111 protein-coding genes and 1 tRNA gene (1 of these 112 only partly in view) are annotated in these 112,862 nt (G+C 66.6%); 55 read left to right on the top strand and 57 right to left on the bottom strand.

All coding sequences use genetic code 11. The features are described from left to right. Window positions 1-8 precede the first annotated feature (8 nt). On the top strand, window positions 9-992 hold the full coding sequence (locus AC4GYY_RS01865) for an aspartate carbamoyltransferase catalytic subunit (protein ID WP_491118272.1): 984 nt from the start codon (window positions 9-11) through the stop codon (window positions 990-992). Then, window positions 989-2,275: a dihydroorotase gene (locus AC4GYY_RS01860; RefSeq protein ID WP_491118270.1), complete on the top strand. Its 1,287-nt coding sequence runs from the start codon at window positions 989-991 to the stop codon at window positions 2,273-2,275. Before AC4GYY_RS01865 ends, AC4GYY_RS01860 begins: the two co-directional genes overlap by 4 nt. Window position 2,276: 1 nt before the next feature. Here AC4GYY_RS01860 and AC4GYY_RS01855 read toward each other — a convergent pair whose 3' ends face one another. The 3 genes from AC4GYY_RS01855 to AC4GYY_RS01845 are packed head-to-tail and all read right to left on the bottom strand — an operon-like array spanning window position 2,277 to window position 4,833. Beyond that, window positions 2,277-3,665 carry an SPOR domain-containing protein gene (locus AC4GYY_RS01855; protein ID WP_491118268.1) on the bottom strand — a complete coding sequence of 463 codons (1,389 nt, stop codon included), beginning with the start codon at window positions 3,663-3,665 and terminating at the stop codon, window positions 2,277-2,279. Window positions 3,666-3,667: 2 nt separating this feature from the next. Then, window positions 3,668-4,117, bottom strand: coding sequence for a hypothetical protein (locus AC4GYY_RS01850; RefSeq protein WP_491118266.1), 450 nt, complete (start codon window positions 4,115-4,117; stop codon window positions 3,668-3,670). After that, window positions 4,114-4,833, bottom strand: a complete 720-nt coding sequence (locus AC4GYY_RS01845; protein WP_491118264.1) for an AAA family ATPase — start codon at window positions 4,831-4,833, stop codon at window positions 4,114-4,116. The genes AC4GYY_RS01850 and AC4GYY_RS01845 overlap by 4 nt, the downstream gene beginning before the upstream one ends. 143 nt (window positions 4,834-4,976) lie before the next feature. Here AC4GYY_RS01845 and AC4GYY_RS01840 point away from each other — a divergent pair, with 143 nt between their 5' ends. After that, on the top strand, window positions 4,977-5,939 hold the full coding sequence (locus AC4GYY_RS01840) for an SPOR domain-containing protein (protein WP_491118262.1): 963 nt from the start codon (window positions 4,977-4,979) through the stop codon (window positions 5,937-5,939). After that, the gene (locus tag AC4GYY_RS01835) at window positions 5,936-6,601 is read left to right on the top strand and encodes a hypothetical protein (RefSeq protein ID WP_491118260.1); all 666 of its coding nucleotides are present in this window, start codon (window positions 5,936-5,938) and stop codon (window positions 6,599-6,601) included. Before AC4GYY_RS01840 ends, AC4GYY_RS01835 begins: the two co-directional genes overlap by 4 nt. Here the strand turns inward: AC4GYY_RS01835 and serB are convergent. Beyond that, entirely contained in the window at window positions 6,598-7,479 is an 882-nt protein-coding gene (gene serB, locus AC4GYY_RS01830) for a phosphoserine phosphatase SerB (RefSeq protein ID WP_491119270.1), read from the bottom strand. The two genes, AC4GYY_RS01835 and serB, sit on opposite strands and share 4 nt — an antisense overlap. Between serB and miaA the strand changes: the two genes are divergently transcribed. The 8 genes from miaA to leuA all read left to right on the top strand — a co-directional run bounded on the left by miaA (window position 7,472) and on the right by leuA (window position 16,211). Then, a complete protein-coding gene (miaA, locus tag AC4GYY_RS01825) occupies window positions 7,472-8,437 on the top strand; it encodes a tRNA (adenosine(37)-N6)-dimethylallyltransferase MiaA (RefSeq protein WP_491118258.1) in 966 nt (321 codons plus the stop codon). The genes serB and miaA overlap by 8 nt on opposite strands. 264 nt (window positions 8,438-8,701) lie before the next feature. Further along, window positions 8,702-10,450, top strand: a complete 1,749-nt coding sequence (locus tag AC4GYY_RS01820) for an acetolactate synthase 3 large subunit (RefSeq protein WP_491118256.1) — start codon at window positions 8,702-8,704, stop codon at window positions 10,448-10,450. A gap of 86 nt (window positions 10,451-10,536) precedes the next feature. Continuing rightward, window positions 10,537-11,052, top strand: coding sequence for an acetolactate synthase small subunit (gene ilvN / locus AC4GYY_RS01815; RefSeq protein WP_491118254.1), 516 nt, complete (start codon window positions 10,537-10,539; stop codon window positions 11,050-11,052). 180 nt (window positions 11,053-11,232) lie between these two features. Then, window positions 11,233-12,252, top strand: a complete 1,020-nt coding sequence (ilvC, locus tag AC4GYY_RS01810) for a ketol-acid reductoisomerase (protein ID WP_491119269.1) — start codon at window positions 11,233-11,235, stop codon at window positions 12,250-12,252. A gap of 65 nt (window positions 12,253-12,317) precedes the next feature. Further along, entirely contained in the window at window positions 12,318-13,064 is a 747-nt protein-coding gene (locus AC4GYY_RS01805) for a hypothetical protein (RefSeq protein ID WP_491118252.1), read from the top strand. An 87-nt stretch (window positions 13,065-13,151) separates the two neighbouring features. After that, window positions 13,152-13,784 carry a YceI family protein gene (locus tag AC4GYY_RS01800; RefSeq protein WP_491118251.1) on the top strand — a complete coding sequence of 211 codons (633 nt, stop codon included), beginning with the start codon at window positions 13,152-13,154 and terminating at the stop codon, window positions 13,782-13,784. Next, window positions 13,781-14,383 carry a TMEM175 family protein gene (locus AC4GYY_RS01795; protein ID WP_491118249.1) on the top strand — a complete coding sequence of 201 codons (603 nt, stop codon included), beginning with the start codon at window positions 13,781-13,783 and terminating at the stop codon, window positions 14,381-14,383. Before AC4GYY_RS01800 ends, AC4GYY_RS01795 begins: the two co-directional genes overlap by 4 nt. Before the next feature lie 169 nt (window positions 14,384-14,552). Continuing rightward, on the top strand, window positions 14,553-16,211 hold the full coding sequence (gene leuA, locus AC4GYY_RS01790) for a 2-isopropylmalate synthase (RefSeq protein ID WP_491118247.1): 1,659 nt from the start codon (window positions 14,553-14,555) through the stop codon (window positions 16,209-16,211). A gap of 113 nt (window positions 16,212-16,324) precedes the next feature. Here the strand turns inward: leuA and kdsA are convergent, their stop codons facing one another. Further along, on the bottom strand, window positions 16,325-17,149 hold the full coding sequence (gene kdsA / locus AC4GYY_RS01785; RefSeq protein ID WP_491118245.1) for a 3-deoxy-8-phosphooctulonate synthase: 825 nt from the start codon (window positions 17,147-17,149) through the stop codon (window positions 16,325-16,327). Continuing rightward, window positions 17,143-17,436 (bottom strand): hypothetical protein, encoded by a 294-nt coding sequence (locus tag AC4GYY_RS01780; RefSeq protein ID WP_491118243.1) that lies wholly within the window; start codon window positions 17,434-17,436, stop codon window positions 17,143-17,145. The genes kdsA and AC4GYY_RS01780 overlap by 7 nt, the downstream gene beginning before the upstream one ends. Window positions 17,437-17,457: 21 nt before the next feature. Between AC4GYY_RS01780 and AC4GYY_RS01775 the strand changes: the two genes are divergently transcribed. Together AC4GYY_RS01775 and AC4GYY_RS01770 are read left to right on the top strand one after the other, a co-directional pair. Further along, window positions 17,458-18,582, top strand: coding sequence for a hypothetical protein (locus AC4GYY_RS01775; protein ID WP_491118241.1), 1,125 nt, complete (start codon window positions 17,458-17,460; stop codon window positions 18,580-18,582). Continuing rightward, entirely contained in the window at window positions 18,582-19,961 is a 1,380-nt protein-coding gene (locus tag AC4GYY_RS01770) for a cytochrome P450 (protein ID WP_491118239.1), read from the top strand. The genes AC4GYY_RS01775 and AC4GYY_RS01770 overlap by 1 nt, the downstream gene beginning before the upstream one ends. Window positions 19,962-19,965: 4 nt before the next feature. On the opposite strand, the gene AC4GYY_RS01765 is transcribed toward AC4GYY_RS01770, so the two are convergent. The 4 genes from AC4GYY_RS01765 to lon form a co-directional block, all read right to left on the bottom strand. Then, window positions 19,966-21,441, bottom strand: a complete 1,476-nt coding sequence (locus tag AC4GYY_RS01765) for a calcium-binding protein (RefSeq protein WP_491118237.1) — start codon at window positions 21,439-21,441, stop codon at window positions 19,966-19,968. A 90-nt stretch (window positions 21,442-21,531) separates the two neighbouring features. Beyond that, window positions 21,532-21,606 (bottom strand) — tRNA-Val (locus tag AC4GYY_RS01760). A gap of 63 nt (window positions 21,607-21,669) precedes the next feature. Then, window positions 21,670-21,942 (bottom strand): HU family DNA-binding protein, encoded by a 273-nt coding sequence (locus AC4GYY_RS01755; RefSeq protein ID WP_491118235.1) that lies wholly within the window; start codon window positions 21,940-21,942, stop codon window positions 21,670-21,672. A 152-nt stretch (window positions 21,943-22,094) separates the two neighbouring features. Next, entirely contained in the window at window positions 22,095-24,491 is a 2,397-nt protein-coding gene (gene lon / locus AC4GYY_RS01750) for an endopeptidase La (protein ID WP_491118233.1), read from the bottom strand. Between lon and AC4GYY_RS01745 the strand changes: the two genes are divergently transcribed. Both AC4GYY_RS01745 and AC4GYY_RS01740 read left to right on the top strand, forming a co-directional pair. Further along, window positions 24,490-25,158 carry a hypothetical protein gene (locus tag AC4GYY_RS01745; RefSeq protein WP_491118231.1) on the top strand — a complete coding sequence of 223 codons (669 nt, stop codon included), beginning with the start codon at window positions 24,490-24,492 and terminating at the stop codon, window positions 25,156-25,158. The two genes, lon and AC4GYY_RS01745, sit on opposite strands and share 2 nt — an antisense overlap. A gap of 21 nt (window positions 25,159-25,179) precedes the next feature. Further along, complete coding sequence (locus AC4GYY_RS01740; RefSeq protein ID WP_491118229.1) at window positions 25,180-25,440, top strand: hypothetical protein; 261 nt, start codon at window positions 25,180-25,182, stop codon at window positions 25,438-25,440. Window positions 25,441-25,563: 123 nt separating this feature from the next. On the opposite strand, the gene AC4GYY_RS01735 is transcribed toward AC4GYY_RS01740, so the two are convergent. The 5 genes from AC4GYY_RS01735 to hisI all read right to left on the bottom strand — a co-directional run bounded on the left by AC4GYY_RS01735 (window position 25,564) and on the right by hisI (window position 31,882). Further along, window positions 25,564-28,428 carry a TonB-dependent receptor domain-containing protein gene (locus AC4GYY_RS01735; protein ID WP_491118227.1) on the bottom strand — a complete coding sequence of 955 codons (2,865 nt, stop codon included), beginning with the start codon at window positions 28,426-28,428 and terminating at the stop codon, window positions 25,564-25,566. Between the two features lie 177 nt (window positions 28,429-28,605). Beyond that, a complete protein-coding gene (locus tag AC4GYY_RS01730) occupies window positions 28,606-30,405 on the bottom strand; it encodes an acyl-CoA dehydrogenase C-terminal domain-containing protein (protein WP_491118225.1) in 1,800 nt (599 codons plus the stop codon). A 117-nt stretch (window positions 30,406-30,522) separates the two neighbouring features. Further along, window positions 30,523-30,936: a MerR family transcriptional regulator gene (locus AC4GYY_RS01725; RefSeq protein ID WP_491118223.1), complete on the bottom strand. Its 414-nt coding sequence runs from the start codon at window positions 30,934-30,936 to the stop codon at window positions 30,523-30,525. A 62-nt stretch (window positions 30,937-30,998) separates the two neighbouring features. Then, window positions 30,999-31,475, bottom strand: coding sequence for a hypothetical protein (locus AC4GYY_RS01720; RefSeq protein ID WP_491118221.1), 477 nt, complete (start codon window positions 31,473-31,475; stop codon window positions 30,999-31,001). A gap of 44 nt (window positions 31,476-31,519) precedes the next feature. Then, window positions 31,520-31,882: a phosphoribosyl-AMP cyclohydrolase gene (hisI, locus tag AC4GYY_RS01715; RefSeq protein ID WP_491118219.1), complete on the bottom strand. Its 363-nt coding sequence runs from the start codon at window positions 31,880-31,882 to the stop codon at window positions 31,520-31,522. A gap of 184 nt (window positions 31,883-32,066) precedes the next feature. Between hisI and purF the strand changes: the two genes are divergently transcribed. Together purF and AC4GYY_RS01705 are read left to right on the top strand one after the other, a co-directional pair. Continuing rightward, window positions 32,067-33,524, top strand: a complete 1,458-nt coding sequence (gene purF / locus AC4GYY_RS01710; protein WP_491118217.1) for an amidophosphoribosyltransferase — start codon at window positions 32,067-32,069, stop codon at window positions 33,522-33,524. After that, window positions 33,524-34,234, top strand: coding sequence for an SDR family NAD(P)-dependent oxidoreductase (locus AC4GYY_RS01705; protein WP_491118215.1), 711 nt, complete (start codon window positions 33,524-33,526; stop codon window positions 34,232-34,234). Before purF ends, AC4GYY_RS01705 begins: the two co-directional genes overlap by 1 nt. A gap of 132 nt (window positions 34,235-34,366) precedes the next feature. Here the strand turns inward: AC4GYY_RS01705 and AC4GYY_RS01700 are convergent, their stop codons facing one another. Genes AC4GYY_RS01700 through AC4GYY_RS01685 form a run of 4 tightly spaced genes read right to left on the bottom strand, consistent with a single transcriptional unit; the run spans window position 34,367 to window position 37,203 of the window. Beyond that, entirely contained in the window at window positions 34,367-35,773 is a 1,407-nt protein-coding gene (locus AC4GYY_RS01700; RefSeq protein ID WP_491118213.1) for a coniferyl aldehyde dehydrogenase, read from the bottom strand. Window positions 35,774-35,787: 14 nt separating this feature from the next. Next, window positions 35,788-36,201: a hypothetical protein gene (locus AC4GYY_RS01695; protein WP_491118211.1), complete on the bottom strand. Its 414-nt coding sequence runs from the start codon at window positions 36,199-36,201 to the stop codon at window positions 35,788-35,790. After that, on the bottom strand, window positions 36,198-36,959 hold the full coding sequence (locus AC4GYY_RS01690) for a prepilin peptidase (RefSeq protein WP_491118209.1): 762 nt from the start codon (window positions 36,957-36,959) through the stop codon (window positions 36,198-36,200). The genes AC4GYY_RS01695 and AC4GYY_RS01690 overlap by 4 nt, the downstream gene beginning before the upstream one ends. Further along, entirely contained in the window at window positions 36,943-37,203 is a 261-nt protein-coding gene (locus AC4GYY_RS01685) for a hypothetical protein (RefSeq protein ID WP_491118207.1), read from the bottom strand. Before AC4GYY_RS01685 ends, AC4GYY_RS01690 begins: the two co-directional genes overlap by 17 nt. A 123-nt stretch (window positions 37,204-37,326) precedes the next feature. Here AC4GYY_RS01685 and AC4GYY_RS01680 point away from each other — a divergent pair, with 123 nt between their 5' ends. After that, window positions 37,327-38,511, top strand: coding sequence for an acetyl-CoA C-acyltransferase (locus AC4GYY_RS01680; RefSeq protein WP_491118205.1), 1,185 nt, complete (start codon window positions 37,327-37,329; stop codon window positions 38,509-38,511). A gap of 119 nt (window positions 38,512-38,630) precedes the next feature. Beyond that, window positions 38,631-39,716, top strand: a complete 1,086-nt coding sequence (locus AC4GYY_RS01675) for an alpha/beta fold hydrolase (RefSeq protein ID WP_491118203.1) — start codon at window positions 38,631-38,633, stop codon at window positions 39,714-39,716. Between the two features lie 448 nt (window positions 39,717-40,164). Here AC4GYY_RS01675 and AC4GYY_RS01670 read toward each other — a convergent pair whose 3' ends face one another. Next, on the bottom strand, window positions 40,165-42,246 hold the full coding sequence (locus AC4GYY_RS01670; RefSeq protein ID WP_491118201.1) for a prolyl oligopeptidase family serine peptidase: 2,082 nt from the start codon (window positions 42,244-42,246) through the stop codon (window positions 40,165-40,167). Between the two features lie 57 nt (window positions 42,247-42,303). Between AC4GYY_RS01670 and ppk2 the strand changes: the two genes are divergently transcribed. Further along, window positions 42,304-43,044, top strand: a complete 741-nt coding sequence (gene ppk2 / locus AC4GYY_RS01665) for a polyphosphate kinase 2 (protein WP_491118199.1) — start codon at window positions 42,304-42,306, stop codon at window positions 43,042-43,044. Here the strand turns inward: ppk2 and nadA are convergent. From nadA to AC4GYY_RS01610, 11 genes are all read right to left on the bottom strand, one after another. Beyond that, complete coding sequence (gene nadA / locus AC4GYY_RS01660; protein WP_491118197.1) at window positions 43,041-44,042, bottom strand: quinolinate synthase NadA; 1,002 nt, start codon at window positions 44,040-44,042, stop codon at window positions 43,041-43,043. The genes ppk2 and nadA overlap by 4 nt on opposite strands. Before the next feature lie 43 nt (window positions 44,043-44,085). Further along, window positions 44,086-44,856, bottom strand: a complete 771-nt coding sequence (locus AC4GYY_RS01655) for a hypothetical protein (protein ID WP_491118195.1) — start codon at window positions 44,854-44,856, stop codon at window positions 44,086-44,088. Between the two features lie 107 nt (window positions 44,857-44,963). Continuing rightward, window positions 44,964-45,683: a DUF4230 domain-containing protein gene (locus AC4GYY_RS01650; RefSeq protein WP_491118193.1), complete on the bottom strand. Its 720-nt coding sequence runs from the start codon at window positions 45,681-45,683 to the stop codon at window positions 44,964-44,966. Then, window positions 45,671-46,522, bottom strand: coding sequence for an MBL fold metallo-hydrolase (locus AC4GYY_RS01645; protein ID WP_491118191.1), 852 nt, complete (start codon window positions 46,520-46,522; stop codon window positions 45,671-45,673). The genes AC4GYY_RS01650 and AC4GYY_RS01645 overlap by 13 nt, the downstream gene beginning before the upstream one ends. Before the next feature lie 58 nt (window positions 46,523-46,580). Then, window positions 46,581-48,212, bottom strand: coding sequence for a M56 family metallopeptidase (locus AC4GYY_RS01640; RefSeq protein WP_491118189.1), 1,632 nt, complete (start codon window positions 48,210-48,212; stop codon window positions 46,581-46,583). After that, on the bottom strand, window positions 48,209-48,577 hold the full coding sequence (locus tag AC4GYY_RS01635; protein WP_491118187.1) for a BlaI/MecI/CopY family transcriptional regulator: 369 nt from the start codon (window positions 48,575-48,577) through the stop codon (window positions 48,209-48,211). The genes AC4GYY_RS01640 and AC4GYY_RS01635 overlap by 4 nt, the downstream gene beginning before the upstream one ends. 80 nt (window positions 48,578-48,657) lie before the next feature. Continuing rightward, the gene (locus tag AC4GYY_RS01630; protein WP_491118185.1) at window positions 48,658-49,761 is read right to left on the bottom strand and encodes a glycosyltransferase family 2 protein; all 1,104 of its coding nucleotides are present in this window, start codon (window positions 49,759-49,761) and stop codon (window positions 48,658-48,660) included. Further along, entirely contained in the window at window positions 49,758-50,804 is a 1,047-nt protein-coding gene (leuB, locus tag AC4GYY_RS01625) for a 3-isopropylmalate dehydrogenase (RefSeq protein WP_491118183.1), read from the bottom strand. The genes AC4GYY_RS01630 and leuB overlap by 4 nt, the downstream gene beginning before the upstream one ends. Before the next feature lie 45 nt (window positions 50,805-50,849). After that, a complete protein-coding gene (recO, locus tag AC4GYY_RS01620; protein WP_491118181.1) occupies window positions 50,850-51,581 on the bottom strand; it encodes a DNA repair protein RecO in 732 nt (243 codons plus the stop codon). A gap of 1 nt (window position 51,582) precedes the next feature. Next, complete coding sequence (locus AC4GYY_RS01615; RefSeq protein WP_491118179.1) at window positions 51,583-52,836, bottom strand: glutamate-5-semialdehyde dehydrogenase; 1,254 nt, start codon at window positions 52,834-52,836, stop codon at window positions 51,583-51,585. Window positions 52,837-52,872: 36 nt separating this feature from the next. Further along, the gene (locus tag AC4GYY_RS01610; protein ID WP_491119268.1) at window positions 52,873-53,154 is read right to left on the bottom strand and encodes a hypothetical protein; all 282 of its coding nucleotides are present in this window, start codon (window positions 53,152-53,154) and stop codon (window positions 52,873-52,875) included. 81 nt (window positions 53,155-53,235) lie between these two features. On the opposite strand from AC4GYY_RS01610, the gene msrB reads away from it, so the two are divergent. Then, window positions 53,236-53,721, top strand: a complete 486-nt coding sequence (gene msrB, locus AC4GYY_RS01605) for a peptide-methionine (R)-S-oxide reductase MsrB (RefSeq protein WP_491118177.1) — start codon at window positions 53,236-53,238, stop codon at window positions 53,719-53,721. Between the two features lie 4 nt (window positions 53,722-53,725). Here msrB and AC4GYY_RS01600 read toward each other — a convergent pair whose 3' ends face one another. From AC4GYY_RS01600 to AC4GYY_RS01590, 3 genes are all read right to left on the bottom strand, one after another. Next, complete coding sequence (locus tag AC4GYY_RS01600) at window positions 53,726-54,229, bottom strand: CHAP domain-containing protein (RefSeq protein WP_491118175.1); 504 nt, start codon at window positions 54,227-54,229, stop codon at window positions 53,726-53,728. A gap of 178 nt (window positions 54,230-54,407) precedes the next feature. Continuing rightward, entirely contained in the window at window positions 54,408-55,865 is a 1,458-nt protein-coding gene (locus tag AC4GYY_RS01595; protein WP_491118173.1) for an MFS transporter, read from the bottom strand. Next, the gene (locus AC4GYY_RS01590) at window positions 55,862-56,689 is read right to left on the bottom strand and encodes an SDR family NAD(P)-dependent oxidoreductase (protein ID WP_491118171.1); all 828 of its coding nucleotides are present in this window, start codon (window positions 56,687-56,689) and stop codon (window positions 55,862-55,864) included. The genes AC4GYY_RS01595 and AC4GYY_RS01590 overlap by 4 nt, the downstream gene beginning before the upstream one ends. Window positions 56,690-56,828: 139 nt before the next feature. On the opposite strand from AC4GYY_RS01590, the gene AC4GYY_RS01585 reads away from it, so the two are divergent. Beyond that, window positions 56,829-57,617 (top strand): SDR family oxidoreductase, encoded by a 789-nt coding sequence (locus tag AC4GYY_RS01585; protein ID WP_491118169.1) that lies wholly within the window; start codon window positions 56,829-56,831, stop codon window positions 57,615-57,617. Between the two features lie 82 nt (window positions 57,618-57,699). On the opposite strand, the gene AC4GYY_RS01580 is transcribed toward AC4GYY_RS01585, so the two are convergent. Next, window positions 57,700-58,125 carry an OsmC family protein gene (locus tag AC4GYY_RS01580; protein ID WP_491118167.1) on the bottom strand — a complete coding sequence of 142 codons (426 nt, stop codon included), beginning with the start codon at window positions 58,123-58,125 and terminating at the stop codon, window positions 57,700-57,702. Window positions 58,126-58,237: 112 nt separating this feature from the next. Between AC4GYY_RS01580 and AC4GYY_RS01575 the strand changes: the two genes are divergently transcribed. Then, window positions 58,238-58,387: a hypothetical protein gene (locus AC4GYY_RS01575; RefSeq protein WP_491118165.1), complete on the top strand. Its 150-nt coding sequence runs from the start codon at window positions 58,238-58,240 to the stop codon at window positions 58,385-58,387. Here AC4GYY_RS01575 and AC4GYY_RS01570 read toward each other — a convergent pair. Then, window positions 58,384-59,499, bottom strand: a complete 1,116-nt coding sequence (locus AC4GYY_RS01570) for a glycoside hydrolase family 130 protein (protein WP_491118163.1) — start codon at window positions 59,497-59,499, stop codon at window positions 58,384-58,386. The two genes, AC4GYY_RS01575 and AC4GYY_RS01570, sit on opposite strands and share 4 nt — an antisense overlap. 37 nt (window positions 59,500-59,536) lie before the next feature. After that, window positions 59,537-60,415, bottom strand: coding sequence for an alpha/beta fold hydrolase (locus tag AC4GYY_RS01565; RefSeq protein ID WP_491118161.1), 879 nt, complete (start codon window positions 60,413-60,415; stop codon window positions 59,537-59,539). A 37-nt stretch (window positions 60,416-60,452) separates the two neighbouring features. Between AC4GYY_RS01565 and AC4GYY_RS01560 the strand changes: the two genes are divergently transcribed. The 8 genes from AC4GYY_RS01560 to AC4GYY_RS01525 all read left to right on the top strand — a co-directional run bounded on the left by AC4GYY_RS01560 (window position 60,453) and on the right by AC4GYY_RS01525 (window position 68,288). After that, a complete protein-coding gene (locus tag AC4GYY_RS01560) occupies window positions 60,453-61,811 on the top strand; it encodes a protein adenylyltransferase SelO family protein (RefSeq protein ID WP_491118159.1) in 1,359 nt (452 codons plus the stop codon). 103 nt (window positions 61,812-61,914) lie between these two features. Continuing rightward, a complete protein-coding gene (astD, locus tag AC4GYY_RS01555) occupies window positions 61,915-63,324 on the top strand; it encodes a succinylglutamate-semialdehyde dehydrogenase (RefSeq protein ID WP_491118157.1) in 1,410 nt (469 codons plus the stop codon). After that, window positions 63,324-64,250, top strand: coding sequence for a DUF808 domain-containing protein (locus AC4GYY_RS01550; protein ID WP_491118155.1), 927 nt, complete (start codon window positions 63,324-63,326; stop codon window positions 64,248-64,250). The genes astD and AC4GYY_RS01550 overlap by 1 nt, the downstream gene beginning before the upstream one ends. 77 nt (window positions 64,251-64,327) lie before the next feature. After that, window positions 64,328-65,116, top strand: coding sequence for a uroporphyrinogen-III C-methyltransferase (gene cobA, locus AC4GYY_RS01545; RefSeq protein WP_491118153.1), 789 nt, complete (start codon window positions 64,328-64,330; stop codon window positions 65,114-65,116). Further along, complete coding sequence (locus AC4GYY_RS01540; RefSeq protein WP_491118151.1) at window positions 65,113-65,409, top strand: DUF2849 domain-containing protein; 297 nt, start codon at window positions 65,113-65,115, stop codon at window positions 65,407-65,409. Before cobA ends, AC4GYY_RS01540 begins: the two co-directional genes overlap by 4 nt. Beyond that, window positions 65,410-67,095: a nitrite/sulfite reductase gene (locus AC4GYY_RS01535; protein ID WP_491118149.1), complete on the top strand. Its 1,686-nt coding sequence runs from the start codon at window positions 65,410-65,412 to the stop codon at window positions 67,093-67,095. After that, window positions 67,088-67,537, top strand: a complete 450-nt coding sequence (locus tag AC4GYY_RS01530; protein WP_491118147.1) for a DUF934 domain-containing protein — start codon at window positions 67,088-67,090, stop codon at window positions 67,535-67,537. Before AC4GYY_RS01535 ends, AC4GYY_RS01530 begins: the two co-directional genes overlap by 8 nt. Next, window positions 67,530-68,288 (top strand): phosphoadenylyl-sulfate reductase, encoded by a 759-nt coding sequence (locus AC4GYY_RS01525; RefSeq protein WP_491118145.1) that lies wholly within the window; start codon window positions 67,530-67,532, stop codon window positions 68,286-68,288. Before AC4GYY_RS01530 ends, AC4GYY_RS01525 begins: the two co-directional genes overlap by 8 nt. A gap of 107 nt (window positions 68,289-68,395) precedes the next feature. Here AC4GYY_RS01525 and AC4GYY_RS01520 read toward each other — a convergent pair whose 3' ends face one another. Continuing rightward, window positions 68,396-69,214 (bottom strand): 4-(cytidine 5'-diphospho)-2-C-methyl-D-erythritol kinase, encoded by an 819-nt coding sequence (locus tag AC4GYY_RS01520; RefSeq protein WP_491118143.1) that lies wholly within the window; start codon window positions 69,212-69,214, stop codon window positions 68,396-68,398. A 230-nt stretch (window positions 69,215-69,444) separates the two neighbouring features. Between AC4GYY_RS01520 and AC4GYY_RS01515 the strand changes: the two genes are divergently transcribed. The 5 genes from AC4GYY_RS01515 (at window position 69,445) to AC4GYY_RS01495 (ending at window position 75,390) form a co-directional block, all read left to right on the top strand. Continuing rightward, window positions 69,445-70,752 (top strand): tyrosine-type recombinase/integrase, encoded by a 1,308-nt coding sequence (locus tag AC4GYY_RS01515; RefSeq protein WP_491118140.1) that lies wholly within the window; start codon window positions 69,445-69,447, stop codon window positions 70,750-70,752. Between the two features lie 160 nt (window positions 70,753-70,912). Next, entirely contained in the window at window positions 70,913-71,674 is a 762-nt protein-coding gene (locus AC4GYY_RS01510; protein WP_491118138.1) for a hypothetical protein, read from the top strand. A gap of 153 nt (window positions 71,675-71,827) precedes the next feature. After that, window positions 71,828-72,064 carry a helix-turn-helix transcriptional regulator gene (locus AC4GYY_RS01505; RefSeq protein WP_491118136.1) on the top strand — a complete coding sequence of 79 codons (237 nt, stop codon included), beginning with the start codon at window positions 71,828-71,830 and terminating at the stop codon, window positions 72,062-72,064. Between the two features lie 150 nt (window positions 72,065-72,214). Beyond that, complete coding sequence (locus AC4GYY_RS01500) at window positions 72,215-73,918, top strand: DUF927 domain-containing protein (RefSeq protein ID WP_491118134.1); 1,704 nt, start codon at window positions 72,215-72,217, stop codon at window positions 73,916-73,918. 1,280 nt (window positions 73,919-75,198) lie between these two features. Next, complete coding sequence (locus AC4GYY_RS01495) at window positions 75,199-75,390, top strand: DUF4172 domain-containing protein (RefSeq protein ID WP_491118132.1); 192 nt, start codon at window positions 75,199-75,201, stop codon at window positions 75,388-75,390. A gap of 90 nt (window positions 75,391-75,480) precedes the next feature. Here AC4GYY_RS01495 and AC4GYY_RS01490 read toward each other — a convergent pair whose 3' ends face one another. Then, a complete protein-coding gene (locus AC4GYY_RS01490; RefSeq protein ID WP_491118130.1) occupies window positions 75,481-77,451 on the bottom strand; it encodes a hypothetical protein in 1,971 nt (656 codons plus the stop codon). 1,315 nt (window positions 77,452-78,766) lie between these two features. Then, the gene (locus AC4GYY_RS01485) at window positions 78,767-79,765 is read right to left on the bottom strand and encodes a hypothetical protein (RefSeq protein WP_491118128.1); all 999 of its coding nucleotides are present in this window, start codon (window positions 79,763-79,765) and stop codon (window positions 78,767-78,769) included. A 263-nt stretch (window positions 79,766-80,028) separates the two neighbouring features. Between AC4GYY_RS01485 and AC4GYY_RS01480 the strand changes: the two genes are divergently transcribed. The 8 genes from AC4GYY_RS01480 (at window position 80,029) to AC4GYY_RS01445 (ending at window position 91,189) form a co-directional block, all read left to right on the top strand. Then, entirely contained in the window at window positions 80,029-81,678 is a 1,650-nt protein-coding gene (locus AC4GYY_RS01480; RefSeq protein ID WP_491118126.1) for an AMP-binding protein, read from the top strand. Next, window positions 81,675-81,911 carry an acyl carrier protein gene (locus AC4GYY_RS01475; protein WP_491118124.1) on the top strand — a complete coding sequence of 79 codons (237 nt, stop codon included), beginning with the start codon at window positions 81,675-81,677 and terminating at the stop codon, window positions 81,909-81,911. The genes AC4GYY_RS01480 and AC4GYY_RS01475 overlap by 4 nt, the downstream gene beginning before the upstream one ends. Window positions 81,912-81,923: 12 nt before the next feature. Continuing rightward, window positions 81,924-82,823, top strand: coding sequence for a hypothetical protein (locus AC4GYY_RS01470; protein WP_491118122.1), 900 nt, complete (start codon window positions 81,924-81,926; stop codon window positions 82,821-82,823). A 26-nt stretch (window positions 82,824-82,849) separates the two neighbouring features. After that, window positions 82,850-84,010 carry a pectate lyase family protein gene (locus AC4GYY_RS01465; RefSeq protein WP_491118120.1) on the top strand — a complete coding sequence of 387 codons (1,161 nt, stop codon included), beginning with the start codon at window positions 82,850-82,852 and terminating at the stop codon, window positions 84,008-84,010. 81 nt (window positions 84,011-84,091) lie between these two features. Further along, window positions 84,092-85,075 carry an NAD-dependent epimerase/dehydratase family protein gene (locus AC4GYY_RS01460; RefSeq protein ID WP_491118118.1) on the top strand — a complete coding sequence of 328 codons (984 nt, stop codon included), beginning with the start codon at window positions 84,092-84,094 and terminating at the stop codon, window positions 85,073-85,075. Between the two features lie 24 nt (window positions 85,076-85,099). Beyond that, window positions 85,100-86,713: a tetratricopeptide repeat protein gene (locus tag AC4GYY_RS01455; protein WP_491118116.1), complete on the top strand. Its 1,614-nt coding sequence runs from the start codon at window positions 85,100-85,102 to the stop codon at window positions 86,711-86,713. A gap of 160 nt (window positions 86,714-86,873) precedes the next feature. After that, window positions 86,874-89,852, top strand: coding sequence for a glycosyltransferase (locus AC4GYY_RS01450; RefSeq protein ID WP_491118114.1), 2,979 nt, complete (start codon window positions 86,874-86,876; stop codon window positions 89,850-89,852). 71 nt (window positions 89,853-89,923) lie between these two features. Beyond that, window positions 89,924-91,189: a nucleotide sugar dehydrogenase gene (locus AC4GYY_RS01445; RefSeq protein WP_491118112.1), complete on the top strand. Its 1,266-nt coding sequence runs from the start codon at window positions 89,924-89,926 to the stop codon at window positions 91,187-91,189. Between the two features lie 418 nt (window positions 91,190-91,607). Here the strand turns inward: AC4GYY_RS01445 and AC4GYY_RS01440 are convergent, their stop codons facing one another. From AC4GYY_RS01440 to AC4GYY_RS01390, 11 genes are all read right to left on the bottom strand, one after another. Then, the gene (locus AC4GYY_RS01440; RefSeq protein ID WP_491118110.1) at window positions 91,608-92,039 is read right to left on the bottom strand and encodes a helix-turn-helix domain-containing protein; all 432 of its coding nucleotides are present in this window, start codon (window positions 92,037-92,039) and stop codon (window positions 91,608-91,610) included. Between the two features lie 96 nt (window positions 92,040-92,135). Next, window positions 92,136-92,579, bottom strand: a complete 444-nt coding sequence (locus AC4GYY_RS01435; RefSeq protein WP_491118108.1) for a helix-turn-helix domain-containing protein — start codon at window positions 92,577-92,579, stop codon at window positions 92,136-92,138. A gap of 124 nt (window positions 92,580-92,703) precedes the next feature. Further along, window positions 92,704-93,303 carry a hypothetical protein gene (locus tag AC4GYY_RS01430; protein WP_491118106.1) on the bottom strand — a complete coding sequence of 200 codons (600 nt, stop codon included), beginning with the start codon at window positions 93,301-93,303 and terminating at the stop codon, window positions 92,704-92,706. Between the two features lie 138 nt (window positions 93,304-93,441). Next, window positions 93,442-94,197 (bottom strand): alpha/beta fold hydrolase, encoded by a 756-nt coding sequence (locus AC4GYY_RS01425; protein ID WP_491119267.1) that lies wholly within the window; start codon window positions 94,195-94,197, stop codon window positions 93,442-93,444. 168 nt (window positions 94,198-94,365) lie between these two features. Further along, window positions 94,366-95,298, bottom strand: coding sequence for an AraC family transcriptional regulator (locus tag AC4GYY_RS01420; RefSeq protein WP_491118104.1), 933 nt, complete (start codon window positions 95,296-95,298; stop codon window positions 94,366-94,368). Window positions 95,299-95,474: 176 nt separating this feature from the next. Further along, window positions 95,475-95,675, bottom strand: a complete 201-nt coding sequence (locus AC4GYY_RS01415; RefSeq protein ID WP_491118102.1) for a hypothetical protein — start codon at window positions 95,673-95,675, stop codon at window positions 95,475-95,477. Between the two features lie 72 nt (window positions 95,676-95,747). Next, the gene (locus tag AC4GYY_RS01410) at window positions 95,748-96,806 is read right to left on the bottom strand and encodes a HoxN/HupN/NixA family nickel/cobalt transporter (protein ID WP_491118099.1); all 1,059 of its coding nucleotides are present in this window, start codon (window positions 96,804-96,806) and stop codon (window positions 95,748-95,750) included. After that, the gene (locus AC4GYY_RS01405; RefSeq protein WP_491118097.1) at window positions 96,803-97,210 is read right to left on the bottom strand and encodes a DUF302 domain-containing protein; all 408 of its coding nucleotides are present in this window, start codon (window positions 97,208-97,210) and stop codon (window positions 96,803-96,805) included. Before AC4GYY_RS01405 ends, AC4GYY_RS01410 begins: the two co-directional genes overlap by 4 nt. Beyond that, window positions 97,207-97,917 (bottom strand): aquaporin, encoded by a 711-nt coding sequence (locus AC4GYY_RS01400; protein WP_491118095.1) that lies wholly within the window; start codon window positions 97,915-97,917, stop codon window positions 97,207-97,209. Before AC4GYY_RS01400 ends, AC4GYY_RS01405 begins: the two co-directional genes overlap by 4 nt. Next, on the bottom strand, window positions 97,914-98,249 hold the full coding sequence (locus AC4GYY_RS01395; RefSeq protein WP_491118093.1) for a hypothetical protein: 336 nt from the start codon (window positions 98,247-98,249) through the stop codon (window positions 97,914-97,916). The genes AC4GYY_RS01400 and AC4GYY_RS01395 overlap by 4 nt, the downstream gene beginning before the upstream one ends. Continuing rightward, the gene (locus AC4GYY_RS01390; RefSeq protein ID WP_491118091.1) at window positions 98,246-98,662 is read right to left on the bottom strand and encodes a nitrile hydratase subunit alpha; all 417 of its coding nucleotides are present in this window, start codon (window positions 98,660-98,662) and stop codon (window positions 98,246-98,248) included. The genes AC4GYY_RS01395 and AC4GYY_RS01390 overlap by 4 nt, the downstream gene beginning before the upstream one ends. Between AC4GYY_RS01390 and AC4GYY_RS01385 the strand changes: the two genes are divergently transcribed. After that, a complete protein-coding gene (locus AC4GYY_RS01385; protein ID WP_491118089.1) occupies window positions 98,636-99,073 on the top strand; it encodes a DUF2721 domain-containing protein in 438 nt (145 codons plus the stop codon). The two genes, AC4GYY_RS01390 and AC4GYY_RS01385, sit on opposite strands and share 27 nt — an antisense overlap. 71 nt (window positions 99,074-99,144) lie before the next feature. Here AC4GYY_RS01385 and tehA read toward each other — a convergent pair whose 3' ends face one another. Beyond that, window positions 99,145-100,140 carry a dicarboxylate transporter/tellurite-resistance protein TehA gene (gene tehA / locus AC4GYY_RS01380; RefSeq protein ID WP_491118087.1) on the bottom strand — a complete coding sequence of 332 codons (996 nt, stop codon included), beginning with the start codon at window positions 100,138-100,140 and terminating at the stop codon, window positions 99,145-99,147. Window positions 100,141-100,587: 447 nt separating this feature from the next. Here tehA and AC4GYY_RS01375 point away from each other — a divergent pair, with 447 nt between their 5' ends. The 5 genes from AC4GYY_RS01375 to AC4GYY_RS01355 all read left to right on the top strand — a co-directional run bounded on the left by AC4GYY_RS01375 (window position 100,588) and on the right by AC4GYY_RS01355 (window position 104,614). Next, entirely contained in the window at window positions 100,588-101,517 is a 930-nt protein-coding gene (locus AC4GYY_RS01375; RefSeq protein ID WP_491118085.1) for an MBL fold metallo-hydrolase, read from the top strand. Window positions 101,518-101,716: 199 nt separating this feature from the next. Then, a complete protein-coding gene (locus tag AC4GYY_RS01370; protein WP_491118083.1) occupies window positions 101,717-102,631 on the top strand; it encodes an alpha/beta fold hydrolase in 915 nt (304 codons plus the stop codon). Then, window positions 102,628-103,011, top strand: a complete 384-nt coding sequence (locus AC4GYY_RS01365) for a DUF6130 family protein (RefSeq protein ID WP_491118081.1) — start codon at window positions 102,628-102,630, stop codon at window positions 103,009-103,011. The genes AC4GYY_RS01370 and AC4GYY_RS01365 overlap by 4 nt, the downstream gene beginning before the upstream one ends. 22 nt (window positions 103,012-103,033) lie before the next feature. Further along, window positions 103,034-103,855 carry an alpha/beta fold hydrolase gene (locus AC4GYY_RS01360; protein WP_491118079.1) on the top strand — a complete coding sequence of 274 codons (822 nt, stop codon included), beginning with the start codon at window positions 103,034-103,036 and terminating at the stop codon, window positions 103,853-103,855. Window positions 103,856-103,915: 60 nt separating this feature from the next. Beyond that, the gene (locus tag AC4GYY_RS01355; protein WP_491118077.1) at window positions 103,916-104,614 is read left to right on the top strand and encodes a dienelactone hydrolase family protein; all 699 of its coding nucleotides are present in this window, start codon (window positions 103,916-103,918) and stop codon (window positions 104,612-104,614) included. 277 nt (window positions 104,615-104,891) lie between these two features. Here the strand turns inward: AC4GYY_RS01355 and AC4GYY_RS01350 are convergent, their stop codons facing one another. The 3 genes from AC4GYY_RS01350 to AC4GYY_RS01340 form a co-directional block, all read right to left on the bottom strand. Next, window positions 104,892-105,227, bottom strand: coding sequence for a putative quinol monooxygenase (locus AC4GYY_RS01350; RefSeq protein ID WP_491118075.1), 336 nt, complete (start codon window positions 105,225-105,227; stop codon window positions 104,892-104,894). A 30-nt stretch (window positions 105,228-105,257) separates the two neighbouring features. Further along, window positions 105,258-105,848: a winged helix-turn-helix domain-containing protein gene (locus AC4GYY_RS01345; protein WP_491118073.1), complete on the bottom strand. Its 591-nt coding sequence runs from the start codon at window positions 105,846-105,848 to the stop codon at window positions 105,258-105,260. A 77-nt stretch (window positions 105,849-105,925) separates the two neighbouring features. Further along, window positions 105,926-106,174: a hypothetical protein gene (locus tag AC4GYY_RS01340; RefSeq protein WP_491118071.1), complete on the bottom strand. Its 249-nt coding sequence runs from the start codon at window positions 106,172-106,174 to the stop codon at window positions 105,926-105,928. Window positions 106,175-106,463: 289 nt separating this feature from the next. On the opposite strand from AC4GYY_RS01340, the gene AC4GYY_RS01335 reads away from it, so the two are divergent. The 4 genes from AC4GYY_RS01335 (at window position 106,464) to AC4GYY_RS01320 (ending at window position 111,609) form a co-directional block, all read left to right on the top strand. Beyond that, the gene (locus AC4GYY_RS01335) at window positions 106,464-109,445 is read left to right on the top strand and encodes a sensor histidine kinase (RefSeq protein WP_491118069.1); all 2,982 of its coding nucleotides are present in this window, start codon (window positions 106,464-106,466) and stop codon (window positions 109,443-109,445) included. After that, window positions 109,442-110,089, top strand: a complete 648-nt coding sequence (locus AC4GYY_RS01330) for a response regulator (protein WP_491118067.1) — start codon at window positions 109,442-109,444, stop codon at window positions 110,087-110,089. The genes AC4GYY_RS01335 and AC4GYY_RS01330 overlap by 4 nt, the downstream gene beginning before the upstream one ends. A 155-nt stretch (window positions 110,090-110,244) precedes the next feature. Next, window positions 110,245-111,000, top strand: coding sequence for an SDR family NAD(P)-dependent oxidoreductase (locus AC4GYY_RS01325; RefSeq protein ID WP_491119266.1), 756 nt, complete (start codon window positions 110,245-110,247; stop codon window positions 110,998-111,000). Between the two features lie 81 nt (window positions 111,001-111,081). Next, complete coding sequence (locus tag AC4GYY_RS01320; protein WP_491118065.1) at window positions 111,082-111,609, top strand: cytochrome P460 family protein; 528 nt, start codon at window positions 111,082-111,084, stop codon at window positions 111,607-111,609. Window positions 111,610-111,658: 49 nt separating this feature from the next. Here AC4GYY_RS01320 and AC4GYY_RS01315 read toward each other — a convergent pair whose 3' ends face one another. Continuing rightward, entirely contained in the window at window positions 111,659-112,423 is a 765-nt protein-coding gene (locus tag AC4GYY_RS01315; protein ID WP_491118063.1) for a sensor histidine kinase, read from the bottom strand. Window positions 112,424-112,624: 201 nt separating this feature from the next. Beyond that, window positions 112,625-112,862: the end of a hypothetical protein gene (locus AC4GYY_RS01310; RefSeq protein WP_491118061.1), read on the bottom strand. 281 nt of this gene lie beyond the right edge of the window; the window shows 238 of its 519 coding nt (coding positions 282-519); its start codon lies beyond the right edge, outside the window; the stop codon is at window positions 112,625-112,627.

Genomic DNA, 112,862 nt, shown 5'->3' with positions numbered 1-112,862 from the left:
GGCCTTCGATGCCCGTCTCCGATCACCGCCCCGCCGCCATGATCCCGGGCGGCGCGGTGTTCCCGCACCGGCACCTGCTGGGCATCGAGGGACTTCAGCCGCACGAGATCACCTTCCTGCTCGACGAGGCGGAGCGCTGGATCGACGCGCGCCCCGGCGAGCCGGAGAAGTGTCTCGCCGGCCTCACCCAGATCAACGCCTTCTTCGAGAATTCCACCCGCACCCTCCTCTCGTTCGAGATCGCGGGCAAGCGCCTGGGCGCCGACGTCGTCAACATGCACGCCGCACAGTCGAGCGTGAAGAAGGGCGAGACGCTGATCGACACCGCGATGACGCTCAACGCCATGCGCGCCGACGTCATCGTAATCCGCCACATGGCGTCGGGGGCCGTGGCGCTGATCGCCGACAAGGTCGACTGCCCCGTCCTCAACGCCGGCGACGGCCGCCACGAGCACCCGACCCAGGCGCTGCTCGACGCGCTGACGATCCGGCGGCGGCGCGGCAGCATCGCCGGGCAACGGGTCGTGATCTGCGGCGACGTGCTCCACAGCCGGGTCGCGCGGTCGAACATCCTGTCGCTGGCGTCGCTCGCCGCCGAGGTCCGGGTCTGCGCGCCCTCGACGCTGACGCCGGCCGCGATCGACGAACTCGGGGTCGCCGCCTTCACCGATTTCGACACCGCGCTCGACGGCGCGGACGTGGTGATGATGTTGCGCGTCCAGAACGAGCGGATGGCGGGCGCCTACATCCCCTCCCCGCGCGAGTTCCACCTCCGCTACGGGCTCACCCCCGAGCGGCTCGCGTTGGCCAAGCCCGACGCGCTGGTGATGCACCCCGGCCCGATGAACCGCGGGGTCGAGATCGACTCGAGCGTCGCCGACCACCCGACCCGATCCGCGATCACCGAACAGGTCGCGATGGGCGTCGCGGTGCGGATGGCGTGCCTCGACGTGCTGACCCGTCGCGCCCGCGGTGTCGAGGGCTGGGCGTGACCCCCGCCGCGCTCCGTTTCGTCAACGCCCGCGTCCTCGGCGGCGCGCGCGAATTGTGCGTCCGCGACGGCGTCATCGTCGACCCGACCCGGCTCGAACCTCCGTTCGCTCCGAGCGAAATCGAGGAACCGACTCCGACCAACGGTGTCTCGACTTCGCTCGACACGAACGGGGGCGGTGACGGCGACACGATCGATTGCCGCGGCAAGCTCCTCGCCCCCGCCCTGTTCGACATCGGCGTCGCCGCGATCGACCGCGACGCCTTCCGGGCCGGCGGGGTCGTCCGCGTCGGGCTGATGCCGGATCAGACCCCAGTGCTCGACGAACCCGGCATCGTCCAACGTTCGGCGCTGATCGGCCGCCCGGACCTGTGGATCCACCCGATCGCCGCCGCCACCCAGGGGCTGAAGGGCGAGGAACTCGGCGAATTCGCCTTCTGCGCCTCCGCGGGTGCGCTCGCGATCGGCACCGGGCGCGGCTGGATCGCCGACGCCGGGGTGATGCGCCGCGTGCTGCTCTACGCGCGCGACCTCGGCCTGCCGGTGATCGCGCATGCCGAGGACGCCGGGCTGGTGGCCGACGCGGTCGCCACCGACGGCGCGACCGCCGCTCGGCTCGGACTCGCCAGCGCTCCTGCGATCGCCGAGGCGCTGGCGGTGTCGCGCGACCTGTTGCTTGCGGAGGAAACGGGCGCGCGGCTGCACTTCCGGCAACTCACCACCGCCCGCGCGTTCGATCTCGTCCGCGCCGCCAAGGCGCGCGGCGTCGCCGTCACCTGCGGCATCACCCCGGCGCACCTGCTGCTGTCGGACATCGCGGTCAGCGACTTCCGCACCTTCGCCCGCCTCTCGCCGCCCCTGCGCAGCGAGGCGGATCGCCGGGCGTCGCTCGGAGCGCTCGCCGACGGGACGATCGACGTGCTCTGCTCCGGCCACGATCCGCGCGGCCCCGAGGAGAAACGCCTCCCCTTCGCCGACGCCGCGCCCGGCGCCGCAGGGGCGCAGACACTGCTCGCGCTGGGGCTCGGGCTCGTCCGCGACGGGACGATCACGCTCGACCGGCTGTTCGAGCTGGTCGCCCTCAATCCGGGGCGGCTCTTCGGGATTGACACCGGTCGGCTGACGCCGGGCTCCCCTGCCGATCTGATCCTGGTCGACGAGGACGCACCCTGGCAGATCGCCGCCGACCGCCTTCCGGGCCGCGCCGGCAACACGCCGTTCGACGGATTGCCGGTGCAGGGGAAGGTTCTGCGGGTCTGGAAGGGCGGCCGCGAGCTCGGCTAGGTCAGCGCGCGGCGACCTGCACGCCCGCGCCGCGGACGCGGGCGGCGGTCCGCACCGTCGCCGGCTTCACCCACTGCGCGATCTGATCGCCGGCGCCGGTCCGCACGAAGCACGACCCGCCCTTCGCGCGGATCCCGCGGCAGAGCGTCACCGCATCGCCGCGCGCGAAGCCGCCGACCGACAGCCGGTAGAATGCGCCGCCGCCCGCCTTGAACGCCATCCCCGCCGGCGTGTGCGTCGCGAGTGCGGCATAGCGCCGCGTGGCGCGCCGCCACGCATCCCGCGCGACGCCCGCATTGTCGTAAGCGCCGAGCTGGACGAACCAATTGCCCTTGGCCGGAGCCGCCGCGACGGTCGTAGCGACCGGGGCTTTGAACGCGCCCTTGGCCACGATCAGCCGCGCGGGTCTGGCGCGAGCGGTGGTCGCGGGAAGCGCCTGGACGACCTCCTGGCGCGCGGCGAAGACGACCTGCGGCGCGATGCCCGGCGCAAGGACGGCAGCCTGCGCCACCTCGACCGCAGGCGCTGCCGGTGCCGCTTCCGCATCCGACGGGGCGACCGCGACCGCGACCGGGGCGGGTATCGGGTCGGGTAGGGCCGTCGGCTCGGTGACCGGAGTCGCCGCCGCGATCGCGACCGGCGCATCGCCCGCGGGCGCCGCGAGCGCGAGCGCCACCGGCTGACCGCGATCCTCGACCGGGGTCACGCCCAGCAGGGACGCGACCTGATCGGCGGGGCTCCTGGGCTTGGCGAAGTCGATCCACTGCATGATCCGCGCGTTCGCCTCGTCCGGCGTCACGTCCGCGCTGACCACCGTGCGCGCGTCGCTCCACCGCCCCGCAAGCGCGAGCGCCAGCGCCAGGTTCTGGCGCGTGCGCGCATCGGCCTCGGGCGCGCGCGCCGCCACCATCAGCAGCTCGACGCCGCCCGCCGGATCGCCGGCCAGCGCCAGCGCCAGCCCGCGGTCGCGCGCCGGGATCGCAGCGGCGTGATCGGTCAGCGTCGCCCGCGCCAGGTCCATGTGCCCTTGCGCGATCTGCGTCAGCGCAAGGTTGAGCGCGGCCTTGCCGACGGCCGCCCCCGCCTCGCCCGAAAGCGTCAGCACGTCCGCGAACGCCTGGCCCGCGGAGACGAAGCGACCCGCCCTGAGATAGCTTTGCCCCAGCAACATGCGATAGCCCGCGTCGCGCGGGGCCAGGGTGACGGCAGTCTCCGCAAAGCCGACCGCATGGCCCGCGTCGTTCTTGGCGAGCGCCTTGGAAGCCTTGCCCGCCACGGTCGCCGCCTCACCGGCGGCGTTACGCTCTCCGGCGAGCGTCATGCCCCCGGCCGCGAACGCGCCCAACAGCAACGCAGTCGCCCCAATGCCTGCCAGCGTATGCGTCTTCATGGTCAATCCCCCACCGATCGGTCCGTCGCGCGCGATGCGCTTGCCGCGAGCGGTTCGAGCTCCGGCATGGTCTTCAGAAATTGATCGAGCGCCTCGGTCACCAGCCTTTGCGCCGAGACCCCGCGGCTCGCCGAGGCAAGCCGGAGGCGCATGCGCCGATCCGGATCGAGGCGCAGCGTGAACGCGGCGCGCGGCTTGCCCGCCGACGCGCACGGCGCGAGCGTCGCAGTGTCGGTCGGCGCGAGCGCCTCGGCGAGCTCCTCGCGCTGCGCCAGGACCGCCGGCATTGGCGCGCCGTCCGGTGCGGGCGGTTCGCCCATGTCGTTCCAGCCGAGCGGGTCGCCCGCCTGCGTCGGCGACATCTGCCGCCGCATCGCCGGACGCGCCTGCCCCTTGCGCGCGAGCAGGCCCGACGAGAGCGAGGCGATCGGCTTCGGGGCGGCGCTGATCATGCGACCACCCGACGGCCGAAGTTGCTCGCCTGCGGCCGCGCCGCGGCCAGCTTGTTCGCGCCCGCGCCGGGCGCTGAGAAGACGGTACGCCGGAAGTTCTTCTCCAGCCGGTCCGAGACGTAGCTCCAGAGCGCGGCGACCTCCTGCGCGGAGCGTCCGTCCGGATCGACCTCCATCACCGTGCGCCCGTCGATCATCGACGCGGCGAAGTCGGTGCGCTGGTGGACGGTGATCGGGGCGACGGTGCCGTGCTGCGAGAGCGCGATCGCCGCCTCGGTGGTGATCCGCGCCTTCGGGGTCGCGGCGTTGACGACGAAGATCAGCGGCTTGCCGGCGCGCTCGCACAGATCGACCGTCGCCCCGACGGCGCGCAGGTCGTGCGGGCTGGGTCGGGTGGGAATCACGATCAGCTCGGCGACCTGGATGACGCTCAGGATCGCCATGGTGATCGCCGGCGGCGTGTCGATCACCGCCAGCTTGAATCCCTGTTGGCGCAGCACTTCCAGATCGGCGGCGAGCCGCGACACTGTGGTCTGCGCGAAGGCAGGATAATCGTCTTGGCGCTCGTTCCACCAATCGGAGAGCGAGCCTTGCGGGTCGATGTCGATGAGCACGACCGGCCCCGATCCGGCGAGTTGCGCCTGCACCGCCACGTGGCCGGACAGCGTGGTTTTCCCCGACCCGCCTTTCTGCGACGCCATCGCCAGAACCCGCATTTGCCCCGCCACCCCGATTGATCCGGGAGCGAAATGGCATAGGACCCACCAACGACCGGTTAACGCGCTCTGGCGAGATGCCGCGAAGTGGGGCATGAACCCGCCGGAAAGCACGCGATCTGATCGGAACGAGGGTTAATGCGATGAAACCATACGGCGCCTTGGCGGCGGTCATGCTGGTCGCGGCGCCTGCCCTGGCGGACGTGAAGACCGGAGTCGACGCCTGGGCGCGCGGCGACTTCGCCGCGGCGGTCGCCGAATGGCGCGGCCCCGCGGTCGCCGGCGACGCCGATGCGCAGTTCAACCTGGCGCAGGCCTACAAGCTCGGCCGCGGCGTTCCGACCGATCAGGCGATGGCGGAAAGCTGGTATCGCAAGGCCGCGGCGCAGGGCCATGCCCAGGCGCAGGACAATCTCGGCCTCATCCTCTTTCAGCAGGGCAAGAAGGCGGAAGCACTGCCATGGCTCGAGAAGTCGGTCGCTCGGGACGAACGCCGGACCGAGCTGGTGCTGGGCACGATGCTGTTCAACGGCGATGCGGTGACGAAGGACTGGCCGCGCGCCTATGCGCTGGTGACGCGGGCGTCGCAGCAGGGGCTGCCCCAGGCGTCGCAGACGCTGGCCCAGATGGACGGCTATCTCGCGCCCGAACAGAAGCAGCAGGGCCTGCAACTGGCCGGTCAGATCGCGCAGACCGCCAAGCTCGCGGCCGTGCCGACGCCCGCTCCCGCGCAGCCGCACCCGGCCCGGCCCACGCCTGCCCGCGCCGCGCCCATCCGGACGATCGACGTCGCGCCGTCGCGCCCCGGGACTCCGCCTACCGTCCGGCCCACACCGAAGCCCGCTCCGGCCAAGGCGGCGGCTAAGCCGGTCGTCACTCCGGTCGCGACGCGCGGCGGCGCGTGGCGGATCCAGCTCGGCGCGTTCGCGGACGAGAGCAACGCGCGCAAGCTCTGGGCCGAGGTCGGCGGTCGGACCGGCGGCAGCGTCGCCTACCTAAAGTCCGGCGCGGTCACCCGCCTGCAGGCAACGGGGTTCGCCAGCCGCGCCGCGGCGCAAGCCGCCTGCGGCAAGGCAAGGGTCGGCTGCGTCGTGATCGCGCCGTGAGCAGCGCCTCTCGTGCGAAAGAAGGCGCGGATCCCGGGGCCTTCGATCGGATTCGCGTCGATCACCGGGCCGACGGCACCGTTGCGACCCGCACCCTGCTCGACCCGAGGCATCCGACCGCCGCGATCGTGATCGAATATGATCGGGCGGGGCAGGCGGTCGCCCGCCACGAGATCAACCTTCCGGACCGTCCCTACGCGCGTGTCGACATCGCCTACGGCGCCGACGGTACGGTCTCCGAACGCACGCGCAGCGGCTTCGCGCAGGGCGACCTGGCGAGCGTGACCGTCCGGTTCGACGAACGCGGCATGATCGAGCAGGTCGAGCATCGCCTTCACGACGGAAGCAGGACGATCGTCGGCGCTCCGCCGGAGGCGCGGGCGGCGCTCCAGGGCGAGACGCATCCGCTTGGGCTCGCCAGCCTGTGCGTCGCGCTCGACTTCGGGGCCGCGCCGAACTCGGCCCAGCATCCGCTTCACGGCGAAGGGGTGGACCCGTCGCACCTGCTCGCCGCGATCGCCGACGGCGGGGCGGCCGCGTCGTTCGCGCATCTCCCCAGCAGCGCCTTGGGCACGGGGGAGACCGGCGCCGCGACGATCGACGGCGCGCACGGGCTCTCGCCCGCGGCGCACCCGGTCGCCTCGCCCGACATCATCCTCTAGTCCGTCACCCACTCGGCGCGCGCGATCCCCTGCGCCCAAAGCAGCGCGGTCAGGTCGCCGTGGTCGATCCGCGCCGCGGCGGCGGCGGCGACCACGGGCTTGGCGTGATAGGCGACACCCAGCCCCGCCGCGCGGATCATCGGCAGGTCGTTCGCCCCGTCGCCGACGGCCAGCGTGACCTCCACCGGGAGGTCCAGTTCTACCCGCACGCGCTCCAATGTCGACAGCTTGGTCCCGGCGTCGACGATCGGCTTCGCGACCGTCCCCGCCAGCGCCACGCCGTCGATCTCCAGCCGGTTCGCGATGACCGTGTCGAACCCGATCTCCGCCCCGACCGGCTCGGCGAAGGCGGTGAACCCGCCCGACACGAGCACCGTCCGCGCTCCCCACGCCCGCATGGTCTGCACCAGCGTCCGCGCCCCCGGCATCAGTCGCACCCGCTCGGCGCGGCACCGGTCGATCGCGGAGGCCTCCAGCCCCTTGAGCAGCGCCACCCGCGCGTCGAGCGCCCCGGCGAAATCCAGCTCCCCGCGCATCGCCGCTTCGGTGATCGCGGCGATCTTCGGCTTGAGGCCCGCGTAGTCGGCGAGTTCGTCGATGCATTCGACCGTGATCATGGTCGAATCCATGTCGGCGATCAGCAGGCGTTTGGCGCGCCCCACCCCCGGTTGAATAACCACATCGACGCCGCTGATACTGCCCTCCAGAACTTGGCGGGCAGCGTCTAATCCCGATTGAAACGGGATGTCGGCCGCATCGCCTTCGTCGAGCCAGATGAAGGGGTCCGGCCCGCATCCCGCCTCCGTCAGTCGCTTACCCGCGAGACGGACTATTTCCTCAGCCAGCCGACCGGCTGCTATCAGTGTGGCGATGAACATGGCAAAGATCGGCTCGCAGCGGAAAAATGGTGACGGTCGACCGCCGCTCGCGCTCATCGCAGGGCCGACCGCGAGCGGCAAGTCCGCGCTGGCGCTCGCGCTCGCCGAACAGACCGGCGGCGAGATCGTCAACGCCGACGCCAGCCAGGTCTACCGCGACCTGAGCATCCTCTCCGCCCGCCCCTCGCCCGAAGACGAGGCGCGCGCCCCGCACCACCTGTGCGGCCATCTCGACGGCGCGGACTTGATGAGCGCCGCGCGCTGGGCCGCCGAGGCCAAGGCCGTGATCGCCGACATCCACGCCCGCGCCCGCCTCCCGATCCTCGTCGGCGGCACCGGCCTCTACCTTCGCACCCTGCTCGACGGCATCGCCCCCGTCCCTGAGATCGACCCCGCCGTCCGCACCGCGGTCCGCGCGCTCCCGGTCGCCGAGGCGCACGCCGCGCTCGCCTGCGAGGACCGGGCAGCGGCCGCCCGCCTCGCCTCTGCCGATACCACCCGCGTCGCCCGCGCGCTCGAGGTGGTCCGCTCGACCGGCCGCCCGCTCGCCGACTGGCAGGCCGCCCGCGCTGGCGGGATCGGCGATTCCGTCGCGCTCCATCCGCTCATCCTCCTCCCCGACCGGGAGCTTTTGAACGAACGCATCGACGCCCGCGCCGCGGTGATGCTCTCAGGCGGCGCGATCGACGAGGTCGCCGCGCTCCTCGCCCGCCCCCTCTCCGCCGACGCCTCGGTCCGCCGCGCGATCGGCGTCCCGGAGATCGCCCGCCTCCTCGCGGGCGACGCGACCCGCGCCGAGACGCTCGACGCGCTCCGCCTCGCCACCCGCCGCTACGCCAGGCGCCAGTACACATGGTTCCGCCACCAGCCCCCGGCCGACTGGCACCGCTGGATCGACCCGCCGGAGGCTGCGCTCGCGACACTCGCAGCATTGCTTGGCGATCGGCGGACGGTCTGATACGGAGGCCCCGTGTCCACGCCCGTGATCCTCGTGCAGTACGCCGGCCTTGCCGCGCTGCGCGGCCTCGCGCCTGCGATCGTCCTGATTATTCCCTGACGCGCCGTCCGGAGAGTCGAACGCCATCGAGGCCGTCCGATCTCCGGGCGGCCTCTTGCATTTTAGGCGCGCATCATCGTGGCCTGAAACAGAATTACGTTTTTCTTTGTTGACGCGCAACTTTCGTATCTCTAGCGGCTCGCGCTGCCAATCTGAAGGTGGGACATGACCCAGGAACGATCCGGAGCCGATATCCTCGTCGAGGCGCTGTGCGACCTCGGCGTCGAGGTCGTCTTCGGCTACCCCGGCGGCGCGGTGCTGCCGATCTACGACGCGCTGTTCCGCTCCGGCCGGATCAAGCACATCCTCGTCCGCCATGAGCAGGCCGCGACCCACGCCGCGGAGGGCTATGCCCGCTCGACCGGCAAACCCGGCGTCGTCCTCGTCACCAGCGGCCCCGGCGCGACCAACGCGGTCACCGGCATCACCGACGCGCTGATGGACTCGATTCCGATGGTCGTCATCACCGGCCAGGTCCCGACCGCGCTGATCGGCTCGGACGCCTTCCAGGAGGCAGACACGGTCGGCATCACCCGCCACTGCACCAAGCATAATTACCTCGTGAAGGACCCGGCGCGGCTGGGCGCGGTGATCCACGAGGCGTTCCACATCGCCACCTCGGGCCGCCCCGGCCCGGTGGTGGTCGACATCCCCAAGGACGTTCAGGTTGCCACCGCGCGCTATTCGAAGCCCGGGCCGATCCAGCACAAGACCTATCGCCCCGCGCTCAAGGCCGAGCGCGCCGATGTCGAGGTGCTGGTCGATCTGCTCGCCGCCGCCGAGCGCCCGGTGCTCTACACCGGCGGCGGGGTGATCAACTCCGGCCCCGGCGCGTCGCAGCTGCTGCGCGAGCTCGCCCGGATCACCGGCGCGCCGGTCACCTCGACGCTGATGGGTCTCGGTGCCTTCCCCGCCTCCTCGCCGCAGTGGCTGGGGATGCTCGGGATGCACGGCACCTATGAGGCGAACCACGCGATGAACCAGGCGGATCTGGTGGTCGCGCTCGGCTCCCGCTTCGACGATCGGGTCACCGGGCGGCTCGACGCCTTCAGCCCGCACAGCCGCAAGGTCCATGTGGACATCGACCGCTCGAGCATCAACAAGACCGTCCGGATCGACCACGCCATCGTCGCCGATGTCGGCCATGTGCTGGAGGACGCGATCCGCATCTGGAAGTCACGCCAGCACCCCAAGCCGGACCTCTCCGACTGGTGGGCGCGGATCGCCGAATGGCGTGCGGTCGACTGTCTCGGCTTCCCCGAGGAGGGCGACACGATCATGCCACAGCGCGCCGTGCGCGCGCTGTACGAGGCGACCAAGCACCGCAGTCCGATCGTCTCGACCGAGGTCGGCCAGCACCAGATGTGGGCCGCGCAGCATTTCGGCTTCGAGGCGCCGAGCAAGTGGCTGACGTCGGGCGGCCTCGGGACGATGGGCTACGGCCTCCCCGCCGCGATCGGCGCGCAGCTCGGCCATCCCAACGCGCTCGTCATCGACATCGCCGGCGAAGCGTCGATCCAGATGAACATCCAGGAGCTGGCGACCGCGACCCAGTACCGCCTGCCGGTCAAGGTCTTCATCCTCAACAACGAATATATGGGGATGGTCCGCCAGTGGCAGGAGCTGACCTACGAGAGCCGCTACGCCGAGAGCTATTCGGACTCGCTGCCGGACTTCGTGAAGCTGGCGGAGGCGTACGGCTGGAAGGGCATCCGCATCGACACGATGGGCGAGCTGGACGACGGCATCGCCGCGATGCTGGCGCACGACGGCCCGGTGATGGTCGACTGCCGCGTCGCCCAGCTCGCCAACTGCTTCCCGATGATCCCGTCAGGCGCGGCGCACACGGACATGATCCTGCAGGCCAACGAGGTCAGCGGGACGATGGACGACGAGGCGAAGGCGTTGGTCTAGCACCCACCGTTCGTCCCGAGCGAAGTCGAGGGACGGTAAAGCTCCACACGGTGCCTCGACTTCGCTCGGCACGAACGGGATCCGTCATGCACATCCACACCGAAACCGCCGAGCGCCACACGCTCGCCGTCATCGTCGACAACGAACCCGGCATCCTCGCGCGGATCGCCGGGCTGTTCACCGCCCGCGGCTACAATATCGAGAGCCTGACGGTCAGCGAGATCACCGCCGACAAGTCGGTCAGCCGCATCACCATCGTCACCTCGGCGAGCCCGGCGACGCTCGAACAGATCGTCGCCCAGCTCGACCGGCTGATCCCCGTCCATACCGTCCGCGATCTGACCGCGGAAGGGAGCCACGTCGAACGCGAGCTGGCGCTGGTCAAGGTCCGCGGCGTCGGGGACCACCGGATCGAGGCGCTTCGCCTCGCCGAGGTCTACCGCGCCCGCGTCGTCGACGCGACCACCTCCAGCTTCGTGTTCGAGGTCACCGGCGGCACCGAGAAGATCGACAAGTTCGTCGAGCTGATGGGCGAAGTCGGCCTGATCGAGGTCGCCCGCACCGGCATCGCCGCCATCGCGCGGGGTCGCGAGGCGGCGTAACGTACAACTGAGTGCCTCGACTTCGCTCGACACGAACGGCGTTGCGGAGGTCACTCCCCCGTTCGTCCCGAGCGAAGTCGAGGGACACGTTTCCACCGTCCGTCCCGAGCGTCGTCGAGGGACAAAGCCATCCACCGTTCGTCCCGAGCGAAGTCGAGGGACATGCCTGAAGGACCAACCATGCACGTCTATTACGACCAGGATGCCGACCTGAACCTGATCACCGCGAAGAAGATCGCCATCGTCGGCTACGGCAGCCAGGGCCATGCCCACGCCCAGAACCTGCGCGATTCCGGCGTCGCCGAAGTCGCGATTGCGCTTCGTGAAGGCTCGGCCACGGCGAAGAAGGCGACCGACGCCGGCTTTCAGGTGATGAGCAACAAGGACGCCGCCGCCTGGGCCGACCTCGTCATGATCCTCGCCCCCGACGAGCACCAGGCGGCGATCTGGGAGGCCGACCTCAAGGGCAACATGCGCCCCGGCAGCGCCATCGCCTTCGCGCACGGGCTCAACATCCACTTCGGGCTGATCGAGGCTCCCGCCGACATCGACGTCATCATGATCGCCCCCAAGGGGCCCGGCCACACCGTGCGCAGCGAGTACGTCCGCGGCGGCGGCGTGCCCTGCCTGATCGCGGTCCACCAGGACGCGAGCGGCAACGCCCACGACATCGCGCTGGCCTATGCGAGCGGCGTCGGCGGCGGCCGCTCGGGCATTATCGAGACCAACTTCAAGGAGGAGTGCGAGACCGACCTGTTCGGCGAGCAGGCGGTGCTCTGCGGCGGCATCACCCACCTGATCCAGGCCGGGTTCGAGACCCTGATTGAGGCCGGCTACGCCCCCGAAATGGCCTATTTCGAGTGCCTCCACGAGACCAAGCTGATCGTCGACCTGCTCTACGAAGGCGGGATCGCGAACATGCGCTACTCGATCTCGAACACCGCCGAATACGGCGACATCACCACCGGCCCGCGCATCATCACCGACGAGACCAAGCGCGAGATGAAGCGCGTCCTCGCCGACATCCAGTCGGGCCGCTTCGTCAAGAACTTCGTCCTGGACAACCGCGCGGGCCAGCCCGAGCTGAAGGCGGCGCGCAAGACGGCGGCGGCGCATCCGATCGAGAAGGTCGGCAGCGAGCTCCGCGCGATGATGCCATGGATCGGCGCCAACAAGCTGGTCGACAAAGCCAAGAACTGACGGTTACCGCCTGATACATATGCCGCGTTGCGGCGGGCCAAGCGCGGGCGTAGAGCGCCCGCGCAATGCCGGCCGCCGCCACGACCGCTTACTCGTCGCGCGGGTCGCTCCGTCAGCGCCTCACCTCGGGGTTGCTCGCGCTGGCGGTGGCGGCGCTCATCGTTCTGGGGCTGATCCTGTCGGGCGTGCTGCCGCCGGTGTTCGTCCCCGTCGGCGCGCGCGCGCTCTCGACCTTCAACGTCGCGGCGGGCGGCCAGACTCGCGCGCCCACCCCCCGCCCCAAGCCGCAGGCGAAGGCCGCGGCGAAGCGGGCTGACACGCCGCCCGCGCGCACCCTGCCGCCGCCGGTCGTCCCCATGCCGGTCCGGCCGCCCACGAGCATGATCGTCCTCTCGAAGGACGATTTCGCCGCGACCGATATCGGCAAGATCAAGGGCAGCGCCGACGCCGGAACCGAAGGCACGGGCGAGCAGACCGCGGACAGCCGCGGCGCCTACGGCCCCGGCGCCGGGCCCGGCGGCAAGACGCTCTACGCCGCCGAATGGGTGCGCGAGCCGACGCGCGCGGAGATGGCGTTCTACATGCCGCACGGCATGGTCGAGGGCTGGGGCATGATCGCCTGCCAGACGATCGAGCGTTACCATGTCGACAATTGCCGGGTGCTCGGGGAATCGCCGGGCTCGGGGATCTCGCGGGGCATGCGCCAGGCCGCGTGGCAGTTCCTGATCCGCCCGCCCCGGATCAACGGCAGGCCGATGGTCGGCGCGTGGGTCAGCATTCGCTACGACATCGTCCGCGGGCTGGTGAAGTAGCGAAACGCTTCGTTGCGGCGCGACGCTCTTCCGCCCCGGCGGACGATGTGGTTACTTGTCTGGAACGAACTTCTCGGGAGAGCTTCCATGCGTATCGCCGTCGCCGCCGCCCTGCTTCTCGCCGCCGGCGCCGCGGTCGCCCAGCAAGCGCCGATGGCCCCACCGGGATCGAAGACCGTCGCCGCGATCACCGGCGGCACCTACCAGGCGGATCCCAAGCACACGATCGTCGTCTGGACGCTCGATCACTTCGGCTTCTCGCCCTACACCGGCATCTTCGGCGGTGTGGCCGGAACGCTGACGTTCGATCCGAAGGCGCCGGCGGCGGCAAAGGTGGCGGTGACGATTCCGTTGGCGCGGGTGGTCACCGGCGCTCCGGACCTGACCGCCCACCTGCTCCGCCCCGGCAAGGACGGCGGCAAGCCGGACTTCTTCGGTCCGGATGCGGCCGATGCGACCTTCGTCTCGACCGGAGTTCGCGTGTCCGGGCAGACCGCGAAGATCGCCGGCAACCTCACTCTCCTTGGGGTGACCAGGCCGGTCACCCTCGATGCAAGCTTCTATGGCGCCGGTACATCGGCGCCGGCGATGGGCGGCAAGGAGAATGTCGGCTTCCACGCAACGGCGACGATCAGGCGCAGCGACTTCGGGCTGACCTTCCTCGTCCCGGTGGTCGGCGACGAGGTGAAGCTCGACATCGCCGCCGCTTTCCAGAAGTGAGCGAAGGCGAGGAGCACGGCCCGGGCGTCGCCCGAGTCGAGGCCTTCTCCGACGGCGTGATCGCGATCATCATCACGATCATGGTGCTCGAGCTGAAGGCGCCGGTCGTGGAGGGCATCGGCCCGCTGCTGGCACTCTGGCCCGTGTTCCTCGCCTACGTCCTCAGCTTCTTCTACGTGGGCCTTTACTGGGGCAACCACCACCGCCTCGTCGGCCACGCTCGCGTCGTGACCAACGCGCTGATCTGGTCCAACCTGTCGTTCCTGTTCGGTCTCTCCATCCTTCCGCTCGCCACCGCCTATCTCGGCGAGCATCGTTTCTATCGGCTCTCGACCCTTCTCTACCTGGCGGTGCTGCTGTTGCCGTCGCTCGGCTACGTCTGGCTCCAAACGGTGATCCGGCGAACCGGCGCGCAGCACGAACGCGCACGCGACTATCACCGGGCGACTACCCGCAAGGGGCTGGTATCGACCGCAATCTATGCCGCGGGCTTCGCGCTGACCTTCGTCGGGCCGCCGCTCGGCCTTGTCTGCGCCGGGCTGGTCGCGATGCTGTGGGTCCTTCCGGACACGCGGCTCGACCGGCTGTTCGTGCGGTGAGGGCTGGACAGGACCGCGCCGCGCGCGTTACGCCCTCGGTCGTGAAGCAGGTCTCCGCTCTCCTTCGACTTACGCGCCCTTAGGCGCCACCTCACGTCCGCGTGCCGACGCACGCCGTCGCGCCTAAGGGCAAGCCCCGAGACCCGACCTCCCAAGCGAGAGCCGAGCCATGCTGCGCGACCCGTCGACCAAATACCGCCCCTTCCCCGCCATCGCCCTGCCCGACCGGCAATGGCCGAGCCGCACGATCACCCGAGCCCCCCGCTGGCTGTCGACCGACCTGCGTGACGGCAACCAGGCGCTGATCGACCCGATGGACGCGGAGAAGAAGACCCGCTTCTTCGATCTGCTCGTCAAGGTCGGTCTCAAGGAGATCGAGGTCGGCTTCCCCTCGGCCGGGGCGACCGAGTTCGACTTCATCTCCGGCCTCGTCCGCTCGGACCGCGTCCCCGAGGACGTCGCGATCCAGGTCCTGACGCAATCGCGCCGCGACCTGATCGAGACCAGCTTCGCCAGCCTCCAGGGCGCGCATTCGGCGATCGTCCACCTCTACAACGCCGTCTCCCCTGCCTGGCGGCGCATCGTCTTTGGCATGTCGCGCGACGAGGTAAGGCAGATCGCGATCGACGGCGCGAAGGTCCTCCGCGACGAAGCCGCCAAGCAGCCGAACGTCCGCTGGCAGTTCGAATATAGCCCGGAGACCTTCTCCACCGCCGAGCTCGACTTCTCGGTCGAGGTCTGCGCCGCGGTGATGGAGGTACTGCGCCCCACTCCCAACGCACCGATCATCCTCAACCTGCCCGCCACGGTCGAGTGCGCGACGCCCAACGTCTACGCCGACCAGATCGAATGGTTTGGCCGCAACCTGCCGAACCGCGACGCCGCGGTGATCTCGCTCCACACCCACAACGATCGCGGCACCGGCGTCGCCGCCGCCGAGCTCGGGCTGATGGCGGGGGCGGACCGGGTCGAGGGCTGCCTGCTCGGCAACGGCGAGCGCACCGGCAATTGCGATCTCGTGACGGTCGCGATGAACATGTACACGCAGGGCGTCGATCCCGGCCTCGACCTGGGCGACATCGACGCGGTGGTGAAGACCGTCAAATATTGCACCCGCATCCCGATCCACCCGCGCACCCCCTACGCGGGTGACCTGGTGTTCACCGCCTTCTCCGGCTCGCACCAGGACGCGATCAAGAAGGGCTTCGCCGCGCGCGACCAGCAGAACGACGAGCTGTGGCAGGTGCCCTACCTGCCCATCGATCCCGCCGATCTCGGCCGCAGCTACGAGGCGGTGATCCGGGTCAATTCGCAGTCGGGCAAGGGCGGCGTCGCCTGGGTGATCGAGCAGGACAAGGGGCTCAAGCTGCCCAAGCGCCTCCAGGCCGACTTCAGCCGCCACGTCCAGGCGCTCGCCGACGAGACCAGCCGCGAGCTGACCGCCGCCGACATCTGGGGCCGGTTCGAGCAGGTCTATCTCCCCCAGGCCAGCGACCGCTTCGTCCTGAAGGATTACGAGGAGAGCGGCAGCCCCGGCCAGCGCGTCTTCGTCGGCCGCGTCTCGGTGGGCGGCGAGGAGCGGTCGATCTCGGGGCGCGGCAACGGCCTGATCTCGGGCGTGATCGCCGCACTCGGCGGGACGACCGGCCCGGCGCTCGATGTCGTCGACTATCAGGAACACGCGATCGGCATCGGCGCGGACGCGCAGGCGGCGGCGTACGTGGAATGCCGGACCGAGGACGGACGGACGGTGTTCGGTGTCGGGCTAGATACGGATATCGCGACGGCGAGCGTGCGGGCGGTGCTGTCGGCGGCGAATCGGGCGTAGTCCAAATCCGCTCATCCTGAGGAGGGGCTGAGCGAAGCGTAGCGAAGTCGAAGACCCGTCTCGAAGGACACGGCCGTCCTTCGAGACGCCGCTTCGACAAGCTCAGCGCCTCCTCAGGATGAGCGGGATTGTTTCACCACCTCGTCCAGCCGCTTCAAGGTCGCGATCAGCCTCGGCATCCACTCCAGCGGCAGCATCACCGGTCCGTCCGACGGCGCATGATCCGGATCGTCGTGCGCCTCCGCGAACACCGCCGCGACCCCCACCGCCACCGCCGCGCGCGCCAGCACCGGCGCGAAAGTGCGGTCGCCGCCCGACGACTCGCCCATGCCGCCCGGCGCCTGCACCGAATGGGTGGCGTCGAACATCACCGGGTAGCCGGTCCGCGCCATGATCGGCAGCGCGCGGAAATCGCTGACGAGCGTGTTGTAGCCGAAGCTCGCCCCGCGATCGGTCAGGATGATGCGCTCGTTGCCGGTCGAGGCGACCTTCGCCGCCACCGCCGCCATGTCCCACGGCGCGAGGAACTGGCCCTTTTTGACGTTGACCACCGCCCCGGTCTTCCCCGCGGCGACCAGCAGGTCGGTCTGGCGGCTGAGGAAGGCCGGGATCTGGAGGATATCGACCGCCTCCGCCGCCGCCGCGGCCTGCTCCGGTGCGTGAATGTCCGTCAGCACCGGACAACCGATCTCGCGTCGGATGTCGGCGAGGATGCGCAGCCCCTCGTCGATCCCGACCCCGCGCCGACCGCCGACCGAGGTCCGGTTCGCCTTGTCGTAGCTCGACTTGAACACGAAGGGCACGCCCGCGTCGCGCGCCATCCCGGCGAGCGCCTCCGCCAACCGGAACGCATGGTCGCGCCCCTCGATCTGGCACGGCCCGCTGACCAGCACGAACGGGCGATCATTGCCGAACGTAATATCCCCGACGCTTACCATTTGGCCTTCACGAACCTTCTGAGCAGCTGCCCTCGCCACAGCCACGTGCCGGGGTGATAGTTGAAGTAGAACCAGCCGAACAGCGTGCACGCCAGCCACGCCGGGAACGCCATCGGGTCGCCCTGCCCCTTCATCGTCTCGTAAAATTCGCGGTCGATCCGCCGCCGGTCGCGCTCGCTGCCGCCGCCGTTGATCCCGTAGAGGTTGTCGTGGCGCCGGCAACCGACGTTTCGGTTGTACTTCCTCGGGTTCAGAAAGGCGCAGTAATTCCGTTCCCCTCCGGCCATGCGTTGGTCTAGATAGAGCGCATGGCGGGGTTCAAGCGCAAAGTCTTCTACGTCGGCGGGTTCGACCCGCGCGGCGTCCGCTTTTATCATTCGCTGGCCGACGAGCAGGTCAAAAGATGGGCCGCCCACACCGGCGAGCCCGCGGCCGTCTCGACCCGCCACACGGTCTCCGACACGCGCGTCGACTGGACGATCGCCAATCCGGCCGAGGAGGTCGAGACCGAATACAGCTTTCTTCGCTGGGACGATCTGGTCCGCGACGCCTGGATCAAGAACCCGCTCGCACTCGCCACCCGCGCCTTCCGCGCATACCGCGACAACCTGCGCCATCTCGATTTCAAGACGGGGAAGACGCTCGGCACCGGCCAGCTGATCACATTGTTCTACCCGGCCGTGTTCACGCTTGCCTTTCCACTGATCGCCGCCATCCCGATTGCGCTGATCGCCGCGATCTGGCTGCCGTGGTGGGCGGCGCTGGCGATCGGGCTGATGCTCGGCATCGCGATTGCGCGGCCCTTGCTGGTCAAGATGCACGCGCCGTGGCTGCTGCGCTTCTTCGTGTTCAATTCGGAACTCGGCGGCGGCGAGGCCGATCCTCGGCTGGAACGACGGCTCGACGCCTTCGCCGACGAGATCGCCGCCAGCCTGACGGAGGATTGGGACGAGATCCTGCTGCTGACCCACTCCAACGGCTCGATCCTCTCGGTGCCCTTGATGGTCCGCCTGCTCCAGCGCGTCGGTGGGACGCTGCCCCAGAAGTTCGCCTTCGTGACGATGGGGCATTGCATCCCGCTGGTCGCCTGCCGCCGCGACGCGGTGCGCTTCAAGGATCAGCTCCGCGCGCTCGCCACGCACGATTTCCGCTGGATCGACATCGGCTCGCCGCCCGACGGCGCCGCCTATTCCGGCATCAACCCGATGGCGCTCGTCGCCACCGAGACGCGCCCGCGGCTCGAATTGCTCTCGCCGCGCTTCCACCTGTTCTACAACCCCGACACCTACCACAAGGGGTACGCCAACAAGTACGAGGTCCACTTCGACTATCTGCGCACGGGCGACCGCGTCTCCGAGATCGACTGGCCGAGCCTGGTCGCGACCAATCGCCCGATCGAGCGCAGCATCACCGAGTTCAAGGCGAACCATTGATGCGCGATGAAGCGGGGCACCTCGTCCCGCCCTTCCCCGATCCGCATCCGAAGAAGTCGTCGCTCGTCGCGCGGTTCTTCCGCGGCTGGCATTCGTGGATTCACGTGCTGTTCGACAAGAGCTACACGATGAAGATGGGAGAAATTAAGCTCCCCGGCCTCAGGATGTACATCGCCAACGAGCTCCCGCTCGTCCGCCGCATCATGGATCACGCCAAGGAATTCCCGAAGCATTCGCTGATGGTCAGGAGCCTTGAGCCCGCGATCGGCCGCTCGACCTTCAACGCCAACGGCGACGATTGGGAAACCCAGCGCGAGATGATCAACCCGGTGTTCCAGCACACCGCGCTGGGTCGGACGCTGCCGCTGATGCTGGGCGCCGCCGACGATCTCGTCGCCCGAATCCGTTCGCTCGACCTGACGAAGCCAGTCGACGTCGACCCGCTGATGACCCACGTCGCCGCCGACGTGATCTGGCGCACGCTGTTTTCGGTCACGCTCGACGCCGCGGGCTCCGCGATCATCCACAAGACCTTCAACCGCTTCCAGCGTCACGCGCATTCGGCGTGGATGCTGCGCACCTACCGCCTGCCGATCCTCGGCTCCGAACGCCGCGCCGACAAGGCCGCGCGCGCGATCCACGAGGTGTTCGCCCCGATCGTCCGCGCGCGATACGACCGCTGGCACGGGAGCGGCGAGCGCGTCCACGAGGACATCCTCCAGGGTCTGCTGGAGGCGAAGCACCCCGAGACCGGCAAACCCTTCACCTACCAGGGGGTGATGGAGCAGGTGTCACTCATCTTCCTCGCCGGGCACGAGACCTCGGCGAGCCTGATGAGCTGGGCGCTCTACTGCCTCGCCGCCGACCCGGGCACCCAATCGGCCCTGCGCGACGAAGCCGAGCGCGAGAGCGCGGGCGGCCCCCTCACGTCCGATGCGCTGCGTCGGATGACGCTCGACCGCAACGTCGTGCGCGAGACGTTGCGCCTCTACCCGCCGGTCAGCTTCCTGCCGCGCGAGGTCGTTTGTCCGGTGCAAATGCGCGACAAGCACCTCGAGCCCGGCGCGATGCTGGTCGTCGCGCCCTGGCTGATCCAGCGCAACCGCGAGAATTGGACCTGCCCGCACGCCTTCGTCCCCGACCGGTTCGAAACGGTTGAAGGCAAGGCGATGATGAAGGACGCCTGGCTCCCCTTCGGCTCGGGGCCGCGCGTCTGCGTCGGCGCGGGCTTCGCGACGCAAGAGGCCATGGTCGTGCTCGCGACCGTCGTCCGCGCCTTCGATCTCGCCGCGCTGGTGGACGACGTGCCGGAGCCGGTCAGCCGTCTCACCCTCCGCCCGAAGGACGGCATCCGCCTCCGCCTGACGCCGCTCACCTGATCCGTCAGGCGAGCGGCAGGTCCGTCGGCCAGGGACGCTCGAACAGCGGCATCGCACCCATCGGGTCGGTCCCGCCGAAGTTGAAGGCGGTGAACTGCTGCGGCTGGACCCCATCGATCGCCAGGATGGGCGTGAAGCCATGCGTCCCACCCGCGCCGTCGATGTCGAACTGCAATTCGGTGCCTCCGTTGACGGCGACCAGCCGCACGAACCCGCCGGCGAACGGATTGCTTCCCGGCTGATAGCCGATGGCGGCGCCGGTCAGCAGGTCGCGCAAGTCGATCCGGTCGCCGTTATTGCCCGTCGCAAAGTCCAGGACCCGCGCCGCCGTCTGCCCTTCCGGTACCCCGCCCCCCGCGTCGAAGGTCACGGTGTCGACACCCGTACCCAGCATGATCGCGATCTCGCCGACGCCGAGGGTCAGCACCACTCGGTCCTCGCCCGCGCCCATGCTCACCGACTGATGGGCCGAGACGAGCAGGTTCGCGGTGTCGTTCCCGTTGCCGCCGACGACGGTGATGGCGTCTGCCGCGCCCGCCGCCGAAACGCCGAGCACATCGTCACCATCGCCGCCGCTGAGCGTCGAGGTCGCCATCGCATCGCCCGCGAGCCGGGAGATCGAGAGGTGATCGTCGCCAGCGCCGCCGCTGAGACGGTCTCCGCCGCCGTTGCCCGCGGTCATGAAGTCGTCACCGTCGCCGCCGGTCAGCCGATCGGAGAAGTTGGACCCGTCGAGCTGCTCGAACCCGTCGAACGTGTCGACACCCGCGCCGATGGTGTCCTGCGCCTGGCCCGCCTTGCCGAGGTCGACCGTCACGCCCGCGGTCGCATCCGCGTAACTCAGGGTGTCGAAGCCATCGCCGCCGTGAAGCCGGTCGTTCCCGGCTCCACCATCGATCCGGTCGCCGCCGCCGCCGCCCGTCAGCACGTCGTCGCCGTCGCGCCCGTGCAACTCGTCGCTATTTGCGCCTCCGGTCACGACATCGTCGCCCCGACCGAGCCAGGCGGTGACCGCCTCGATCCCGGCGATGGTGCCGATCCGCGCGCCGTCGGCGGTGATCGCGTGCCGGTTCGCCGAAATGTCGAACGCGATGTCGGCGTCGCGCGCATAGACGAGCACCGCGCGATCGAACCCGTCGCCGCCATTGTAGGAGTCGTTCCCGCCGTCGACCTCGGTGGCAAGCGTGTAGCCAATCCCGGTCGTGCCCGCCGCAAAGCCGCCGATCAGGACATCGTCGCCCTCGCCGCCGGTCAGCGCGTCCTTGCCGCCGCCGCCGATCAGCAGGTCGCCACCGTCTTCACCGTCGAGCTTGTCGTTGCCCGCGCCGAAGACCTCATGCAACGAGTCATCGTCGCCATAAAGCACGTCGGCCTCGCCGCCCCCGGCGATGCGGTCGTTTCCACCCAGCCCGGACATGATGTCGGCGGCATCGGTGCCGTTCAGCCTGTTACCGCGCTCGTTCCCCCGGATCGTCGCCATCGCATCCCCCCGTCTGCGTGATGAGGCGCAAAGACTAACCGGCGGCTATGACAACCGCAATGCAAGGATCGCCACCATCCCGGGAGAGGATGGTGGGCGCGACAGGGATTGAACCTGTGACCCCACCCGTGTGAAGGGTGTGCTCTACCGCTGAGCTACGCGCCCGTCGGCCGCGCGCGGCGGCTTGGGAAGCGGGCGCTTAGGCGACGCGCCCGCATCTGTCCAGCGTCAGTTGAAGCTGTCCTTCAGCACCTTGCCGGCCTTGAACTTCGCCTGGGTCGAGGCCTTGATCGTCATCGGCTCGCCCGTCCGGGGATTGCGACCGGTCGAGGCCTTGCGTTTCGTCAGCGAGAAGGTCCCGAACCCCACCAGCCGCACGTCGTCGCCCTTCTTCAGCGTCGTGGCGATCGTTTCGAACACCGCATCCACGGCGCGGCTCGCGTCGTTGCGGGCCAGGCCCGAGGTGTCGGCGACAGCCGAGATCAGTTCCTGCTTGTTCATCGTTCGTGACACCCCCGGTAAACCGTTACGCCTCTCCCCGGAGTCGGACGCTCACGGGTCGAGCGCACCAGTAAGGCGACGCCCAACCCTTGAGTCAAACGAATCTGCGATCGACCCGTCGCGGCTCCGTCGGCGGCGCGGAGCCGGCTCGGTCAGTGGTGGAGTTCACCGCCGACCGGCGCGATCGACGGCGAGGGCAGCGCGGCCAGCTCGTCGGCCTCGGTCCACTCGATCGCCTCGAGCGGCTGGGTCAGCGCCAACCGCAACACCTCGTCCACATGCGTGACCGGGATGATCTTGAGACCGTCCTTGATGTTCTGCGGGATGTCGGCAAGATCCTTCTCGTTCTCCTGCGGGATCAGCACGGTCGTGATCCCGCCGCGCAGGGCCGCCAGCAGCTTTTCCTTCAAGCCGCCGATCGGCAACACGCGCCCGCGCAGCGTTACTTCGCCGGTCATCGCCACATCGCGCCGGATCGGCGTGCCCGTGAGCGTCGACACGATCGACGTCACCATCCCGATGCCGGCGGACGGGCCATCCTTCGGCACCGCCCCTTCGGGCAGGTGGATGTGGATGTCCTTTCGCTGGAACAGGCTCGGCTTGATCCCGTAGGACGGCGCGCGCGCCTTGACGAAGCTGAAGGCGGTCTCGATCGACTCCTTCATCACGTCACCCAGCTTGCCGGTCAGCTTGGCGGAGCCCTTGCCCGCCACCGTGACGCTCTCGATCGTCAGCAGCTCGCCGCCAACCTCGGTCCAGGCGAGCCCGGTCACCGCGCCGATCTGATCCTCCTCCTCGCTAAGGCCGTGGCGGTATTTCTGGACGCCCGCGAACTCGTGCAGATTGTTGGGCGTGATCGTCACGCTCGTCGCCTTCGCCTCCAGGATCTGGCGCAGGGCCTTCCTCGCCAGCTTGGCGATCTCGCGCTCGAGCGTCCGCACCCCTGCCTCGCGGGTGTAGCGCTGGATTAGCGCTCGCAGCCCCTCGGTGGTGAGCGTGAACTCCCCCGCCTTCAGTCCATGCGCCTCGATCACCTTGGGCAGCAGGTGCCGCTCGGCGATCGCTAGCTTCTCGTCCTCGGTATAGCCTTCCAGCCGGATGATCTCCATGCGGTCGAGCAGCGGCTGCGGCAGGTTGAGCGTGTTCGCGGTCGTCACGAACATCACGTCCGACAGGTCGACGTCGATCTCGAGATAATGGTCGTTGAACTTGCCGTTCTGCTCGGGGTCCAGCACCTCGAGCAGCGCCGACGCCGGATCGCCGCGGAAATCCTGGCCCAGCTTGTCGATCTCGTCGAGCAGGAACAGCGGGTTCGACGTCCCCGCCTTCCTCAGGTTGGTGACGATCTTGCCCGGCAGCGAACCGATATAGGTCCGCCGGTGCCCGCGGATCTCCGCCTCGTCGCGCACGCCGCCGAGCGACTGGCGCACGAACTCGCGGCCGGTCGCCTTGGCGATCGACTTGCCGAGCGACGTCTTGCCGACGCCGGGCGGGCCGACGAGGCACAGGATCGGCCCCTTCAGCTTGTTCGTCCGCGCCTGGACGGCGAGGTACTCGACGATCCGGTCCTTGACCTTCTCGAGCGCGTAATGATCCTCGTCGAGCACCGCCTGAGCGGCGGGGATGTCCTTCTTCAACTTGGATTTCTTCCCCCACGGCAGGCCCAGCAGCACGTCGAGGTAGTTGCGCACCACCGTCGCCTCCGCCGACATCGGCGCCATCGTCTTGAGCTTCTTGAGCTCGGCGGTCGCTTTGGTCCGCGCCTCCTTGGACAGCTTCAGCGTCGCGATCTTCTGGGTCAGGTCGGCGATCTCGTCGCCATTGCCTTCCTCGTCGCTGTTGCCCAACTCGCGCTGGATCGCCTTCAGCTGCTCATTGAGGTAATATTCGCGCTGGGTCTTCTCCATCTGGCGCTTGACCCGCGACTTGATCTTCTTCTCGACCTGGAGGACGCCCAGCTCGCCCTCCATCAGCGCAAACGCCATCTCCAGCCGCTTTGCGGGATCGGGCTCGACCAGCAGCGCCTGCTTGTCAGCGACCTTGACCTGGATGTTGGCCATGATCGCGTCGCTCAGCTTGCCGGCGTCCTCGATCTCGCCCAGCTGGACCGCGGTCTCGGGCGGCAGCTTCTTGTTGAGCTTGGCATAATTTTCGAATTGATCGACGACCGATCGCATCAGCGCCGACGCTTGGGCGCCCTCGACCTCGAGGTCCTCGACCGGATCGATCGTCGCGACCAGATGGCCGCGCTCGGCCGCGCCCAACTCGCCCAGCCGCCCCCGCGCCTTGCCCTCCACCAGCACGCGCACGGTGCCGTCGGGCAGCTTGAGCAGCTGGAGCACGGTGGCGGTGACGCCGACTTCGTACAGATCCTCGCGCGACGGGTCATCCTCGGCGGGATCGAGCTGCGCGACCAGGAAAATCTCCTTGTCGGCCGCCATCGCCGCCTCGAGCGCGGCGACGGACTTGTCGCGGCCGACGAACAGCGGCACGATCATGTGGGGAAAAACGACGATGTCGCGAAGCGGCAGAACGGGATAAGAGGTCATGGATACTCCGGCGCCGCGCGACCCGGGCGGCGATGTCATCCTATATGGTGTGCAGGAGAAATCCATCAATCGCCGCGTCGTCCTCGGCGGCGCCGCCGCGATCCTGGCGTCTCCCGCCCTGGCGCGCGCCGCCGGAATTAGGGCGATCGGCTGGAGCGGCTCGGCGATGGTGTTCGATGATGCGCGCGTCATCGAGCTGACGCTGCGCACCCGCGTCGAACCCTTCCGCCGAGCGCGTTCGACCAGCTGGATCACCCGGGAGGGCGAAAGCGCCGCGCGGACCCTGGTGATCGAACCCGACTCCGGCTGGCTCGAACGCGGGGGCAAGCGTGAGGAACTGCCGCCTGCGCTGATCGCGCACGAGCGTCAGCAATATGGTCTCTACGGCTATCTGCTGGGGGCGCCCCCGCACCCGAAGGAGAGGATGGTGAGCGCGTCGCAGCCGGGCTTCCCGCCGATCCGCATGGAGATCGACCGCGGGCGCGTCAGCGCCGCCGACTATGCCGTGACCTCCGCCGATGGCGCGCAGCAGATCGCCCAGCATTTCACCTTCGAGGGCGAGATCCGCGAGAAGGGCGTCCGCTGGTTCCAGACCATGACCATCGAACAGTCGGGACGACGGTATTTTCAGCTGTGGATCGACGATCTCACCGTGGAGCACGGCTGATCGTGGCGCGTTGAGGCGGCGATGAACGACACCCTTACCACCGGCATCCGCCGCTCCGCCGAGATGGCGGCGGTGTTCATGATCGGCGACGGCCTGCTGGGCCTGCTCCAGCCCGAACGCCACGTCGACCTATGGCGCTCCGAGGTCGGCGCGGTCGACGCGCTGGTCAAACCGTTCGGCGGCCGCCCTGCCCGCCGCCGCCTCTACGGCCTCGCCCAGATCGCCGCGGGCGTGGCGCTCGCGGCGACGCTGAAGCCTGCCGAACCCGTTCGTCCTGAGTAGCCGCTGAGCGCAGCGAAGTGGCGTATCGAAGGACACATGCGTGACGCAGGTCCTTCGATACGGGCCTTCGCTACGCTCAGTCCCTACTCAGGACGAACGGCGAGGGTCGGCTCTCCCGCGCCGTTAGAACCCGTAGCTCACCCGCGCGTACCAGAACTGCCCCGGCACGTCGTAGGTCGTGGGATCGAAGTTGTTGAGGTCGCACGAGAAGCAGCCCGGCGGGTTGGTGTCGAGCACGTTGTTGACGCCGAACGTCAGCGCCAGCGAGCGCTCCTCCCACGGCCGCAGCGACACCTGGACGTCGCCGTAGAAGCGCGCCTTCATCCGGTTGTCGAACGCGATCTCGTCCACCGCGTCGATGTAGCGCCCGGTCAGCGCCGCGCTCACCGGCCCCAGTGTCCAGTCGAGGATCGCCTGCCCCTTGAAGTGCGGATAGGCCTGGTTGGGGCTGCCGCGCTCGGTACCGGTGTAGTCGGTGGTGGTGTTCCCGTTCGTCGCCGGCGTGATCTCGGCATATTTCAGCAGATAGTTGCCGTTGAGCGACAACCCGAACGCGCCCGCACCGGTGTCGCCCGTGCGGACCGTCAAGTTCGCGTCGATCCCCCGCGTCTTGATCCCGCCGATGTTGAGCAGCACGCCGTTGATCGCCGTGACGAAGCCCGAGGGCGAGCGCTGGATCGCCGCGCACGACAGCGCATCGGCGGTCAGCGCGCAGCGGTCGAGCAGCGTCGCGCCGGGGATCGCCGAGATCGCGCCGTCGACCTTGATGTCGTAGTAATTGACCTCGAGGCTGACCGCCTTGAACGTGCCGCCCTGCGCCCAGGACGGCGAATAGACGCCGCCGAACAGCAGGGTGCGCGCGGTCTCCGGCTTCAGCGCCGCATTGCCGCCGGTCAGCACCGGCAACTGGCCCTGCGGCTCGGCATAGCTGCCGTCGGCGGGAACGCCGTTGGCGGTGCAGTTGGCGCGTACCGTCGACGACGACTGATAGGGCGAGCCGGCGATGTTGCTGCACGGATCGGCGAGCGGCAGATCGAAGCGCGACTGCGCGCCGTAGAGCTCGCCGATGCCCGGCGCGCGGAAGCTCTCCGCATAGCTGCCGCGCAGCAGCACGTCCGCCACCGGTTTCCACAGCGCGCCGCCGCTGAACACGGTGCTGCCGCCGAAGGTCGAATAGTCGATGTGCCGGACCGATCCGTTCGCCTCGAGCGAGCTGAAGAACGGCACGTCCTTCAGCAGAGGCACCCGCAGCTCGGCATAGACCTCGTCGGTGTTGAAGCTGCCGCGCGCCGCCTGGGCGGGAATGTCCGCCCCCAGACCGGCCTGGATCACCGGATCGGGCGTGAAGCTGCCGAACTGGTAGCGGTGTTCGTAACCCAGCGCGACGCCGACTGCGCCGGCGGGCAGGTCGAACAGCTCGCCCGACAGATTGAAGGTGTAATCCTCAAGCCGCTGCGAGCTCTTGTCGCGCTCGTCGAAGCCGATGAAGTTCAGCATCTCGGGCGTGATCGAGCCGATCCCGCCGAAGAAGTTGAACGGCACGCAGTCGCCGGTGCATTGGTCGATCGGCCCCAGCGCCTGCTGCAGCTTCGCCGAGTTGATGTTGCCGGTGAACAGCTGATGCGCGTCGTTGAGCCCGAACGAGGCGTTCGCATCCCAATACCAGGTGTGGCCCGCCAGCTCGAACTTGCCGTCGAGCGTGCCCGTCACGCTGAAGGTGTCGACCTTCTGCGTGTAGGTCCGCTGCCCCGCCTCGACCAGGCGGCGAAAGATCGCGGTGTAGTTCTCGCCGGGCACCAGCGTCACGCCGAACGGATTGTACGGGTTGGTCGCGTCGACCGAGAGCGTGTCGAGCAGGTTGCCGTTGCCCACGTCCGGCCCGATCCCGAGCGGCAGGAACGCCGCCTGGTTCTGCGACTTGCGGTGGACCCAGGTCGCCTTGACCCGCGCGTTGATCAGGTCGGAGAACTCGGCGCGCGCGTTGACGAAGCCGCCCCAGCGCTCGAGCGGCGTCTGGAAGTAGTTGTACGGCGCGAAGTTGAAGCGGTCGGCGGAGGTGAACGCCTTGAAGTCGCCGGTCGCGAGCGTCGGATCGTAGACCGGATTGCGCCCGATCACCGGCCCCTTGAGCGTCAGGTTCTGGTCGAACACGAGGAAGCGGCCGAGCGGCGTGAAGCTCGAACAGCCGCCCAGCGGATCGGTGCAGCTCGTCTGGCCGGGATTCGGATATTGCGAGATCGAACGGTCCGCCGCCGACACCGACTGCTGCTTGGTGTAGAACGCGCCCGCGACGATGTGCGCGCCGTCGCGTCCGCCGCCCCAGCTGACGTTGTAGTTCTGCGTCTCGCCGTCGTTCGTGTCGAAATACTGGCCGTACTGCGCGCTCGCCTTGAAGCCGTTCTGGTTTGCCTTGGTGATGATGTTGACGACGCCGCCGATCGCGTCCGAACCGTAGAGCGTCGACGCCGCCGACTGGAGCACCTCGACGCGGTCGATCATCACGTCGGGGATCGAGTTGAGGTCGACCGTGCCCGGGATGCCGCTCGCGCTCGCGCCGTTGACGAAGCGGATGCCGTCGACCAGCACCAGCGTCCGCTTCGCGCCGAGATAGCGCAAGTCGATCGCCGCCGAGCCCGCGCCGACGCCGCCGCCGTCGGGCGGATTGCCCAAGTTGCCCGAATTGTTGAACTTCGAGTTCAGCCCGCCCGCGGACGCCGGCACGCGCTGGAGCACGTCGGCGACCGAGCTGAGCCCGGTGCGCGCGATCGCCTCCTCGTCGACCGTGACGACCGGCGAGGGCTGGTCGAGCGGGTCGCGGCGGATGCGCGATCCGGTGACGACCACGTCCTCCTGTGTCCCTTCCTCGGCCTGCTGGACCTGCGCGGCGACCACGCCCGAGTCCTGCGCGACGGCAGGCGCGGCGGCAAAGGCGGCGGCAAGCGCCGCGGCGGCGGTCCCGGTCTGGAGCGCGAACCTGAGTGTCGTCATTGGATGTCCCCTGTCGCGAATGCGCTTCGGCATTCTTGTGCGACGACGATGACACCCGTTCCACGCGCGCTCGGCAAGCGGACTTGTTGCAGAAGCGTGACTATCTTCGATCGGTGATGCAGGGCTGCAACAATCCTCTCCCGGCGAAAGGGTAGGACTGTTGCCGCAATACCGCGGTCAGGCGGCGGCGAACATTTCCGGTGGCAGTGCCATGATCGCCTCCGCCCCGCCCTCGATCTTGCGGCGGAGCGCCCCGCTCTCGGGCAGCACCCGCGTTGCATAGAAGCGTGCGGTTACGAGTTTGGCGTCGAGGAACGCCGCATCGCCTTCACCGGCAGCCTTGAGCCGCGCCGCCGCCGAGGCCATCCGCAGCCACATCAGCCCGGTCGCGACCAGCCCCAGCAGGTGCATGTACGGCACCGCGCCAGCGCCGATATTGTTGGGATCGCGCAGGTTCGCCATGAACCACATCGTCGCCGCCTGGAGGTCGCCAAGCGCCTTCTCCAGTCGACCGGCGAAGTCCGCCGTCGCCTCGTTGCCCTTCGCCGCCGCGATCTCCTCCGCGACGACCTTGAAGAACAGCTGCACGGCGCGGCCGCCGTTCATCGCCAGCTTGCGCCCGACGAGGTCCATCGCCTGGACGCCGTTGGTGCCTTCGTAGATCATCGCGATCCGGGCATCGCGGACGTACTGCTCCATCCCCCATTCCTGGATGTAGCCGTGACCCCCATAGACCTGCTGGGCGTTCGTCGCGATCTCGTAGCCCTTGTCGGTGCCGACGCCCTTGATCACCGGAGTCAGCAGCCCGATCAGGTCCGCGGCGGTCTGCCGCTCCTCCTCGGTCTCAGCGTTATGCTCCAGATCGACCTGGAGCGCGCCCCACAGGCACAGCGCGCGCAGTCCCTCGGTCCACGCCTTCGCCTCCATCAGCATCCGCCGCACGTCGGGATGGACGAACAAAGTGTCCGCCTTCTCGCCCGGCTCGGCCGGTCCGGTCAGCGCGCGCCCCTGCCGCCGGTCCTTGGCGTACTGGACCGCGTTCTGGAACGCCGTCTCGGCGACGCCCAAACCTTGCAGCCCGACGCCGAGCCGCGCCGCGTTCATCATGATGAACATCGCAGCGAGGCCCTTCATCTCCTCGCCGACCAGCCATCCGGTCGCCCCGTCGTAGTTCATCACGCAGGTGGCGTTGCCGTGGATGCCCATCTTGTGCTCGATCGACCCGCAGCTGACCGCGTTGCGCGCGCCGAGCGACCCGTCCTCGTTCACCAGCACCTTGGGCACCACGAACAGGCTGATCCCCTTCGAACTGTCGGGCGCGCCCGGCGTCTTCGCCAGCACCAGGTGGATGATGTTGTCGGTCAGGTCGTGCTCACCCGCCGAGATGAAGATCTTGGTGCCGGTGATGCTGTACGATCCGTCCGCCTGCGGCTCGGCGCGCGTGCGGATCAGCCCCAGGTCGGTCCCGCACTGCGGCTCGGTGAGGTTCATCGTCCCGCCCCATTCGCCCGAGACCATCTTGGGAAGGTACTTCGCCTGCTGCTCGGGCGACCCCTTCGCCACCAGCGCCGCGATCGCGCCGTGGGCGAGGCCGGGGTACATCGCGAAGGCCATGTTGGCGGAGATCATGTACTCCTGGAATGCGGTCGAGACGACGTGGGGCATCCCCTGCCCGCCGAACGCTTCCGGAGCACTGAGGGTGCCCCAGCCGCTCTCGACGAACTGGCGATAGGCGTCCTTGAAGCCGGTCGCGGTGGTGACGCGGCCGTCCTCATGGCGCGTGCAGCCTTCCTGGTCGCCGACCATGTTGAGCGGGAACAGCACCTCGGCGACGAACTTGCCGCCCTCCTCCAGCACCGCGTCGACCGTGTCGGGCGTGGCGGCGGCGAAGCCGGCGACATTGGCGTAGCGATCGAGCCCGACGACGTGCTCCAGCACGAAGCGCGTGTCGCGGACGGGGGGCGTGTACTGCGGCATGAACTCGGTTCCTTGGCTCGTTCCCCCCCCTCCGTTCGTTCCGAGCGAAGTCGAGGACCATGATTGAGTGCGTCGCCCGGGCCCCTCGACTACGCTCGGGACGAACGGACGTTGGGGTTAGTCCTTCTCCAGGAGCGCCACGAACTCGCCCAGCTCGGCGATCGCGGCGTCGATGTCGTGTTTCTGCGCCTCGAGCGCAGCGATCCGCGCGCGACAGCGGTCGGCGGTGACGGCACGCTGCGTGTGCCGCCCGTCGCCCAGATCGTAGAGGTCGATCATCTCGCGGATCTCCCCCAACGAAAATCCCACCCGCTTCCCGCGCAGGATCCACGCCAGCCGCGCGCGGTCGCGGTGCGAATAGATGCGGCTCGTCCCCCGCCGCTCGGGCGCGATCAGTCCTTCGTCCTCGTAGAAGCGCAGCGCCCGCGCGGTGACCCCGAACTCGTCGGACAGATCGCCGATCGTGAACGACTCGCGATCCACCCGTGGCGCGATCGGCGCATGCGCGGAGATCGAGGCGGCGGACGGCATGACGACGCCAGTACTTACCGTTTACGTGAACGTCAAGACAACTCCGCCGAGGACGGATCGCGTCAAGGGCACATCCGCACGCCCGCCGCGGTCACCGCGCTCGCCGCCTCGGTCGACGACCCGCTGATCCGGTCCGCCGCCAGCGCGGCCAGCGAGGCGCGGCCCGTGCAGAACCGGTCGCACCCCGCCGGCAGCGTCGCCGGGAAGCTCACGCGGTCGCCGTCGATCCGTGCGCTCAGCCGGCACCCTTCGCCGAACCGAACGTCGAGCGTCTGCTTGCCGGTGGCGGTGCCGGTCGCGAAACACCCCTGTCCCTCGCCGAATTCGACCGACGCGCCGACGCCGTAGCCGTCGCCGCCCGGCACGACGCAGAGGCGGTCGCTCTCGCTGCCGTACAGTCCCACCGGATCGACCTTCGCCGGATCGGCGACGACGCCGCGCGCGATCGCCGCCCGCTCCAGCGCCGTCCCCGCATTCTCGACGACGGCGTCCTCCGCCACCCGCCCGCACCCGGCGAGCAGCAGACCCAGCCAGACCAATCCCCTCGTCCAGGACGACGTCGAGGGGCCCGGACAGGACACGCTCACGCGACCGGCTCCAGCCGATCCTCCCCGATCCGCCGATAAAAGCAGCTCCGCGCTCCCGTATGGCACGCCGGCCCCGCCGCTTCCGCGATCACCCACAAGGCATCCTGATCGCAGTCGATCCGGAGCTCACGCACCCGCAGCACGTTCCCGGAGGTCTCCCCCTTCCGCCACAGCCGCCCGCGCGAGCGCGACCAGAAGGTCGCCTCTCCGCTCGCCCGCGTCGCCGCCAGCGCCTCGGCGTTCATATGCGCCACCATCAGCACCTCGCCCGAGGTCGCATCGGTGACGACGGCGGTGACCAGCCCGGCGGAGTCGTAGCGGGGATCGAGGGTCAGGCCGGTCTCGCAGGGATCCGTCATGCGGCGGACGTAGCGGTTTCGATCGGCCGCCGAAACGGCCGATCGCCGTCGCGCGCGCGACGAAGGGAGCATGGCACCGTCCGCCGCCAAAGCGACCAGCGGAACGGCGTTCCATGACAAACCCGCGACAAACGGGATCGCCGTCCCTATATGCCCGCCCACGCACCCCGTGGGCAAGGACGCGATGCTGACAACGCACCCCTTTGACGACGACAAGCTGCGCGAGGAGTGCGGCATCTTCGGAGTGTCCGAGAGCCCCGGCGCCGCGGCGCTGGTCGCACTCGGGCTCCACGCGCTCCAGCACCGCGGGCAGGAGGCGGCGGGGATCACCAGCTGGGACGGCCGCGCTTTCCACACCCACCGGGCGATGGGGCATGTCGCGGGCAATTTCGACCGCGACGACGTGATCCGCGCGCTCCCCGGCGCGGTCGCCTGCGGCCACGTCCGCTACTCGACCACCGGCGAGACCTCGCTGAGGAACGTCCAGCCGCTCTACGCCGAGCTGGCTTCGGGCGGCTTCGCGGTGGCGCACAACGGCAACATCTCGAACGCGCAGCGCCTGCGCCACGATCTCGTCCGCCGCGGCTCGATCTTCCAGTCGACCTCGGACACCGAGACGATCATCCACCTCGTCGCGACCTCGTCGTACCGCACCCTGCTCGATCGCTTCATCGATGCCTTGAAGCAGCTGGAGGGGGCCTATGCGCTAATCGTCATGACGCCCGAGGGCATGATCGCCTGCCGCGACCCGCTGGGCATCCGTCCGCTCGTGATGGGCAAGCTCGGCGATTCGGTGATCTTCGCCAGCGAGACGGTCGCGCTCGACGTCGTCGGGGCGGAGTTCGTCCGCCAGGTCGAGCCCGGCGAGCTCGTCATCGTTCAGGGCAAGGACGTCCGTTCGATCCGCCCGTTCGCGCCGATGGCGCCGCGCCCGTGCATCTTCGAATGGGTCTATTTCTCGCGCCCCGACTCGATCGTCGAGGATCAGTCGATCTATTCGGTGCGCAAGGCGATCGGCGCCCAGCTCGCGATCGAGGCCCCGGTCGATGCCGACATCGTCATTCCCGTTCCCGATTCGGGCGTCCCCGCCGCGATCGGCTACGCCCAGCAATCGGGCATCCCGTTCGAGCTCGGCATCATCCGCTCGCATTATGTCGGCCGCACCTTCATCCAGCCGTCGCAGGAGGTCCGGCACCTCGGCGTCAAGCTCAAGCACAACGCCAACCGCGCGCTCATCGAGGGCAAGCGGATCGTGCTGATCGACGACTCGATCGTTCGGGGCACCACCAGCCTCAAGATCGTCCAGATGATGCGCGACGCTGGCGCGGCGGAGATCCACCTGCGCATCGCCTCGCCGCCGACGCGGCATTCCTGCTATTACGGCGTCGACACGCCCGAGCGCACGAAGCTGCTCGCCGCCAAGCTCGATCTCGGCGGGATGACCGACTTCATCCACGCTGATAGCCTGGCGTTCGTCTCGATCGACGGTCTCTATAAGGCGCTGGGGGAGGAAGGCCGCAGCCGCGTGCGCCCCGGCCACTGCGACGCCTGCTTCACCGGCGACTATCCGACCACGCTGACCGATCAGGACGACACTGAAAGCGTCGACCAGTTCGCGCTGCTCGAAGAGCGGGTGGGCTGATGCCGGGTGCGTTGGAGGGCCAGCTCGCCCTCGTTACCGGTGCTTCGCGCGGGATCGGCGCGGCGACCGCGACCGTGCTCGGGTCGGCGGGCGCGCACGTCATCCTCGTCGCCCGCACCGCCGGCGGGCTCGAGGAGGTCGAGGAGGCGATCCACCAGGCGGGCGGCTCCGCCACCATCGCTCCGGTCGATCTGACCGAGACCGATGCGATCGCCCGCCTCGCCGCCGCGATCGCCGAGCGCTGGCAGGCGCTCGACCTGCTGGTGCTGAATGCGGCGACGCTCGGCTCGCTGGCGGCGGTGCCCGCGATCGACGCCAAGGAACTGGCGGCGACCCTCACTCTCAACGTCTCCGCGCAGGCGGCGCTGATCGCCGCCTTCGATCCGATGCTGCGCGCCGCCCCGGCCGGCAAGGTCATCGGCTTGACGAGCTCGGTGGCCCGCACGCCCCGCGCCTTCTGGGGCGTGTACGGCGCGTCCAAGGCCGCGTTCGAGGTCCTGCTCCGCGCCTATGGCGACGAAGTCGCGGGCGTCACCCCGATCCGCACCGCGATCCTCGATCCCGGCGCGACCCGCACCCGGATGCGCGCGCGCGCCTATCCGGGCGAGGACCCGCAGACGGTGAAGGACCCCGAGGTCGTGGCGAAGCGCATCGCCGAACTCGCGTCGACAGGCTTCGAGGACGGGCACTTCGAGCGGGTTGTGGGCTGACCGATCCTCCCCGTTCACGGGGAGGTGGCAGCCGAAGGCTGACGGAGGGGCTCTCCGCCAGCGACACGGAGGAGGAGAGCCCCCTCCGTCTCGCTGCGCTCGCCCCCCCCCCGCACCCGGGGAGGATATCCACTACCCCATCTGACGCGCCACCGACTTCCGCGTCGCCGCCCCGTACGGCGGCTTCAGCCCGGCGAGCTTGGCCACGTCCATCTTGGCCTGTTTGTACACCGCCTTGGCGTGGCTGAACGTCCGGAACCCGTCGAGCCCGTGGTACGACCCCATCCCCGATGGCCCGACGCCGCCGAACGGCAGGTCCTCCATCGAGACATGGAAGATCACGTCGTCGATGCTGACCCCGCCCGAGATCGTCCGGTCGAGCACCCGCCGCCGCTCGCCCGCGTCCGGGCCGAAATAATAGAGCCCCAGCGGCCGATCGCGCCGGTTGACCTCGCCGATCGCCGTCTCGATCCCGTCGTAGCGACGCACCGGCAGGACCGGCCCGAAGATCTCTTCCTGCATCAGCGTCATGTCGTCGGTCACGTCGCGGACGATGGTGAGCGGCATCTTGCGGCTATTGGTGCTGCCGAAATCCTCGTTCCCGGGATTGACGACCTCGACCCTCGCGCCTTTCGCCCGCGCATCCTCGACCCAGTCGGTCAGCCGCTGGAAGTGCCGATCGTTGACCACGCTCGTATAGTCCGGGTTCGCCAGCAACGTCGGATACATCGCAGACGCCGCCGCCTTCAGCCCCTCGACCACCGCCGGCTCGTCGGCGCTCGGGACGAGCACGTAATCGGGCGCGAGGCAGATCTGCCCTGCGTTGAGCATCTTGCCCAGCGCCACCCGCTCGCCGACCTGCTTGGGGTCGGCCCCCTTGCCGACGATCACCGGCGACTTGCCGCCCAGCTCCAGCGTCACCGGCACGAGGTTGTCGGCGGCGGCATGGAGGATGTGCTTGGCGATCCCGGTCGCGCCGGTGAAGATCAGATGGTCGAACGGCAGCGAGGCGAACGCCTTGCCCACCTCCGGCCCGCCCAAGACGAACGCGAGTTCGTCGCCGCCGAAATACTGACCGACGATCTCCTCGAACAGCGCCGCCGTCGCCGGAGTATATTCGCTGGCCTTCACCATCGCCCGGTTGCCCGCCGCGAAGATGCCGGCGATCGGGCTCATCACCAGATTGACCGGGAAGTTCCACGGCGCGATCACGCCGACGACGCCCTTGGGCTGATATTCGACCCAGGCCTTGGCGCCCAGCAGGCCGAGCGGGAACTGCACCGGTCGCGTCTCGCGCTTGGCCCAGCGGTCCATGTGCTTGAGCGCGTGGTTGATCGGCGCGATCGAGCCGGCGATATCGGTCATCATCGTCTGCTCGCGGCTGCGGTGGCCGAAATCCTCGGAAAGCGCGTCGCAGAATTTCTCCGCATGGTCGCGGATCATCGCCGCGGCGCGCTTGAGCCGGTCCTTTCGGACCGCCATCGGCTCGGGCAGCGTCGCCATGAACGCCGCGCGCTGGCTCGCCAGAATGTCCTCCATATCCCTCTCCCCTATTATGTCGCGCAGCCGATGATCCCCACCAGCGGCGTCACGATGCCGTCCGTGCCGTCACGATCGATCCGCAGCGTCGCCGCCGGAACGACCGCTCCGTTCGTCAAGTCCGACCGCGCCGCGGATGTCAGCTCCAGCGTCGCCGTCAGCTCCGCCCCGCGATATTCGGTCGTGGCCGCGAAGCCATATCCGCCCGCCCCGGTCTGTCCACTGCGCGCCGCATCGATCGTCGCGCCGTCCAGCACCAGCCGCAGCGTCCCCGCCTCCGCGCTCGCCATCGCGACGAGGCGCTTCGTCCCGTCGGCGCTGAACAGATATGCCGCGCATCCCTTCGCCGGCAACGACTGCGGCGCCAGGACGCCCAGCGGCGTGCCGTCGATCGCCGGAGTGGCCGCGGCAAGAAGGAGCGCGATCATCCGGCGGACGCTATCATGACCAGCCACGCCGGGTAAGCCGCGATCGCGAGGAAGGTGCCCAGCGGCAACGCGGTGTCCGCCGCCATCTGGCGCCCCCGCAGCGCCGCCACCGCCGCGACGCCCAGCCCGACAAGCGCCGCGATCAACAGCACTGCCGGCAGCATCCGCCAGCCGAGCCACAGCCCGATCGCCCCTAGCAGCTTGGGATCGCCCCCGCCCAGCCCCTCGCGCCCCCGCAGCACGCGGTAGCCGGTCCCGATCAGCCACAGCGAGGCGAACCCCGCCGCGCCTCCGATCAGCCGCTCGCCGATCTCGGGCGGAGCGGCGAGCAGCCCGGTGACGACGCCTCCCACCGCCAGCGTCGCCGTCAGCTCGTCGGGCAGCCACATCTCCGCCGCGTCGATCGCCGCGAGCACCAGCAGCAGCCACCCGAAGACCGCACCCGCGATCGCCAGCGGCTCCGGCGCGACCAGCCCGGCGGCGAGCCCGATCAGCGCCGCCACCGCCTCGATCCGCCAGTGCCGCGGGTCGATCGCCGCGCTGCAGGTCCGGCACCGCCCGCGCATCAGCGCTGCGCTCACCAGCGGCACGAGGTCCCGAGCCGTCAACGGCCGCCCGCAGCCGTCGCACGCCGATCGCCCATGCATCGCCGATCGCCCCGCCGGCCAGCGGATCGCGATGGTCGCCAGGAAGCTGCCGACGACCGCGCCGAGGATCGCCAGCCCGGCCGGCCAGATCAGGTCAGGACGCGGGAACACGCCCCTTGCGTATCAGATAGCGGTACACGCCCAATAGGTTGATCCCGAACAGGACCACATTCTGTGTGCCCAGCGCCCAGTCGCCGGTCAGCGCCGCACCGCTCACCCAGCAGATCGACGAGCCGACGAACAGGACGAACCCCCAGCCGGTGATCCGTCGCCCGAGATCGAGCGAGACCATGAAGGCCGCGATCATCCCGCTGCCCGAGGCGGACCATTTGAGCACGTCGATCAGCGTTTCCATGCAACCTCGTCTGCGGGTGAGCGGAGGGAACGGGCGGATGTGCGGGAGTATCCACCGCCATTTGTATTGGTCCGGGGCCGCGCGTATATCGCAGTGCAACATAGAACCTTCGTGGAGAGCGTCATGTCCACCGACCCCGTCGTCATCCTGTCCTACGCCCGCACCCCGATGGGGTCGTTCCAGGGTGCGCTCTCGGGCGTCACCGCGACCGAGCTGGGGGCGACCGCCGTCCGCGCCGCCGTCGAGCGCGCGGGCATCCCGCCGGCAAATGTCGACAAGCTCTTCATGGGCTGCGTCCTTCCCGCCGGGCTCGGCCAGGCCCCCGCGCGCCAGGCCGCGATCGGCGCGGGCCTGCCCACCTCGGTGGAGGCGACCACCGTCAACAAGGTCTGCGGCAGCGGGATGCAGGCGGCGATCTTTGCCACCGACATGCTCGCGGCGGGCTCGGCCGACGTCATCGTCGCCGGCGGCATGGAGAGCATGTCGAACGCGCCGTACCTGATGAAGAAGCACCGCGCCGGCGCGCGGATCGGCCACGACACCGCCTACGACCACATGATGCTCGACGGGCTCGAGGACGCCTATGAGGCGGGCCGCTCGATGGGGACTTTCGCCGAAGAGACGAGCCGCGACTATCAGTTCACCCGCGAGGCGCAGGACGATTATTCGGTCGAGTCGCTCGCCCGCGCCAACGCCGCGATCGGCTCCGGCGCATTCGCGCGCGAGATCGTCGGCGTCACCGTCAAGGGCCGCAAGGGCGACACCGTCGTCGACACCGACGAGCAGCCCGGCCGCGGCGATCCGGACAAGATCCGCACCTTGAAGGCCGCCTTTGCCAAGGACGGCACGATCACCGCCGCCACCTCGTCGTCGATCTCCGACGGCGCGGCGGCGCTGGTGCTGACCCGCGAGTCGGTCGCCAAGGCCGCGGGCCTCACCCCCGTCGCCCGCATCGTCGCCCACGCCGCGCACGCGCAGGAGCCGGCCAAGTTCACCACCGCTCCGGTCGGCGCGGTCAGGAAGCTCCTCGCCAAGACCGGCTGGAGCGTCGACGACGTCGACCTGTTCGAGGTCAACGAGGCCTTCGCCTGCGTGCCGATGGCGTGGATGAAGGACCTTGGCGTCCCCCACGCCAAGGTCAACGTCAACGGCGGCGCCACCGCGCTCGGCCACCCGATCGGCGCGAGCGGCGCGCGGATCATCACCACTCTGGTCGCCGCGCTCCAGAACCGCGGCCTCAAGAACGGCGTCGCCTCGCTCTGCATCGGCGGCGGCGAAGCCACTGCGATCGCGGTCGAGCTGATCTGATGCTTTGAAGGTCGCAGGGAGGTAGGTAAGCTTCCGTTCGTCCCGAGCGTCGTCGAAGGACCCTCCGCGCGCTTCGCGGTCAGGTGTCTCGACGACGCTCGACTCGAACGGAGAGGATGATGGTCCGAGTCGCCGCACTGAGCGTCAGCCTGCTTCTGCTGGCGGCGGCCGACCCGCCTCCTGCCGACCCCTACGCCTCCGGTCGCGCCATGATCGCGGACCTCCAGGCGCTGGTCGGTCCGGCCGCGGTCGACGACACCTTCACCGCGACGCTCGGCGGTATTCCGCAGGTGGTGAACGTGCGCGGTGCGGACCGCGCGAACCCGATCCTATTGTTCGTCCACGGTGGGCCGGGGGCACCCGAGATGCCGGTCGCCTGGTCCTTCCAGCGCCCGTGGGAGGATTTCTTCACCGTCGTTCAGTGGGATCAGCGGGCCGCCGGGCTCTCCTACAAGCTGACCAGCGCCGATGCCGTCACGCCCACGCTCACTCCGGAACGCTACCGCGACGACGCGATCGAACTGATCGAGCTGCTCCGGCGGAAGTACGGCAAGCGCAAGATCGTCCTACTCGGCCACAGCTGGGGCAGCGTCGTCGGCCTGATGGTCGCCGCCAAACGCCCCGATCTGCTCCACGCCTATGTCAGCATCGGCCAACTCATCAATTTCCGCGAGAACGAGCGCGTCGGCTACGCCTGGACGCTCGCGGAGGCGAAACGCCGCGGCGATGCGGCGGCGATCAAGGCGCTCGAGGGGATCGCCCCTTATCCCGACTCCGGCCCGCTCGACGTCGCCAAGACCGGCGTCGAACGCGATATCAACGTCCGCTACGGCGGCCTCGCCTGGCGGCGCGAGAACAGCGACTTCTACTTCCGGCCTGCCCGCTTCTCGCCGCTCTATCCCCGCCCCGAGGACCAGGACGCGCGACATGCGGGAAGCGATTTCACGGTCAAGACGATGTGGCCCAAGCTCGCCGACATCGACTTCTTCCCGCTCAAGCGTCTCGACGTGCCCGTCGTCTTCTTCCTCGGCCGCCACGACACCACCACGCCCAGCGAGATCGCCGAACGCTGGCTGACCGCTGTTAAGGCACCGTCAAAGCGAATCGTCTGGTTCGAGACCTCCGCGCATCTCCCCTTCGTCGAAGAACCGGGGAGGACGCTGGTGGCGCTGGTCGATCAGGTGCGACCGTTGGCGCGGGAGTGAGGCGGCCCAGGTCCGCTGCCGCTCCGGAGTCGGACCTTCCGCTCCGTCACCCCGGCCTTGTGCCGGCGTCCACCGGGAGCAGGCGACACACTCAACCTTGAGGTCATCCGCAGAAGCCCAGTGGACCCCGGCACGGAGCCGGGATGACGAGAGAGGAGCAGTGCGGCCCTCGGCGAGGAAGCGACCGGCTGTCGATTCACGGTAAGAGGGTCATCCTCTTCACGCCTGAAGGCCAGGGCAGCGTCGCCTTCCCGGCGCTTTGCTGTCGCGTAAGGGTCGCGTCGGCGTGGCTAACCTGTCGCGCGCGTGTCGCATCAGTGCCGCGTGCAAGGCGCGTCAGTGTCGCGAACCTGTCGCGCAGGTGTAGCGAACCCGCCGCGTGCGCCCTGAAACGCGCGTTCACGCCTCAACCGCCTCAACCTGTCTCGGTTCGGCAGCAGTAGCGCACCTACCTCCCTCCGATCTCCCGCATCAGGAACGCCTGCAACAGCGCCGCGCGCTTCGCATCCTCGGCGTGATCCGCCCCGACCGAGTGTCCGCCCTCGAGGTACTCGTGGAAATACACCCGGTTGCCCTCCGCCTTCAGCAGCGCGGCCAGCTTCCGCGCATGCCCCGGATGCACCCGGTCGTCCTTCGTCGAGCCGTAGAACAGCACCGGCGGGTAGCGGACCCCCGCCTTTACGTTCTGGTAGGGCGAGTATTTGCTGATGAACGCCCAGTCCGAAGCCACGTCCGGATCGCCGTACTCGTCCATCCACGACGCGCCCGCCGACAAATGCGAATAGCGCTTCATGTCCTCCAGCGGCGACCCCGCGATCACCGCGCCGTAGAGGTCGGGGCGCTGTTCCATCGCCACCCCGACCAGCAGCCCGCCGTTCGACCGTCCCGAGATCGCGATCCGCTTCGGCGCGCTGACCCCGGTCTTCACCAGATCCTCGGCGACGGCGTGGAGGTCGTCGAACACGTTCTGCCTTTTCTCGCGCAGCCCCGCCTCGTGCCAGCGCGGCCCGTATTCGCCGCCGCCGCGGATGTTGGCGAGGACGAAGGCGTTGCCCTGCTCGACCCAGAACAAGGCCAGCGGCCCGGCGCGATACGGCTGGTCGGTCAGATAGGTCGGCGTCTGCGCGTTCCGGAAGCCCCCATAGGCGTGGATCAGCGCAGGCCGCGGCCCCACCGCGCCTTTCTTCGTGACGAGGAAGTAGGGCACTTTCGTCCCGTCCTTCGATGTCGCGAAATGCTGCGCGACCTCGTACTTCGAGGCGTCGAACTTGGCCGGCAGCGACTGGACCGCCGTGGGTGAGCCGCGCGCCGGCACCGCATAGAGGGTCGGCGGGGTCAGCATCCCCTCGACGGTCGCCAGCGCCATGTCCTGCTTGCCCGCGACCGCCGCGATGTGGACCGTCGACGTGTCGGCGAGCGGCATGGCCTTCGCCGTCCACTTGCCGTCTGATCCCCGCGTCAGTGCGAGCAGCTTGCCCGAGACGTCGTCGAGCACCTTGACCCACAGGACGTGGTCGGCGGCGGAGACCTCCTCGACCGACTGCGTCTCGCTGGGCGCCATCACCAGCTCGGGCTTGACGGCCCGCCCCGCGGCGATGTCGGCGAGCGGGTACGCAACCAGCGCCCCTGCCGGCAGCGCGCCGTTCGGCTTGTTGAGCTTGGCGATCAGCCGGCCCTCGATCACGTCCTGGTAATCCGAACCCGCAGGGATCGGCACCCGCACGACGCGCCCGCCCGGCAGCACCAACGAATATTCGCTGTCCCAATAGGTCTTCGAAACCGCAAGCATCGGCCAGCGCTTGGTCGCGTCGACTCCGGCCAGAACGTTCGTCCCGACCGTTTTCGGGTCCGCCTCGGCGACGGTCTGCGCCGACGAAAGCGGCGCCCCGCGCTTCCACAGCTTGGCGATCCGCGGATAGCCCGAGGTCGTCAGGCTCCCCTGCCCCCAGTCGGTCGCGACCAGCAGCGTATCGCGGTCGACCCATGCCGATTCGCTCTTGGCCTCGGGGATCACGAAGCCGCCCTCGACGAACTTGCCGGTGCCGAGGTCGAATTCGCGCACCACCTGCGCATCGGTGCCGCCCGCCGACAGCGCGACCAGGCAGCGCGCATAGTCCGGCTCCAGGCAGTCCGCGCCGTGCCAGACCCAGCTCTTGCCCTCCGCCTTGCCCAGCGCATCGACGTCGATCAGCGTGCGCCACTCGGGCTTGCCGGCGACATAAGCGGCGAGCGGCGAGACCCGCCATAGCCCGCGCGGGTTCTTCGCGTCGCGCCACAGGTTGAGCACTTGGGTACCGATCACCTGCGCCGGCTCGGCGATCTGCCGTTCGTCGTCGAGGATCGCCCGCGCCCGCGCCCGGTCGGACTCATAGGCGGGGTCCGCCGTCAGGGTCGCCTCAGTCTCCGCGTTCCACGCCTTCACCTGCGCGATCGCCTTCGGCCCCTCGATGTCCTCGAGCCAGAGATACGGGTCGGTCGCAGGCGCGGCGGCGATGAGGGCGAGCGGAGCGAGACGGCGGATCAAGGTCATGTCCGCGGCCTAGCCGCGGGACTGGACCCGCTCAAGCCGTCCGCGCATTGTACCACGATGGCGAAGAACGACGGTGGCGACGCGCTCCAGCTCAAGCTGGTCGAGATGCAACTCGCAATGGCGGACACGGGCGAGCGCGCGGTGATCGTGCTCGAAGGCCGCGACAGCGCCGGCAAGGACGGGACGATCAAGGCGCTGACCGAACATCTCTCGGTCCGCGCGACCCGCGTCGTCGCGCTGCCGAAGCCGAACGACCGCGAGAAGACGCAGTGGTACTTCCAGCGCTACGTCGCCCACCTGCCGGCGGCGGGGGAGCTCGTGATCTTCAATCGCAGCTGGTACAACCGCGCCGGGGTGGAGGTGGTCAACGGCTTCTCGACCGGGGCCGAGCAGGCGCAGTTCCTCCGCGACGTGCCCCGCTTCGAGGCGATGCTGGTCGAGAACGGGATCAAGCTCATAAAGCTCTGGCTCGACATCAGCCGCGCCGAACAGGCCGAACGCCTCGCCGAACGCGCGAGCGATCCACTGAAGGCGCTAAAGCGCTCTCCGCTCGACGCCGTCGCGCAGGCGAAGTGGGACGCCTATACCGACGCCCGCGATGCGATGCTCACCGCCACGAGCACCGACGCCGCCCCCTGGATCTGCGTCCGCGCCGACAAGAAGAAGCGCGCGCACGAAGCGGTGATCGAACACGTCCTCCGGACGCTCTCACCCGGCGCCGACATCGACAAGCCGGACAAGGACATCCTCTTCCGCTTCGAAGAAGACGCGCTGAAGGACGGCCGACTGGAGCGTTAGTCGCCCGTCATCCGCGCCGGTCCCAGGTCGCCCTGCCCGACCGTCGCGCTCGCCATCGCCAGCATCGCGTCGAGGCTCTTCTTGGCCTGGAGCCGCAGCCCCTCCTCGATCTCGATCCGCGGCTCGAGGTCGCGGAGCGCGACGTAGAGCTTCTCCATCGTGTTGAGCGCCATGTACGGGCAAATGTTGCAGTTGCAGTTCCCGTCCGCGCCCGGCGCGCCGATGAAGCGCTTGGTCGGCAGCGCCTTCTCCATCTGGTGGATGATGTGCGGCTCGGTCGCGACGATCAGCGTGTCGCCGGGCATCGCCATCGCGTACTCGAGGATGCCGCGGGTCGAGCCGATGTAATCGGCATGGTCGAGGATCACGGCCGGGCATTCGGGATGCGCCACGACGGGCGCGCCGGGATGCTCGGCCTTGAGCTTCATCAGCTCGGTCTCGCTGAACGCCTCGTGGACGATGCAGACGCCGGGCCAGATGATCAGGTCGCGCCCGGTCTTCCTCGCCAGATAGCCGCCCAGGTTGCGATCGGGGCCGAAGATGATCGGCCGGTCCTTGGGGATCTGCGCCAGGATCGTCTCGGCGGAGGAACTGGTGACGATCACGTCGGACAGCGCCTTCACCTCGGTCGAGCAGTTGATGTAGGTGAGCGCGATCGCCTCGGGATGTTGCGCGCGGAAGGCGGCGAACTGGTCGGGCGGGCAGCTGTCCTCCAGGCTGCACCCGGCGTCCATGTCGGGCAGCACGACGATTTTGTCGGGGGACAGGATCTTCGCGGTCTCCGCCATGAAGCGGACGCCGCAGAAGGCGATCACGTCGGCGTCGGTCGCCTGCGCCTTGCGGCTGAGGTCCAGGCTGTCGCCGACGAAGTCCGCCAGGTCCTGCAATTCGGGCTTCTGATAATAATGCGCGAGGATCACGGCGTTGCGCTCGCGGCGCAGCCGGTCGATCTCGGCCCGCAGGTCGACGCCGGTGAGGTTTCCTACTATCGCGGACATGGGCGGCTCCTTTGCGCTCACATAGGAGCGCGCGGCGGCCTTGTCAGGCCCAGGGCAGCGGCGGATATGCCTGCGGGTCGACGGCGGCCGCGGGCGTCCCCGCCGTCACCGCGCGATAGACCGCGCTCCCGATCGGGCTGGAGGAGACCAGCACCAGCGCGATGTGGACCGCGACGATCGTGCCGATGCCCCAGACCCAGGCGGGATGGAGCCGCCCCCGCCTGCGCCGGTCGATCAGCGCGCCGATCACCGGGATCAGCAGGATCGCCGCGAAGATCAGCCAGCCCGCATAGGGGATCACGAAGGGTGCGGGCAGGAAGCGGCCGTATCCCGGCCCGGTCAGCTCGGCCATGCCGCACACGATCAGCCGGCGATGCCAGCCGGTGTTCCGCCGCTGGACGATCCCCGCCGTCGTCAATCCGTAGAACGCGAGCGCCGACGCCGGATTGAGGATGACGAAGAAGGCGGGCGTGAAGAAAAACGGCGTCCGTCCCAGTCGAACGGACAGCACCGTCGTCAGCGTCCCTACCGCCACGATCGCGACCGACCAGCCCGCACCGACCCAACCCAGCCAGCGGTGAAGACGGCGATTTCCGGCCGCGATCAGCGAGGTCTGGAGGACGAACAGCACCACCCAGCCGAAGAAGAGCACCGCATGGACATGCACCCACCACGGCAGCGCAAACGAGGACCGTCCCGATGCGAGCTGGAGCGAGAAGCCGAAGACGATGACCACCGCCATCGCGATGGCCATTCCCAGGAACAGTCCGGGGCCGTCCGCATCGCGCGGTCGCGTGAGTGCCGCCGTCGCCATCGCTTGTCCCCCGACCCGATTGTGCGGGTTCCCCGATAGCCGTTCGTCCCGAGCGAAGTCGAGGGACCTTCGCAAGCGGTGCCGCGACTTCGCTCGGCACAAGCGGTTTAAGGATGATCGCGCAGCACGTCCTCGATCCGCCGGCTCTCATCCCAGCGCTCATCGTTTGCGACCGGATCGGAGGCGAAGCGGACGCGAACGTCGACACCCTTGACCCCCACCGCTGTCAGCGGCGCGGCCATCAAGCGGGAAAGCGCCCGCCTGGCGTTCGCCTTGGCCTGGAGGATGCGCTCCGGCCGGTTCGCCTCGGCAGTCACCTTCGCGCGAGTGCCCTGCGCCACGGCCTTTGCCAGCGCCTCGGACGCGGCGCGGGTCACGATGACGCCCCGCGTCGTGCTCAGCGTCATCCGCGATTCATCGACATTGGGCTGGCCGACCTCGATCTCAGGCACGGTCACGGTCAGCCGGCGCCGCTCCGGGTCCCACCCCATCGCCGCGGGATCGAGCCGCGACACGTCGACGGTATAGTCGATCGAAAACGGCGCCTTCACCACCCGGTCGCTGTTGAGCAACCCGAACAGCCGCGAATCGCTCGCCGCCCCCTGGACGGTGCCGCTGACCGTCCCGACCTTGAGCGCGCTGGCCCCACGGAACGCGGCGGCGACGACGCGAGTGACCGCGCGCCCATCGCCGCTGCGGGTGACGACGTACTTCTCCGCGCGCCATTCCTTGTACCGGTCGAACGCGATCAGCCCCGCCGCCGTCAAGATCACGACCGCCGCGGCGGCGACGAGCAGTTCGGTCGTGCGCCGGCTCAGCCGCGCCACGCCTCGCCCTCGCGGTGGACGAGCCCGCGGCGTTCGAGATCGATCAGATGCGCCAGCACCGATCGCTCGGCGGCGGGGATCAGTCGCGGGTCGAGCCCTACGTACATCGCCGGAGTCATCGCCTCGACCGTCGCCGCGTCGCTCTCCAGCAGACGACGGATTTGCCCCTCACGCTGCTTGCGATGCCCCAGCATCCCGCGCACCCAGCGTTGCGGCTTCTCGATCACGTCGCCGTGGCCGGGATAATAGACGCGGTAGTCGCGCCCGATCAGCTTCTCCAGGCTCGCCATATAGGCCGTCATGTCGCCGTCGGGCGGCGAGACGACGCTGGTCGACCAGCCCATCACGTGATCGCCCGAGAACAACGCGGCGGTTTCCGGCAGTGCGAAGGCAAGGTGATTGGAGGTGTGGCCCGGGGTGGCGATCGCCTCGAGCGTCCAGCCTGCGCCGCTCACGATGTCGCCCTCGGCCAGCACACGGTCGGGCGCGTAGGTCACATCGAACGCGGCATCGGCGCGCGGACCGTCGTCGGAAAGATGAAACGGCGCCGCGCCGACGATCGGCGCGCCCGTCTCCGCCTTGAGCCGGATCGCGAGCGGCGAATGATCGCGGTGATGGTGGGTGATCACGATCGTCGCGACCGGCCGCCCGGCGATCGCTGCCAGCAGCGCGGCGAGATGAGCGTCGTCGTCAGGGCCGGGATCGATCACGGCCAGCTCGTCCGCACCGACGAGATGGGTCTGGGTGCCGGTGAAGGTGTAGGGCGACGGATTGGGGGCGAGCACCCGGGTGACCAACGCGTCGAGCGTGATCGGCACTCCGGTCGGCGGCGCATCCATGCCGCGGCAGATGGCCGCTGCGTCCTTGCGAGGCAAGAGCGCAGCGGCCCGCGCGGTCTCAGTCGTGGTCGCTCACCTCCTGTTCGAGATCGCGGATCGATTCCTCGATGCTCTCGATCGCGTCGTGCCGGGCGTCGTCGGACAGCGCGCGGTTGGCGGCGAAGCCGTCGCGCGTCTTCCTGAGCCCGTCCAGCGCGGACCGCAGCGCGGCCAGGCGGATACGGTCGCCGTTCGCGGCCATGCGCTGCGCCTGCGCCTCGGCGAAGGCGGCCTGGCGCTCGGCGGACCAGGCCCGGCGCTGGGCCGACGCGGCCATCCGCGCGATCCGATCGGTGCAGATCACCATTGCTCGCCCGTTCCGGCCGGTGTGACGGACGACCTCGCCCGTGCCCCCGCAATTCTCCGACCGGACCTCGGGCACCTCGACGTCGACCGCGACGTGCATGGTGCCGTCGTCCGAATAGACCACCGCGGCCTGCGGCGGCGCTGGCGGGACGGGCGCGTTCGGGGCCGACGGCGCGGCGGGCGGGATGGGCGGTGTCGGAGCGGGATGCTCGGCCATGTAGCGCCGTGCGTCCTCGCCCTCATAGGTCGTCGTGGTCCCGTCCTTGACCACGACGACGCGGTGAACGGTCTTCGACACCGGCGCGACCGGAGCGGTGGGTGTCACTGGAGTGACCGGTGTGACCGGCGTCACCGGCGTCGGCAGCGTCAGCCCGGTCGCATCGGCCACCTGCGTGCGGATGCGCTCGGCGGCGCTCGTGCCCGACGCGGTCATTCCGAGCGCGGCGACGCCGAACGCGCCGACCGCAGCGGCTCCGGCCAGCAGTCGGCCGGGCGAGATCTGGGTGCGAAGCATCGTCAGCCGTCCTTTCAGATCCTTGACTGAATGGAGGTGGCAGGCCGCGCCGACGAGGTTGCCGTGCGCGGCCTTGACGATGGCGCAGGCATAAGCGTGCCGTTCGTAAGCGGAACGCCCGGCGAGGACGCGGGCGTCGTTCGCCAGCTCCTGGTCGGCGCGGAAGGTCCGGAAGGCGCGCCAGGCGAGCGGATTGAACCAGTGAAGCGCCAGCACCGCGAGCGCGATCCAGTTGGCAATCAGGTCGCCGCGGGCGTGATGTCCCAGCTCATGCGCCAAGGCGAGCGCACGCTCGTCCGCATCGAACCGCTCCGCGAAGTCGCTCGGAAAGGCGATGACGGGGTTGAGGATGCCGAACGCCATCGGCCCGGCCGCGGCGGCGCTCTCGACGACGCGGACGCGCGCGATCCGGTCGATCGTGATTCCGCGGGCGAGCACGCGGCGGCAGAAGGCGACGTGCTTCAGCAGGTGAAAGGTCAGGAAGCCGACGGCCACGATCGCCCAGGCGACCAGCAGGATCGTCGCGAAGGCCGGCCCGGTGCTGACCGCATCGACGGGCCCGGCGGAGCGGGCGGCGCTCGGCAGGATCACCACGGTGATGGTCTCGCCGACCCGGCTGATCGGGGTGTCGACCGCGGTCTGGCGCAACACCGCGGGGATCGGCGGCAGCAGCAGCCGCAGCGCCGGCAGCAGCCACAGCGCATAGGCGATCCGCGGCCCGAACGCGCGGCGCACCGGCACGCGGACGACGAGGACCAGGATCATGAGCAGCGCCGAGGCGACCAGCGCCTCGACCGCCCAGGAGGCGAGATGGGGAAGGCCGCCGCTCACTGCTTGAGCGCCTTCAGCAACGCCTCGATCTCGGCGATGTCGCCGGCGGAGAGTTCGTCGCGCTCGGCGAGATGCGCGACCAGCGGGGTCAGCTTGCCACCGAACAGCCGGTCGATCAGCCGCCGCGATTCGCCCGACACGTAATCGCCGCGCTCGACCAGCGGCCGGTAGAGATAGCGGCGTCCGTCTTCCTCATGCCCGATCGCCGCCTTCGCGAGCAGCCGCCCGAGCAGGGTCTTGACCGTATTGGCGCTCCAGCCCCGCGCGGGATCGACCCGCTCGACCACGTCCTGCGCAGTGAGCGGAGCCTCGTCCCAGAGCACCTCCATCACCGCATGTTCGGCATCGCTGATTCGTTCGGTCACGACTCGCTCTCCTCAAACTACGGCTGTAGTCGCACTGATTACGAGCGTAGTCAAGGCAGGTCGCCTCGTCTCGCGCCGGCCTAGTAGCGGCCCCAGACGAACCGCGACGAGAGCGCGTAATTCCACACCGCTCCCACCAGCACCCCGATCAGCGCGGACGCCGCCCATTCCCCGGCACGCGCCTCGTGGAGGAAGCCTGCGACCCCGACGTTCGCCACCAGTCCCACCGAGCACACCACGCAGAACGAAGCCCAGCCGTCGAGCAACTGCCGCCACCCGCGCAGCCGCCGATCGCGATAGGTCAGCGCGTTGTTGAGGAAGAAGTTGAAGGTCATCGCGGTCAACGCCGCGGCGATCTGCCCGGCCAGGAACGCCCGATCGCCGAACGCGAGAACGATGGGCGTCAGCACCCCCATGTGGACGCCGACGCCCAGCGCGCCGATCCCGGAGAACATCGCGAATCGCACCGGGACGATGCTGCCGAACCGGCGATCGTAGAGGGCGATCAGATATTCCATCGCGACGACGTGATCGAGCTTCGACTCGCCTGCGGTCCGCGTGCGGAACGTGTACGGCAGCTCGACGAACGCGAGCGGCCGGGATGCGGCCGTCATGATGTCGAGAAGGATCTTGAAGCCGATCCCCGCGAGGTTCGGCGCCAGTCGGCGGACGATGTCGGAACGGATCGCGAAGAAGCCGCTCATCGGATCGGTCAAATCGACCTTCAGCACCCGGCGCGAGAGACGGGTGGCGAACGCCGATTTGGCGACGCGGTCGCGGTCCCACTCCCCCGTGCCGCCGCCGTCCGCGAAGCGCGAGCCGATCGCGAGATCGAGCGCCGGATCGTCGCGCAGGGCCGCCAGCATCGCGGGCAGCAAGGCCTCGTCGTGCTGGAGGTCGCCGTCGATCACCGCGACGACGGGCGCAGCGGTAGCGAGCATCCCCTCGACACAAGCGGTCGAGAGCCCGCGGCGGCCGATCCGCTGGATCACCCGGACGCGGCGATCGACCCGCGCCAGGTCACGCGCCGCATCGGCGGTGCCGTCCGGGCTGTCGTCGTCGACGAAGATCGCCTCCCAGGCGATGCCCGCCAGCGCCCGATCGAGCCTCGCCACCAGGGCCGCGACGTTCGCGCGCTCGTTGAAGGTCGGGACGACCACCGCCAGGTCGAGCAGCGCGCTCACAACCGCGCGAGCACCGCCTCGCCCATCGCCGCGGTCGAGGCATCGCCGCCGAGATCGCCGGTACGGACTCCCTCCGCCAGCGCCGCGGCCACGGCGCCTTCGACCCGGTCCGCCGCCTCCGGCTCCCCAAGCGAGTGGCGGAGCATCATCGCCGCCGACAGGATCGCGGCGCACGGGTTCGCCTTGCCCTGCCCGGCGATGTCGGGCGCGGAACCATGGATCGGCTCGTACAGCCCCTTGCCCGCCGCATCGAGCGACGCCGACGGCAGCAGCCCGATCGAGCCCACGCACATCGACGCCTGATCGGAGAGGATGTCCCCGAACAGGTTGCCGGTGACGATCACGTCGAACTGGCCCGGATCGCGCACTAGCTGCATCGCCGCATTGTCTACGTACAGATGGGTCAGCGTCACGTCGCAATAGTCGACCGAAGTCTCGGTCACCACGTCTCGCCAGAGCTGCGACGTCTCGAGCACGTTGGCCTTGTCGACCGAGCACAGCCACCCGCGCCGCCGCCGCGCCGCCTCGAACCCGGCGACCGCGATCCGCCGGACCTCGCCCTCGTCGTAGCTCATCACGTCATAACCCTGGCGCAGTCCGTCGGGGGTGCGGCGCATCCCCTTCTCGCCGAAATACACGTCGCCGTTGAGCTCGCGGACGATCAGCAGGTCGATCGCGCGCGCCACCTCGGGGCGCAGCGCGGAGGCGTCCTCCAATCCGGGAAAGAGCTTGGCGGGGCGAAGATTGGCGAAGAGCGTCAGCGCCTTGCGCAGCCCCAGGATCGCCTGCTCGGGCCGGAGCGACCGATCGAGCGCGTCGCACGTCGGATCGCCCACCGCGCCGAACAGGATGGCGTCCGCGCGCCGGGCGAGATCGAGCGTCTCCGGCGGCAACGGATGGCCGTGGGCATGGTACGCGGCCCCGCCGACCGCCGCCGCCTCGAACGCGAGGTCCAGCGAGAGCGCCTCCAGCACGCGCTGCGCCTCGCGCGTCACCTCCGGGCCGATGCCGTCACCCGGCAGCACCGCGATCAGCTTGGTCATCGTCCCTCCGTCACCCCTCGGCCGGCTGTGGCGGGCCGAGCCGCGTCACGCAACCGCCCTCTTGAGCCGATCGAGCAGCCGCTCGCGCGCCGGCAGCGCCTCCGCGGCGCGTCCGGAGAGCAGGTCCCGTTCGAGGAAGCGGCCGGTGATGGCCAGCGCAGCCAGGATATCGGGCCAGTCCGCCACGCCGCCCTCGCGCAGGAACGCCGGCAGCGGCATCAGCTTCGCTTCGTAGCCGACCGCGCCGCCCCTGCTCACCGCCGCACCGCTCTTGGGGCTCACATGGGTCAGGTCGTCGACCGCCCCGGTCACGGCGCAGCGATCGAGGTCGAGCCCGAATCCGAGCTCGGCGAGCATCAGCAGTTCGAACCGGGCAACGCTCGCCGCCCAGCCCTGCGCGGTCGGCGCCGCCTCGATCGCATCGAGCAAGCCGTCGAGCCCCGCATGGATGCGAGGATATGGCTGCGCCTCCGGCAATGCGACCGCGGCGAGCGCGGTCACCCAGGCGAGCGCGGCCGCGGCGGCGGGCTCGGCGTGGAGCGCGGCGCGGCTGTGGACCAGTTCGACCGTCAGCGCCGCGAGTTGCTCCTCGGTGCGCGCGCGCCATTCGCCCAGGACCGTATTCGCCGGCTGGAGGATCGGGCGCAGCCGCCGCGAATGTCCCCCCCGAACGTAGCCCGCGCGGACACCGTCGTCGGGCGTCAGCGCCCGGACGATCGCTCCGGACTCGCCGTGCGCCCGCACCGACAGCACGATCGCGGGCGACGCGAGATGCACGTCAGACGCGCACCTGGCCGCTTCCCAGTCCCACCCATTTGTACGTCGTCAGGCCTTCGAGCGCGACCGGACCGCGCGCGTGGAGCCGGCCGGTCGCGATCCCGATCTCCGCGCCCAAGCCGAACTCGCCACCGTCGGCGAACTGCGTCGAGGCGTTCCACAGCACAATCGCGCTGTCGACCTCGGCGAGGAAGCGCTCGGCCGCCTTCGCGTCGGCCGCGACGATCGCGTCGGTGTGGCCCGAGGCGTGGCGCGCGATATGCGCGAGCGCTGCGTCCTCGCCATCGACGACGGCGACGGAGAGGATCGGGGCGAGATATTCGGTGTCCCAATCCGCCGCGGTCGCAGCGCCGATCGCCGGGGCGAGCGCGCGCGCCTGCGCGTCGCCGCGCACCTCGCATCCCGCCGCCAGGAGCGCCGCGATCAGCCCGGCCGCCTCGGGAAAGTCGCGGTCGATCAGCAGCGTCTCCGCCGCGCCGCAGACCCCGGGGCGACGCATCTTCGCGTTGACGACGATCGCCTCCGCCATCGCCGGATCGGCGGAAGCGTGGACGTAGAGGTGGTTGATCCCGTCGAGATGGGCCAGCACCGGCACCCGCGCCTCGGCCTGGACCCGCGCGACCAGGCTCTTGCCCCCGCGCGGGATGATCAGGTCGATCCCGCCCGCCGCCGCCAGCATCGCGCCGACCGCCGCGCGATCCGTCGTCGCGATCAGCTGGACCGCATCGGCGGGCAGCCCGGCTGCAACCAGTCCCCCGGCGATGGCCGCATGGATCGCGGCATTGCTCTCGGACGCCTCCGATCCGCCCCGCAGGATCGCGGCATTTCCGGCCATCACGCACAGCGCCGCCGCATCGGCGGTGACGTTGGGCCGGCTTTCATAGACGATGCCGATGACCCCGATCGGAACGCGGACCCGGCGCAGCATCAGGCCGTTCGGCCGCCGTCGCTCGTCGATGACCGCACCGACCGGATCGTCGAGCGCGGCGACGGTCGCGACGGCATCCGCCATCGCGGCGACGCGGCGGGTGTCGAGCGCAAGACGATCGCGCATCGCCGGCGGGAGATCGACCGAGCGCGCGAGATCCACGGTGTTCGCCGCCAGGATCGCCGGCGCGGACGTCCGGATCGCCGCGGCGATCGCGAGCAGCCCATCCCGCCGGCGCTCGGTCGGCAATCCCGACACGATGCGCGCCGCCGATCGCGAGCGCGTGGTCATCGTGGCGACGATCGCAGCCGGGCCGATATCGAGCATGGGGCACACGTACCGTGTCCGCAGCGGTTCGGGAACTCAGTTCGGCTTGGCGATCGCCTCCTCGACGACCGGCATTCCGCTCGAGCAGTCGCCAGGCATCGGAGCTACCACGGCGGGCGGCTTGGCGCGTCCCATCGTCCAGTTCGCCTGAAGCCGGACACGCGGATTGGGGGCGCACCAGATTTCGCCGGTGTCGTTGATCGCGGTCACCCAGATCAGGTTATGCTCCTGACCGTAGTCGATGACGGCGAAGGCATAGCCCGCTCCCTTGTCGAGGACGTGGACCGGGAGCGGCGGGTCGAGTTGCTGGAACGACATGGTCGCCAAGCGCCCGGATCCGGTTCCGGTTCCTAATCCATGTTGTCTTGCGTTCGCGCGCACCATCGCCACCTTGGCGCCATGTCGGAGCCTCACACCCGCCGCGCCGTGCTCGGCGCCCTTGCCATCACCCCACTCGCCTTCGCGTGCCGCGCCGCTCCCGCGGCGCCGGCGGAGCGTTTCGCGGTGACCAAGACCGACGCGCAGTGGCGCGCGCAGCTCGGCCCGGCCGCCTATGAGGTGCTTCGCCATGCCGACACCGAACCGCCCGGGTCGAGCCCGCTCAACGCGGAGCACCGGACGGGGACGTTCGCCTGCAAGGGCTGCGCGCAGCCGCTGTTCAGTTCGAGGACGAAGTTCGACAGCGGCACCGGCTGGCCGAGCTTCTGGGCGCCGCTGCCGCATGCGGTCGGCACGACGACCGACCGCTCGCTGATGATGTCGCGGACCGAGGTCCACTGCGCGCGGTGCGGCGGGCATCTCGGCCATGTCTTCGACGATGGGCCGAAACCGACCGGCAAGCGCTATTGCATGAACGGCGTGGCGATGACCTTCCGCCCCGCCTGACGCCCTAGTTCCGCAGCGCGACGCCCCACATCGGCAGCGGCGTCGCAGAGGCGAGGATCGTCCGCGCGGGGGCCTCGTCGGTCGCGTCGAAGCGCCGGGGAGCGGGGGCGCGGCCCGAGTAGATGAAGCCGTTGGTCGGATAGGCCGAGGTGCCGAGCCCGCCCTGCGGCGCGTACCAGACCTTGACCTCGCTCCAATCCCCGGCGGCCGACACGTCGACCGCGCGAACGTTGCGCTCCACCCCGCCGCGATGCGACCAATTGGCGTGGGTCAGCAGGACCTCCCGGTCGCTGACCACTGCGCTGACCATCGCGACATGGCCGACGCGCATCCGCCGAGTCGACTTGAAGGAGAGCACCGCCCCGACCGCAGGCCGGTCGCCGCGATCGTAGCGGCCCGCGGCCTGCCCCCACCAGGTGTTCGCATTGCCGCGGATCTGGATGCCCGAGATCTCTCGGGCGTAGGGTGCACACTGCCAGAACTGGGCTGTGGCGGGCGTCGCCGTCATCAGGACACACGCGGACACCAGCGCAAAACGCGCTGCCAACTTACTGATTTTCAACTGCGACCCCCCGGTCTTCGGTGGTGTTGAGGGTCGGCTAAAGGGAGTCGCTTAGATCGACAACAGCCGCGGGAACCATATCCGACGAAGTGTGTTTCGACGCCGATGAACGCCCGTTCAGGCGCTAGCCCTGGGGGTCCGCGATCGGTTGCACCCCTGCCAGATGCGCCAGCCGCGCCTCATGCTCGCGTCGGCCAAACGGGAATCGGGTGTAACAGAACGCCGCGGCGGCGGTGAACCCGACATAGACGCAGATGTAGATCAGCGTCAGCCGGTCGATCGTCGCCATCGGCACCTGTCCCGGCACCGCCTTCTCCGGAAAGCCCGCGACGTCCAGGATGATCCCGGTGACGAAGATGCCGAGCCCGGAGGTGCACTTCTGGACGAAGAACCCGCCGGCGTAGAACGTCCCCTCCGATCGCCGTCCGGTCTTGCTCTGCGAGTCCTCCGCCACATCGGCCATCATCGACGAGCCGAGGATGTAGCTCGTCACCGAGCAGGTGGTGCTCAGCACCGCGAACAGATAGACGGCCGGCAGCATCCACGGGCTCCCGACCGGCGGGAACAGCCCGAGCAGCCGCAGCGTGTAGGGCGTGGTCGAGACGATCCCCGCGGCCAGGATCGCGATGGTGGCCGCGACCGGCTTGCTCGCGCGCTTGCCGATCACCTGCGCCATGACGAAGGCGATGCCGACCCCGGCGAACAGCGCCAGCGCCATGTAGAGGAAGGCGTAGCCCTTGAATTGCCAGACGTAGCTGTAGAGATAGTTCGAGATCGCATAGGACACGCCTTGCGAGGTGTAGGCGCACACCCCCGCCAGCATCAGCACCGCGAAAGCGCGGTTCCGCAGCGTCTCGACCAGTTCGCGGAAGCTCCCGCCGAGCGATTGACGCGCGACCGGCACCTTGGGAAGATGCTTGATCTCGTGGTGGGTGCCGAATGCCGACACCAGGATCGCAATGCCCATGAACGCCGCCCCGGCGAACGCGAAGCCGGTGTAGCCGGCCCGATTGAGCAGCCCATTGGGATGGCCGGCGGTGGGCGCGAGGAAATAGAGATAGGCGGCCACCAGCATCGCCAGCCCGCCCGCCCAGCCGAACAGATAGCGATACGCCATGATCCGCGTCCGCTCGTCATAGTCGCCCGACAGTTCCGGGGTCAGCGCCTGGCTCGGCACCTCATAGGCCGACACCGCGCTGCGCACGAGCACCGCGATCGCGAAGAGGTAGAGGAGCGTCATCGGCTCGGAGAGCGAGGGCGGGTTCCACAGCGCGATCCAGCCGAGCATGATCGGGACCGCGGCGGCGTACATCCAGGGATGCCGACGGCCCCACCGGCTCCGCGTCCGGTCGGACAGGAAGCCCACCGTGGGATCGATGAAGGCGTCGACCACCAGCGCGACCATGATGACCAGCCCGACGGTCGAGGCCGGCACGCCGATCACCTGATTGTAGAACAGCAGCAGGAACGTGCCGAATCCGGAGTCCTTCACTCCGTAGGCCGCCGCCCCGAACCCGTAGCTCGCCATGGTTCCGCCGGTCAGGCGGCGCTTGGCGGGGGCGGCGACCGCGGCGACGCTCACTGAAAGGCTTCCAGCGCCGCGAAGAGCGAAGGCTCGGTGGGATCCCAGCTGGCACGGGTGCCGATCGTCAGTCCGCCGTCGACCAGGATCGAGGTGCCGGTGACGAATGCGGCGTCGTCGCTCGCGAGATAGGCGACCGCCGCGGCGATATCCTCGGGCCGCCCGGCGCGCGCGACCGGCTGTGCCTTGGCCGCCATGCCGAAGATCGCCTGGTCCGCCATCGCGCGCTTGTCGTCGGTCAGGTCGAAGTCGCGGGTGAAGATCGCGGTGGTGATGAAGCCTGGGACGACCGCGTTCACCCGGATCTTGTCCTTGGCGAGATTCGCCGCCGCCAGCGTGGTCAGGTGGAGCACCGCCGCCTTGGCCGTCGAATAGGCGATCGGCGCATAGCCGCTGCCCAGCGCCGACACGCTCGAGGTGTTGACGATCGCCCCACCGCCGCGCTTCGCCATCAGCGGCGCGGCGTAGCGGATGCCGAGCGCGACCGAGCGGAGCAGCAGCGCCTGCGTCCGGTCCCAGCCGTCGGGCGCGATCTCGTCGATCCCCTCGCGCGCGCCGGGCGCGCCGGCATTGTTGAACAGCACGTCGAGCCCGCCCGCCGCATCGGCCGCGGTCACCAGCGCCTCGATGTCGGTCGCCTGGGTGACGTCGCAGCGGCGGAAGCTGATCCGCCCGTTCGACGTCTCGGCCAGCTCGCGCCCGCCCGCCTCGTCGATGTCGCCGATGAGGACCTCCGCGCCCTCTTCCGCCAGCCGCAGCGCGGTGGCGCGACCGATGCCCGAGGCGCCGCCGGTGACGACCGCGCGCTTGCCCGTGAACCGCATGCTCTCTCCTACGCTCTCGTTTTCGGCAGCATAGTATGGGCAAGCGCCCGGTCAATCGCGGCGGCTTCGAAGACACGGTTTGTCGCCTTGCCGATCGGGCGAGCGGAGGCTAGCCCGCGCTCGACTTAGGAGAGACCCGATGGACACCAGCACCCTGTTCCGCCTCGATGGCCGCGTCGCGCTCGTGACCGGCGGCAGCCGCGGCATCGGCAAGATGATCGCCGCCGGCTTCGTCGCGCAGGGCGCGAAGGTCTATGTCTCCAGCCGCAAGGCCCCCGCCTGCGAGGAGACCGCCGCCGAGCTCGGCCCCAACTGCCTCCCCCTTCCCGCCGACGTCGCGACCGTCGAGGGCGCCCGCGCGCTCGCGGCGGCCTTGGCCGAGCGCGAGCCGAAGCTCGACATCCTCGTCAACAACGCCGGCGCCGCCTGGGGCGCGCCGTTCGAGGAGTTTCCGGAAAGCGGTTGGGACAAGGTGATGGACCTGAACGTCAAGTCGCCGTTCTTCCTTACCCAGGCGCTCCACGGGCTGCTCAAGGCTGCGGCGTCGGCGGAACGCCCCGCCAAGGTCATCAACATCACCTCGATCGACGGCCAGCGTCTCAACGCCTGGGACACCTACAGCTATCACGCCTCCAAGTCGGCGCTGATCTATCTGACCAAGCGGATGGCGGCGCGGCTGATCCGCGACGGCATCAACGTCACCTCGATCGCCCCCGGAGCGTTCGCGAGTGATATGAACCGCGCCGCCCGCGACCACGCCGACGAGGTGGCGCAAGGCATTCCAGCGCGCCGCATCGGCATCGACGAGGACATGGCGGGCGCCGCGATCTACCTCGCGAGCCGGGCTGGCGACTATGTGGTGGGCGACACGATCACGGTCGACGGCGGGCTGGTCCATGCCTCGCTTGGGACCAGCATCGACGCTTGACCCCGTGTCCCCGCGCAAGCGGGGACCGAGCGTCACAGGCCATTCGCTTGCAACGTCTTGGCCCTGGCTGCCGACGGGGGGCTTAGGAAAGCGTCGCCTCCAGCGACACCTCGGCGTTGAGCAGCTTCGACACGGGGCACCCCGCTTTCGCCTCGGCGGCGATCCGCTGGAACTCGGCCTCGTCGATCCCGGGCACGGTCGCCGTCAGCGTCAGCGCCGACTTCGAGATTTTGAAACCCTCACCCTCCTTGTCGAGCGTGACCTTCGCCGAGGTGTCGAGCGTCCCGTCCTGATGCCCCGCCTTCGCCAGCGCGAACGACAGCGCCATGGTGAAGCAGGCGGCGTGGGCGGCGGCGATCAGCTCCTCCGGATTGGTCCCCGGCTCGTTCTCGAAACGGGTGTTGAACCCGTAGGGCTGATCCTTCAGCACGCCCGACTGAGTCGAGACATGACCCTTGCCGGTGCGGCCGAGGCCCTCGTAGCGAGCGGTGGCGGTGCGATCGATCATGCGCGTGGTCCTCGACGGGAATTCTCCCGCCCAACCCGGCGCGTCGGTCGGCGGTTCCGCTCGGGACCGTTTCCGCACGCCGGCGCGTTGATCGCGACCAGGAGACGCACGCATGACCGACCAGGACCGCACTGATCCGACCAAGCCCAATCTGTCGACCGAGCATCAGAAGCCCGGCGACGCCAAGAAGCCGAGCGACACGCTCGACCGCGATCAGCCGCAACGCGAGGACGACGGCGGCCGCAAGAGCAGCCTGACCTAAGCGAACCGCGCCTTCGGGACATGGGTGATCCGGCAGGCGAGGTCCGCTTCCCCGGACGCGACCACCCAGTGCTCGCCGCCGTCGGCGATCCCGGTCGTGAAGACGACATTGTCCAAGTACATCAGGTCGCGGAGCGGCTCAGTCAGCGCCGGATTCGGCTCGAGCAGCGGCGCATGGTCGGTCCGCACCGTCTGCGACGGGTCGACGCGGTCCAGCAGCGACCAATAGGTCCGATAGATGCCGACCACGCCCGACGGCTCGACGCCGTGCCACAGCGTCAACCAGCCGTCTTCGGTCAGCACCGGCGGCGATCCGCCCCCCATCCGCGCCGTCGCGACGGTCGCCGCGTGCGGGCGGATGCCGGCGGTGTCATACGGCTTCCAATGGAGCGCGTCGGGCGAGGTCGCGAGATTGATCGACGGCCCGGCCCGCCACTCGCTGCCTGGCGGATAGGCGAAGTAGAGGTCGCCGAGCGGCCGCGTCTGCGCCCAGAACTTGCCGCCGATCAGCCCTTCGAAGACCAGCATGTCCTTGTTCTGGTGATCGAGCACGATCCCCTCCAGCCGCCAGTCGAGCGCGTCGTCGCTGGTGTAGAGGACGGTCGAATGCCGCTCGGGGCTGACCGAGCAGGCGGTCATCAGATAGCGGTCGCCCACGCGCGAGATGCGCGGGTCCTCGACGCCGTAGCATTGGTAGGAGGTCCGCGGCGCGACCGCGCGGTCGTAGTGGACGGCGACGACGCGCCGGCCGTCGGCGTCCAGCTCCACCGGCAGCAGCCACGACAGCGAGGTCAGCGCCAGGACCTTCCACCCGCCGCCGCGCATCTGGATCTGGCGCGGATCGGCGGTGTCCACCAGCGCGAGTGGCCATGGGTCCAGCCGATAGTCGCCGTCGTCCCAGCGGACGGACCGGACGTGCCCGTCGCGAATTGGATGGCGCAGCGCCTCGGCGACGCGAACCAACAGCATCAGATTGCCGTTCGCCAGCCGCGTCATCCCCGGATTGAACGCGCCGAGAACGTAGGTCTCCTCGCCGATCTTGCCCGCGATCGGCGAGCGGGAGAGATCGACATCGTGCGGAGTGAAGACGAGGTGGTCGAGGGGAAAGGTCATCCGTCGCTCCGTGCCTCGTCTTGGCCCACGAAGCGACTCATGCGAGCGCAGGTTCCGTCTGCACTCGCACCAGCCACTGCGCGATCGGCTGCGCCAGCGCCGGTTCGGCGAGCGTCGGCGCGTGTCCCACCCCCGGCGCGGTCGCCAGGTCGGCGTCGCCGAGCGCCTCCACCATCCGCTCGGCGGTCGCCGCCGACAGCACGTCCGACCGCTCGCCCCGCACCACCAGCACGGGGACCTGCGCAAGCCCGGCGAGCGCCTTCCACATGTCCGGCCCGGCCTCGTTACCGGGGACCCGGAACGGTTCGGCGATCTTCATGTCGTAGTCGAGCACGATCCGCCCCGCGCTGTTGAGCCGATACAGCCGCTTCGCCATCGCCAGCCAATCCTCCAGCTCGTAATCCGGGTAGATCACGGCGTTCGCCTCCTGGACGGCACGCGCGGCGTGGACCCAGGTCGGCCAGGCGTTCTGTCTCCCGACATAGCCCCTGATCCGCGCCAGCCCGGCCGGCTCGATGTTCGGCCCGACATCGTTCAGCAGCGCGCCCGCCACCACGCCGTGCCGCATCGCCGAAAGCAGCATCGTCACGATCCCGCCGAGCGAGGTGCCGACGGCGACGAAGCGCGCGATCGCCAGCTCGCGCAGCATCGCCTCCACGTCCTGGACGTAGGTGAGCGGCACATAGGTCATCGGATCGCGCGCATAGGCGCTCTCGCCCCGCCCGCGGAAATCGACCGCGATGACTCGCCACTCGCCGCCGTGCCGAAGCGCGAAGTCGTGGAAGTCGCGAGCGTTCCGCGTCAGCCCGGGAAGGCAGACGATCGGCGGCCTGGCGTCGTCGCGTCCCGCATAGTCGCGCGCGTGGAGCCGCAGCCCGTCGGCCGACCACCAGTAGCGATCCACATAGTCGGCCACGGTTGCACCTCTCGCCTCGCAACCCCCATATCCGCCCATGCCCCTCGACCCGCAAGCCTGGCGCCCGGAGCGCGCGCTCCTGTCGCTCGGCGACACCTTCTTCGATGCGGTGGAAGCCGCCGACTTCCCGGAGTCCCGTCCGCGGTTCCGTAACGACCGCGCCGCTGCCGAGGTCGGGCTCGCGGGCCTGAGCGACGACGAGTGGGTCGGCGCCTTCGGCCGGTTCGAGCCGCTGCCGGGGACTCTGCCGCAGCCGCTCGCACTCCGCTACCACGGGCACCAGTTTCGCGTGTACAATCCCGAGATCGGTGACGGCCGCGGCTTCACCTTCGCCCAGCTGCGCGATCATCGCGACCGACTGATGGACCTCGGCACCAAGGGATCGGGTCGCACGCCATGGAGTCGCTTCGGCGACGGCCGCCTGACGCTCAAGGGCGGCGTGCGCGAAGTGCTCGCGACCGAGATGCTCGAGGCGCTGAACGTCCCCACCTCGCGCAGCTTCAGCCTGATCGAGACCGGCGAGGCGCTGGAACGCGGCGACGAGCCCTCGCCCACCCGCTCGGCGGTGCTCGTCCGGCTCAGCCATTCGCACGTCCGCATCGGCACCTTCCAGCGCCTCGCCTACGAGCGCGACCAGGCGGGAATGCGCGCGCTGGTGGGCTATGTCCTGCGCGAACTCTATGACGAGACCGGAGACGACCCGGTCCGCCTGCTCGATCTCGTCGTCGGGCGCACGGCCGCCCTCGCCGCCCGCTACATGGCGGCGGGGTTCGTCCACGGCGTCCTCAACACCGACAACATCAACGTCACGGGCGAGAGCTTCGATTACGGTCCCTGGCGGTTCACGCCGACCTGGGACCCCGCCTTCACCGCCGCCTATTTCGATCACGCCGGCCTCTACGCCTTCGGCCGCCAGCCCGAGGCGATCCATTGGGACGCGATGCAGCTCGCCGTCTCGCTCCGCACCCTGGTCGAAGCCGAGCCGCTGATCGCGGTGCTGGAGACCTTCGCGACGCGCTATGGTGAGGCGATCACCGACGCGGTGCTGTGGCGGCTCGGCCGCAAGCCGCGCTCGGCATCCGAGGACACGGCGCTGGTGCAGGCCCTGGAACGTACGCTGGTGGCGACCGGCGCTTCGATCGATCGGACCTTCTTCGACGCCTTCGCGCAGGATCTGCCCGAGACCTACGGCGAGGAGTGGGCCGACGTTCGCGCTGCCCTCGCGCCCTATCGGCATCGCGGCGACCGGACGCACGCCTTCTGGTCGGGCGAGCCCTGCTCGATGCTCATCGACGAGGTCGAGGCGATCTGGTCCGCCATCGCGGAGCGTGACGACTGGCGTCCGTTCGAGGACAAGGTGGCGAGGGTCAGGACCTTGGGTCTGGCGCTGGCCTGAGGCGCTCGCTCCCTCATGCCAGGCCTGCGCGCGGGAGGACGGAGCGCGGCGCCCCGGACCAACGCTTGTCCTACCGCCTGCATTGCTTCTAGGACCACCGCGCATGACGGACCTCGTTTCCTTCGAGCCCGCGACCGGGACCGAGCTCTGGCGCGGCGCGGTCGGCGACGCCGACTTCGAGGTCGCGGCCGCCCGCGCGAGCTGGGCCGCCTGGGCCGCGCGCCCGGTCACCTATCGGATCGAGACGCTGCGCCGCTATGCCAACGTCGTCCGCCAGCGCGCCGACGCCTTCAGCGAGCTGATCGCGCGCGAGACCGGCAAGCCGTTGTGGGAAGCGCGGACCGAGGTCGACAGCGTCGTCGCCAAGGTCGAGATCTCGGTCGTTGCCTTTTCGGAGCGGACCGGACGACGTCAGCTCGACGCTCCGATGGGAAGCCGGATGGCGCTTCGCCACAAGCCTCACGGGGTGCTCGCGGTGCTGGGACCGTACAACTTCCCGGCGCATCTTCCCAACGGCCACATCGTCCCCGCGCTGATCGCCGGCAACGCGATCGTCTTCAAGCCCTCGGAAAAGACCCCGGCGACGGGCGCGTTCCTGATCGACTGCCTGCGCGCAGCGGGGGTGCCCGAAGGCTGCGCGCGGCTGCTGATCGGCGGCCCCGCCGAGGGCCGCGCGCTGGCCGGACATGACGGGATCGACGGGCTGCTCTTCACCGGCTCGGCGCGCACCGGCATCGCGCTCAACCGCGCGTTCGCCGACAAGCCCGAGAAGATCCTCGCGCTCGAGATGGGTGGCAACAATCCGATCGTCGTCTGGGACACGCCCGATCTCTACGCCGCCGCGATCGTCGTCATCCAGTCCGCCTTTGCGACGGCCGGTCAGCGCTGCACCGCGGCGCGGCGGCTGATCGTCGACGAGGCGCTCTACCAGCCGCTGCTCGCCGAGCTGAACGGGCTGCTCGATCGCCTGATCGTCGGCGCGCCGCACGACAGTCCGGCGCCCTTCATGGGCCCGGTGATCGACAACGAGGTCGCCGACCAGCTGACCGAAAGCTTCCTCGCACTCACCATGCGCGGCGGTCGCCCGGTCCGCTATCTCGAGCGCCCCGACGACGCCCGCCCCTTCCTGCTGCCCGGCGTGATCGACATGACGGAGGCGTCCGAGCGGCCCGACATGGAGCTGTTCGGCCCGATCCTCCAGGTGATCCGCGCGAAGGATTTCGACGCCGCGATCGCCGAGGCGAACAACACGCGCTACGGTCTCTCCGCCTCGCTGATCTCGCACACCCCCGAACTCTACGATCGTTTCTGGGCGAATGCGCGCGCCGGGATCGTCAACTGGAACAAGCCGACCAACGGCGCCTCGTCCGCCGCGCCCTTCGGCGGGATCGGATGGTCGGGCAACCACCGGCCCAGCGCCTATTACGCCGCCGATTACTGCGCCTATCCGGTCGTCTCGAACGAGGCCGATTCCGCCCGCGCCTCGATCGGCATTGGGTTGCGGGACAGCTGATGGCGGGCGGTCTGATCGCCTTGCTCGACGATATCGCCGGGTTGGCGAAGCTTGCCGCGGCGTCGCTCGACGACGTCGCCGGCGCGGCCGCGAAGGCCGGGACGAAGGCCGCGGGCGTGGTGGTCGACGATACCGCGGTCACGCCTCGCTACGTCACCGGGCTCTCCCCGGCACGCGAACTGCCGATCATCGGCAAGATCGCGCTCGGCTCGCTGCGCAACAAGCTCCTGTTCCTGCTCCCGGCGGCGATGCTGCTCAGTGCGTTCGCGCCCTGGCTGGTGACGCCGCTCCTGATGCTCGGCGGCGCCTACCTCTGCTTCGAGGGCGCGGAGAAGGTGATCGAAGCGCTGACCGGCCACGGCCACGCCGAGGAGGCCGTGGCAGACCCCGACCCCAAGGCGCTGGAGGATCGTCAGGTGTCGGGCGCGATCCGCACCGACTTCATCCTCTCCGCCGAGATCATGGCGATCGCACTCGGCGAGGTCGCGCAGGAGACCCTGGTCACTCAGGCGGTCACGCTGGCGCTCGTCGCGGTGGCGATCACCGCGGGTGTGTACGGCGCGGTGGCGATCATCGTGAAGGCGGACGACGTCGGCCTTCACCTGGCGAAGCGCGGCGGCGCGCTTGCGGGGATCGGACGCGCACTGGTCGACGGCGTGCCGGTGGTGCTGCGCGCACTGTCGGTGATCGGCACGGCGGCGATGATCTGGGTCGGCGGCGGCATCCTCCTCCACGGCGTCGAAGTCCTCGGCTGGCCTGCGCCGGCGGAGTGGCTACACCACGTTGCGGCGGAGGCGGGCCATGCCGTGCCCGGCGTCGGGGGTCTGGTGGAATGGGCGGCCTATGCCTTCGGGTCGGGCGTCGTCGGATTGGCGGTCGGCGCGGTGATCGCCGGCGTGATCCACCTCATCCCGAAGAGGCACTGAGCCGGCAAACCTGTCCTTACCGTCCGCATAGCATCGCTGCGTTGCCGCGTCCGCGCCGCCGTCCCATCTCGCAGTTCATGGCCAGTCTCCTCGATCCCGACGCGCGTGGCCGCGTCATCCTCGTCGGCGCCGGACCGGGCGATCCGGGCCTGCTCACCGTCCGCGCGGTCGAGGCGCTCCGCGTCGCCGATGTCGTCGTCCACGACGGCCTGATCGACCCCCGCGTCCTCGATCTCGCGCCCGCTACGGCCCAGCGGATCTCGGTCGCGAAGCAGCGCGCGCGCCACACGCTGCCGCAAGAGGCGATCAACGCGCTGATCGTCGCGCATGTGAAGGCGGGCAGCGTCGTCATCCGGCTGAAAGGCGGCGATCCGTTCATCTTCGGCCGCGGCGGGGAGGAGGTGGAGGCGGTCCGCGCCGCGGGCCTCACGGTCGAGGTCATCCCCGGTGTCTCGGCGGCGCTCGGCTGCGCGGCGGAGGCGATGCTCCCCCTGACACACCGCGACCATGCGTCCGCGGTCAGCTTCGTCGCCGGCCAGTGCAAGGGGCTGTCCGAGCAGGATTGGTCGGGCCTCGCCGGGGTCGGCCGCACGCTCGTCATCTACATGGGCGTCGCCACCGCGGCCGACATCGCCGACAAGTTGATCGCCGACGGCGTCGCCCCCGACATGCCCGTCGCGGTGCTGGAAAAGGGCACGCTCGCCGGTCACCGCGCCCTCCGCACGCTGCTGGCGGACCTCGGCGACATGGTGCGGCGCGAGCGCGTGCAGAGCCCGGCGATCATCGTGGTCGGCGAAGTCGTCGATCTCTCCGATGCCGAGGACAAGTTGGTGCGGTTCATGAGGATTGCGGAGGCAAGCGTTTGAAACTGCTGACCGGAAACGACCTGCCGAGTGGCGATGTCGTCTGGTGGACCGGCCACGGCTGGTCGCGCCACATCGAGGACGCGACCGACGTCGGCGACATGGGCGAATCGATCGCCAAGGCCGAAGAGGGCGCGCGCCGCGTCAACGTCCCCTACGTGATCGACGGCACGGTGACCCCGGAAGGCCCCCGCCCCGCCCACATCAAGGACCGCATCCGCGCGCTCGGCCCCACGGTGCGCTCCGACCTGACGCTGAAGCCAGCCGATCCGTCGGCCGGAAACTGGGTGATCTGAATGTACAAATACGATCAGTACGACCAGGCGATCGTCGATGCCCGCGTCGACGAGTTCCGCGACCAGGTCCGTCGTCGGCTCGCCGGGCAGCTGACCGAGGACCAGTTCAAGCCGCTCCGGCTGATGAACGGCCTCTATCTCCAACTCCACGCCTACATGCTGCGCGTGGCCGTTCCTTACGGCACGCTCGACAGCCGCCAGATGCGGATGCTCGGTCACATCGCGCGCAAGTACGATCGCGGCTACGGCCATTTCACCACCCGCCAGAACATTCAGTACAATTGGATCAAGCTGGAGGAAGCGCCTGATATCCTTGCCGATCTCGCCACGGTCGAGATGCATGCGATCCAGACCAGCGGCAACTGCATCCGCAACATCTCGTCCGACCAGTACGCCGGCGCCGCCGCCGACGAAGTCGCCGATCCGCGGCCCTGGGCCGAGCTGCTGCGCCAGTGGTCGACCTTCCACCCCGAGTTCAGCTATCTCCCCCGCAAGTTCAAGATCGCGGTGATCGCGTCGTCCGAGGATCGCGCCGCGATGCGCCTCCACGACATCGGCATCGAGCTGACGAAGCGGGACGGCGCGCTCGGCGGGCGCATCTTCGTCGGCGGCGGCATGGGCCGCACGCCGATGATCGCGCCGGAGATCAGGGACTTCGTCACCGCCGACGACCTCTTGAGCTACGTCGAGGCGTGCCTGCGCGTCTACAATCGCTACGGCCGGCGCGACAATATCTACAAGGCGCGGATCAAGATCCTCGTCCATGAGATCGGCGCGGACGAGTACCGCCGCCAGGTCGAGGAGGAGTTCGCCCACGTCAAGGCGCTCGGCATCGACCCGCCCGCCGCCGAGCTCGAGCGCATCACCGCCATGTTCGCGCCGCCCGCCTTTCTTCCGTTCGTGCCGAGCGAAGTCGAGGCACACGCCGCAGACGGCGGCCATGGTGCCTCGACTTCGCCCGGCACGAACGGAGTGGAAGACCCCGACTTCGCGGTATGGCTCGACCAGAACGTGAAACCGCACCAGCGGCCCGGCTACGCCATCGTCAACATCAGCCTGAAGCCGGTCGGCGGCATCCCCGGCGACGCCTCGGCCGACCAGATCGACGTGATGGCGGACCTCGCCGAGCGCTACAGCTTCGACGAGCTGCGCGTCACTCACGCGCAGAACATCGTTCTGCCGCACGTCCGCCAGGCGGACCTGTACGCAGTCTGGCAGGCGCTCGACGCCGCGGGACTGGGCGCGGCGAACCTCGATCTGATCAGCGACATCATCGCCTGCCCCGGCCTCGATTATTGTTCGCTCGCCAACGCGCGCTCGATCCCGGTCGCGCAGAAGATCGCGACCCGCTTCGCCTCGCCCGAGCGTCAGCGCGATCTCGGTGAGCTCAAGCTCAAGATCAGCGGCTGCATCAACGCCTGCGGCCACCATCACGCCGGCCACATCGGCATCCTCGGCGTCGACAAGAAGGGAACCGAGAATTACCAGTTGCTTCTCGGCGGGTCCGGGGCAGAGGACGTGAGCCTCGGCAAGATCACCGGTCCCGGCTTCGATGAAGACGGCATCGTCGACGCCGTCGAACGTGTGACCGACAAGTATCTGGAAGTCCGTGACGACGGGGAGCGGTTCCTCGACACTTATCGCCGGGTCGGCTTCGCCCCGTTCAAGGAGGCGATCTATGGCTGATCTCGCCGGAAACACCGACGCCCTCCTGCGCTTCCGCGAGGACGACGCGCACGACGAGCCCGCGGTCACGCTCGACGCCTTCTTGGCCGGACAGACCAACGCCGGCGCGGTGCGGATCGAGGCGGGCGACGACGCGCGCGCGTTGCTCCCGCATCTCGGCCAGCTCGCGCTGGTCGAGGTGAGCTTCCCCACCTTCCGCGACGGCCGCGGCTATTCCGCGGCCCGCGTCCTGCGCGAGGGTGGCTACACCGGCGAACTGCGCGCGGCCGGAGACGTGCTGGTCGATCAGGTGCCCCTCATGCGCCGCTGCGGCTTCGACAGCTTCGCGCCCGAGGCGCCGATCGACGCAGAGGTCCTCCAGCGCAGCCTCGATCGCTACGCCCTCCACTATCAGCCGGCGGCCGATGCCGTCGTGCCGGTGTGGAAGCTCCGGCATGGCTGAACCGCTGCGCAAGCTCGACCTCATCGACGTGGCTCCCGCCTTCACGGCAGCGGACGCCGCGGCGTATGAGTCGCGCTTCGCAGGCCTGCCTGCGGCGGAGATGCTGCGCGTGCTGCTGACCGGGGAGCTTGCGGGGCGCGTCGCCAACGTCTCCTCGTTCGGGGCGGAATCGGCGGTGCTGCTCCACATGGTCGCACAGATCGACCGCGACGTGCCGGTCATCTTCACCAATACGCAGAAGATGTTCGGCGAAACGCTTGAATACCGCGATGAACTCGCCGAGAAACTCGGGCTGACCGATCTGCGCGTCTATCGTCCCGACCCGCGGCTGCTCGCGGCCAAGGACGCGACGGGCCTGCGCTGGTCCTACGATCCCGACGGCTGCTGCGAGATCCGCAAGGTGGAGCCGCTGCGCCGGGCGCTGACGCCTTTCGACGCCTGGATCAGCGGGCGCAAGGGCTTTCAGGCGAACACCCGGCGAGCGCTGCCGCTGTTCGAGGTCGACGAGGGTCGGCTCAAGATCAACCCGCTCGCCGACTGGGACAGAGCGCGGATCGACGCCTATTTCGAAGAGCACGATCTGCCGCGCCACCCGTTGGTCGCCGACGGCTATCTTTCGATTGGCTGCAAGCCCTGCACCTCTAAGGTCCTGCCCGGCGAAGACCCGCGCGCCGGCCGCTGGCGCGGCTGGGAGAAGGTGGAGTGCGGCATCCATGTGCCCGGCCAGCCGGGTGAGGACCCGATTTTCTAGGCGCAGATCGGCCTGCGGCGAGTCGGCTCAGGACTCGACCAAGCTCGGCGGGCGTCGCGCAGCGGCGAGCGACGCGGCTTTGGCGAGGCGAGCCGAACATGCGCGCTTTAGGCCAGCGTCGTCGCCATCACCCACCACCCCGGCTGCGCCGCGCCGATCGCATCCGCCGCGGCATCCCGCGCTGCCGCCCCGTCGAACAGCGCGAAGCACGTCGCACCAGACCCACTCATCCGCGCCAAGGTCACCTCCGGCTGCGCGGCCAGCATCTCCAGCACCGTCCCGATCTCGGGCGCCAGCGCGCGCGCGGGTGGCTCCAGATCGTTCCGCCCACCCCGCCAGTCCGCCGGATCGAGCGGCCCACGATCGACACCGTCCCACCCGCGGAACACCCGCGCGGTCGACACCGCGACGCGCGGATTGACGAGCAGCACCGGCACGTCGCCGAGCGGCGGCAGTTCGCGCAGCTCGTCGCCCTTCCCCGTGCCGAAACACGTCCGTCCGAGCAGGCACGCCGGCACGTCCGCTCCCAACGCGCGCGCGATCTCGACCAGCCCGCCCGCGTCCTCGATCCGGTGGAGGTGCGCAAGCGCCCGCAACGTCGCCGCCGCATCCGCCGAACCGCCGCCGAGCCCGGAGGCGACCGGCAGCTGCTTGTCGAGCGCGATCGCATGGGCAGCGCCGGGCGCGAACCGCTCGGCGAACGCCCGCGCGGCGCGGAGCACGAGGTTGTCGCCTTCCCCGGCGAGCGCCGGCGCGAACGGACCCGTCACCGCGAACGCATCCTCGTCCGCCAGCTCGACCTCGACCGCGTCGCCCGCGCGGGCGAACGCGAACACCGTCTCCAGATCGTGATAGCCGTCGGCGCGCCGACGGCGGAAGTGAAGCGCGAGGTTGAACTTCGCCGGCGCGGATTCGCGGATCGCCATGGCGCCTTCGTCGGGATCGGGGCTGGAAACGCCGGGGTGGCGCGAGTGACGGGGCTCGAACCCGCGACCTCCGGCGTGACAGGTCGCTGCTGCTGGCCCTTGTGGATCGCCCTGTCCCATCTAACACACTGCACTCACGAATATTCCTCAAAGCCGCAGCCCCGCATGTCGCTTTACGCCACCGCTCAGTTCCGCTATCGTGATTGTCCCGTGCTTATCCAGGAAGGTAGATGGCGACAGGACGCATCACGAAGCGAGCAGTCGATGCCCTTACCACTCCTCCTCCGGGGAGCAAGGCCCGCGCGTACCTCTGGGATGAGGAAGTGAAAGGCTTTGGATTGATGGTCACGAATCTTGGCGCCCGCTCGTACGTGTTTCAATATCGTATCGGCGGCCGGACGGGGGCAACACGCCGCGTCACGATCGGTCGGCATGGTTCGCCCTGGACGCCAGAAAGCGCGAGGAAGAGGGCGTTAGAGCTTGCAGAGCAGGTGCGGCGTCAGATCGACCCATTCGCGGCAGAGAAAGAACAGATCAAAGCTCATCGCGACCGCCAGCTTGAGGCCGAGAGGGCGGAGGCGGCGGCGGCGAAGCTCGCGTTCTCAACGATCTCTGACCGCTTTATCGAGAAATACGCGAAAATTGAGCAGCCGAAATCGTGGAAAGACACAGAAAGTATCTTCAGGCGGGATCTTAACCCTTTCTTTGCTGACAAAGTGCTTACGTCGATTCTTCCGACGGATATAGTCGAGCTTCTCGAGAAGGTGCAAGCCCGGGGCGACAGCGCTGCCATCAAGGCGTACAAGGCCTTACGCGTTATGTTTGGCTGGGCGGTTGAGAAGCACATCCTGACGACTTCTCCCATGCAGCACATGAAGCCCCCCGCAAGGATTGATTCTCGGGAGCGGAGCCTAACCGATGCCGAGTTGCGGCTGCTATGGCGCGCCTCCGACGAAATCGGCTGGCCGTTTGGGCCTGCGGTCAAGCTATTGATTCTCACTGGCCAGCGACGGGATGAGGTAGGCGAACTCTGCTGGCCGGAAGTCGATCTAGCTAAGGAGCAGTGGCTGCTGCCGGCAAAGCGATCAAAGAATGGCGAACCCAATCTTGTGCCACTTGCCCCCGCAGCACTTGAGATCTTTCGATCTCTTCCCCGGCTGGGAGTGTTCAGTGATTTCGTCTTCACAACCACCGGGAAGACGCCGATCTCTGGGTTTTCCAAGGTAAAGACCCGTTTAGATGGTATCATGCTTCGACTTATTCACAAGGACGCCGAGGCTGCGGGCTTTGATCAAGCGCATATCGAAACCCTGACACTGAAGCCGTGGAGATTTCATGATTTAAGGCGAACGCTGGCGAGTGGTTGTCAACGCCTTGGTGTTCCACTTGCAGTTTCCGAGGCGATTCTCAATCATACGTCGGGAACGCGAGCTGGCATCGCCGGTGTTTATCACGTATATCGCTATGAAGCCGAGAAGCGTTCTGCGTTGATTTCTTGGTCTGAGCACGTAATGAATATTGTTTCTTATGTCGAGTAGTAGATCACCCTTTGAGCCTACCTATGCCCAGACGCTTAAAGCATCTCGGGAAGAGGCTCGTTCCGAACCGCTATTGTCAAGTTTTTGGCGCGACAGGACGAAATGGCCGCACGGAGGCCAGGAGGAAATATTCCTCTGTGAGGCCGTGGATCGTGTTGGCATGGCAATGTTTTCGGATTCATGGACCGGAGAAGAATATCGATCATATAGCAAAACGTACAAGTTCCCGGAATTCTCCGAGACATGGGATAGCTTTTATTGCAGATTTCAGGAATACAATCGCAACAAAAAGGAATTTATGTATCAGCGGGACGTTCTAAAGCCTCAATATGATGCTGCGGTTTCGAAGTGGAATGATTTTCGACTAAGTAATGATGCAGCCCTTGACCGACTGAATTCGTCAATCTTTTGGACCTTGACGCAGGCTCTCCGGGGCTCTTTTCCTACATTCTTGAGATTGGTCGACAATTCCATGTCTATAGCTAAGTATCAGCCGATAGAATGCTCGTTCTGGGATGTAATAAACCCATTTGAGAATCGATTTCGCGACGGTTTTGTTCGCTTTTCTTGCGATAGTAGCCATAAAGGTACACGTGACTCAGATGACGTTGATGAGATGTTTATCTTTTTTGGTAGAAGACAATTTGGTGACGTCATCAAATCCTTTAGCGCGCATATCGATCTTCCAGTGCCTGCCGATACTTACCTATCCCCTTATATGAGACTCGCTTTGGCGGTCCTTGAACGTGAAAAGATAACCGAGGATGAACCTGGAAATAAGCTGGCTATTGTGAAGAGCTTCTACGAACTAGCCCCGTTTCATGGCGTCGACCCAACTAGTAGAGAGACCCTTTTTCAGCATTTGGCAACGGCCCTCCGCCCGGTCGAGGCGCAGGCAGGGAGGGCGCGGAGGAAGGGCTAAGCCCTAGACCCAAGCGCCCGCCAGTGGGGCGAACGTAGGGGCGGAGGGTATAGCGGATCGCTTGTTTCGGCACTTGCACATAGTTGAGACGCCGTCATGGGCCATCGGAGCTCGTGATGCGCCACCGGGCGCCACCCCGGGCAAGGTAAGGCAATGAAACTTTCTGCAACCGCGAGCCGCGTCGACAGCTCGCCGGCCTATGTGCGAACCGCTGTCGCGGCCGAGTACCTCGGGATTGGAAGGTCCACGTTGGAGCGGAAGCGCGTCGAAGGTGGAGGCCCGATCTTCCGCATTCTTGGCTCGAAGATCGTCGTCTATGCGATCGAGGACCTCGACGCGTGGGCGTCCTCGCAGGTCCTCTCCAGCACCTCTGAACGGCAGGCGGCATAGCAAATGCGTCCCCACTATCGCTACGCGCCGACCAAGCCTTCGATCTCCAACCAAAAGCCGCAAGGCGACGGAGGTAGGCCCGAACGGCCAAAGGCACGCATGTCGGCTGCTGCTGTTAGGCGGAAAGCGCCGCGCGAACCGAGTCGGCGAATGAAACTGCTCAAGGGCTTCGAGTACCGCGAAGACGGAATCTGGCACAAGAACGGCAACGAGGTATACCGCGTTTGCGGCAGCCTCCAGCTGATCGCTGCAACCCGTGATTCCAACGGATCAAGCTGGGGGATTCTGGCGGAATGGACCGATCCCGACGATCGACGGCATCGCTGGGCCATCCCCCGCTCTCTCTTGGCGGGTGATGGCGCCGAAATTCGCCAGACCCTCCTCGATCAAGGCTGCTTTGTTTCTCAGACTCGCGAGGGACGAGCTGCACTTATGGAGCTCCTCGCAGGCTTCCAGACCGTGGAGCGGGCGCGCGCTACCGAGTCGGTGGGTTGGTGCGACGGAGCTTTTGCCCTGCCCCACGCAACTATTGGTGACAGCGAATCCAATCGCGTCATCTATCAAGGCGGCGGGGCGTTCGATCACCCGTACGGGGAGAAGGGCAGTCTTCAGGAATGGCAGACCAACGTCGCAAGCCACGCTGTCGGGAATAGCAGATTTGCGATGGCGCTCTCCATGGGGTTCGTGGGACCACTCCTGATCCTTCTGGGAGAAGAAGGTGGCGGAATCCATTTCATCGGCGCCTCCTCAACCGGGAAAACCACCGTACTGAAGGCCGCCGCAAGCATCTGGGGTGGCGCGGCGTTCCTTCGCCAATGGCGCGCCACCGCCAACGGGCTTGAGGGTGTATGCGTAATGCACAACGGCACCCTGCTATGTCTGGATGAGCTGGCCCAGCTCGATCCTCGTGACGCAGCGTCGGTTGCTTACCTCATCGCGAATGGAATGGGAAAAGCGCGGGCTGCCCGGAGTGGCTCGCTCCGCTCCCCGGCTCGCTGGAACCTCCCGTTCCTATCGTCAGGCGAAATCAGTCTTGCCGACCTCGCCGGTCGAGACATGCGAGGAACGAAGCGATCAGCGGCCGGCCAAGAAGTTCGTATCCTAAATGTGGAGGCGGACGCAGGCCGAGGGCTCGGGCTCTTCGAGTCCTGCCCCAGTGGGCTGCAGCCCGAGGGCTTCGCGCGGTTAATTACGGAGAACTCTCGCAAGTTTTACGGGACGGCCGGCCCTGCATTTGTCCAGGCCATCGTCAACAACACGGAGGAGATCACTCGCGTCGCCAAAAAGGATATGGAGTCGTTCGTGCGCGACCATCTCCCTGACGGTGCGTCTGGACAAGTTGCGCGGGCTACTCGCCGCCTCGCACTTGTTGCTGCCGCGGGGGAGGCAGCAATCAGATTTTCGATTTTGCCGTGGCCTGCGGGCGAGGCGATTGCAGCTTGCGCTACAATCCTTCGGCAGTGGCTAGCTGGGCGCGGCGGCGTCGGCGCTGCCGAGGACGGCGAGGCGATTGCGAAGGTACGAGCCTTCTTGGAGGCTCATGGTAGTTCCCGATTCGAAGCGATGGACGCCGACGAGGGTGTTCGGATTGTGAGTCGGGCCGGGTTCTGGCGGGACCACAAAGGGCTGCGCCAGTACCTCGTCCTTCCCGAGGCGTGGAAAAACGAGGTCTGCGCGGGAATGGACGCCTCAATGGTCGCCAGGGTTTTGGCTTCACGAGGACTGCTGGAACAAGACAGCCAAGGCAAGAACTCCAAGTCTGTCGTGCTTCCCGCCGGTATCGGTAAGGCTCGATGCTACATCGTAAACGCCGGTATCTTCGACGGAGACGCGATCGCGGAGGCGAAGGCATGATGAGATCGCATATGTCATCGCCGTGTGTCAGGTGAGCATGGTGTAACTCTCCGGTTTTTCAACCACTTATCGAGGAACACGTACGCTAGCCTGACGTGTGCTTGTGTTCCGGCAACCCAGCAAAGAGGAACAGTATGCTACTTGACGGGCAGTCGCGAGCCGGTCGCGAAATTCTCCAAGCCGCTCACGAGGCTAGCGCCAACGAAAGTATGGTGCTGCTCCACGTCGATGGTCTCGATCCGCTTGAGGTCAAGAGTGTGGCCCCCATCGCAGAAGACGCCATGTCTGCGACGGTGCATTGCTGGTCACGTTCTGACAATATCTTGATCATTCCGCTCAGATCAGTGCGGGCTGCATCGATCGATTCTTCACCCTATCCCATTCCAGCTCCGTAACGATGCGAAATTAGGGGAACCGTGCTTTGGTTATGTTCATGCGACGCAGCGCTCGCTGCCTCGCGTGAACTGACGTGGGACTTGTCGCGACGTCAGCTCACCGATTTTTAGCCGGAGTTGGCGGAGAGGATATCCCAAAAACTAGGCGTTCGCAGTGGTTTGTTGGCGTTCGCCACATACCTCTTATCTTGTTGGCGCAGGCAAGCGGGTCACGGCGGGGCGGCGGCCGTGTTTGCGCCCGTTCGTAGTGGTTCGGCTCTATCCGCACTCAAGTTGGGCACGGAAGTGGGCATGCCCCCTTTAGCTCGCGTCGTGGTGCCCAACGACGGATCGATGCCTGCTTTAGGGGGAAGCGGCCGGTCCGCTTTCGGGTGCCGCTCGCCGGTGACCGGACCTTCGTTCAGGTGGACTGCCCGCGCTGACTGAGGCTGTTGTTGGGGGGAGTGACTAGCCGCTTTCGGTCAGCGATCAAACAGATGCGGACGTTCGCGGTCCGCGTCGCCTCGGCCGTCCGGCGGACCGATACGTTGGCCTACCGCGTCGCCGATCCTCGGCGCTCGGTATCGTTCTGGCTAACGAGCGAAGGCTTGCGAGTAGGTCGGGCAACTCCGGTCCGCTGTCCTCCCGCCTGAATTCGGAGGGGTGTCGCGCTCGGACGTGAATCCTGCCGCCGTGCGCTGATTGCCGACACCCTCCAACCGCCTCCGCGCGACTCGCTTGGGCCGAGCCTTGGCAACCACTTGCGCCCGAGCTTGGCCGCTTGACCGCTTGGCCGACGATGCCCCAGAGCAACTGCCCGGTGGTCAGCCCAACCTTAGTTGGACCACGCCGCTCTGAGCGACAAAGCGGCGTGGCCCCCGACCGGCGCGGGTGGTGTTAGGGACGATGCACCACCTTGAGGTCGCGGCACGCAACAGCCTGTTCGCCGGTCTGATCTCGCAAGAAACGATCGACGGTTCGGCGATCAAGGGCGAGCTGCTCGGCCGGCCGAACGTGCAATCCTCGACCGCGCACAACCTGGGGCTCGCCGCCGACCGGCACCGCACCGGTCTGGCGGAGGCGTGGGAAAAGGGCTAATCACCGCTCGGCCCAGCCGACGCAAGCTCGCGTCCTCAACACGACATACCCGCGAGGCACTGCTAGGCTTAGCACCGCGCTCGAACTTTTCTACCTGCCCGCCGCCGACGAGTGCCGAGGCAAAGCCCACTCGGCGTTCAGGAGATTGGCAGCGATGCGCGACTTGTCTTCGGGCAGGAAGCGCCCATAGCAGCGCTCTACGGTGATCGGCGTATCTTGGATCGCGTAACCCGCTTGTACGAATGATCCCGTCAGCTTGAGAACGTGGGTCGCCAGAACGTCGCGAACGCTATGTGGCCCGTGTGGAAGCAAGCCGTCAATTGCGCCCCTCCCCGTGTACGGATTGTAGACGCCGTAACGTTCAGTGATGGTTCTGTACGCCTTATAGTACGACGCACTATTGTAACGGGCATCACTCCCGCTTTGGGTAATAGTGCGGACAAAGAATGTTTTAGGATCAAGAGCTGCTCCCAGGAGAGTCTGTCGATAAGTCCGCAGATAAGCATCGATAAACCAGTACAACTCGTCTAGATCGGGAAGCATCACTTCGAACGGACGGCCGTTGAAGAAGCTCGACGTGGCATTTTTAAAAGCGATGGCGGGCGCGAAAACAATCCAGCCACTTTGACGATCGCACCACCGGAGCTCGCCGCAGCGCTGCGCCACGAGAACCGCCGTCGGCGTCGGAGAACCTCCGGGCAGCTGAAAACGCAGCTCTCGCAGGTTTTTCTGCCTTAGGCCTAGATGAAGGCCAAAGCGTACCATTAGCAGGCTACGGACAGCCTCGGCCGCTGCCCGCGGCTCCGCATCTGGGCAGGGAATACGAGCACGAATCTCGGCAACGATGCGCCGATATTCGGCGAGAGGGTTGTCAGCGATCAGAATCGGCCGGATAGGCTCGAACGAATCACGGTGAATGCGTACTAGGGGGATTAGATCTCGGCGGCGCTGACGCGCACATTGGTACATTTCATCGCAGGCTGAAGCCCAGTCGCGTCGCATCGCGGCGATGCGTTCGGCGGTCAACAGCCCTGGGATGGGAACTAATGCTTCAGCGAGCGCCGGACGCTGACGAAGCCAGCCATATTGTGGTCTGGTGAGCGCCTTGGCAAAATACGTCATCTCGAGCTCAGACGCGGTGAAGAATCCTCTCTTGCGGCGATGCCATTCGATGTACCAGTCCCACACTTGCGGTAACGTCAAGAGCGCCATCGTGAGCTTCTCTCGTGGAATACCTCGGCCTTGCAGATCACTGTCTTGATTGGCGCACAAGGCGCCAAACATCAGGGAAAATCGTTTGATGACAGCGTCGGCGCTGGCTTCGTTCCAGGTGCCTTCGCGCATCTCTCCGGGCTCGGTCAGCAGCTTCGTCTTGAACTGAACCCAGTCGGCCATCTCCACGACCAGCCTCGCCGGGGCATCGGAGACTTCGTGGCGGAATCGGTATTTCCATCGGTCAAGTGCTGGCTCTAAGCCCAACATGATGCTACATTTTGGAAACCGTAACGCATATGGACGGTTCGTCCATTCTAATTGATAAGAGCGGAAGTCGGTACCGCCTAGAATTATCCTGGTCTTGATCCACTCTACGATCTTCTCTTGCTCGCCCGCCTGCCGAGACGAGAAGTCTGAGGGTATGTGCCAGCGCACTTGCGGTAGCTGTTTTTGTGTAAAGAACTTTAGCAGTGGATCGCTTTTCCGCTGATCGGAGATTTTCGTACGAAAGTAGCCGCTTGGTAGCCCGTATCGATGCTCGATACGCGCAAGATACTCGTACATGCGCTTCTTAGCAGGAGTCGCCCCCTGCGCCCATCCAATGATCGTAGCGCAGTTGAGCGGCTCGCCTACACGTTTAATCGCGCGGAGAAGCTGCCAAGTCGAATCGCCGTGCCGTTGCATATGGAGGCGAAATGCTTCCGTGAACGTTGGAGGATCAATCCAGTCGCCGGGCAGTGCCGTCGGAAACTCGACGACCGGCTTAGATTTAGGCCCTCGACTCCTTACCGAGCTTGAGCACGTGGGTGCCTTGCTATTGATCACGGTCGAGAGCTTCATGGCCAAGAGCCGGAGCGAATAGCCTACAATCGGCGCGAGCCGCGACCTGCTTGATCATGCCCGTTCGGCCCAGGGGGCAAAGCTCAATGGTCATGTTTGCTCGCTGTTCGAGTGCGCGCGCCGCCCGCCACCAAGCTGGAAAGCCAGATCGCCTTGCGACCCGCGTGGCGGACCGCCGCGAGCCGAAACTTGAGGTACGGCACAGTCTCGTGGTCAACGCCGCTGGTGTCAAGCCAAGCTTTTAGGGCGAATTACAAGTCACTCGCACTGTCGACCTCGCCCACCAAGCCGGGAGTTCTTAGCCAGGACGTCAGCGACGAGCCGCAGCATCTCGCCCTGAACCATCGGCCCGACGTCGTCTTCAATCTGTCGGTGGCGTGGAGATCAGCAAGCTTACCTATAACGATGCCGCAAAGCGCGGCTTGGTGGGGCACGGGGGGCTCCTTTCAGGGCACGGAGACGTGGACGGCGACCTGCACCTCGAGCTGCGCAATAAAGCTGCGTTCCGAGGTGCAGAAGGCAAGACGCCCCAAGCTGCGTTAGCCGACGCTCGCCGTTGTCCGATGTGCCGGGCCCTTCCCCGGCATTGCCTTGAACGCCAGCTGCATCTGCAGAGCTTTGCGGCACCGCTCGAGCTTGCTCGCACCTTCGACCGCATCGACGTCGGCTCGATCTCAATCAGGAACCCGCCTCAGCACAGTCGGGGAAACGCTGGGACGTTATACCCGAGCTGGTACACTTGCAAGCAACTGTCGGAATCGAGCGCTCTGTTCGGAGACGGCGAACGGAAGGTGCTATTGCTGGACTTTGGGACGCAGCTAGCCTTTACGACTGCACTGTAAGAGGCGACGAAGACCAGGGCTACGCCTCGGCGGACGTCACCGAGTCGTGTGAGATTACGGAGCCGCTGCAGGAGTGACCGAGGACGGCGACCGGCAGCTCGATTGTCGACCGAAAAGGCGGACGGATAGTCGGCATCACTTTCAAGACCCAAGAGTGGCATTGCAGGCACTAGAACCCTTTCTCCTCACGCTACGGGAATGGAGGACACCCGGCTTTATATGGGATCGCTAACAAGGGCCCCATGAACGAGGATAAGGTGGGGCGAATTGTTACTTCGACGTTCCCTTATTCTGAAATGAGGTCAGGCGCCGTTGGGCTTCAGCCACGTCCAGCCTAGGGCAATTTCGATGCCTCGATCCAGGGCCGAGCCGAAACGGATGTACTGTTCGCCAATAGGCTCGAGATAGACTGGTTCGCGAAAGGCCCGGCATGCACCGCGGCTGGGCCCTCGGGACAAAACTTGATCGAGAGTGCCGATCTAAAACCAGTTTCCGCGCTTAGCCTGGTTTAGAATCCTCGCCGCTGCAGCTTGGGCGTCCGCTGCCAAGCGAGGGCTCAGGTCCTGCAAACTCTGCGGCGACAGCGGTCGGACCGACTGCGGCGGAAGAACCTCGTTCCAGGAAGCACTGAAGTAGCGCTCGGCGATCGAGGCGTTGCCCTCTCGATGGTGCTCGATCACGGCCGCGCGCAGCTCTGGAGTGAAACCGTTGAAGGGAGCGTCGCCGAACCGGCGGTTCGCGAAGTTCATGACACGCTCCCGCAACTTTGCCGGTGACCGCCGCTCGCCGTCCGGTGTACTTCCGCCACGTTCAGCTTGTATCAGGTTCATGATTATAAGCCCCATGGCGCCGAGACTCAGATTTTTGCGGGGCGTCTCCGACCAATCGAAGCGGGCGGCGAGATCACCAAAGTCTGCCAACTCAACGATCGCCCGAGGGGAACCCTTCATCCTGAATTCCGTGCTGTACGGCAGCACTCGGACTTCGAAGCCGTTCGCTTCGAACGCCTCGACCTTCGACTTCCAGTCGACACGGCCCGCGGCGAGCGACCGTTTGACGAAGTCCGGAAACAGCGCGTGATCCGATTTCATGGCCTTGATCCGCTGCGCGAAGCTGGTGTTCAGGTGAGCGATCGGATCACGGACGACCAGGATAGCGATCTTTCGATCGGCGAGTTGGTCGAAGCGCTGGGCCACGATCTTCAGATTATCTCGTCTGATCTCGCTGAAATGTTCCGCCGACACAAGGATGTCGCTTGACGCATGGTGCGTCGCCTCCGCGAAGAATCGGTTGACCTTCTTGTGCGAGCGATCGTTCACATACAGCGCGTGAGCCAGAACAGCGCTGTTGCCGGTCCGACCCTCGGCAGGGACGAAGTAGCCGGCGCGCAGAAGGGACTCGCGATGGCCCTGCAGCCAGGTTTGGAACGCAGTCGATCCGGTCTTATGAGCTCCGATGTGAGCGATCAGCCGGCGCATGCGCGCGGCATACACGCCGACGGTCCCGCTGCCCACCCCCGCAGCGGTTCGCGCCGGGTTGGGTTTTTGAACCTAGTGAAGGAACTCAGCAAAGGCGGAGGTCCGAGATTGACGGGCACGACGCCCGGCCGCAAAAAGTCGATACGGCATCCTCCCTCGTCGCTGCGGCAGCCTCCCGTCCAGACCACAAGCGAGCAGCCAAGACTCGCCGCCAATGACGTAAATGCGTTGCTGGATCGACTCTTTTGGGATAGCCGATCTCGATGTTAAACGGCTATTTAGCGTCGCTGGCGAAGCAAACAGGGGCGCGTGGCAACGAAATTTTCTGCCGCCAAATTGGTCGGGACGGCGAGAAGGTCATCACATGGGGCGCGCTGCGCGCCGGCATGGGTCGTTTCGCTCGTGCGTATCGGTCGACAGGCGTACCGCCCGGCGGAGTCGTTCTGATCTTTTTGAGGCACGTTCCGGACCTCTACGGAAGCTTCTTCGGCGCGATGGCCGCGGGGGTCGTCCCGTCTTTCATGCCGCCCACGTCGCCGAAGCAGGACGCCAATCTCTATTGGAAGTCCCACGCCCGCCTTCTCGAAGTCGTAAAGCCGGCTGCCGTCGTCGTCTCACGCGCGATCCTTGAGGAGATGCTCGCAGCGGGGCTTACGCTTAAGGGACGGACCGTTATCGTGGCTGAGGAAACCGAAGACGCGGAGCTCGAATGGGCCGCTGTGGGTGATGGCGCGATCGGTCTGCTTCAGCATAGTTCCGGAACGACCGGCCTGAAGAAGGGCGTGGCGCTTTCATATCGTGCGATCCTGGCGCAGCTGGAGGGCTACGCCGACGCGCTTTCGCTGAACGCAAGCGACCGGATCGTCTCGTGGCTGCCGCTTTATCACGACATGGGTCTGATCGCGTGCCTTGTGTTGCCGGCTTGGGCAGGTATTGAGGTGACGCATATCGACCCGTTCGTCTGGGTGTCTCGTCCGGCGATCCTCTTCGAGCAGATTGAGCAACACGAGGGCACATTGACCTGGATGCCGAACTTCGCATTCGAGCACCTGCGCGTCACGGCGGGCCGGAAGGCGGCCGATTTCCGACTCGGAGGCGTTCGCGCGTTCATCAACTGCTCGGAACCGGTCAAGGCTGAAACGTTTCGGCGCTTCGCCGAAACCATGGCGCCTGCCGGCGTCCGCTCCGATCAGCTTCAATGCTGTTACGCTATGGCGGAGACAGTCTTCGCCGTCAGTCAAACTGCGCTGGGCAAGCCGCCGCGTCGGCTGCGGGTCGATCCCGAAACGCTCGCGCGAGGCAGCGCAGTGGCGGTGGACGCGAAGGAGGGCGGGGTCGAACTGCTTGAGACGGGGCAGCTGCTTGGGGGAGTCGACGTCGCGATCCTTGACGAGACGGGCGCCCCTTTGCTCGACGGTGCTGTCGGTGAGGTCGCGATCTCCAGTCCGTTCCTTTTCAATGGCTATAACCGGGATCCGGATCGGACCGCTGCCGTGCTCCGCGAGGGACGATACCGGACCCGCGATGTGGGCTTCCTGTGGGAGGGTGCGCTCTACGTCCTAGGTCGACTAGACGATATGATCATCGTCAACGGCCGCAACCTTTATGCGCATGAGGTGGAGGCTGCAGTCGGGGAGGTCGCAGGCGTCAAGCCGGGGCGGATCGTTGCAGTCGGGCAGGAGCAGGAAGATGTCGGAAGTCAGGCTCTAATCATTATGGCCGAACGGCTCGCAGGCTGGGACGACGATCCGACGTTGAAAGAGGCAATCGCGGATCGGGTCTACTCGACGTTTGAAGTCCTCCCGAAGCGAATAGTGCTTCTGAATGACGGTGAGCTTGTGAAAACGACAAGCGGTAAGATCAGCCGATCAGAAAATGTGAGGACTTTGGATAAACGGGGGCATGATAAGTGAACCGCGATGAGGTCAAAACAGCGCTGGCGGCGGCAATAGCGGACGAGTGCGGCAGCGATGCCCCCCTCGAAGAAACTAGAACGGCGGCCTCGGTGGAGGGATGGGACTCGCTGGCGCACGTGCGGATCGTCATGAACCTTGAGGCACGCCTCGGTACGGATATAGACATGGATGCGACCTACCGCGCAAAAACCATTGGAGACCTGATCGACCTTGCGTCGGCGGGCTGTTGACAGGGTTGCGCCATGATGATCGCGGAAGTTCCAACACTTGAGGGCGGGTCGCTGCGCCTCGCGCTGATCGGCACCTGTCGAATTATGAACCCGCTACGACCGACAATCCGAGCGCATGGCGGTCGCTATCTTTGGAGCCGACACAACGGCTTCGCTCACACTCCGCCGGCTATTAGGCAGAATTACGACGTCACGGTCGGCGCTCGGCGGTTGAGCGACGATCTTTCCCCTTTGGTGCTGAAGGAGGACGTTGCGCCGGTCTTTCCGAACCATCTCGGCGAATTGGCTGCGGCGGCGGATATCCTCGTGGCCGAGGTCTCAACGATGGACTCTTTACGGTTTCGCAATTGGTATTTCAACGTTAACTATTTCACTGACACATTCGTTCGACGCGCCGGCGTTGGGATGCTCAATTGGTTTCGCCAGATCGGACCGGAGCCGGTTCCGGAAGAGCTATGCGTTGCGGCCGAGGCAGATTTCGTCAAAACGCGCGGTGCAATGTCAGAGACGCAGAGAGCGATCCTGCGTGAGCTGCGGCGCGAACGGGTCAGCGACGACGAAGCGTGCGCGATCTTCGCAGGCTTGGCGAGCCACGCGAAGCGGCTGGCGCTTGTGCCAATCTTTAGGGTGCCGGGCGCCAACGATCCACTCCATGACGAGCGTGTCGCCCTTGCCGCTTTGGTCGAGCGGATTGCGGCGGAACTCGATGCAGTGATGATGGACCCGACCCCCTTTGTCGTGGCGGCGGGGCGGGAGGTCGCGCTCGACGCTGGCGGGTCCGACGTTCACCATTACGCCGAGGGCTTCAATACGGTTTTGGGAGCGCCGATGCTCGCCGAGATCGTCAAGGGCGCGGGTCGCTCGCTCGGACCGCCCCTCGAGTCGACGGATCAGATGGCTGCGCGCGCGTGAACTGACGGCGAGAGGAAGTCGAACCGATGACCATCAAGGGCATCCTGACGCTGCTGCTGGTCGACACGAGCTTTGTGGTCATGGCGGCCCGTCCGCCCGATCACGGGGATCGCGCGAGGGCGACTGCTGGTGACGGCCTAAACATTCGTCGCCCGCTCCTCGGGGGATTAAACGGCTTTGCGGCCATCGCGAACACCAATGGGGGGACCGGTCGACCGTTGTTCACCGTGACCCGGACCGACGACGAGGAGAGCCCCGGCACGCTGCGCTGGGCTACGGCGCAGGCCAAGATCAACCATGGCGGCCAGATCGGGTTCGCTGCTGCGCTCACCGATCAGGTTGTGAGGCTGCGGGCGCCGATTCGGCTTTCGGACAATGTAACCCTCGACGGCGGCTCGGCTCGGCCGACCATCGTCGGAGCGGCCGGGCAGACGATCTTGGTGATCTCGGCCGTGTCGAACGTCGTGGTCGCGAACCTCCAGCTAAGGAGCGATCTCACCACTGCGGCCTACAAGGGCGGAGGGGATTGCATCACTGTAGCGCGAGGCGCCGACCGAATCTGGATCGCCTACAACCTGCTCGGCCGCTGCGGTGACGGACAGCTCGACATCACGCAAAACGATGGTGCCGGAGCGATGCGCATTACGGTCGCGTTTAATCACTTCACCGCGCACGACAAGGTCTCGATTGTCGAGGGCTCATCCGACCCGGCCTGGTGCGCCGGCATGCACCAAGCAGCCCTCCCGCCGGTCAGGGTCACCTACTACCGGAACTATTTTGACGGCACCGGGCAGCGCCATCCCCGTGTGGGCGGCGCGGCATTTGTCCACTTCGTCGAGAATGTCGTGAGCTTTCGCCCTCAAGCCCGCGATCGAACCGGGGAGGGGGGGAGCTACGGATCGGCCGTCACCGAAGGCGCAAGCCTGCTTGTCGAGCGTAGCCTCTACCAGTCGCTTGATCACACAAGTGCCGAGAATCCCCGGTTCATCGACATGCGTGCTGCGAGAGTGGGGCCGGGAGGATGCGCGAGGCCGGGGAATCTCCGGCTGTCTCAGGTCTTGACCAGACCGGCCGTCCAGCTAACGGATCAGGACCCAACGAAGGTTCCTGAGCCGCCGTACACGATCCGCGCAGGCAATCTCCAGCTCCTGTTCGATCGTGTGCGGAGGACCTCGGGCCCTCGGTAATTGGGGGCGGTCGAAATCCGGACCGGTCTTCACGGATCGAGCCGAAGCTGGAGCCCGTTCGGGCGCGAAGTGGAGACTGAATTGACCTATCTCGTTACCGGTGCGGCCGGCTTTATCGGAAGCCACGTCGCCCACCGCCTGCTCGATCGTGGCGAGCAGGTTGTGGGGATCGACAGCCTTAACGCCTATTACGATGTGCAGCTGAAGAAGGATCGGCTCGCGCGGCTGACCGAGCGCCCCGGCTTCACGTTCGCCCAGGTCAACATCGCGGATGCTGCGCAGCTGAAGGTGGCGCTGGCGCCGCATCCCATCACTCATATAATCCATCTCGCCGCACAGGCCGGAGTGAGGTATTCGCTCACCAATCCTCAGGCCTATGTCGAGTCGAATCTGACTGGTCAGGTCAACATGCTCGAATACGCCCGCAGTCTCGACGGGCTGAAGTCAATGAGCTACGCTTCTTCGTCTTCGGTCTATGGCGGCAACACGAAGCTTCCGTTTTCGGAGGAGGACCGCGTCGACAGGCCGATCTCGCTCTATGCCGCGACGAAGAAGGCCGACGAGTTGATGGGCAACGTCTACGCCCACCTCTTCCGGATCCCGCTCACCGGCCTACGGTTTTTCACGGTCTACGGTCCATGGGGACGGCCCGACATGGCGATGTGGCTGTTCACCAAGGCGATCCTAGCGGGCGAGCCGATCAGCGTGTTCAATCACGGCGAAATGAGCCGCGACTTCACCTACATCGACGACATCGTCACCGGCGTCGTCGCGGTGACCGACCGTCCGCCCGCTGACGAAGGACATGCCCCGCCGCACCGCGTTTACAACATCGGTAACAACAATCCCGAGCCTTTGCTTCGGATGATCGACGTGCTGGAGGAGGCGGTCGGCCGAAGGGCGGAACGCCGTTTTGAGCCGATGCAACCCGGCGACGTGCCGTCGACCTATGCCGACATCACCGCCATCCGCCACGATCACGGCTTCGTACCGACCACACCAATGGGGATTGGCATCCCTCGCTTCGTTGCATGGTACAAGGACTATCATCGGATCGGCGGCTGAGCCTCGCGGGGGCGGGAGAGGAATATGGAGCTTAAGGGAGCGCTCGCGCGCGCGCGCGCTGCGTACGAGGCAGGCGACTTCACGAGCAGCGGCGACATCCTCCGCGAGGCAGAAGAGCATCATCCCCGCTCGGCCGAGCTCCTGTTCTGGCGCGTCCGTGTTGCTGCGCGCGAGGGCGATTGGGAGGCGATCCGCGATCTAGCCGAAGTTTATCTCGCCCTTAACATCCTGCACCCAGAAGTCGTCGCCAACCTCGGCAAGGCATACAACAAGCTCAAGGACAACCGGGGTGCTGCGCGCGCCTGGACGCTTCTTACCGAGATCCGGCCGGAATTCGTTGAAGGCTGGCGTCAGGCAAGCCGTGCCCAGGCTCGCATCGGGAACGAAGCGGCAGCTCTCGCGGCGGCCGCGACGCTCGCGAAGCTCGCGCGCAGCGATCCCGCGGCGGTCGGCCCGGCGCTCGCGACGCTGCTCGATCGCGATCAGCTGGACGACGCTGCCGCGCTCTGCCGCGATCTCGCGGCCGAACTTCCGATCTACCTTCAGGCGCATCTCGCCGATGCCGAGGTCAATGATCTTCGCACTCACCTCCTCGGCGCCGCCGCGCTCGTCGAGGTAGGACTTGCCCCGCCTGGCGACATCGCGCGCTCGGCCGAGGCGCTGCTGGTCCGGGCGGTCCGGCGAGAGCGAAGTGGAGATTGGATGGGTTCATATCTCGATTTTCGCTGCGTCCTCCTCGCCACGCCCAACGATGTTCTCGCGCGGCGTAGCGTGGATCGCATCATGGCGGCTGCGATCACACGCGCGAAGATGGCAGCACGTAGCGGTGACACGGACGAAGCGCTGGCTATCAAGCGCGCGCTCTATCGCCTCTCGCCGCGCGACGCTGCGGTGCGCGCAGATTATGCCGAAGCGCTGGTGAAGGCGGACGAGGCGGCCGTGGCCGCCGACGTCTGGCGCGCTGTCTTGGCCATGGATCCCTCTGACGAGGTGGCGCTCGTAGGATTGGCGCGTACGCTCGAAGCGCTCGACTCCCCGGTCGAGGCGATCGCCGCCTGGCGCGACGTTCTCGTGCGCTTTCCGGGCCATCCCGATGCAGAGGCACGGTATTCTCGCGTTGCCCGCGAACTCCTTCACCGGGGACGTGCCGCGATGGCGGATGGGCGGACGCGCGATGCGGCCGCATTGTTCTCCGCGGTGCCCGTGGACACACTTGAATACGCCGACGCGCGTCGGCGCCTTGAACAGGTCGGGCGCTATCTGATGAAGGACATGCGCGAAGCCTATAAGGCAGGCGACCATGACCGTGTCGTTGCAGACGGCGTAGCCGGGCGACTTGTGATGGCCGACGCTCCCGACTTTCAACGTCTTCTCGCAAAAAGCGCAATGAAGACGCGACAGTCTGCCCTCGCGACTCGGGCCTGGAGCGCGGCGGCGGCGGCGAGCGATGATGCCGCGCTCCACGTTGAGGTTGCTCGCCACCATCTGGCGATCCTCGATCTTGACGCAGCGGAGGCGGCTGCACGCCGCGCCGTCGAGCTCGGCGCTCCGGACGAAGCGGTTGCGGCCCTGCGAGACGCCGTCTTGAAGGCACGTCGCGCGGACGGAGCCACCGACCGCGACCAGCTGCCAACCTGAATTGCTGAGGCCCTTGTCGAACCGGCACTCCCCCGCGATAACCGGCTCGCTTCTGGTCGAGGAAGCACGCCTAATCTTCGCTACGGCCGGCGATCGGCGTCAAGCGCATGACCTCGTCCGCGCCGCGGTCGCCTCCACCGCCCGAGACGAGCTCCAGGAGTTGCTCGGCCAAGTCCTGCAGATTGCCGGCAGCGTAGGCCATGCGCCGACTGTCGCATTTGCTCTCCGCCGCCTGCGCAAGATGCGCGAACTCAATCCGAGCGAAGGCAAGCGGCTGTTTCGTTCGCTCGACCGATCGGGAAATGGGGCTCTCGTCGATCGCTATGCGCATTGGCTGAGCCGCCGGCTTCGGCGCACTGATCTGCCGCTGCGGCGCGCGCTGATCGCGATCTGGAGCACCGGACGGTACGCATTGATGCTGGATTTCGTCCGCGGCTATCGCCCGGCCAAGCTGCACGAGCCTCAGACCTTCGAGTTCTTCGTCCGCCGTTCCATGGAGCTCGGCGACCTCGCCGCTGCGGTGCCGTTGCTGGCTCACTATCACAAGCTAATGCCCGGGAACGAGACTGTTGCTCGGGCGCTGGTCGAGGGGCTCATCGAAGCTGACGACTATGCCGGCGCGGCGGCGCTGCTTGTCGATTGCGCTTTGAATGTGACGCTACGCGACCGCCTGGCCGAGCGGATGCTGGAAACCGTCACGCACGAACCGGCAGCGGCGATCCTTACCTCCGCGCGCGAAGCGGTAAGTCTCCTGGAACAGGACGGTGAGGGGTCGCCGGCGCTGCGGCAGGTCGCGCGGATAATCGCGGTAATCACGTCGAGTATACACGAGGACCAGTCCGAGGCGGCGCAGGAGAAGTTGAATCCGGATCTCACGGCGGCGCTCCGCGCTCTCACGACGCACTCGTCCCGCCATCCTGCGCATGGGACGGCGCGGCAGTTCCTAGATCGTTATGTGGCCGCGGCGCTGCCGGGAGATCTGGCAAGCGCTCTCGACGCGATCCTGGACGCCGCGCCCGAGTTGGCGGGTCGGATCGCGGCGCGCTGCCGCGAGCTCGGCGACCTCGCGGCGGGGGTCCAGTTGTTCGCGGGGGCCGGGTCCCGGCATGCGGTTGCGGTCTGGGACGCCGCGCTCGCTTTGGCGGTCGAAGCTGGAGACGGCGGCGCTGCAGAGGCCTTGGCGTTGCGCCTCGCCCGATCGCCGGACGCCCAAGCGAAGGATGTCGGCGTAGCCGGCGCCGCGCTCGCTTCTCTGGGAGACGACGAGCGAACCAGCACCTTCTGGCTCGCCGCGGTTCAGAAGAGCTTGGATATCCGGATTGCCGTTCTCGCGTTGCGCGCGCTCTACCCGATGCGCGTCACCCGGTCCTTCTATCCGATTGCACTCGGCCTCCTTGATGGGACGCTACGCCGCGGTGCTATCGAGCCCACCCGGATCATCGACGCGATGCGTATCGTGATCGCTCGCGCGTGGCGCTGGAGCGATGCTGGGCCGCTCGCCGACGCGGCGATCGATCCCGCCATTCCGCCGGCGCTGGCGCTCTGGCTTCAAGCCGTGATCGCCTGGTCACAGTTCGATCACACCAAGGCGCGCGCGCTTCTCGAGTTGGGGGCATTAAGGTATCCGGATGGGCCGGTTTCGTTCCATGCCGAGCGAGCGCTGCTCGACACCCGCTTCGGACATTGGGGCGCCGCAGCGGCCGCACTGCCGACGATTGATCCGCCGATCCTCGCCCAGAACGTCTACGCGCGCCTGAACGCCGTGCGCGATCTTGCCACGCAGCTCCCGATCGCGTCCCACGCACTGTATCCTGAGGTACTGATCGACACGATCTTTGATCGATCGCCAACCCCGCCATACGATCCCAATCCCGCAAGCCTCGTGACCATCGTAAGCAGTCTCGCATCCGGCGGCAGCGAGCGGCAGGCAGTGTCGGTGATCGGCGCGCTCTGTAAAGAGCCGAGCATCGCTCGGCAGACCCTCCTCGTCCGCGCTGTGACTCCCGAACCGAAGGCGTTCTTTTTGCCGCAGGTCGTCGCATTGGGGGTACCCTATCACGTCTTCGGCGATCGTCCACTCGACGTCGACGCGGTTCTGGCGATTGTCGGGGATGCCCCGGGTTCGCCGGTTGCGATCGCGTTGGCCCAACTGCCGACACGGGTCGTCAGCGCGATCCTTCAGCTGGTGCCGCTGCTTTGGGAGCTGCGGCCGGCAGTCGTTCACATCCGCCAAGACTTTTTCGGAGCGGCGCTCGCCTGCGTGCTGGCCGGCGTACCTCGCTTTTTTCTCCACCGCGGTTCGCTTTCGCCCGATCATTGGGCCATTCAGCCCCCGCAAGCCCTCGCCACGGTCCGTCCGATGCGTCACGCCTATCGTCGGCTGCTCGACCACCGAGGCTTCGCCTTTATCAATAATTCCGGTCCCGGACTTGAAAGTGATCGCGCTTGGACTGGGCGCGACGACGCGGGCCGCTTTCACCTCGTCCACAATACGGTCGATTTCACTGCGCTTGGCCCTGCCGAGCGCAACCTGCCGCTGCGTCGTGAGCTGGGCATCCCGGAGGGTGCCCCAATTGTGGGCGCCGCCTTCCGTTTCCAGCGGGTCAAGCGCCCGCTGCTGTGGCTAGCGGCGGCGAAGGCGGCGCTGGCGCAGGTGCCCGATGCTCATTTTCTTATCGTGGGGGACGGCGAGCTGCGTGACGCAATGGTTGCATTTGCTGAGGCCGAGGGGTTCGCCGATCGGCTCCATCTGCCGGGCATCGTCAACGATGTGGGCAACTGGTATCGTGCGATGGACATCGTGCTGCTGACTTCGGATCGCGAGGGCCTCCCCAACATGCTGATCGAGGCGCAGCATTTCGGCATACCCGTGATCTCGACCGAGGTTGGTGGTGCCCGCGAGACGTTGTTGCCTGATGTGACGGGGCGCTTGCTTGATGCTGACGCGCAGCCCCAGGCTCTTGGCGATGCGGTCGCCGGAGCACTGCTCGATCGTGGTTGGTATGCTGCCGCCGCCGCTGCGGCCCCTCGGTTCGTCCACGACCGCTTCGGCGCAGCGACCGCAGTCGCGCGAATCCTACGACTTTACGGCTTCGGGAGCGCGGATGCGCAATCGGGAACTGGCATCGAGGCACATTGACGCTATGTCCGTGACTGACGTGAGCCGAGTCGCACCCGGGCGACCTATATGTCTACGTCAGGAGTTCGAGAGTGCATCTGAGGATTGTCGTCGTCGGCTTGGGTTATGTGGGACTCCCTCTGGCTATCGCACTGGCGAGAACATATCAGGTGGTCGGGCTTGACACTGATCGCGCGCGTATCGACGAACTCAGGCAAGGACACGACCGTACCAACGAGATCGATGAAGAGAAGCTGCGTGCTTCGTCGATCACGCTGACCGATGACCCGGAGGAGGCGCGCGGCGCCGACGTCTTCATCGTGACGGTTCCCACTCCGGTCGACGCGGTGAACCGGCCGGACCTGCGCCCGGTGATCAGCGCCACGAAGACGGTCGGCTCGCTTCTCGCCCCGGGCGGCGGCGCGATCGTCGTCTATGAGAGCACGGTCTATCCCGGCGTTACCGAGGACGTCTGCAGCCCGCTGCTTGAGGAAGTCTCCGGACTTAGGCGTGGCGCCGACTTCTTCCTTGGCTATTCTCCCGAGCGCATCAATCCTGGTGACCGTGAGCATACGGTCGACCGCATAACCAAGGTGGTTGCGGGCGAGAACCCGGAGGTCACCCGCCGCCTAGCCGACATGTATGCGACGATGACGAGCGGAGGGACGTTCGCTGCCGCGTCGATCAAGGCCGCCGAAGCAGCGAAAGTGATAGAGAACGCACAGCGCGACATCAACATTGCGTTCATCAACGAAGTAACTCGGATCTTTTCGGCTATCGACCTTTCGATATGGGACGTTCTCGACGCTGCCAAAACGAAATGGAACTTTCTCGATTTCCGACCTGGACTAGTCGGCGGGCACTGCATCGGGGTCGATCCCTTCTATCTTTCCCATCTCGCCGAGCAGCTGGGGCACGAGCCGCGTGTGATCCTCGCCGGACGTTCGCTCAACGATGGGATGGGAGCTTGGATCGCCGACCACATCCACACTCTTCGCCAAGGGCGTGCAGGCCGGGTACTGATTCTGGGCCTCACCTTTAAGGAGAATGTTCCAGATCTTAGGAACTCAAAAGTGATTGATGTTGTTCGCCGGCTTGAATGGCTTGGGCATAATGTCACCGTTCATGATCCACTCGCGGATGCAAGCGAGGCGCTTCGTGAGTACAATGTTCGACTCGATAATGAGGCGTTTAATGACAAGTTTGATGTCGTCGTTAGCGCCGTCGCGCACGAGGCTTATTGCCGCCTTGACCCCGTGATTATCGGAGAGCTTATTAACAAAGGCGGACTTATCGCCGATCTAAAAGGCACGTGGCGCCACCATGATTTTGAAGGAGGCGATGTATGGACTTTGTAGCCTAGTTAACTCGATTAGGATGGCGAAATATTTCTTACCTTTCCTAGACGCAGTGATGCTCAGCAGAACTAACGCGATAACTTCTGAGCCAAGGAGGCTACCCGCTCCTATCTCGTTCATTGATTACTGCGCCGATGATAAGAGCCGCACTTACGCTTATGAAGAACCAAGTAGCAAAGGCCACTATTATGATAATCATGTTGCAATCCTCAAGACCCAAGCGTGAACTAAGATAAGCCTTCATTCTAAACCAGGATTAACGATTAACATCAACGCGCTCGCGCCTTTCCTTGATTGCATACTTGAGCCACATTGTGAGCACGGGCGCGAATTATTCAGCGCGTCTTCAAAAGGCGCGCGATCGGCAGACGAAGATGCTTCGCGATAATAGGCAGTCTCCCGAAGTTGGTACTGGCCGCTAAGAGAGATCCTGCCGTGAATGCGGTTCGTTGAGGCCGTCTTTTGCAACTTTAAGAATCGTTGGCAGACGTTTGGCGAGGATGTTAGCAAGTTCGTCCTCGCTTAAGCCGCGGGAAGCCGAAAGGACTCTTTTGAAAGCGTGAGCCAACGCGTCCTCAGCCGGTAGCGCGACTGGCAGAACGAGATGCTGCACGACCCGAACCGCAGGTTCGGCCGCCAGGCTCCTAACAGGATCGTCGGTCTCGCCTTCAAGATACGCAGTCGTTGTATTCAAAGCGCGCGCAAGGCGCGGCAGATGAGTGGAGGCCCGTGACTTTCCCCGAACAAGCGCATTGATCGTCCCCGCAGTGACTCCGACCCGCCGACCAAGTTCGCTTTGCGTGATGCCCATCTCAGATAACCTTGACTGAACTCTCGAAGCGATAATCATTAGTCTCACAATCCTACCCGACTATTCTATCATCATTTGGATGAGCGTTCGACCGAACGTACGTCTGTGAATCCCGTCGCTGCCGCCTTCCGGCTTTTATCCATCCTCGTCGTCGGGCAGCTCAAACGCTTGCGAATGCCAGAATGCATCCTCAGGGACCTGCAGGAGCGCGGGTAAACTCCGCGCCAGCAAGTGGGCAAGTTCATCCTCACTCTTACGTCCCGCCACCGCGATCAAAGCCCTGAAGGCGTCAGCCAGCCGAGGTTCGGCAGGTAGGGCGACGGGCAGAGCTAAGAGCTGAATAACCGATTCAGGTGTCGGCGCTGACGCATCTTCATTCGGATCCTCGATCTCACCCTCTAAATAGCTCGCGGTAGTACTCAACGCCCGCGCGATGCGGTGAAGATGAGCCGATGATCGGTTCCGTCCGTTCACCAGGTGGTGAACGGTACTTCGCGCAAGACCAGCCTTCCGGGCGAGGTCCGTGTGGCTCATCTCCAGCTCGGTCAAACGCGCCTGAATGCGACTTCCAATGCCCATGAGCCCGCGATTATCAAACTCAACCGTTGATTGCCATGCCGAAGGTGCTACCTCATGCCGATGCTGGTGGTTGCAGCAGCCGAGCTGCTCTTGACCATGGACCTTCCAATCTCACTTGACCGGCTCAGCAGCCATCGGCCGGTGCTCGGCCTGCACGATTCGTGCCATAAAGCCTCTCGACCGTCCGCTGTGCCTCGGGCATGACCTCCTCGCGTTGATCGAGCAGCTTTCTCAGATAGAGTCCGCGCGCGTCCCGATCCGCAACCGATCCGAGGATTGCGTCGATCTGCTGGGTTCGCGTCTCGAGCTTCGCCAGCAGCGTCTCCGCGGCGACGAACTTCTCCTTCGCAGCCAGGCGCTCGGGCTCGGTAGCGCGTCCAGCCTGGACCGCCGCATGGCGGCGCTCCTGTGCTTCTCCGTGTCGAACGTATCCCCGGCAAGCAGGATTGCGTCCGCGCCATGCTGGCGTGCGTGGTCCGCCAGCTTGGCGATGACCGCGTGACGGGCCTCCCGGGAGCCGGCTCGGGAGATCGCCCGAGAAGTTGCCGAAGCGCTTACCGAGGTGCAGGTCGCTCGAGTGAACAAAACGCGCCATCTCCGCCCCCGTCCGCACGTCGGGATATGAGCATCCTACCGAGCCCGAGGTGCCGCGGAAAGACGTGCACGCACGTTCAGCAATCACGTGCTGCTTGCGGGAGCATTGGTCGCCGATCCCGTCACTCATCGAGTTATCCGGAGCGGTCAGCCACCCATCTAAATGAGCGGTTGCTTCCGGGATCGGTCGAGATAGCGCTGAGTGTCCGCCATTGGGTCCGAGCCGCCTGGCGCAGGTGTTCCGCTCGTCAAGCTCTACCGCGCTCGTTCAGCCCCGGATGAACGCTAGGAGATCCTTGTTGATCATGTCGCCATGGGTTGTGGGCATCCCGTGCGGGAGGCCGGGGTAGGAGATCAAGGTTCCGTTCTTGAGCAGCTTCACGGAGCGGGTGCCGGTGGTCGGGAACGGGCAGATCTGATCCTCCTCGCCGTGCATGACGAGCACCGGAACCTCGATGGCGGCGAGGTCGTCGAAGAACTCGGTCTCGGAGAGCACGCGGACGCACTCCCACTGGGCGATGGCGGCCCCCATCATCCCCTGGCGCCACCAGTTTCGCCGGATGCCTTCCGAAACCACCGCTTCCGGGCGGCTGTACCCATAGAAGGGGATGGTGATGTCCTCGTAGAATTGAGAGCGGTGATTGGCGGTCCCGTCACGAATGCCGTCGACGACGGCCTTGAGCACTCCGTCCGGGTTGCGCTCGGACTGCATAAAGGTCGGTGGGATCGCGCTGATCAGCACCGCCTTCGCGACGCGCCCCCTGCCATAGGTCGCCACGTAACGGGTCACCTCGCCGCCGCCGGTCGAGTGGCCGATATGGACTGCGTCAGTGAGGCCCAGCGCCTCGACGACCGCGAATGCGTCGGCGGCATGGGTGTCCATGTCGTGGCCGCTCGCAGTCTGGGTCGACCTGCCGTGCCCGCGCCGATCGTGCGCGATCACACGGTAGCCCTGCGCCAGGAAGAACATCATCTGGCTGTCCCAGTCGTCGGCGCTGAGCGGCCAGCCGTGGTGGAAGACCAGCGGCTGCCCCGTCCCTCAGTCCTTGTAGAAGATTTCGGTACCGTCTTCGGTCGTCACCGTCGGCATGTCGGACCCCCTTGCAGCGCGTGAACTGGCCGGGATGCTAGTCAGCGTGGTAGGCCGCGGCTTGAAGATCCGTGCGTTGGCTGGACGATCCTTGCTCCTCGATCAACCGCGTCGCTTCGGTACCCCGTTGAAGGCGTACTCGCGAGCGTATTGCGCCGGCCTGCATCCCTCCTGACGACGGAACCGGCGGGTGAAATGACTCTGGTCCGCAAAGCCGACAGCATAGCCGATGTCCGCGAGCGACAGCTCCCCCACGCGGATCATCGCCTTGGCTCGCTCCAGTCGAGATCGTTCGACGTATGCCGCGGGTCTTACGCCCCAGTGCTTCCAGAACACGCGGCTGAAGTGAAACCGGCTGAGCCCGGCGGCGTCCGCCAGTTCGTCCAGCGTCACCCTGCCGAGGGGTTGATCTTCGATATAGTTCAGCGCCCGCCGCAGCGCAGCCGGCGCGACACCCGTCGGCGGCGGCTCGTTCCGCCAGGGCGAGCCCGTGTATCCCCGGACGAGGTGAAGAAGGAGAGCGGTGACCAGCGACTCCATGAGCACGGCCTGGCCCGGGTGCGGGGCGCGGGCGATCTCTAGCCGCAGGATCGTCGCGAGACCCGCGATGAAGGGGTCGCAGAGCCAGAACTCGTTCGCAACAGCGGCATTGTGGGCGCGGCTTCGACCGATCGCATCGGCGGCGTCGACGATCGCCGACGTGGGGATGCGCACCGTGATGTGCTGGGGGACGTTGCCGTCCCAAACGGAGGCTTCTCCGGCGGGAACGATCGCCGCCTCCCCCGATCGCCCGGCGCTCTCGTACATTCGGCCGCAACGCTGGGCGCGCACGTAAGCATGGTCGCCGAGATTGATGGCGAGGAGGTGATGGTCACGCGGCCCGACCGCCATGTTGCTGACCGCGTAGGCCGAGAGTTCATCGATGGCGACGCCATGCCAGCTTCGACCGTTCAGAGTCGCCATGGGCGGCCCGGCGGTCAGGTTGCGACGGGCATCGTCGATGGTTGCAAGGGTCGAGGGCTGGTGGACGATCATCGGCCAGTCATGCTACTCGGCTCGGGACGGCAAAGCCAAGGTTAGCACAAAAGCGCGACGGATCTATCGCGTTGGGGAATTCTTCTAAGTCTTGGCCTTGATCACCGCGGCCAACGCCGCACCGCGAATTACGATCGTCATCGGCTTCGGCCCGCGGGTGAGTCCTGAGTTGGCCATTAGAGAACGCCGCGGCCGGCCACGATTTCGTATTCCGAAAGTTCGTCAGCGATCGCGACCTTGGCCGCGATGTCTTCCGCCTGGGCGCGATCCGCCGCCGCCGCCTTCGAGTCGCCGGTGTTACCATCGAGCGTCACGTCGCCAACGTTGGGGCTGTCCGGGAGGTAGAGAACGGGTGTGTCGACTTTGGTCTTGGTCATCGGATCATTCCTTCCACCGTGATGAGGCTCGCAAGTTTGGTCGTCGGGTGTGGCTACCGCCCGGTTGTTCGATCAGGCGTCGGCACCGCCCTGGCGAGGGATCGAGAGCGCGAGTGTAAGCCTGCCGTTGGCGAGAGAGAAGAGCCAGACCGTCATGAACATCGCGACGATCGCGCCCCCGATGAGGCTCGAATGCTCGCTGAACGCCGCTAGCCGATCGCGAAGAGGATTGGTCGATCCCACCGCTTGCAATAGGATCCGGCCTAGCTGGATCGTCCCGATCGAAACGGCGACCACAACCGACAGCAAGGTGATCCCGAGATTATAATAAAGGCGCCGCAGCGGGTCCTCTACTGCACAGCGGTACGCGCTGACCATCATCACCCCGTCAATGGTGTCGAGAAGCGACATGGCGGCGGCGAACAGGACCGGGTAGATCAGCGCCGACGCGAGCGCAGCGCCGTGTCCCGCCTGTGTCGCCGCGATGCTGAACAGCGCGACCTCGGACGCGGTATCGAAGCTTAGGCCGAACAGGAACCCCAACGGTGCCATGTGCCATGGCCGATTGATCCACCGGAACAACGGCCGGAACAGACGCGCGAGCAGCCCGTTGCCGGCGAACAGAACGTTCAGCTCCGCCGGCTTAACCGTTTCGCCGGCACGGACCCGGCGTATCGTTCGGGTAATCGCAAGGAGGATGCAGATGTTCATTGCGGCGACGAGCAGAAGGAACACCCCGGAGACGGCCATGCTGAGCGTACCCCCGATCTCGCGCACTGCCTGAAGCCTGCCCAGCCGGCCTGCGGCCAGGACCACCGCGGCGGTGGCGAGCAGAATCACCGATGAGTGACCTAGGGCAAACCAGAACCCGATCGAGGCGGATCGCGGGCCGTCCTGAAAGAGCTTGCGGGTGACATTGTCAATCGCGGCGATATGGTCTGCGTCGACCGCGTGTCGCAGGCCTAGGCCATAAACGACCACCGCCACCCCGATCAGCACCGGCTGCCCTCGGAACATGATGAGCGCCCACAGCCACGCCCCAGCGTTCATCGCGGCAAGGACGACATAGATCGCGATCAGGTCGCGGCGATAGACGCGGTCCGATGTCGTGGAAGGGAATGGCGCGATCATGCGCTGACCCGTCCGGCGGCGGTTGATGCCAGCTCGGCAAGCAGCTTTGCCATTCGGGTGAGCGCAGTCGCCGTCGGATCGACGCCGTGCCGGGCCGCGAGCCAGACCGGATCGTTGTAATGGATCCGCACCGATCCGCCACGATCCTCCCAGACCAGCAGCTTCAACGGCAAATCGATCCCGATCGTCGGAACGTTTTCCATCAGCGCGGTGCCGACTGCCGGATCGCCGAACACCAGCAATAGCTCCGGACGAAGCGAAAGCCCGGCGCGCGCTGCGGCGGCGGCGTGATCCAGCCTGAGAATCGGGACGATGCCGCGCGCAGCAAAAGCGCGGTCGAGCCGAGACACCGACTCCCCGTAGCCGTCAATGCTGGGAAACGAGACTAATCCGTCGATCGTCACCGGGTCCGCTCCTGTGTTTTGAAGAGAAGGGAGATGACGGCGAGCGCCAGCAACGCGCCAGCGATCTCGGCAGCAACGTAGGGCAGTACCGATCCCCCGCCGACCGCAACCGCGCCGGCCGAAGCCCACGCGCCGACGACGACCGCGGGGTTGGCGTAGGAGGCGGTCGGGGTTGCGATCACTGCAGCTATAAGCCAGGCGCCGACAGCAAACGGCCCGGTCTCGGGCCGACCGCTCCGGGATGTGCCGAACACGACCAGCATCAGGCCGGCGCTGGCCACGAACTCGCTCGCAACACCGTGCCAACTCAATCCGGATGCGGAAGGTGCCGGCTCGGCATGCCAGAGCGCCGCTGCCAGACTGCCGCTTGCGGCTCCACCGAGCAGCTGGGAGCCGACATAGCCGATGGTGCACATCGCCGACCGCTCGCCGGCAAGCCACTGAAGGATCGTGATCAGCGGATTGAAATGCCCTCCAGAGAGCTTGCCGAACGCGACGATCAGGGAAACGAGCGCGCCGGCCACCACGAACGCAACCAGCACGATCGTCAAACCCGGCTCACCAGGCACAAGCCGCGCTCCCGCCAGACCGGCGGCGCAGGCTGCAAACACCAGAAGCAGCGTACCGACACCTTCGGTCGCGGCTCGCCGCACCAGCGGCACGCCGGGGTCGGCCTCGCGGAAGCAGGAACCGACGTTGGCGATCACTGAGCCTCGCCGTCGGCGAAGCGCGCCTCCACCTCCGCCATCCTTTCGGCCAGTTCCGTCGGCGTGAAGAAGTGCTTGGTGAAGCTGAGGTTGGCGAAAGTGACGATCCACCGTTCGTAGTAAGGCAGCTTCGAGATCAGACTTTCGCCCAACGCTTCCACGCCCTTGCGCTTCTCCTCGGTGTTGATGATCTTCCGCAGGTCCAGGACGTCCGCAAGCGCGTGGCAGCGCTTCTCCCACGGTTCCAGCTCGTGATCGACGCGCTGGAAGGGGGCGCTGTCGAGTCCGCCGATGTCGTTGGGCAGACGGCTGACGAAATCGGGAACGCTCATGGGGCGACCTCCTTCGGAAGGGTGGCGGAAACGACACCGATCATCGCGTCGCGGGTGACTAGCGCAGCCAACTCGCTCTCGGACCAGCCGTCCGTACCGGCAGGCCGCTGCGGAAGGACAAGGAATCGAACCGTCGCGGTGGAATCGCTGACCCGAACCTCCACTTCATCAGGGATAATCGTCCCGAACTCGGCCAACACCTTGCGCGGCTCGATGACCGCACGGGAGCGGTACGGCTTCAGCTTGTACCAGTCGGGCGGAAGCCCGAGCACAGGTCGCGGGTAGCAGGAGCAAAGGGTACAGACGATCAGGTTGTACACCGACGGCGTGTTCTCGAGCACGATAAGGTCTGTATCGATCTCGGTCTCTGACAACCGCGAGCCGAAGTGTCCACGCTCGACAATGCCGCTCATGTCGTACAGCTCGCGCTCACCCCGATCTTCCTGCTGACCGGACTCGCATCAATGCTCAACGTGTTCACGACCCGGCTCGGCAGGATTGCCGACCGGGTCGATCTACTCGCGCTCGATCCAATCCGAAACCAGGATCAGCTCCAGCGGCTGCGACTACGATCGAGAATCCTCGACGCCGCCGTGCTGCTTGCCGCAAGTGCGAGCGGTTTGACGTGTGCAGCAGGGCTTACGCTCTTCTTCGGCGCGCTGAGAAATACCGCCGATGGCCGTCTGCTTTTCGGCTTCTTTGGCGGGGCACTCGCCTGCCTCGTAATCGCGCTCGTCGCATTCTCCGTCGAAACAATCATCTCCGGCCGTACTCTGCGAGAGCCGGCCAAGCCGCCATATCCTCGTACGGTAAGACCTGAGTAGCGCTACACAAGACTTCAGCTTTTAGATAGACCGAGTGGTGCGCAGCGCCTCGTTGACAAATACGAGCGCATTTAGCCGCTCCGTTCGCCGATCGGTTCCTCGTTACTGGTACAATTTCTTTCCGGGCGGCGCCAGGATCGTAACGAAAAAACTATTGTCCAGACGGTTATCAAGATTATCACGCCGTTGCTGGCGACAAAGAGTCCTACAGCGAGTGCGGCGAACGGGTGAGCAGGCGACATCGTCGAGATCTTGATCAGCGCGGTCGGCAAGGCCGTGACGCCGAAGGTTATCGCCCAGTAGGACGGCGCGAACGGCTGCTCTCCGATCCACCTCCATTGCCGGAGCAGGATCAGCGCCTGCAGCAGCGCATACCCAACCAACGCCTGGGGAAGGAGAATCGAGGGGCCCGCCCCCATTGCAAAATATGCGAGCGCGCCAATCGTCGGCGGCGCCAGCTCGATCCCCAGGAATGGCCGAAGCGCGGGTGGCAGCGTCGTCGCGCTGTAGAGCCGGTGAAGGACTACGGACTCGATCGCCAACCAGGAAAAGAATGCGGCACCGAACGCTAGTGACGCCCATTCGTGCCAGCCGAGAGCGCCGGCGACAATCGCAATTACAAAACCGCCGGCGACGATCGGGAGAAACAAGACCGCCGTGGTCGACTCTATCGCCCGGTCGCCCTGCCAGAGAATGCCAGTGCGCCAGACGCCAAAAACCAGAGTGAACACAGATCCCGCGACGAACAAGACCACCGCGGCGAAGCGGCTATAAGGAAGTACGGCTTGCGCGATGGCTACGGTCGCAACCCCAAGCAGCCCGATAAAGCAGCAGTGCACCGGATGAGCGGCTTCCGCGAGCGCGAGCTCGCGCATGCCGATCCATTTCCAGGCATAAAGCCCGGACACAACCAGCCACACCAAGCCCGCCGCGGCGAAGATCGCCTCGCCGACCACGGCAGGCAAATCCCACACCGCATGGGCGACGCGCCAGCTGTTCGCCAGCCCGCTCAGGCCCAAGACGATCCCGAAGAACGCTGCGGGAACGGCAGGGAGCCGCGAGGTCAACCCTCGCCAAGGGTTCGCGCATTCTTCGCCGGTCTGCCGCTTGGCTGGCGCCGAGGTCATTAGTCGAATCGGTTTGACGCAGGAGGGTCGCTGGCCGGAAACGACTCCTCCAGCTCCTCCTCCAGAAGCCTCACCTCGCGCGTCTGTTCGAGACCAAGATCGCTGTCCGCGTCACCATGATGCGGCTGGGGGATCAAGGGGATCGGCTCTCTTAGGGACGTCGTAGATTCTGCCTTCCGAATGATGGAAATGCAGATGTACGACATGCTGCGCCCTGATGCCGTTAGACCGTCGAAGGTCTTGTGGGTCGTCGGCTGGCAATCATGCTGGTATCCTTGACCACATCCCTCCTCTTACAAGTTCTCACAGGACATTGCTTCAGACTGGGGGCGTCCTCGCCTTAAAGTCCGCATCTGCCCACACAACACAGAGATGCGGAGTGATAGAATGACCACCCTCACCAGATTGATGCAGGTGCGAGCGCTTGCGCTTTGTACCGGTCTCGCGCTCGCAGGAGCCGCAGAAGGGGCGAGTCCCTACGCTGCGATCAACGCCGCGGCGGCTGCCGATCCGGTCAAGGCGCACTCGCTTCGTGGTGGCGTGTTCATGCTCTCGGGGTCGGGCGGAAACATTGGTGTTCTCGCGGGGCCGAACGGCCTTTTGATGGTCGACGCCGGCATCGGCGTGTCCCAGAGCAAGATTGTGACCGCACTGAGAACGATCGGGCCAGGGCCAGTTCGAACCGTCATCAACACCCACTGGCACTGGGATCACACCGACGGCAATGCCTGGCTCAGACGCAGCGGGGCAACGATCATTGCCGACCCGCACGCCCGCCGCCGTCTCACCCAGACCATTCGCATCGCCGAGTGGGAGCACACCTTCACACCGGTCTCCCCGCGCGATCTGCCGACCATGATCCTGGCCCGGAACAAGGTTATGGCGCTCGGCCGTGAGACGATTGCCATCCGTCACTACCAGCCCGGGCACACCGACGGCGACCTATCGGTCTACTTCAGGAAGGCGGACGTGCTGCAGACCGGGGATACGTTCTGGAACGGCATCTACCCGTTCATCGACTACAAGGGCGGTGGAGGTATCGCCGGGGCGATCCGCGCGGCAAACGTCAATCTCGCGCTGACGACGCCGCATACACTGATCATCCCGGGACATGGCCCAATCGGCGATCGCGCGCAGCTGGCATCCTTCCGCGATATGCTTGTCGCCATCCGTGCCAGGGTTGCGGCTTTGAAGGCGCAGGGCCGGTCGGTAGACCAGGTGGTCGCGGCGCGGCCGACGGCGACCTTCGACGCGAAATGGGGCGGCGGCGTCATCAGCGGCGCGCTGTTCACGCGGCTGGTATACCAAGGCGTCTGACCGACGCCCCATACACGCTCGGCGCGTGGCTCGCAGCAACTCACGCTTGCTCGTACCGCCTTCCTACCTCGCCCCAGCGTTGCGACGTACCTTCGACAGATCAAGGCAACAGGCCGCCCGCCCCAGGAGGATCTCCATGGCATCCGTTCCGCTTCCCCGATCGGCCCCCTTATCGGCAACGTCACGCAGAAGGGTTCTGGTGGGCGCAACCGGCCTCATGGCCATGGGGGCCCTGGGTGTGCCCGCGCTCGCGCTTTCCGATCGGGCGCCCAGCCGCGCGACTGCGCCGGGCGAAGGCACCGTTCGGACGACGGACGGCGCATCGATCTTTTACAAGGACTGGGGCACCGGCCCGGTCGTCGTACTCTCGCATGGTTGGCCGCTGAACGCGGACGCCTGGGAAGATCAACTGTTCTTCCTCGCGTCGAACGGCTGCCGAGCCGTCGCGCACGATCGTCGTGGTCACGGTCGTTCGAGCCAGACCTGGAGCGGCAACGACATCAACACCTACGCCGACGATCTGGCGACGGTCATGGACGGGCTCAATCTCCGCGGCGTCACGCTGGTCGGGCACTCGACGGGGGGTGGAGAGATCACCCGCTACATCGGGCGGCACGGGACCTCCCGCCTCGCCAAGGCGGCGCTGGTCTCCGCGATTCCGCCGCTTCGGTTGCGGACGCCGGCCAATCCCGATGGCGCGCCACTCTCCTCTTTCGACGATCTGCGGCGAACCGTCGCCACCGACCGCGCGCAGTTCTACCACGAGCTCAGTGCGCCGTTCTTCGGAGCGAACCGGCCCGGCGCGTCTGTCCCACAAGGTATCCGAGATAGCTTCTGGCAGCAGTGCATGGCCGCGGGGCTGAAGGCCGTTTACGACGGGATCAAGGCGCAGACCGAGACCGACTTCACGTCCGATCTCAGGCGGTTCGATGTCCCGACGATGATTATCCACGGCGCCGACGATCAGTTGGTCCCTATCGCCAACTCCGCGCTGCTCCAGCAAAAACTGATCCGTGCGGCGAAGCTCAAGATCTACCAGGGAGCTCCTCATGGTCTGCCCGTGACCCACCGCGACCGCTTCAACGCAGACCTGCTAGCGTTCGTCAGATCGTGACCAACGCGCCTCATGCCTCCGCGCTGGTCGCGATCCCGGACGAGCCGCCGGCGCGCCTGATCGTCGACCCGCCGCTCGCGAATCCCTTGTCGCAGGGACGCGTGTTCATCGAGCACCGGACCGAGAATTTGCGGGTCGTGCCGGTGTTCGGCGCCGGCGCACTCGATGTGTCTCCTCGGATCGGGCATGTCCATGTGACCGTGGACGACGCGTCCTGGCACTTCATCGACACGAGCGGAGAGACGATCGTCGTCGTCGGGCTGCCGCCCGGCGAGCACCGCGTGCTGATCGAACTCGCGGATCCCACCCACCGGGTGATCGACCACAGCCTCATCCGCTTCCGAGTGCCAGAGCACCCTGCCCCTCATTTGCAACCCTGAGCAACGAAGAAAGGAACACGCCATGCCCACGATCACGACCAAAGACGGAGCCGAGATCTTCTACAAGGACTGGGGGACTGGCCCCGTCGTGATGTTCTCGCACGGCTGGCCCCTGAATGCGGATGCGTGGGAGGATCAACTGTTCACCGTCGCCTCGCACGGTTACCGCGCGATCGCGCATGACCGGCGCGGCCACGGCCGTTCGAGCCAGACCTGGGCCGGCAACGACATGGACACCTACGCCGACGACCTTGCCGCGGTGGTGCACGCCCTGGATCTTCACGATGTCACCCACGTTGGCCACTCAACCGGCGGCGGCGAGGTGACGCGCTATATCGGGCGACACGGAACCTCCCGGGTCAAGCGCGCGGTGCTGGTCTCTGCGATTCCGCCGACGATGCTCAAGACCGAGCGCAACCCGGGCGGATTGCCGATCGAGGTGTTCGACGCCATCCGCACGGGGGTCGCAACCGACAGGTCTCAATATTATCACGATCTCGCCGAGTTCTTCTACAGTGCCAATCGCCCCAGTGCGAAGGTGTCGCAAGGTATCAAGGACGCTTTTTGGCTCCAATCCATGCAGGCGGGCCTGAAGGGCTCGTACGACTGCATCAAGCAGTTCTCCGAAAGCATCTTCTATGACGACCTCGCCAGATTTGATGTCCCAACCCTGATCATCCACGGCGACGACGATCAGATCGTTCCCATCGACGACGCGGGCCGCATGACGGTCAAGCTCGTCAAAGGAGCGACCCTGAAGGTCTATCCTGGGGCTCCACACGGCCTGATGGTCACGCATCGCGACCGGTTCAACCAGGACCTGCTCGAGTTCCTGAAGTCCTGATCAATCGCCCGCGCTGCCGAGGAGGCAGCGCGGGCAAACTCGTTCTTCTGAGGGGCCTCCATGGGCGACCAGATCGACATCACCACGGCCGACGGCAGCTTCGCAGCCTACCGCGCCGAGCCAAACGCGTTACCCGCCCCCGCGATCGTGGTACTCCACGAGTTGTTCGGCGTAAACGACGACATGCGCCAGACCTGTGACACGCTGGCAGCACACGGCTTCGTGGCGATCTGTCCTGATCTGTTCTGGCGGCAGCAGCCAGGCGTCGATCTTGACGCCCGCTCCGAAGCCGATTGGCAGACGGGGCTCGCGCTCTATGAAGCCTATGACCGCGACCGAGGCGTCAGCGACATCGCCGCAGCGGTGCGAGCCGCGGCGTCGACAGCCGGGGGCTCGGGCAAGGTCGGAATCCTCGGCTATTGCCTGGGTGGGCTCATGACCTTTCTCACGGCAGCGCGGACCCACGTCGACGCCGCCGTCGCGTTCCACGGCGCCGACACCGAAAAGTATCTCGACGAGGCGCCCGCGATCACCGCGCCGACGCTGATGCACCTGGCTGGCGAGGACGAATTCATGCCAGAGCCCGCCCGGCGGGCGATCACCGCAGCGATGGCAGACCATACGAACGTGCAGGTGTTCACGTATGCCGGCTGTCACCACGCGTTTTCGAGGCACAACGGTGCCCACTATGACGCGAAAGCGGCGGCTCTCGCCAACCAGCGGACCTGGACATTCCTGGCAGCCATGCTGCGCGGTTGAGGCTTGGGTGCTCAGCCTTTCGCCGAACCCAACGGCGCCCGAGCATTTCCACCCACGACGCTGAGATATACCGCGACCAAGCCGCGTGGGGAGGTCGCCGCCCAGCCTTCAAAGCGATCAGTGGGCGCGTAGAAGACGGCGCCCTCGGTAAACAACCCTTCCATCACCCGACGGCGGCGATTCGGTTCGCCATCGCCGAACACGCCGCGAAGGTTCCGCCGGAGTAGGTTCGAAACGTCGTCCGACATGCGTCGTCGCTTAACCACCAACACCCTAGCTACGCCGGCATCTCGAGCACCTGCGAGCCAGACACGAAATACATGGTTCCCGAGCGCGCCACGATCCGGAGCGCCAGCGCCTCCTTGAGTACCGACTGAAATTCGTCACCATGCAGATGCTCTTCAAAAGCCTCATGGCTGACCCAGCCTTCGGTGAGATGGAAGGCATTTGGATCCAGCACGTCTTGTGCGGCATGAAGGAATGTGTTGCCCGTCCTCCGATGAGCAGCTTCGGCCATCCGTGCCGCGATCGCCCCAAAGGCGGCGGTATCAACGGGATCAACGACGTAGGTCGCGGAGATCAAAAAGGCCGGCCGCGCCTTTTGCTTTGGCATCGAAAGCTCCCCCAAAGACGGTGATCCGACTTAATTGGCGGCTAGCCGAAGTGGTGAGACCGCGAAGGCCGCGACCTCGTCGACGGACCGGAAGCTCAGCACGCTGACCTTCAACGCGCGCAGGAGCAAGGTCATCGCATTCCTTTCCTCCGCGTTCGGCTCAACGATGAGGATCACGCTTCGAGACGACCCGTCGTGAGCGGCTGTTGCCGCGCCATTCGAAGCGCCGACGGGTGCCGCGATTGCGTCCTTCTCGTCGTTGACGAACAGATAGCCTCGGCCCGGGATCGTCTTGATCCGGTCCCGCTCGGTGCCGAGCGCCTTCCGAAGCACGCCGACCTGGAAGCGCAGGTTGCTTTCGTCCACGAAGGTTGCCGGCCAAACCTCGCGTACGATCTCGTCCTTCGTCACGACCTTGCCGCGGGAGCGGAGCAGGACGACCAGCAGGTCGAACGCGCGGCTTCCCACCGGGACGACAGCGCCATTGGATAGCAAGGTGCGGGCACCGGGCTGGACCCGGTAGGTACCGAACTGGAGCGATCTGTCGTGATCCGAAGTGGCCCGGTAAGTGGGTCGTTCCTCGCCATCTCTGCCAATCGCCTCGATGTTCAGCTGGTTCATTGCCTGATTCTCCCCTGTGCGGCGTCATCATCCGTCGGCCACGCCGATGCTTGAAGCCCATCTGGGGAAGGCCGGCACTACACCTTCGTGTCAGGCTCGACGTTGGCGTGGATCGTCCTGCGGCCAAACCGAACCGAGTCGACCGACAGCGCTCCGGGGCCGGTCAGCATTATCGCCACCGATGCGAGAAGCGAAGCGAGATGCTGAAGGAGCCGCGCCGGCTCGATGCCGCCGACGGTTACAACCGCCAGTACTATCGATGAAGCCGCCGCCAAGCGTGTGCCGACACCGAGCAGTATGGCCGTGGCAGCAATACCGAGCAGCATCGTCAGGGAAGCGCTTCTCGTAGCGCAGGTGACCGCGAGTAGCGCGAGCAGTGTCGAAGCAGCGGCTCGCAGCAAGAGCAGCCCAACCCCGCCAGCCTGCGCGGGGTAAGCTTGAAAGCGATGTCTCATGCCGATCCAGCTAGCTTGCGATCACCCGAGGGGGAACCGCCGAACGGGTGAGCCTCAGCTCGCCCCTTCGGGCACTATGCTCCTAGCCCCAAAAGTCTAAGGTGGCGCTGAAGCTAGTCCCGGAGAAAAGGTGAGTCCTTCACGTCGCGCGTTTTGGTTGATGGCACTCGCATTCCCGGTGCTCTCCGGGTTGGCGCGTGCGCAACCATGGTCGTCAACGATCGCCCAGTACAAACATACACGCTGGACGGTGGACGATGGCGCTCCTGCCAACATCCTCGCTCTCGCGCAGGGGCGAGATGGCTACCTGTGGATAGGGGCGGCGGATGGCCTTTTCCGCTTTGACGGCCTCAGTTTCGAGGCCGTCCCAGCTGAACGCAGGATTGGAGATCGAAGCGGTATTTCGGCGTTGCTCGTGGCCAGGAACGGCAGCATTTGGGCTGGCTACAGCAGAGGCGGAATTGCGCGTTACTCTTCCGGCGTCCTACGCGATACCAAGCTTCCTAACCCGAACCAATATGTGGCGCGGTTTGCCCAGACTCACGATGGCGCTATCTGGGCCTTGCTGGGGCGCAGCTCGAAGCCTTTAGTGCGCTATTCTCGAGGCAAGTGGATCGAGGTGGGCGAAAATTGGGGCTTGCCGCCCATGCAGGGCGCGAGTCTGCTAGTCGCGCATGATGGCACCCTATGGTTCAGCACCACCACGGCAATATTCCTGCTGCGCGAGGGATCTCATCATTTCGAACGCGTCTCGTTCGTTCCCGTCGGCATCGGCGCGTTAGCAGAGGACAAGAACGGCGCGGTGTGGGTAAGTGATCAAGGCAGCGTCCGTGTTGTGAACACCACCACTGCGGTTGCTCACCCGTACTTGGTCCCATATGGGCAGAGAAATCGGCGCGCCCTCTTTGACAGAAACGGCGACATTTGGGGGAACTCGGAGTCTGGTATTTTTAAAATCCGAAATCCGCAAGCCGCAGGGGAGATTTCGTCAAAGATCGCGAATTCTAAGGTTTCTCGATTCAAACAAACCGATACACTCACCTCGGACTATACTTCTAATATCATCGAGGATCACGAGGGTAGCATCTGGGTCTCTACAGAACTCGGCCTGGATCGATTTCGACCAGTCTCAGTCATGCTTGAACCCCTTCTTACGGAGGTGCCAACTTGGGGAGGTGTTTTGCTTTCGGCATCCGATGGGACGATATTCGCTGGACAACGCAACGGAGTCTTTAGAATCCGTCCCGGCGGGTCACCGGAGATGATTCTAAATAACAAAGGCGAGACGGAGGCAATGTGCCAAGGTCCGAATGGCAATATTTGGATTGTTCTTCGGAGAAGATTATATTTGCTGTCCTCTCGTGGCGACAAGTTGGATTTCCCCGTCCCGGCTACCCGTCAGGCGATTATAGATTGTGCGGTGAACGCACAAGGACGACTATTTTTAACTGCCGGAGAGGGTATTTTTGAACGGATAGGCGTGACTTGGCACTTACATAGAAAGGAATTAGATGATGATACTGGTGGTGCCAGGCCGATAATAAGGCGTGATGATGGAACTATCTTAGCTTATGACTCGAGTCGCTCGCTGCTCATGATCCATGACGACTCGTCCACTCGGATTACGCTCGATAGGCCTAAGTCGATACGCCAGATCCGAACTATTTATGAGTCGCATGGATCACTCTTTCTTGGCGGGCTCGTTGGCCTGGCGCGGTTACGCGATAATAGGATGAATTTTATTGGTCGAGACCGGCTGCCTGCGGTCGTTGGCACGTTCGGCATTTTCGCCAGCCGCGATGGCTTTACCTGGCTGATGTGCCGGCGCGCGATCGTTCGGATCGCGACTGCCGACCTCAATCACGCATTTGATGATTTGCGCTGGAAGCCGCCTGTTACCTTGTTCGACTTCCGTGACGGGCTTCCAGGAGGTGGGCACGCGTTTGGGAAACGTGACGTCGTTCGCGGCGGCGATGGACGACTTTGGTTCGCCACGCTGGGAGGCACCGTTTGGATGGATCCAGCCAACCTCCTCGTCAACCGCCTACCTCCGCCTGTCGCGATCAGCATGGTGCACGTCGATGGCCGAGACCGCCGCGATCCTGTCGATCTCGAAGTGCCGCCGGGCGCCAAGTCGATTGCGATCGACTTCAAGGCGCTGAGTCTCGGCCTCCCGGAGCGCGTGAAGGTTCGCTACCGCTTGGAAGGCGCGGATGACGACTGGACGGATGCCGGGATGCTTCGGCGTGCGTCCTATAGCAACCTCGCGCCCGGCCATTACCGATTTCACGTGATCGCCGCCAATGAGGACGGTGTTTGGAACCGCGCAGGCGCTAGTTTGGATGTGACAGTCCTCCCTACCTTCCGACAATCAAAATCCTTTCTGCTCCTGTGCGCCGCGGTTGGCCTGCTGGTGCTCTGGGCCGCCTATTCCCTCCGAACCAGGCAGCTGACGGCCAGGGTCCGTGAGCGGCTCGAGGCCCAGCTTGCCGAGCGCGAACGTATCGCGCGTGAGCTTCACGATACGCTTCTACAAGGCTTTCAAGGCTTGGTTCTTCGCTTCCAGTCGGTTGCGAACCGAATGACGCGCGACGATGGGTTGCGCCCATCGATCGAGCAGGCCCTTGAGGAGGCCGAGACAGTCCTGACCGAAGGTCGCAACCGGGTCAGCGACCTCCGCTTTGCCGACAACGATGCGGACCTCGCTGGCACGATCGCGGTAGTCGGTGGGCGCCTGGGCGCTTCCGTGCCGGTCACGGTGACGGTGGAAGGGCGCGTTCGCCCGCTCGATGCGATGGTCCGCGAGGAAATCGTGCGGATCGCGGAGGAGGGTATCCGGAATGCCGCTACTCATTCCGGCGCCTCCCGGATCGAAGTTGCGTTGGTATACGGGCGTCGTTTCCAGCTTGGCGTCAGAGACGACGGTGGCGGCCTGCCGGCAGACGTCGCCTCGACCGGTCGACGTCCGGGACATTTCGGTCTTGTTGGAATGCGCGAACGTGCCGAGCGCGCTGGCGGCAAGCTTACGCTCGCCAGCAGCCTGTCGCAGGGCACCGAAGTGAGCGTTTCTGTGTCCGGCCGTCTTGCCTATGCGGGCGCACCTGCGCTGGAGGCGAACGAAGGCGCAAGGGGATCATCATGATGATCGAGTCCGCGCCCCTGCCGAGATCAATCCGCGTCATGAGCGTCGACGACCACCCGGCGCTTCGCGCGGGCATTGCCATGATCATCGAACACGAGCCGGACATGACGCTTGTCGGCGAAGCCGCGGATGGCGCGGAGGCGGTGACGATGTTCGAAGCCGTCCGCCCCGACGTGACTCTGATGGACCTCCAGATGCCGGTGATGGGCGGACTGGAAGCAATTGGGCGGATCCGCGCGACGTCACCAGGCGCTCGCATCATCGTTCTGACCACGTACGATGGGGACATGCAGGCCGTGCAGGCGTTGAAAGCCGGGGTTGCCAGCTACCTTTTGAAGAGCACCCTTCGCCGCGAACTTCTGGATGCGATCCGAGCGGTGCATGCCGGTCGTCGCTACCTGCCCGCTGGGATCGCGCAAGACATCGCAATCCACTCGGGCGAGGAAGTGCTCAGCCAACGTGAGATCGGAGTGCTCCAGCTTGTCGCCGAGGGTAAGTCGAACAAGGTGATCGCCTGGGAGCTGTCGATTTCCGACGATACGGTGAAGGCGCATCTGCGCAGCATCTTCGCCAAGCTCGACGTCAACGATCGGACGCATGCAGTGACTGCCGCGCTCCGCCGCGGCGCGATTCAGCTTCGCTAGCCGCGGACCGAGACACCCGCACGCGCTGATCCACTCCATCTCACGACAGCTTTCTATCGGTCGGTCTAATGCCTCGGCTAAAGTTCGACGTGGTCGCTATCCGGCAGCCACCTGGTGTGCCGCCCGGGACTGCGGTCTCAGGAAAGGATCTCGAGATGAGTCTTCGTCTGAACGGCAAGGTCGCCGTCATCACCGGCGGTTCGACCGGCATTGGTCTCGCGACCGCCAAGGTTTTCGCAGCCGAGGGCGCCAAGGTGTTCGTCACCGGCCGGCGACGGCACGAACTCGACCGCGCGATCGCAGAGATCGGCGAAGGTGCTGTCGGCATTCGAGCCGACTCGGCTGACTTGGCCGACCTTGATCGCCTCTACGAGGAGGTCGGCGCGAACGCGGGCCGCGTCGACGTGCTGTTCGCTAACGCCGGCGGCGGGAGCACGCTACCGTTGGGCGAGATTACCGAGGAGCATGTCGACGATACCTTCGATCGCAACGTCAAGGGCGTGATCTTCACCGTGCAGAAAGCGCTGCCGTTGATGCGCGAGGGCGGCTCGATCATCCTCACCGGGTCGACGGCCGGCTCCGGTGGCACCGCCGCCTTCAGCGTCTACTCGGCCTCCAAGGCGGCAGTTCGCAACCTCGCCCGCAGCTGGGCGATCGACCTGAAAGGCACTGGGATCCGGGTTAACGTCGTGAGCCCGGGTCCGGTCCGGACTCCCGGTCTGGTCGGCCTGGCGGGTGACGACGCCGCACGCCAGCAGGAGCTGCTCGACCATTTCGCCACCCTGATCCCGCTCGGCCGGGTGGGCGAGCCCGAGGAGATCGCCAAGGCGGCACTGTTTCTCGCCTCCCACGATGCAAGCTTCGTGAACGGATCCGAGCTGTTCGCGGATGGCGGGGCGGCGCAAGTCTGACCTCGCGGGCGCCCGGCTGACCTCGCTCCACCCCGGCCGGGTGCCTACCACCACGAGGGAGGGTCCAAGGAAGCAGTTTGAATGGATCGCTCACGCTGGGTAAGTTGGCTCCTAGGACCTGCTATCGTCCTTACCGGGACGATCGCACTTGCTGACCGGCGAACGGAGCCAGACGCGTCGCCGGTCTTCGGCGTGCGTCTCCCTGCAAAATATCGTGAGTGGCCGGTGATCAGCGTCGCTCACGAGGCAGGAAGGCTCGATGACATTCGAGTCGTGCTCGGTAATGATGTCGCCACGCGGGCGTATCGCAGCGGGCACAGGCCTTTTCCGGACGGCGCGATCCTTGTGCGCATTGCCTGGAAGTTAGTGCCCTCTGACCGAAACAACGCGGTCTTCGGCCAGCCGCAATCATTCGTCGCGGGTGATCCAACCAACGTCCAGGTCGAGGTGAAGGACGCTAGTCGGTATGCCCCAACGGGCGGTTGGGGGTACGGCCAGTTCGAACATGGTCGTGCTAACCCAGACGCTTCGCTGATGCGAACGTGCTTCGCGTGTCACGCCAAGCTGCCCGCTCCAGACGACTTCATCTTCACCGCCTACTCGCCGTGAACTTTGTCTCGGAAGCGTTTTTGCCATTGCGACCGCTATCGCGCTCCATTCAACACTCGCTGGCATGTCCCCGGCTGCGCGCGGCTTTGATCACGCCCGGCAGCCTGATCGTGACTACCGTACCAAGACCGGGCTCGCTTTCCAGATTCGCCGACCCTCCGGCCCGTGACGCGAACTCGGCAACCATCGCGAGCTTAATCCCCGAGCCCTCACCGGCTGGTCGGGTCGAGAACCGGCGCTCGAACGCGCGTGCCGCGACGTCTTGCGGCATTCCACAGCCTGTGTCGGCGATGCGAAGGACCGCTTCCGGCATTCCATCCACGCCGAAGCCCTCTCGCGTCACGGTGATCGAGATGCGCCCGCCGGCGGGCATCGCGCGGTTTGCGTTCACGACAATGTTAAGGATCGCCCCATCCAGCGACTCCGGGTGACATTCGACAGCCGGCACGTCCTCGCAGATCAAGTACGTGATCGTAGTCTCGGAGCCACATGCCAAAAGGAGTGTCTCACGAAGCGCCTGAAGCCTCTGAGCGATCGAGATCCGGGCGAGCGAGGAGCAGACAGTTTGGTCGGCATCGACGATAGCACGGCTGAGATGGCTAGCCCGTTCAAGCGAGCCACGTGCGCCGCTGAAAACCGGGTCGAGGACCGCCGACGTGGCACCGATAGCACGGTGAATGAGACTCAAGGCACTGCCCAATACCTGCAAGTGGTTGCACAGATCGTGCGCAACAGCAGACAAATCCTCTCTGTTGCACTGCGACCCGTGAGTGAACATGTTGCTGGCTTGAACCCGATGTTCAACTTTTTCCATGGGGATCTCATGTTAGTCAAACTGACGGACTCGGTTTTATTGAACCGTGAAGAGCGAGACTAGTAAGACGATGTGAGTTAGTAGCTATGCTACATCACATAGGTTCTCCGTGTTATGCGGTGCGGCGTGTCAAAGTCGTAGATCACGACTAGCGAATGCGTATCGATAGTGCACAATGTTGGGGGTAAGGTAAGCTGGCCGTCACGGCCGGTTCTCGTCCTCGACCGGCGCGCCCTGCTCGATGAGCCGCTGGGCGATGTGCCGGTACGGCAGCTGGCAGCTGGTCCAGGGGTGGCGCACCTTGACCGTCGCCGCGCGCCAGAACGCGGTGAGCAGCGCCTGATCACGGACGTACGGGCGCAGCACGTGAAGTGCGAGCCGGACCTCGATCGTGCCCACCGCCTCCTTCGCTGATCGCGCCGTTGCCTCCCGCAGGATC

The sequence above is a fragment of the Sphingomonas sp. SP6 genome (assembly GCF_058313435.1).
The sequence above is the reverse complement of the archived record's forward strand: the minus strand, read 5'-3'. Positions and strand labels throughout refer to the sequence as shown.

Coding starts and splice junctions, on each gene's coding strand:
- AC4GYY_RS01865 (WP_491118272.1), top strand. CDS start 9: ATGCCCGTCTCCGATCACCGCCCCGCCGCCATGATCCCGGGCGGCGCG.
- AC4GYY_RS01855 (WP_491118268.1), bottom strand. CDS start 3,665: ATGAAGACGCATACGCTGGCAGGCATTGGGGCGACTGCGTTGCTGTTG.
- AC4GYY_RS01850 (WP_491118266.1), bottom strand. CDS start 4,117: ATGATCAGCGCCGCCCCGAAGCCGATCGCCTCGCTCTCGTCGGGCCTG.
- AC4GYY_RS01845 (WP_491118264.1), bottom strand. CDS start 4,833: ATGCGGGTTCTGGCGATGGCGTCGCAGAAAGGCGGGTCGGGGAAAACC.
- AC4GYY_RS01840 (WP_491118262.1), top strand. CDS start 4,977: ATGAAACCATACGGCGCCTTGGCGGCGGTCATGCTGGTCGCGGCGCCT.
- miaA (WP_491118258.1), top strand. CDS start 7,472: ATGAACATGGCAAAGATCGGCTCGCAGCGGAAAAATGGTGACGGTCGA.
- serB (WP_491119270.1), bottom strand. CDS start 7,479: ATGTTCATCGCCACACTGATAGCAGCCGGTCGGCTGGCTGAGGAAATA.
- AC4GYY_RS01820 (WP_491118256.1), top strand. CDS start 8,702: ATGACCCAGGAACGATCCGGAGCCGATATCCTCGTCGAGGCGCTGTGC.
- ilvN (WP_491118254.1), top strand. CDS start 10,537: ATGCACATCCACACCGAAACCGCCGAGCGCCACACGCTCGCCGTCATC.
- ilvC (WP_491119269.1), top strand. CDS start 11,233: ATGCACGTCTATTACGACCAGGATGCCGACCTGAACCTGATCACCGCG.
- AC4GYY_RS01805 (WP_491118252.1), top strand. CDS start 12,318: ATGCCGGCCGCCGCCACGACCGCTTACTCGTCGCGCGGGTCGCTCCGT.
- AC4GYY_RS01800 (WP_491118251.1), top strand. CDS start 13,152: ATGCGTATCGCCGTCGCCGCCGCCCTGCTTCTCGCCGCCGGCGCCGCG.
- leuA (WP_491118247.1), top strand. CDS start 14,553: ATGCTGCGCGACCCGTCGACCAAATACCGCCCCTTCCCCGCCATCGCC.
- kdsA (WP_491118245.1), bottom strand. CDS start 17,149: ATGGTAAGCGTCGGGGATATTACGTTCGGCAATGATCGCCCGTTCGTG.
- AC4GYY_RS01780 (WP_491118243.1), bottom strand. CDS start 17,436: ATGGCCGGAGGGGAACGGAATTACTGCGCCTTTCTGAACCCGAGGAAG.
- AC4GYY_RS01775 (WP_491118241.1), top strand. CDS start 17,458: ATGGCGGGGTTCAAGCGCAAAGTCTTCTACGTCGGCGGGTTCGACCCG.
- AC4GYY_RS01770 (WP_491118239.1), top strand. CDS start 18,582: ATGCGCGATGAAGCGGGGCACCTCGTCCCGCCCTTCCCCGATCCGCAT.
- AC4GYY_RS01765 (WP_491118237.1), bottom strand. CDS start 21,441: ATGGCGACGATCCGGGGGAACGAGCGCGGTAACAGGCTGAACGGCACC.
- AC4GYY_RS01755 (WP_491118235.1), bottom strand. CDS start 21,942: ATGAACAAGCAGGAACTGATCTCGGCTGTCGCCGACACCTCGGGCCTG.
- AC4GYY_RS01745 (WP_491118231.1), top strand. CDS start 24,490: ATGGATACTCCGGCGCCGCGCGACCCGGGCGGCGATGTCATCCTATAT.
- lon (WP_491118233.1), bottom strand. CDS start 24,491: ATGACCTCTTATCCCGTTCTGCCGCTTCGCGACATCGTCGTTTTTCCC.
- AC4GYY_RS01740 (WP_491118229.1), top strand. CDS start 25,180: ATGAACGACACCCTTACCACCGGCATCCGCCGCTCCGCCGAGATGGCG.
- AC4GYY_RS01735 (WP_491118227.1), bottom strand. CDS start 28,428: ATGACGACACTCAGGTTCGCGCTCCAGACCGGGACCGCCGCCGCGGCG.
- AC4GYY_RS01730 (WP_491118225.1), bottom strand. CDS start 30,405: ATGCCGCAGTACACGCCCCCCGTCCGCGACACGCGCTTCGTGCTGGAG.
- AC4GYY_RS01725 (WP_491118223.1), bottom strand. CDS start 30,936: ATGCCGTCCGCCGCCTCGATCTCCGCGCATGCGCCGATCGCGCCACGG.
- hisI (WP_491118219.1), bottom strand. CDS start 31,882: ATGACGGATCCCTGCGAGACCGGCCTGACCCTCGATCCCCGCTACGAC.
- purF (WP_491118217.1), top strand. CDS start 32,067: ATGCTGACAACGCACCCCTTTGACGACGACAAGCTGCGCGAGGAGTGC.
- AC4GYY_RS01705 (WP_491118215.1), top strand. CDS start 33,524: ATGCCGGGTGCGTTGGAGGGCCAGCTCGCCCTCGTTACCGGTGCTTCG.
- AC4GYY_RS01700 (WP_491118213.1), bottom strand. CDS start 35,773: ATGGAGGACATTCTGGCGAGCCAGCGCGCGGCGTTCATGGCGACGCTG.
- AC4GYY_RS01695 (WP_491118211.1), bottom strand. CDS start 36,201: ATGATCGCGCTCCTTCTTGCCGCGGCCACTCCGGCGATCGACGGCACG.
- AC4GYY_RS01685 (WP_491118207.1), bottom strand. CDS start 37,203: ATGGAAACGCTGATCGACGTGCTCAAATGGTCCGCCTCGGGCAGCGGG.
- AC4GYY_RS01680 (WP_491118205.1), top strand. CDS start 37,327: ATGTCCACCGACCCCGTCGTCATCCTGTCCTACGCCCGCACCCCGATG.
- AC4GYY_RS01675 (WP_491118203.1), top strand. CDS start 38,631: ATGGTCCGAGTCGCCGCACTGAGCGTCAGCCTGCTTCTGCTGGCGGCG.
- AC4GYY_RS01670 (WP_491118201.1), bottom strand. CDS start 42,246: ATGACCTTGATCCGCCGTCTCGCTCCGCTCGCCCTCATCGCCGCCGCG.
- ppk2 (WP_491118199.1), top strand. CDS start 42,304: ATGGCGAAGAACGACGGTGGCGACGCGCTCCAGCTCAAGCTGGTCGAG.
- nadA (WP_491118197.1), bottom strand. CDS start 44,042: ATGTCCGCGATAGTAGGAAACCTCACCGGCGTCGACCTGCGGGCCGAG.
- AC4GYY_RS01655 (WP_491118195.1), bottom strand. CDS start 44,856: ATGGCGACGGCGGCACTCACGCGACCGCGCGATGCGGACGGCCCCGGA.
- AC4GYY_RS01645 (WP_491118191.1), bottom strand. CDS start 46,522: ATGGATGCGCCGCCGACCGGAGTGCCGATCACGCTCGACGCGTTGGTC.
- leuB (WP_491118183.1), bottom strand. CDS start 50,804: ATGACCAAGCTGATCGCGGTGCTGCCGGGTGACGGCATCGGCCCGGAG.
- AC4GYY_RS01615 (WP_491118179.1), bottom strand. CDS start 52,836: ATGCTCGATATCGGCCCGGCTGCGATCGTCGCCACGATGACCACGCGC.
- AC4GYY_RS01610 (WP_491119268.1), bottom strand. CDS start 53,154: ATGTCGTTCCAGCAACTCGACCCGCCGCTCCCGGTCCACGTCCTCGAC.
- msrB (WP_491118177.1), top strand. CDS start 53,236: ATGTCGGAGCCTCACACCCGCCGCGCCGTGCTCGGCGCCCTTGCCATC.
- AC4GYY_RS01600 (WP_491118175.1), bottom strand. CDS start 54,229: ATGACGGCGACGCCCGCCACAGCCCAGTTCTGGCAGTGTGCACCCTAC.
- AC4GYY_RS01590 (WP_491118171.1), bottom strand. CDS start 56,689: ATGCGGTTCACGGGCAAGCGCGCGGTCGTCACCGGCGGCGCCTCGGGC.
- AC4GYY_RS01585 (WP_491118169.1), top strand. CDS start 56,829: ATGGACACCAGCACCCTGTTCCGCCTCGATGGCCGCGTCGCGCTCGTG.
- AC4GYY_RS01580 (WP_491118167.1), bottom strand. CDS start 58,125: ATGATCGATCGCACCGCCACCGCTCGCTACGAGGGCCTCGGCCGCACC.
- AC4GYY_RS01575 (WP_491118165.1), top strand. CDS start 58,238: ATGACCGACCAGGACCGCACTGATCCGACCAAGCCCAATCTGTCGACC.
- AC4GYY_RS01570 (WP_491118163.1), bottom strand. CDS start 59,499: ATGACCTTTCCCCTCGACCACCTCGTCTTCACTCCGCACGATGTCGAT.
- AC4GYY_RS01560 (WP_491118159.1), top strand. CDS start 60,453: ATGCCCCTCGACCCGCAAGCCTGGCGCCCGGAGCGCGCGCTCCTGTCG.
- astD (WP_491118157.1), top strand. CDS start 61,915: ATGACGGACCTCGTTTCCTTCGAGCCCGCGACCGGGACCGAGCTCTGG.
- AC4GYY_RS01550 (WP_491118155.1), top strand. CDS start 63,324: ATGGCGGGCGGTCTGATCGCCTTGCTCGACGATATCGCCGGGTTGGCG.
- cobA (WP_491118153.1), top strand. CDS start 64,328: ATGGCCAGTCTCCTCGATCCCGACGCGCGTGGCCGCGTCATCCTCGTC.
- AC4GYY_RS01535 (WP_491118149.1), top strand. CDS start 65,410: ATGTACAAATACGATCAGTACGACCAGGCGATCGTCGATGCCCGCGTC.
- AC4GYY_RS01530 (WP_491118147.1), top strand. CDS start 67,088: ATGGCTGATCTCGCCGGAAACACCGACGCCCTCCTGCGCTTCCGCGAG.
- AC4GYY_RS01525 (WP_491118145.1), top strand. CDS start 67,530: ATGGCTGAACCGCTGCGCAAGCTCGACCTCATCGACGTGGCTCCCGCC.
- AC4GYY_RS01520 (WP_491118143.1), bottom strand. CDS start 69,214: ATGGCGATCCGCGAATCCGCGCCGGCGAAGTTCAACCTCGCGCTTCAC.
- AC4GYY_RS01515 (WP_491118140.1), top strand. CDS start 69,445: ATGGCGACAGGACGCATCACGAAGCGAGCAGTCGATGCCCTTACCACT.
- AC4GYY_RS01510 (WP_491118138.1), top strand. CDS start 70,913: ATGGCAATGTTTTCGGATTCATGGACCGGAGAAGAATATCGATCATAT.
- AC4GYY_RS01505 (WP_491118136.1), top strand. CDS start 71,828: ATGAAACTTTCTGCAACCGCGAGCCGCGTCGACAGCTCGCCGGCCTAT.
- AC4GYY_RS01500 (WP_491118134.1), top strand. CDS start 72,215: ATGAAACTGCTCAAGGGCTTCGAGTACCGCGAAGACGGAATCTGGCAC.
- AC4GYY_RS01495 (WP_491118132.1), top strand. CDS start 75,199: ATGCACCACCTTGAGGTCGCGGCACGCAACAGCCTGTTCGCCGGTCTG.
- AC4GYY_RS01485 (WP_491118128.1), bottom strand. CDS start 79,765: ATGCGCCGGCTGATCGCTCACATCGGAGCTCATAAGACCGGATCGACT.
- AC4GYY_RS01480 (WP_491118126.1), top strand. CDS start 80,029: ATGTTAAACGGCTATTTAGCGTCGCTGGCGAAGCAAACAGGGGCGCGT.
- AC4GYY_RS01470 (WP_491118122.1), top strand. CDS start 81,924: ATGATGATCGCGGAAGTTCCAACACTTGAGGGCGGGTCGCTGCGCCTC.
- AC4GYY_RS01465 (WP_491118120.1), top strand. CDS start 82,850: ATGACCATCAAGGGCATCCTGACGCTGCTGCTGGTCGACACGAGCTTT.
- AC4GYY_RS01455 (WP_491118116.1), top strand. CDS start 85,100: ATGGAGCTTAAGGGAGCGCTCGCGCGCGCGCGCGCTGCGTACGAGGCA.
- AC4GYY_RS01440 (WP_491118110.1), bottom strand. CDS start 92,039: ATGATTATCGCTTCGAGAGTTCAGTCAAGGTTATCTGAGATGGGCATC.
- AC4GYY_RS01435 (WP_491118108.1), bottom strand. CDS start 92,579: ATGGGCATTGGAAGTCGCATTCAGGCGCGTTTGACCGAGCTGGAGATG.
- AC4GYY_RS01430 (WP_491118106.1), bottom strand. CDS start 93,303: ATGAGTGACGGGATCGGCGACCAATGCTCCCGCAAGCAGCACGTGATT.
- AC4GYY_RS01420 (WP_491118104.1), bottom strand. CDS start 95,298: ATGATCGTCCACCAGCCCTCGACCCTTGCAACCATCGACGATGCCCGT.
- AC4GYY_RS01415 (WP_491118102.1), bottom strand. CDS start 95,675: ATGACCAAGACCAAAGTCGACACACCCGTTCTCTACCTCCCGGACAGC.
- AC4GYY_RS01410 (WP_491118099.1), bottom strand. CDS start 96,806: ATGATCGCGCCATTCCCTTCCACGACATCGGACCGCGTCTATCGCCGC.
- AC4GYY_RS01395 (WP_491118093.1), bottom strand. CDS start 98,249: ATGAGCGTTCCCGATTTCGTCAGCCGTCTGCCCAACGACATCGGCGGA.
- AC4GYY_RS01390 (WP_491118091.1), bottom strand. CDS start 98,662: ATGAGCGGCATTGTCGAGCGTGGACACTTCGGCTCGCGGTTGTCAGAG.
- AC4GYY_RS01375 (WP_491118085.1), top strand. CDS start 100,588: ATGACCACCCTCACCAGATTGATGCAGGTGCGAGCGCTTGCGCTTTGT.
- AC4GYY_RS01360 (WP_491118079.1), top strand. CDS start 103,034: ATGCCCACGATCACGACCAAAGACGGAGCCGAGATCTTCTACAAGGAC.
- AC4GYY_RS01355 (WP_491118077.1), top strand. CDS start 103,916: ATGGGCGACCAGATCGACATCACCACGGCCGACGGCAGCTTCGCAGCC.
- AC4GYY_RS01350 (WP_491118075.1), bottom strand. CDS start 105,227: ATGCCAAAGCAAAAGGCGCGGCCGGCCTTTTTGATCTCCGCGACCTAC.
- AC4GYY_RS01345 (WP_491118073.1), bottom strand. CDS start 105,848: ATGAACCAGCTGAACATCGAGGCGATTGGCAGAGATGGCGAGGAACGA.
- AC4GYY_RS01340 (WP_491118071.1), bottom strand. CDS start 106,174: ATGCTGCTCGGTATTGCTGCCACGGCCATACTGCTCGGTGTCGGCACA.
- AC4GYY_RS01335 (WP_491118069.1), top strand. CDS start 106,464: ATGGCACTCGCATTCCCGGTGCTCTCCGGGTTGGCGCGTGCGCAACCA.
- AC4GYY_RS01330 (WP_491118067.1), top strand. CDS start 109,442: ATGATGATCGAGTCCGCGCCCCTGCCGAGATCAATCCGCGTCATGAGC.
- AC4GYY_RS01325 (WP_491119266.1), top strand. CDS start 110,245: ATGAGTCTTCGTCTGAACGGCAAGGTCGCCGTCATCACCGGCGGTTCG.
- AC4GYY_RS01320 (WP_491118065.1), top strand. CDS start 111,082: ATGGATCGCTCACGCTGGGTAAGTTGGCTCCTAGGACCTGCTATCGTC.
- AC4GYY_RS01315 (WP_491118063.1), bottom strand. CDS start 112,423: ATGGAAAAAGTTGAACATCGGGTTCAAGCCAGCAACATGTTCACTCAC.